Source organism: Streptomyces sp. NPDC050504 (assembly GCF_044458065.1).
Lineage (GTDB): Bacteria > Actinomycetota > Actinomycetes > Streptomycetales > Streptomycetaceae > Streptomyces.
The window spans coordinates 516,281-630,711 of sequence record NZ_JBITHO010000003.1 but is presented as its reverse complement, the minus strand read 5'-3'; the positions used below and the strand labels follow the sequence as shown (position 1 = coordinate 630,711).

At 72.9% G+C, this 114,431-nt stretch carries 92 protein-coding genes and 1 tRNA gene (1 of these 93 cut by a window edge); 35 read left to right on the top strand and 58 right to left on the bottom strand.

The window, feature by feature from the left end; all coding sequences use genetic code 11:
- Positions 1–11: 11 nt before the first annotated feature.
- The 5 genes from ACIBNE_RS13890 to ACIBNE_RS13870 form a co-directional block, all read right to left on the bottom strand.
- Positions 12–1,475 carry a peptidoglycan D,D-transpeptidase FtsI family protein gene (locus tag ACIBNE_RS13890; protein ID WP_399271551.1) on the bottom strand — a complete coding sequence of 488 codons (1,464 nt, stop codon included), beginning with the start codon at positions 1,473–1,475 and terminating at the stop codon, positions 12–14.
- A complete protein-coding gene (locus ACIBNE_RS13885) occupies positions 1,472–2,872 on the bottom strand; it encodes an FtsW/RodA/SpoVE family cell cycle protein (RefSeq protein ID WP_399271552.1) in 1,401 nt (466 codons plus the stop codon). Before ACIBNE_RS13885 ends, ACIBNE_RS13890 begins: the two co-directional genes overlap by 4 nt.
- Before the next feature lie 15 nt (positions 2,873–2,887).
- The gene (locus tag ACIBNE_RS13880; RefSeq protein WP_399271553.1) at positions 2,888–4,387 is read right to left on the bottom strand and encodes a PP2C family protein-serine/threonine phosphatase; all 1,500 of its coding nucleotides are present in this window, start codon (positions 4,385–4,387) and stop codon (positions 2,888–2,890) included.
- Positions 4,388–4,522: 135 nt separating this feature from the next.
- Entirely contained in the window at positions 4,523–5,041 is a 519-nt protein-coding gene (locus ACIBNE_RS13875) for an FHA domain-containing protein (RefSeq protein ID WP_399271554.1), read from the bottom strand.
- A gap of 10 nt (positions 5,042–5,051) precedes the next feature.
- A complete protein-coding gene (locus ACIBNE_RS13870) occupies positions 5,052–5,906 on the bottom strand; it encodes an FhaA domain-containing protein (protein WP_399271555.1) in 855 nt (284 codons plus the stop codon).
- A gap of 352 nt (positions 5,907–6,258) precedes the next feature.
- Between ACIBNE_RS13870 and ACIBNE_RS13865 the strand changes: the two genes are divergently transcribed.
- Positions 6,259–6,341 (top strand) — tRNA-Leu (locus ACIBNE_RS13865).
- Between the two features lie 122 nt (positions 6,342–6,463).
- Here the strand turns inward: ACIBNE_RS13865 and ACIBNE_RS13860 are convergent.
- Genes ACIBNE_RS13860 through ACIBNE_RS13850 form a run of 3 tightly spaced genes read right to left on the bottom strand, consistent with a single transcriptional unit; the run spans position 6,464 to position 10,557 of the window.
- Positions 6,464–7,789, bottom strand: a complete 1,326-nt coding sequence (locus ACIBNE_RS13860) for a PLP-dependent aminotransferase family protein (RefSeq protein ID WP_399271556.1) — start codon at positions 7,787–7,789, stop codon at positions 6,464–6,466.
- Between the two features lie 22 nt (positions 7,790–7,811).
- Entirely contained in the window at positions 7,812–9,143 is a 1,332-nt protein-coding gene (gene lat, locus ACIBNE_RS13855) for an L-lysine 6-transaminase (protein ID WP_399271557.1), read from the bottom strand.
- A 40-nt stretch (positions 9,144–9,183) separates the two neighbouring features.
- Positions 9,184–10,557 (bottom strand): PLP-dependent aminotransferase family protein, encoded by a 1,374-nt coding sequence (locus ACIBNE_RS13850; protein ID WP_399271558.1) that lies wholly within the window; start codon positions 10,555–10,557, stop codon positions 9,184–9,186.
- 234 nt (positions 10,558–10,791) lie between these two features.
- Between ACIBNE_RS13850 and hppD the strand changes: the two genes are divergently transcribed.
- From hppD to ACIBNE_RS13820, 6 genes are all read left to right on the top strand, one after another.
- Positions 10,792–11,859 (top strand): 4-hydroxyphenylpyruvate dioxygenase, encoded by a 1,068-nt coding sequence (gene hppD, locus ACIBNE_RS13845; protein ID WP_399271559.1) that lies wholly within the window; start codon positions 10,792–10,794, stop codon positions 11,857–11,859.
- Between the two features lie 13 nt (positions 11,860–11,872).
- Entirely contained in the window at positions 11,873–13,009 is a 1,137-nt protein-coding gene (locus ACIBNE_RS13840; RefSeq protein ID WP_399271560.1) for an alpha-hydroxy acid oxidase, read from the top strand.
- Positions 13,002–14,213: an acetyl-CoA carboxylase biotin carboxylase subunit family protein gene (locus ACIBNE_RS13835; protein WP_399271561.1), complete on the top strand. Its 1,212-nt coding sequence runs from the start codon at positions 13,002–13,004 to the stop codon at positions 14,211–14,213. Before ACIBNE_RS13840 ends, ACIBNE_RS13835 begins: the two co-directional genes overlap by 8 nt.
- Positions 14,206–14,919 (top strand): 4'-phosphopantetheinyl transferase, encoded by a 714-nt coding sequence (locus ACIBNE_RS13830; protein WP_399271562.1) that lies wholly within the window; start codon positions 14,206–14,208, stop codon positions 14,917–14,919. Before ACIBNE_RS13835 ends, ACIBNE_RS13830 begins: the two co-directional genes overlap by 8 nt.
- Complete coding sequence (locus ACIBNE_RS13825; RefSeq protein WP_399271563.1) at positions 14,916–18,656, top strand: amino acid adenylation domain-containing protein; 3,741 nt, start codon at positions 14,916–14,918, stop codon at positions 18,654–18,656. Before ACIBNE_RS13830 ends, ACIBNE_RS13825 begins: the two co-directional genes overlap by 4 nt.
- 125 nt (positions 18,657–18,781) lie before the next feature.
- A complete protein-coding gene (locus ACIBNE_RS13820; RefSeq protein WP_399271564.1) occupies positions 18,782–20,758 on the top strand; it encodes a GTP-binding protein in 1,977 nt (658 codons plus the stop codon).
- 43 nt (positions 20,759–20,801) lie between these two features.
- On the opposite strand, the gene ACIBNE_RS13815 is transcribed toward ACIBNE_RS13820, so the two are convergent.
- From ACIBNE_RS13815 to ACIBNE_RS13750, 14 genes are all read right to left on the bottom strand, one after another.
- A complete protein-coding gene (locus ACIBNE_RS13815; protein ID WP_399271565.1) occupies positions 20,802–21,674 on the bottom strand; it encodes an alpha/beta fold hydrolase in 873 nt (290 codons plus the stop codon).
- A 34-nt stretch (positions 21,675–21,708) separates the two neighbouring features.
- A complete protein-coding gene (locus ACIBNE_RS13810) occupies positions 21,709–22,965 on the bottom strand; it encodes an MFS transporter (RefSeq protein ID WP_399271566.1) in 1,257 nt (418 codons plus the stop codon).
- Between the two features lie 28 nt (positions 22,966–22,993).
- Positions 22,994–24,073 (bottom strand): HAD-IIIC family phosphatase, encoded by a 1,080-nt coding sequence (locus ACIBNE_RS13805; RefSeq protein WP_399271567.1) that lies wholly within the window; start codon positions 24,071–24,073, stop codon positions 22,994–22,996.
- Entirely contained in the window at positions 24,070–25,056 is a 987-nt protein-coding gene (locus ACIBNE_RS13800; protein ID WP_399271568.1) for a 3-oxoacyl-[acyl-carrier-protein] synthase III C-terminal domain-containing protein, read from the bottom strand. Before ACIBNE_RS13800 ends, ACIBNE_RS13805 begins: the two co-directional genes overlap by 4 nt.
- Positions 25,053–26,201 (bottom strand): acyl-CoA dehydrogenase family protein, encoded by a 1,149-nt coding sequence (locus tag ACIBNE_RS13795; RefSeq protein WP_399271569.1) that lies wholly within the window; start codon positions 26,199–26,201, stop codon positions 25,053–25,055. The genes ACIBNE_RS13800 and ACIBNE_RS13795 overlap by 4 nt, the downstream gene beginning before the upstream one ends.
- The gene (locus tag ACIBNE_RS13790) at positions 26,198–26,464 is read right to left on the bottom strand and encodes an acyl carrier protein (protein WP_399271570.1); all 267 of its coding nucleotides are present in this window, start codon (positions 26,462–26,464) and stop codon (positions 26,198–26,200) included. Before ACIBNE_RS13790 ends, ACIBNE_RS13795 begins: the two co-directional genes overlap by 4 nt.
- Entirely contained in the window at positions 26,461–27,348 is an 888-nt protein-coding gene (locus ACIBNE_RS13785; RefSeq protein WP_399271571.1) for a 3-hydroxyacyl-CoA dehydrogenase family protein, read from the bottom strand. The genes ACIBNE_RS13790 and ACIBNE_RS13785 overlap by 4 nt, the downstream gene beginning before the upstream one ends.
- The gene (locus ACIBNE_RS13780; protein WP_399271572.1) at positions 27,345–27,551 is read right to left on the bottom strand and encodes an MbtH family protein; all 207 of its coding nucleotides are present in this window, start codon (positions 27,549–27,551) and stop codon (positions 27,345–27,347) included. The genes ACIBNE_RS13785 and ACIBNE_RS13780 overlap by 4 nt, the downstream gene beginning before the upstream one ends.
- Positions 27,548–30,103, bottom strand: coding sequence for a beta-ketoacyl synthase N-terminal-like domain-containing protein (locus tag ACIBNE_RS13775; protein ID WP_399271573.1), 2,556 nt, complete (start codon positions 30,101–30,103; stop codon positions 27,548–27,550). The genes ACIBNE_RS13780 and ACIBNE_RS13775 overlap by 4 nt, the downstream gene beginning before the upstream one ends.
- 2 nt (positions 30,104–30,105) lie before the next feature.
- On the bottom strand, positions 30,106–33,327 hold the full coding sequence (locus ACIBNE_RS13770; RefSeq protein WP_399271574.1) for an amino acid adenylation domain-containing protein: 3,222 nt from the start codon (positions 33,325–33,327) through the stop codon (positions 30,106–30,108).
- The gene (locus ACIBNE_RS13765) at positions 33,320–36,532 is read right to left on the bottom strand and encodes an amino acid adenylation domain-containing protein (RefSeq protein ID WP_399271575.1); all 3,213 of its coding nucleotides are present in this window, start codon (positions 36,530–36,532) and stop codon (positions 33,320–33,322) included. The genes ACIBNE_RS13770 and ACIBNE_RS13765 overlap by 8 nt, the downstream gene beginning before the upstream one ends.
- Entirely contained in the window at positions 36,529–37,233 is a 705-nt protein-coding gene (locus ACIBNE_RS13760) for an HAD family hydrolase (protein ID WP_399271576.1), read from the bottom strand. Before ACIBNE_RS13760 ends, ACIBNE_RS13765 begins: the two co-directional genes overlap by 4 nt.
- A gap of 4 nt (positions 37,234–37,237) precedes the next feature.
- Positions 37,238–38,131 carry a dihydrodipicolinate synthase family protein gene (locus ACIBNE_RS13755; protein ID WP_399271577.1) on the bottom strand — a complete coding sequence of 298 codons (894 nt, stop codon included), beginning with the start codon at positions 38,129–38,131 and terminating at the stop codon, positions 37,238–37,240.
- A gap of 102 nt (positions 38,132–38,233) precedes the next feature.
- The gene (locus ACIBNE_RS13750) at positions 38,234–39,214 is read right to left on the bottom strand and encodes a TauD/TfdA family dioxygenase (protein WP_399271578.1); all 981 of its coding nucleotides are present in this window, start codon (positions 39,212–39,214) and stop codon (positions 38,234–38,236) included.
- Between the two features lie 465 nt (positions 39,215–39,679).
- Between ACIBNE_RS13750 and ACIBNE_RS13745 the strand changes: the two genes are divergently transcribed.
- The 5 genes from ACIBNE_RS13745 to ACIBNE_RS13725 all read left to right on the top strand — a co-directional run bounded on the left by ACIBNE_RS13745 (position 39,680) and on the right by ACIBNE_RS13725 (position 45,339).
- Positions 39,680–41,392, top strand: coding sequence for a sensor histidine kinase (locus tag ACIBNE_RS13745; RefSeq protein ID WP_399271579.1), 1,713 nt, complete (start codon positions 39,680–39,682; stop codon positions 41,390–41,392).
- A gap of 75 nt (positions 41,393–41,467) precedes the next feature.
- The gene (locus tag ACIBNE_RS13740; protein WP_399271580.1) at positions 41,468–42,163 is read left to right on the top strand and encodes a response regulator; all 696 of its coding nucleotides are present in this window, start codon (positions 41,468–41,470) and stop codon (positions 42,161–42,163) included.
- Between the two features lie 264 nt (positions 42,164–42,427).
- Entirely contained in the window at positions 42,428–43,861 is a 1,434-nt protein-coding gene (locus ACIBNE_RS13735) for a DUF2252 domain-containing protein (protein ID WP_399271581.1), read from the top strand.
- A 232-nt stretch (positions 43,862–44,093) separates the two neighbouring features.
- Positions 44,094–44,948 (top strand): J domain-containing protein, encoded by an 855-nt coding sequence (locus ACIBNE_RS13730; protein ID WP_399271582.1) that lies wholly within the window; start codon positions 44,094–44,096, stop codon positions 44,946–44,948.
- A 46-nt stretch (positions 44,949–44,994) separates the two neighbouring features.
- Positions 44,995–45,339, top strand: a complete 345-nt coding sequence (locus ACIBNE_RS13725) for a rhodanese-like domain-containing protein (RefSeq protein WP_399271583.1) — start codon at positions 44,995–44,997, stop codon at positions 45,337–45,339.
- 62 nt (positions 45,340–45,401) lie between these two features.
- Here ACIBNE_RS13725 and ACIBNE_RS13720 read toward each other — a convergent pair whose 3' ends face one another.
- The 6 genes from ACIBNE_RS13720 to paaA form a co-directional block, all read right to left on the bottom strand.
- Positions 45,402–46,592: an acyl-CoA dehydrogenase family protein gene (locus tag ACIBNE_RS13720; protein ID WP_399271584.1), complete on the bottom strand. Its 1,191-nt coding sequence runs from the start codon at positions 46,590–46,592 to the stop codon at positions 45,402–45,404.
- A 142-nt stretch (positions 46,593–46,734) separates the two neighbouring features.
- A complete protein-coding gene (locus ACIBNE_RS13715) occupies positions 46,735–47,796 on the bottom strand; it encodes a 2Fe-2S iron-sulfur cluster-binding protein (RefSeq protein WP_399271585.1) in 1,062 nt (353 codons plus the stop codon).
- On the bottom strand, positions 47,797–48,297 hold the full coding sequence (gene paaD, locus ACIBNE_RS13710; RefSeq protein WP_399271666.1) for a 1,2-phenylacetyl-CoA epoxidase subunit PaaD: 501 nt from the start codon (positions 48,295–48,297) through the stop codon (positions 47,797–47,799).
- 71 nt (positions 48,298–48,368) lie between these two features.
- Complete coding sequence (paaC, locus tag ACIBNE_RS13705; RefSeq protein WP_399271586.1) at positions 48,369–49,133, bottom strand: 1,2-phenylacetyl-CoA epoxidase subunit PaaC; 765 nt, start codon at positions 49,131–49,133, stop codon at positions 48,369–48,371.
- On the bottom strand, positions 49,130–49,420 hold the full coding sequence (gene paaB, locus ACIBNE_RS13700) for a 1,2-phenylacetyl-CoA epoxidase subunit PaaB (protein WP_267241764.1): 291 nt from the start codon (positions 49,418–49,420) through the stop codon (positions 49,130–49,132). Before paaB ends, paaC begins: the two co-directional genes overlap by 4 nt.
- Positions 49,417–50,487 carry a 1,2-phenylacetyl-CoA epoxidase subunit PaaA gene (paaA, locus tag ACIBNE_RS13695; protein ID WP_399271587.1) on the bottom strand — a complete coding sequence of 357 codons (1,071 nt, stop codon included), beginning with the start codon at positions 50,485–50,487 and terminating at the stop codon, positions 49,417–49,419. The genes paaB and paaA overlap by 4 nt, the downstream gene beginning before the upstream one ends.
- Before the next feature lie 115 nt (positions 50,488–50,602).
- Here paaA and ACIBNE_RS13690 point away from each other — a divergent pair, with 115 nt between their 5' ends.
- The 3 genes from ACIBNE_RS13690 (at position 50,603) to ACIBNE_RS13680 (ending at position 53,564) form a co-directional block, all read left to right on the top strand.
- Complete coding sequence (locus ACIBNE_RS13690) at positions 50,603–51,322, top strand: DUF5819 family protein (protein WP_399271588.1); 720 nt, start codon at positions 50,603–50,605, stop codon at positions 51,320–51,322.
- 71 nt (positions 51,323–51,393) lie between these two features.
- The gene (locus tag ACIBNE_RS13685; RefSeq protein WP_399271667.1) at positions 51,394–52,857 is read left to right on the top strand and encodes an HTTM domain-containing protein; all 1,464 of its coding nucleotides are present in this window, start codon (positions 51,394–51,396) and stop codon (positions 52,855–52,857) included.
- Positions 52,858–52,970: 113 nt separating this feature from the next.
- Positions 52,971–53,564 (top strand): TrmH family RNA methyltransferase, encoded by a 594-nt coding sequence (locus ACIBNE_RS13680; RefSeq protein WP_399271668.1) that lies wholly within the window; start codon positions 52,971–52,973, stop codon positions 53,562–53,564.
- A gap of 96 nt (positions 53,565–53,660) precedes the next feature.
- Here ACIBNE_RS13680 and paaN read toward each other — a convergent pair whose 3' ends face one another.
- A complete protein-coding gene (gene paaN / locus ACIBNE_RS13675) occupies positions 53,661–55,334 on the bottom strand; it encodes a phenylacetic acid degradation protein PaaN (RefSeq protein ID WP_399271589.1) in 1,674 nt (557 codons plus the stop codon).
- Positions 55,335–55,457: 123 nt separating this feature from the next.
- Between paaN and ACIBNE_RS13670 the strand changes: the two genes are divergently transcribed.
- Positions 55,458–56,969: a 3-hydroxyacyl-CoA dehydrogenase gene (locus tag ACIBNE_RS13670; RefSeq protein ID WP_399271590.1), complete on the top strand. Its 1,512-nt coding sequence runs from the start codon at positions 55,458–55,460 to the stop codon at positions 56,967–56,969.
- Complete coding sequence (locus ACIBNE_RS13665) at positions 56,966–57,556, top strand: TetR/AcrR family transcriptional regulator (RefSeq protein ID WP_399271591.1); 591 nt, start codon at positions 56,966–56,968, stop codon at positions 57,554–57,556. Before ACIBNE_RS13670 ends, ACIBNE_RS13665 begins: the two co-directional genes overlap by 4 nt.
- 71 nt (positions 57,557–57,627) lie before the next feature.
- Here the strand turns inward: ACIBNE_RS13665 and ACIBNE_RS13660 are convergent, their stop codons facing one another.
- Positions 57,628–58,128 (bottom strand): Lrp/AsnC family transcriptional regulator, encoded by a 501-nt coding sequence (locus ACIBNE_RS13660; protein ID WP_399271669.1) that lies wholly within the window; start codon positions 58,126–58,128, stop codon positions 57,628–57,630.
- Between the two features lie 184 nt (positions 58,129–58,312).
- Between ACIBNE_RS13660 and pdhA (ACIBNE_RS13655) the strand changes: the two genes are divergently transcribed.
- From pdhA (ACIBNE_RS13655) to ACIBNE_RS13625, 7 genes are all read left to right on the top strand, one after another.
- Entirely contained in the window at positions 58,313–59,455 is a 1,143-nt protein-coding gene (pdhA, locus tag ACIBNE_RS13655; RefSeq protein WP_399271592.1) for a pyruvate dehydrogenase (acetyl-transferring) E1 component subunit alpha, read from the top strand.
- Positions 59,452–60,462, top strand: coding sequence for an alpha-ketoacid dehydrogenase subunit beta (locus tag ACIBNE_RS13650; RefSeq protein ID WP_399271593.1), 1,011 nt, complete (start codon positions 59,452–59,454; stop codon positions 60,460–60,462). Before pdhA (ACIBNE_RS13655) ends, ACIBNE_RS13650 begins: the two co-directional genes overlap by 4 nt.
- Positions 60,462–61,880, top strand: a complete 1,419-nt coding sequence (locus tag ACIBNE_RS13645) for a dihydrolipoamide acetyltransferase family protein (RefSeq protein WP_399271594.1) — start codon at positions 60,462–60,464, stop codon at positions 61,878–61,880. The genes ACIBNE_RS13650 and ACIBNE_RS13645 overlap by 1 nt, the downstream gene beginning before the upstream one ends.
- Before the next feature lie 51 nt (positions 61,881–61,931).
- Positions 61,932–62,918, top strand: coding sequence for a DUF6457 domain-containing protein (locus ACIBNE_RS13640; RefSeq protein WP_399271670.1), 987 nt, complete (start codon positions 61,932–61,934; stop codon positions 62,916–62,918).
- Positions 62,915–64,375, top strand: coding sequence for a molybdopterin molybdotransferase MoeA (locus tag ACIBNE_RS13635; RefSeq protein ID WP_399271595.1), 1,461 nt, complete (start codon positions 62,915–62,917; stop codon positions 64,373–64,375). Before ACIBNE_RS13640 ends, ACIBNE_RS13635 begins: the two co-directional genes overlap by 4 nt.
- A gap of 20 nt (positions 64,376–64,395) precedes the next feature.
- A complete protein-coding gene (locus ACIBNE_RS13630) occupies positions 64,396–65,451 on the top strand; it encodes a potassium channel family protein (protein WP_399271671.1) in 1,056 nt (351 codons plus the stop codon).
- A gap of 101 nt (positions 65,452–65,552) precedes the next feature.
- Entirely contained in the window at positions 65,553–66,569 is a 1,017-nt protein-coding gene (locus ACIBNE_RS13625; protein WP_399271596.1) for an NAD(P)H-quinone oxidoreductase, read from the top strand.
- A 211-nt stretch (positions 66,570–66,780) separates the two neighbouring features.
- On the opposite strand, the gene ACIBNE_RS13620 is transcribed toward ACIBNE_RS13625, so the two are convergent.
- From ACIBNE_RS13620 to ACIBNE_RS13595, 6 genes are all read right to left on the bottom strand, one after another.
- Entirely contained in the window at positions 66,781–67,341 is a 561-nt protein-coding gene (locus ACIBNE_RS13620; protein ID WP_399271597.1) for a bacterial proteasome activator family protein, read from the bottom strand.
- Positions 67,342–67,432: 91 nt separating this feature from the next.
- A complete protein-coding gene (locus tag ACIBNE_RS13615; RefSeq protein ID WP_399271598.1) occupies positions 67,433–70,309 on the bottom strand; it encodes an FtsX-like permease family protein in 2,877 nt (958 codons plus the stop codon).
- Entirely contained in the window at positions 70,306–71,034 is a 729-nt protein-coding gene (locus tag ACIBNE_RS13610; RefSeq protein WP_399271599.1) for an ABC transporter ATP-binding protein, read from the bottom strand. The genes ACIBNE_RS13615 and ACIBNE_RS13610 overlap by 4 nt, the downstream gene beginning before the upstream one ends.
- 95 nt (positions 71,035–71,129) lie before the next feature.
- Positions 71,130–71,744: a PadR family transcriptional regulator gene (locus ACIBNE_RS13605; protein WP_399271601.1), complete on the bottom strand. Its 615-nt coding sequence runs from the start codon at positions 71,742–71,744 to the stop codon at positions 71,130–71,132.
- 121 nt (positions 71,745–71,865) lie between these two features.
- Positions 71,866–72,273, bottom strand: a complete 408-nt coding sequence (locus tag ACIBNE_RS13600; protein ID WP_399271602.1) for a hypothetical protein — start codon at positions 72,271–72,273, stop codon at positions 71,866–71,868.
- Between the two features lie 186 nt (positions 72,274–72,459).
- The gene (locus ACIBNE_RS13595; RefSeq protein WP_399271603.1) at positions 72,460–74,106 is read right to left on the bottom strand and encodes a protein kinase; all 1,647 of its coding nucleotides are present in this window, start codon (positions 74,104–74,106) and stop codon (positions 72,460–72,462) included.
- Between the two features lie 295 nt (positions 74,107–74,401).
- On the opposite strand from ACIBNE_RS13595, the gene ACIBNE_RS13590 reads away from it, so the two are divergent.
- Entirely contained in the window at positions 74,402–76,057 is a 1,656-nt protein-coding gene (locus ACIBNE_RS13590) for a protein kinase (RefSeq protein ID WP_399271604.1), read from the top strand.
- A gap of 43 nt (positions 76,058–76,100) precedes the next feature.
- Here ACIBNE_RS13590 and ACIBNE_RS13585 read toward each other — a convergent pair whose 3' ends face one another.
- From ACIBNE_RS13585 to ACIBNE_RS13575, 3 genes are all read right to left on the bottom strand, one after another.
- Positions 76,101–77,153 carry a phosphotransferase gene (locus ACIBNE_RS13585; RefSeq protein WP_399271605.1) on the bottom strand — a complete coding sequence of 351 codons (1,053 nt, stop codon included), beginning with the start codon at positions 77,151–77,153 and terminating at the stop codon, positions 76,101–76,103.
- A 15-nt stretch (positions 77,154–77,168) separates the two neighbouring features.
- On the bottom strand, positions 77,169–77,591 hold the full coding sequence (locus ACIBNE_RS13580) for a pyridoxamine 5'-phosphate oxidase family protein (protein ID WP_399271606.1): 423 nt from the start codon (positions 77,589–77,591) through the stop codon (positions 77,169–77,171).
- Positions 77,592–77,803: 212 nt separating this feature from the next.
- Entirely contained in the window at positions 77,804–78,463 is a 660-nt protein-coding gene (locus ACIBNE_RS13575; RefSeq protein ID WP_399271607.1) for a response regulator, read from the bottom strand.
- A gap of 349 nt (positions 78,464–78,812) precedes the next feature.
- Between ACIBNE_RS13575 and pdhA (ACIBNE_RS13570) the strand changes: the two genes are divergently transcribed.
- The 3 genes from pdhA (ACIBNE_RS13570) to ACIBNE_RS13560 are packed head-to-tail and all read left to right on the top strand — an operon-like array spanning position 78,813 to position 82,467.
- Positions 78,813–79,985 (top strand): pyruvate dehydrogenase (acetyl-transferring) E1 component subunit alpha, encoded by a 1,173-nt coding sequence (pdhA, locus tag ACIBNE_RS13570; RefSeq protein ID WP_399271608.1) that lies wholly within the window; start codon positions 78,813–78,815, stop codon positions 79,983–79,985.
- A gap of 2 nt (positions 79,986–79,987) precedes the next feature.
- Positions 79,988–80,968, top strand: coding sequence for an alpha-ketoacid dehydrogenase subunit beta (locus ACIBNE_RS13565; protein WP_399271609.1), 981 nt, complete (start codon positions 79,988–79,990; stop codon positions 80,966–80,968).
- Positions 80,969–80,985: 17 nt separating this feature from the next.
- On the top strand, positions 80,986–82,467 hold the full coding sequence (locus ACIBNE_RS13560) for a dihydrolipoamide acetyltransferase family protein (RefSeq protein WP_399271610.1): 1,482 nt from the start codon (positions 80,986–80,988) through the stop codon (positions 82,465–82,467).
- A gap of 104 nt (positions 82,468–82,571) precedes the next feature.
- Here the strand turns inward: ACIBNE_RS13560 and ACIBNE_RS13555 are convergent, their stop codons facing one another.
- The gene (locus tag ACIBNE_RS13555) at positions 82,572–83,510 is read right to left on the bottom strand and encodes a D-alanyl-D-alanine carboxypeptidase family protein (protein WP_399271611.1); all 939 of its coding nucleotides are present in this window, start codon (positions 83,508–83,510) and stop codon (positions 82,572–82,574) included.
- Positions 83,511–83,691: 181 nt separating this feature from the next.
- On the opposite strand from ACIBNE_RS13555, the gene ACIBNE_RS13550 reads away from it, so the two are divergent.
- Together ACIBNE_RS13550 and ACIBNE_RS13545 are read left to right on the top strand one after the other, a co-directional pair.
- A complete protein-coding gene (locus ACIBNE_RS13550; protein WP_399271612.1) occupies positions 83,692–84,336 on the top strand; it encodes a GntR family transcriptional regulator in 645 nt (214 codons plus the stop codon).
- A complete protein-coding gene (locus tag ACIBNE_RS13545; protein WP_399271613.1) occupies positions 84,333–85,634 on the top strand; it encodes a nitrate/nitrite transporter in 1,302 nt (433 codons plus the stop codon). The genes ACIBNE_RS13550 and ACIBNE_RS13545 overlap by 4 nt, the downstream gene beginning before the upstream one ends.
- A gap of 7 nt (positions 85,635–85,641) precedes the next feature.
- On the opposite strand, the gene ACIBNE_RS13540 is transcribed toward ACIBNE_RS13545, so the two are convergent.
- On the bottom strand, positions 85,642–86,466 hold the full coding sequence (locus tag ACIBNE_RS13540) for a maleylpyruvate isomerase family mycothiol-dependent enzyme (RefSeq protein ID WP_399271614.1): 825 nt from the start codon (positions 86,464–86,466) through the stop codon (positions 85,642–85,644).
- A gap of 187 nt (positions 86,467–86,653) precedes the next feature.
- Between ACIBNE_RS13540 and ACIBNE_RS13535 the strand changes: the two genes are divergently transcribed.
- Positions 86,654–87,475, top strand: a complete 822-nt coding sequence (locus ACIBNE_RS13535; protein WP_399271615.1) for a carbon-nitrogen family hydrolase — start codon at positions 86,654–86,656, stop codon at positions 87,473–87,475.
- Positions 87,476–87,550: 75 nt separating this feature from the next.
- Here the strand turns inward: ACIBNE_RS13535 and ACIBNE_RS13530 are convergent, their stop codons facing one another.
- Complete coding sequence (locus ACIBNE_RS13530) at positions 87,551–88,075, bottom strand: LURP-one-related/scramblase family protein (protein WP_399271616.1); 525 nt, start codon at positions 88,073–88,075, stop codon at positions 87,551–87,553.
- 77 nt (positions 88,076–88,152) lie between these two features.
- Between ACIBNE_RS13530 and ACIBNE_RS13525 the strand changes: the two genes are divergently transcribed.
- Positions 88,153–89,973, top strand: coding sequence for an NHL domain-containing thioredoxin family protein (locus ACIBNE_RS13525; protein WP_399271617.1), 1,821 nt, complete (start codon positions 88,153–88,155; stop codon positions 89,971–89,973).
- Positions 89,974–90,123: 150 nt separating this feature from the next.
- Here ACIBNE_RS13525 and ACIBNE_RS13520 read toward each other — a convergent pair whose 3' ends face one another.
- The 4 genes from ACIBNE_RS13520 to ACIBNE_RS13505 form a co-directional block, all read right to left on the bottom strand.
- Positions 90,124–93,090, bottom strand: a complete 2,967-nt coding sequence (locus ACIBNE_RS13520) for a BTAD domain-containing putative transcriptional regulator (protein WP_399271618.1) — start codon at positions 93,088–93,090, stop codon at positions 90,124–90,126.
- Positions 93,091–93,162: 72 nt separating this feature from the next.
- Positions 93,163–93,390 (bottom strand): DUF6458 family protein, encoded by a 228-nt coding sequence (locus ACIBNE_RS13515; RefSeq protein ID WP_399271619.1) that lies wholly within the window; start codon positions 93,388–93,390, stop codon positions 93,163–93,165.
- 77 nt (positions 93,391–93,467) lie between these two features.
- Positions 93,468–94,766 carry a M18 family aminopeptidase gene (locus tag ACIBNE_RS13510; protein WP_399271620.1) on the bottom strand — a complete coding sequence of 433 codons (1,299 nt, stop codon included), beginning with the start codon at positions 94,764–94,766 and terminating at the stop codon, positions 93,468–93,470.
- A 53-nt stretch (positions 94,767–94,819) separates the two neighbouring features.
- Positions 94,820–95,560 carry a hypothetical protein gene (locus ACIBNE_RS13505; protein WP_399271621.1) on the bottom strand — a complete coding sequence of 247 codons (741 nt, stop codon included), beginning with the start codon at positions 95,558–95,560 and terminating at the stop codon, positions 94,820–94,822.
- Between the two features lie 117 nt (positions 95,561–95,677).
- On the opposite strand from ACIBNE_RS13505, the gene ACIBNE_RS13500 reads away from it, so the two are divergent.
- Positions 95,678–95,860, top strand: coding sequence for a hypothetical protein (locus ACIBNE_RS13500; protein WP_399271622.1), 183 nt, complete (start codon positions 95,678–95,680; stop codon positions 95,858–95,860).
- Between the two features lie 84 nt (positions 95,861–95,944).
- On the opposite strand, the gene ACIBNE_RS13495 is transcribed toward ACIBNE_RS13500, so the two are convergent.
- The 3 genes from ACIBNE_RS13495 to ACIBNE_RS13485 form a co-directional block, all read right to left on the bottom strand.
- Positions 95,945–97,777 carry an acyl-CoA dehydrogenase gene (locus ACIBNE_RS13495; RefSeq protein ID WP_399271672.1) on the bottom strand — a complete coding sequence of 611 codons (1,833 nt, stop codon included), beginning with the start codon at positions 97,775–97,777 and terminating at the stop codon, positions 95,945–95,947.
- A 183-nt stretch (positions 97,778–97,960) separates the two neighbouring features.
- The gene (locus ACIBNE_RS13490) at positions 97,961–98,917 is read right to left on the bottom strand and encodes a pirin family protein (RefSeq protein ID WP_399271623.1); all 957 of its coding nucleotides are present in this window, start codon (positions 98,915–98,917) and stop codon (positions 97,961–97,963) included.
- Positions 98,918–99,136: 219 nt separating this feature from the next.
- Entirely contained in the window at positions 99,137–99,556 is a 420-nt protein-coding gene (locus tag ACIBNE_RS13485) for an SseB family protein (RefSeq protein ID WP_399271624.1), read from the bottom strand.
- A 151-nt stretch (positions 99,557–99,707) separates the two neighbouring features.
- Between ACIBNE_RS13485 and ACIBNE_RS13480 the strand changes: the two genes are divergently transcribed.
- The gene (locus ACIBNE_RS13480) at positions 99,708–100,805 is read left to right on the top strand and encodes an AI-2E family transporter (RefSeq protein ID WP_399271625.1); all 1,098 of its coding nucleotides are present in this window, start codon (positions 99,708–99,710) and stop codon (positions 100,803–100,805) included.
- Between the two features lie 117 nt (positions 100,806–100,922).
- Here the strand turns inward: ACIBNE_RS13480 and ACIBNE_RS13475 are convergent, their stop codons facing one another.
- Positions 100,923–102,989 carry a SpoIIE family protein phosphatase gene (locus tag ACIBNE_RS13475; protein ID WP_399271626.1) on the bottom strand — a complete coding sequence of 689 codons (2,067 nt, stop codon included), beginning with the start codon at positions 102,987–102,989 and terminating at the stop codon, positions 100,923–100,925.
- A 135-nt stretch (positions 102,990–103,124) separates the two neighbouring features.
- Here ACIBNE_RS13475 and aspS point away from each other — a divergent pair, with 135 nt between their 5' ends.
- Positions 103,125–104,921: an aspartate--tRNA ligase gene (gene aspS / locus ACIBNE_RS13470; RefSeq protein ID WP_399271627.1), complete on the top strand. Its 1,797-nt coding sequence runs from the start codon at positions 103,125–103,127 to the stop codon at positions 104,919–104,921.
- A 137-nt stretch (positions 104,922–105,058) separates the two neighbouring features.
- On the opposite strand, the gene ACIBNE_RS13465 is transcribed toward aspS, so the two are convergent.
- The 8 genes from ACIBNE_RS13465 to ACIBNE_RS13430 all read right to left on the bottom strand — a co-directional run.
- Positions 105,059–106,420 carry an NADase-type glycan-binding domain-containing protein gene (locus ACIBNE_RS13465; protein WP_399271628.1) on the bottom strand — a complete coding sequence of 454 codons (1,362 nt, stop codon included), beginning with the start codon at positions 106,418–106,420 and terminating at the stop codon, positions 105,059–105,061.
- 5 nt (positions 106,421–106,425) lie between these two features.
- On the bottom strand, positions 106,426–107,031 hold the full coding sequence (locus tag ACIBNE_RS13460) for a phage tail protein (protein WP_399271629.1): 606 nt from the start codon (positions 107,029–107,031) through the stop codon (positions 106,426–106,428).
- Positions 107,028–109,052, bottom strand: a complete 2,025-nt coding sequence (locus tag ACIBNE_RS13455; protein ID WP_399271630.1) for a putative baseplate assembly protein — start codon at positions 109,050–109,052, stop codon at positions 107,028–107,030. Before ACIBNE_RS13455 ends, ACIBNE_RS13460 begins: the two co-directional genes overlap by 4 nt.
- An 8-nt stretch (positions 109,053–109,060) precedes the next feature.
- Positions 109,061–109,459: a GPW/gp25 family protein gene (locus ACIBNE_RS13450; protein WP_399271631.1), complete on the bottom strand. Its 399-nt coding sequence runs from the start codon at positions 109,457–109,459 to the stop codon at positions 109,061–109,063.
- 14 nt (positions 109,460–109,473) lie between these two features.
- Positions 109,474–111,315, bottom strand: coding sequence for a VgrG-related protein (locus ACIBNE_RS13445; RefSeq protein WP_399271632.1), 1,842 nt, complete (start codon positions 111,313–111,315; stop codon positions 109,474–109,476).
- A complete protein-coding gene (locus ACIBNE_RS13440; protein WP_399271633.1) occupies positions 111,312–112,049 on the bottom strand; it encodes a LysM peptidoglycan-binding domain-containing protein in 738 nt (245 codons plus the stop codon). The genes ACIBNE_RS13445 and ACIBNE_RS13440 overlap by 4 nt, the downstream gene beginning before the upstream one ends.
- 1 nt (position 112,050) lies before the next feature.
- Positions 112,051–112,488 (bottom strand): phage tail protein, encoded by a 438-nt coding sequence (locus ACIBNE_RS13435; RefSeq protein WP_399271634.1) that lies wholly within the window; start codon positions 112,486–112,488, stop codon positions 112,051–112,053.
- Between the two features lie 65 nt (positions 112,489–112,553).
- A protein-coding gene (locus ACIBNE_RS13430) for a hypothetical protein (RefSeq protein WP_399271635.1) crosses the window boundary here: on the bottom strand, positions 112,554–114,431 show its 3' portion. It continues 1,596 nt past the right edge of the window; the window shows 1,878 of its 3,474 coding nt (coding positions 1,597–3,474); the start codon falls outside the window, past its right edge; it ends in the stop codon at positions 112,554–112,556.

Sequence of the window (114,431 nt, the reverse complement as noted above, 5' to 3'; positions counted from 1 at the left end):
CGAGACCACCCTTACTTCTTGCTGTCCAGGACCGCCTCCATCACGTCCTTGGCGATGGGCGCGGCGAGCCGGCCGCCCGCGATGTCGTCGCGCGTCGTGTCGGAACCCTCGATGACCACGGCGACCGCGACGGGCGAACCCTTGTCGGTCTTCGCGTACGAGATGAACCAGGCGTACGGGTTCTCGCTGTTGTTCACGCCGTGCTGGGCGGTGCCGGTCTTGCCGCCGACCGTCACGCCGTCCCGGTCGATCTGCGCCCTCTTGCCGGTGCCGTCCTCGACGACGGCCTCCATCATTTCCTGGAGCTTCTGCGCGTTGTCCCCGGAGACCGCCTCGCCGAACTCCTCCGGCTTGTGGTTGGAGATCACGTCGAGGTTGGGCGCGGTGCGCTTCTCGACCATGTACGGCTTCATCAGCTTGCCGTCGTTGGCGATCGCCGCGGCGACCATGGCCATCTGGAGCGGGGTGGTGCGGTTGGAGGCCTGACCGATGCCCCCCATCGCGTTCTGCGGCCTGTCGGCCTCGGGGTACACGCTGGCGTCGGCGCGGACGGGGGTGAAGTGCTCCTTGTTGAAGCCGAACCGATCCGCCTGCTTGATCATCTTCTCGTTGCCGAGGTCGTCGCTGATCTTGCCGAACACGGTGTTGCAGGAGACCTGGAGCGCCAGCTTCAGCGAGGCGTCCTTGCAGGGGATGTCGCCCTCGTTGTTGAGGTCCTTGGTCGACAGCGGCAGCCGCCAGGGCAGCGGCGAATCGGTCTTCTCGTTGATGTCCTTGTAGAGGCCGTCCTCCAGCGCGGCGGCGGCCGTGACGACCTTGAAGGTCGAGCCGGGCGGGTACGTCTCGCGCAGCGCCCGGTTCAGCATCGGCTTGTTCTTGTCGTTCAGCAGGACCTGGCGGTTCTTCTCGTCGGTCTTGGAGTTGCCCGCGAAGACCGAGGGGTCGTACGAGGGGGTGCTCGCCAGGGCCAGGATCGCGCCGGTCTTCGGGTCGAGGGCGACGACCGCGCCGCGCTTCTTGCCGAGCCCGTCGAAGGCCTTCTGCTGGGCCTTGGCGTTCAGCGTGAGGACGACGTTGCCGCCCTTCTTCTCCTCGCCCGTGAACATCGCCATGGTGCGGTCGAAGAACAGCTGGTCGCTGTTGCCGGTGAGGATGCCGTCCTCGATGTTCTCGATCTGCGAGCTGTCGAACGCCTGCGAGGAGTAGCCGGTGACCGGCGCCCACATGGGGCCGTTCTTCCAGACGCGCTTGTACTTGAAGTCGCTGCCCGAGGTCTCGACCGAACCGGTGATCGCCTTGTTGTCGACGATGATGTCGCCGCGCTTGTGGGCGTACCGCTCGATCTGGACGCGGCGGTTCTCCTTGCGGGAGTTCAGCTCGTCCGCGCGCACGTACTGGAGGTAGTTGGTGCGGACGAGCAGCGCGAGCATGAGCAGCCCGCAGAAGATGGCGATCCGGCGCAGCGGCTTGTTCACGGTCGGACCACCTGGGTCATCTCGGCGTCGGGGGAAGGGGCGGGCGCGGGCGCGGGCCTTCTCGCGGTGTCGCTGATGCGGATCAGGATGCCGATCAGCGCCCAGTTGGCGATCACGGACGAACCGCCCTGCGCGATGAACGGCATGGTCATGCCGGTCAGCGGGATGAGGCCCATGACGCCGCCGGCGACGACGAACACCTGGATGGCGAAGGCGCCGGACAGGCCGATCGCCAGCAGCTTGCCGAACGGGTCGCGGGCGGCGAGCGCGGTGCGCACGCCCCGCTCCACGATCAGCGCGTAGAGCAGCAGCATCGCCATCATCCCGGCGAGGCCGAGCTCCTCGCCGACCGTGGCGAGGATGAAGTCGGAGTTGGCGGCGAAGCCGATCAGGTCGGAGTGGCCCTGGCCGAGGCCGGTGCCGAGGGTGCCGCCCGAGCCGAACGCCATCAGGGACTTGGCGACCTGCTCGCTGGCCGCGATCTTGCCGTAGCCGGCGAACGGGTCGAGCCAGGCGTCGACGCGCTGCTGGACGTGCGGCTCGAAGGTGGCGACGCCGATCGCGCCCGCCGCGGACATCAGGAGGCCGAAGACGATCCAGCTGGTGCGCTCGGTCGCGACGTACAGCATCACGACGAACATGCCGAAGAACAGCAGCGAGGTGCCGAGGTCGGTCTCGAAGACCAGGATGAGGATCGACATCGCCCAGACGACGAGGATCGGGCCCAGGTCGCGGCCGCGCGGCAGGTACAGGCCCATGAAGCGGCGGCTGGCCAGCGCGAGCGCGTCGCGCTTGACCATCAGGTAGCCGGAGAAGAAGACCGCGATGACGATCTTCGCGAACTCACCGGGCTGGATGGTGCCGACGCCGGGGATCTTGATCCAGATCTTGGCGCCGTTGACGGCGGGGAAGAACATCGGCAGGACCAGCAGGAACAGCGCCACCACCATGGAGATGTAGGTGTAGCGCTGGAGGATGCGGTGGTCCTTGAGCAGGATCAGCGTGCCGACGAAGAGCGCGACGCCCACCGCCGAGAACATCAGCTGCTTGGAGGCCGCGGGCGCGAACGTCTTCAGCGCCTGGAACTTCTCCGACTGGTCGAGCCGCCAGATCAGCGCCAGGCCGATGCCGTTGAGGAGCGTGGCCAGCGGCAGCAGCAGCGGGTCGGCGTACTTGGCGAACTTGCGCACCACGAGGTGGCTCACGCCCGCGAGCATCGCGAGGCCCAGTCCGTAGCCGAGCATGCCCGCGGGCAGTTCGCCGTTGAGGGCGAGGCCCACATTGGCGTACGCGAAGACCGCGATGGCCACCGCGAACACGAGCAGCATCAGCTCGGTGTTGCGTCGGCTCGGCGCGTCGATCGCGCCGATCGTGGTCGTGTTGGTGACAACGCTCATGGTGCTGGAGGCCCCCTACGGCTGCTTGCTGCCCACCGCACCGCCGGCCATCTGCTGTTCCGCGTCGTCGGCGGAGGTGGTGGAGCTCGGTGTGGGCGTCGGGTTCTTGGACGTGCCGGGGGCGGGAGTGCCGCCGGAGCCGCCCGCTTCGCCCTCTCCGGTCTTCGGGGTCTTGGCGTTCTTGTCGGCCGCCTCGCGCTGCTTGTTCTGCTTGCAGTCGGCGGCGAGCAGCTCGATCTTCTGCTGGGCCTTCTTCAGGCTGCCCTCGTGGATGGTGCCGCGGACTTCGCCCGCCTGGAGGTCCGAGAGGCACGTGAGTTCGATCTCGGGGTGGTCCTGCTCGACCTCGGAGAGCGAGAACCACGCCAGGTCCTGGTCGAGGCCGCGGTACAGCGCCACGTGCTCGCCCTTGGCGCCGATGTAGTACTGGGTCTGCGTCCAGCGGTAGCCGCCGTACAGACCGCCGCCCACGACCGCGAGGGCGAGCACGGTCCACAGCGATCTCCTGAGCCACTTGCGGCCCCCGCCGGGCTTCACGAAGTCGTCGTCGGCGTACGCGCCGTAGGAGCCGTCGGGCGCCCCGCCGCCGTACCCGGCGTCGTCACCGCTGCCGGGAGGGCCGAACGAACCGCCCGCCGACGGGCCCTGCGGCGGCACGGGGCGGCCGAGGCCCGCCGCGCGTCCCGCCGGGGTCTGCATGGCGCCGCCGTCGTTCAGCTGGATCTGGTTCTCGGCGACCGCGCCGACGACGACCGGGGTGTCGGTCAGCTGACCGGCCAGGGTGTCGTTGGAGTCGGTGTCGAGGACGTCCGCGACGATGCAGGTGATGTTGTCGGGGCCGCCGCCGCGCAGCGCGAGCTGGATCAGGTCCTGGATGGTCTCCTGCGGGCCCTGGTAGCTGGCGAGCGTCTCCTCCATCGTCTGGTGGGAGACGACGCCGGACAGGCCGTCGGAGCAGATGAGGTAGCGGTCGCCCGCGCGGACCTCGCGGATCGACAGGTCGGGCTCCACGTGGTCGCCGCTGCCGAGCGCGCGCATCAGCAGCGAGCGCTGCGGGTGCGTGGTGGCCTCTTCCTCGGTGATGCGGCCCTCGTCGACGAGCCGCTGCACCCAGGTGTGGTCCTGGGTGATCTGGGTGAGGACGCCGTCGCGCAGCAGGTAGGCGCGGGAGTCGCCGACGTGGACGAGGCCGAGGCGCTGACCGGTCCAGAGCAGGGCGGTGAGCGTGGTGCCCATGCCCTCCAGCTGGGGGTCCTCCTCGACCATCATGCGGAGCTGGTCGTTGGCGCGCTGGACGGCCGTACCGAGCGAGGTGAGGATGTCCGAGCCGGGGATGTCGTCGTCGAGCGTGACGAGGGTGGAGATCACCTCGGAGCTCGCGACCTCGCCCGCGGCCTGGCCGCCCATGCCGTCGGCGATGGCGAGGAGGCGTGGCCCGGCGTAGCCGGAGTCCTCGTTGCCCTCCCGGATCATGCCCTTGTGCGAACCGGCGGCGAAGCGCAGCGAAAGACTCATGCGCACCTCACCCGCCGCGCCCGGGTACAACCGGTCTTGAGCCACACTGCCCACCCTCCGGTCGGGAGTCCGCCGCGGCCCGCTTCGAAGGCCGCCGCGGCTCGCTCGCTCCGCTCGCGCGCTGTCATTGTCCTACTACTTCCGCAGCTCGATGACGGTCTTGCCGATGCGGATCGGCGCGCCCAGCGGGATCGGCTGAGGAGAAGTGAGCCGGGTCCGGTCGAGGTACGTGCCGTTGGTGGATCCGAGGTCCTCGACGATCCACTGGCCGTCGCGGTCCGGGTAGATCCTGGCATGCCTGCTGGACGCGTAGTCGTCGTCCAGCACGATCGTGGAGTCGTGTGCCCGGCCGAGCGTGATGGTCTGCCCCTGGAGCGCGACCGTGGTGCCCGTGAGGGTGCCCTCGGAGACCACCAGCTTGGTGGGGGCGCCCCGGCGCTGGCGGCCCGACGGCTGCTGGCGCTGCGGCGGTGGGGCCGCGGCGGGCTGGCGGCCCGTCGGCTGGCGCGCGTCGGGAGCGTTGCGGCGTGAGCCGCGCTGCGTGACGCGCGTACCGAACAGGTCGCTGCGGATGACCTGGACGGCCACGATGACGAACAGCCACAGAACAGCCAGGAAACCCAGCCTCATGACCGTCAGGGTCAGCTCTGACATTGCCCCCGCTTCACCCTTCGGCTTGCCGGTAAACGATGGTGGTGCTGCCCACGACGATCCGCGAGCCGTCGCGGAGCGTAGCGCGGGTGGTGTGCTGCCCGTCCACCACGATGCCGTTGGTGGACCCGAGATCCTGGATCGTCGAGGGCGTTCCGGTCCGGATCTCACAGTGCCGGCGCGATACGCCGGGGTCGTCGATCCGCACGTCGGCGTCGGTGCTGCGACCCAGCACCAGCGTCGGGCGGGAGATCTGGTGGCGGGTGCCGTTGATCTCGATCCAGCGCCGTACCTGCGCGCCCGGCAGCGGGCCGGGCGCCGCGGGGCGCCGGTCTCCGGGGGCCTGCCCCGGACGTGCTCCCGCGCCGGGCGGCGCCGGGGGCATGGGGGGAGCGGCCGGGTGGCTCTGCCCACCCGCACCGGGACCGCCCCCGGGGGCGCCCGACGGCCGGGCGGGCACGGGCCCGGGGCCAGCGCCCTGCTGCTGTGACGAACTCGACGCGAGGGTGCGGCTGCGGACGCGGTAGAGGCCCGTGTCCAGGTCCTCCGCCTTCTCCAGGTGGACCTTGATGGGGCCCATGAAGGTGTAGCGCTGCTGCTTGGCGTAGTCGCGGACGAGTCCGGACAGCTCGTCGCCGAGCTGCCCCGAGTACGGGCTCAGCCGTTCGTAGTCGGGCGTGCTCAGTTCGACGATGAAGTCGTTGGGTACGACGGTCCGCTCGCGGTTCCAGATCGTCGCGTTGTTGTCGCACTCGCGCTGGAGGGCGCCGGCGATCTCGACGGGCTGGACCTCGGACTTGAAGACCTTGGCGAAGGTGCCGTTGACCAGGCCTTCGAGACGCTGCTCGAAACGCTTCAGGACTCCCATGGGGCACCTCCTCCGTCGTAGCTCTGCTGGTACTGCTTACTGATCGTATCCACGCGTCGGGAAATCGGCTGGTTCCCCTTCTCTGCCCGGTGGACGAGTGTCACCTCTCACACGGATCGTAGAGGCGGCCCCGTGACAGTGTCCCGCACCCGGGGTCCACTCAGGAGGAGTGGGTGCGCGCCCCCGGGGTTCCCGTCGGCCCCCCTCCGCCGAGCCGCTGGTCGACAGTCCGGTGCCCGGCGGAGCGGCCCCGAAACAACGGATGTGAATCCACCCTGTCCAGCGTGCTAATCTTCCAGACGTCGCCAGGGGAACGGGCCGCAAGGCAAGGAACCCGAGCAACACCACTCATGCGCGAGTGGCGGAACGGCAGACGCGCTGGCTTCAGGTGCCAGTGTCCTTCGGGACGTGGGGGTTCAAATCCCCCCTCGCGCACTTCGACGGAACGGTCGACATCGGATTCACGATGTCGGCCGTTCCGCTTTTCCCGTAAAACTTTCCCCGTAGAACACCGGCACGGGCGGACCGGCAGCGGTCCGCCCGTGTTCCTTCCGGGCTCAGCCCGCCCGTCGCGCGACGAGATCGGCGAACCGCTCCACGCCCCGGTCGATCCGCTCCCCGGTGACCAGACTGAACGAGAGCCTGATCTGGCACAGGGCCGCGGGGTCGGTGCTGAAGTGCCGCATCGGGGTCCACAGCACGCCGTGGTCGCGCGCCGAGGTCTCCAGCAGCTTCTCGTCGGCCTCGAAGGGCACCGTGACGACCAGGAAGAACCCCCCGCGCGGCACGTTCCAGCTCACGCCGGAGCCGCCCTCCGGGGGGAAGTGGCGGGCCAGGCGGTCGAGCAGCCGTTCGAGGTTCTCCCGGTAGAGCGCGATCTCCCGCTCGTTCGCCCGGCGCAGGTCGCAGCCGTACGTCAGCAGTTTGCCCGCGATCACGGCCTGGGCGATGGGCGAGGTGTTCACGGTCAGCATGCTCTTGATCTTCGACAGCTGATCGGCGAGCAGGCCCGTGCCGCCGTCGGCGCCGGTCACGGGCTGGTCGGCGACCGCGTACCCGATGCGGGCACCGGGCAGACCGGTCTTCGCGAACGAGCCGAGGTGGACGACCCGGTGCTTCGTGTCGAGTGACTTCAGGGTCGGCAGGCGTTCCCCGTCGGCACTGAAGTATCCGTAGGGGTTGTCCTCCAGGAGCAGCAGGTCCAGCCGGTCGGCGAGGTCGAGCAGCGCGTGGCGGGTGTCCACGTCCAGGCTCACCCCCGACGGATTGGAGAAGTCCGGCACGAGGTACAGCGCCCGCGGGCGCAGCCCCCGTGCGCGGGCCCCGGCGACGACGTCCGCCACGCTTTCGAGGTCCACCCCGCGGTCCCCGCCCGCGACCTCCAGGACCGGCAGGTCCAGGAGCCGGGCGGCGCCCGTGAACCCGACGTACTGGGGGGACACCGCGAGCACGACGTCCCGCTCGTCCCGGCGCAGCGCCCGCAGCACCAGGAACATCGCCTCCTGGCAGCCGGAGGTGACCACCACGGAATCCGGGTCGACGGTGATGCCCTCGGTCAGTTCCAGGTGCCGGGCGATCAGCTCGTGGATGATCCCCTTGGTGCGCCCGTACTGGAAGAGGACGCGGCGGACCTGCTCCTCGTCGTACCCCTTCTCCTCCCTCAGGTACTGCTCGAACCGGCGCAGGTAGTCGTGGACGAGGTCGGTCTCGAAGAACCCCTCGTAGGGGCGGCCAGGGGCGAACGAGACGGCGTCCGGATAGCGCTGCGCGATCTCGTTGAGGAAGTTCATCGAGCTCAGCGACGCGTCTTCGAGCGAGCCGTGGAGGGCCGATGTGTGCAGCAGGACGTCCTGCTGCGGTGCGGCCCCGTTGTCGGACGTCACGGCGGTGTCCCCCATTCCCCGGTCAGGCCAGTGCGGTGAGCACGCGGTCCAGGGCGGCGATGCCGTGGTCCAGCTCTTCGCGCGTCACGGTCAGCCCCGGGCGGAACTGGACGCTGGTGGGCCCGGAGCCCGGGACGAGCACCCGCTCGTCCTCGCGCAGCCGCGCGAGGACGGTGTCGCGCATGTCCGTGGTCGGCAGCGAGAGCGCGCAGAACAGGCCGCGGCCGCGCACGTCGCTGATGACGGCGTGGCGCTGGGCGAGGGCGGCCAGCCCCTGCTGCAGGTGCTCGCCGAGCTCGGCGGAGCGCTCGATGAGCCCCTCGGACTCGATGACCTCCAGGATGCGGCGGGAGCGCACCATGTCGGTCAGGTTCCCGCCCCAGGTCGAGCACAGCCGCGACGAGACGTTGAAGACGTTCTCGCCGACCTCGTCGATGCGGCCGCCGGCCATGATGCCGCAGACCTGCACCTTCTTGCCGAAGGCGACGATGTCGGGCTGGACGCCCAGTTGCTGGTAGGCCCAGGCGGTGCCGGTCATGGCGACGCCGGTCTGCACCTCGTCCATGACGAACAGCGCGTCGAACTCGCGGCACAGCGCCTGGATCGCCTGGAGGAACTCCGGGCGGAAGTGGTTGTCCCCGCCGGCGCCCTGGATCGGCTCGGCGACGAAGCACGCGATGTCGTGCGGGTTCGACTCGAACGCGTGGCGCGCGGCCGCCAGGGCCCGCTCCTCGGCGGCGACGACGTCGTCGTTCCCGTTGATGGACGGGGACGGGATGCGCGGCCAGTCGAACTTCGGGAACCGGGCGACGTTGTTCTTGTCGCAGGTGTTGGTGAGGCTCAGCGTGTAACCGGAACGGCCGTGGAACGCGTTCTCCAGGTGCAGGACCTTCGTGCCCAGGGCGGGGTCGATGCCGTGCGCCTCGTTCCAGCGGCTCTTCCAGTCGAAGGACACCTTGAGGGCGTTCTCCACGGCGAGCGTTCCGCCGTCGACGAAGAACAGGTGCGGCAGTGCGGGGTCGCCGAGCACGCGGACGAACGTGTCGACGAAACGCGCCATGGGAACGGAGTAGATGTCCGTGTTACTGGGCTTGTTGACGGCGACGCGGCCCAGTTCCCCGACGAACGCCTCGTCGCCCGCCAGTGCCGGATGGTTCATGCCCAGCGCCTGGGAGGCGAAGAAGCTGAAGAAATCCAAGTAGGAAGCTCCGGTACGGCCGTCCACCAGCCAGGAGCCGTGCGAGGCATCCAGGTCAAGCACCAGCTCGTAGCCATCGGCAAGCATGTGCCTGGCTATGGTTTCACGGACCTGGCCGGCGGAGATGTCGCTCGAAGTCACAACAGGTGTCGTCATGGCCGAACTGTACAAGAATCCTTACGAGTTACCACTGTTGTCAGTGGTCTCCCGAAGTGGCTGCGCGGATGAATCCGGCGAGCCGATCCAGGCCCTCCTCAATGGTCTCCGGATGCATCTGGCTGAATGCCAACCGAATCTCATTGGTACCGCCACCGTCCGTGTAGAAGGCGGACATCGGGGTCCATAGGACACCGTGCGTACGGGCCGACTCCTCAACTGACGCGGCATCCACGTGAAATGGCACGCTCAAGGTGACGAAGAAGCCGCCGGAGGGCGAATTCCACGAAACGCCTGGCACATTGGACAACCGTATCCGGAGTCCGTCAAGCACCAGCCCCAGATTGCGCTGATAGATAGCGTTCTGTCGTTCGTTCGCGGTGAACAGACTGCTGCCGTTGGCCAGTAGGGCGCCGCCCACCAGGGCTTGTGTCACGGGTGAGGTATTGACGGTCAACATGCTTTTGATGACGCCGAGTTGATCGGCCAGGAGCGTGGTGCGGGCGGCGTCGTCCGCCGCGCCCACGAGCTGGTCGGCGAGCACGTAGCCGACCCTGGCGCCCGGCCACACCGTCTTGGCGAACGAGCCGATGCGGATCACCCGGCGCCGCTCGTCCAGCGCCTTCAGCGAGGGCAGCCGGTCCCCGGGGCCCGCGAAGACGCTGTACGCGTTGTCTTCGAGCAGGAGCAGGTCCTCGGCCTCGGCGATCTCCAGCAGCCGGTGCCTGGTGGCCGTGTCGAGGCTGATGCCGGTGGGGTTCGCGGCGTCCGGAATGACGTACAGGGCGCGCGGGCGCAGGCCGTCGCGGCGCGTCTGTTCGATCCTGAACCGCAGGTCGGCGAGGTCGATGCCGGTGGATCCGCTGCGCACGGGCACGACGGGGCAGCCGACCAGCCGGGCGGCGCCCGCCAGGCCCGCGTACGTCGGCGACACGCTGAGCACCGCGTCCCGCGGCCCGGCGCACAGCGCGCGCAGCACCAGGAACATGCCCTCCTGGGCGCCGACGGTGACCACGACGGACTCGGCCGGGACCCGGACCCCCTCGTCGACCTCCAGCTGCCGGGCGACGAGTTCGTGGATGATTCCGTTGGTGCGGCCGTACTGGAGCAGCGTGCTGCGCACCTCCGCATCGGACATCCCGTGGTGCGCGCGCAGGTAGTTGGTGAAGATCTCGACATAGCGGGTGATGTCCGCCGTGTCGAAATGATCCTCGGTGGGCCGTCCCGCGGCAAAGGAAATACTTTCCGGGAAACGACTCGAAACCTCGTTGAGAAACTTCAGGGACGACATCATCGGATCCGTCAACGAGCCGTGCAGAGAAGCCAATTCAAGATCGAGCACTCGGTTCTTCGCGTCCGGTACGGGACCACTCGACGCGGCACTGCGCCCTTCGGCGCTGATTTCACCCAACATCGGGGCAGGATAGCCCCACCCTTCGGATCGCCCGTTTGCCGGGCTCACGGCGAGCGGTAGCAAAGAGTCCGCCAACTGGCCTTTGTGGCTTCGAAGACAGCTGACTTCCAAGATCCGATGGGCTATGTTCTGAACCTGATCTTGGCGGGCGCCCCTTGCGAGGCCAGGGTGCACCCGCGGCAGCTCGCGCGCTTGCTCTGCCCGGGGCGTCCAGAGGCGTAGGTGAGGAGCCTGATGACCAACAGCTTCGATCTCGACTGCATAGAAATGTACGTCGAAACCCTGGACGTGACGCAGGGCGTCTGGTGCGAGCAGTACGGCTTCCAGCAGGTGGCCGAGGGCGGGTCGGCGGAGGCGGGATTCCGGTCCGCCGTCCTGCGCCGCGGCGGAATGACCCTGGTGCTCACCGAGGCCGCTTCCCCCGACCACCCGGCCGCCGGCTACGTGAAGGCCCACGGCGGCGACGGGGTCGTCGACATCGCCCTGCGCACCCCCGACGTCCGGCAGGCCTACGAGAGCGTCGTCGCCGCGGGCGGAACCGGCCTCGTCGAGCCCTGGGAGCCGGAGCAGGAGGGCATCGCCTGCGTCGCGAAGGTCTCCGGCTTCGGCGACGTCGTGCACACCCTGGTGCAGCGCGAGGGGACGGCCGCCCCGATACCCGCCGGCCACCGGCCGACCGCGCCCGCCGCGGCACCGGCCGCCGGGGACTTCGAGGTCTTCGCGGCCGACCACTTCGCCGTCATCGTCGCCGAGGGCGGGCTCGACGAGACGGTCGAGTACTACGGGCGGGCCTTCGGGTTCGCCGAGATATTCGCCGAGCGCATCGTCGTCGGCGCCCAGGCCATGCTCTCCAAGGTCGTGCAGAGCCCCTCGGGCACCGTGACGTTCACGATCATCGCGCCCGATCCGGACGCCGCGAACGGCCAGATCAACGACTTCCTCGCCGGCCACGGCGGGCCCGGCGTGCAGCACGTGGCCCTGGCGGTCGACGACATCGTCCGCGCGGTCACCACGCTCGCCGGGAACGACGTCGAGTTCCTGTCCACGCCCGACGCGTACTACACGCGGCTGCCCGAGCGGGTCGCCCCGCCCCGGCACACCGTCCCGCGCCTGCGCGAACTGAACGTCCTCGTCGACGAGGACCACGGCGGGCAGCTCTTCCAGATCTTCACCCGCTCTATCCACCCCAGGCGCACGCTGTTCTTCGAGGTCATCGAACGGCAGGGCGCCAGGACCTTCGGCAGCTCCAACATCAAGGCCCTGTACGAGGCGGTCGAGGGGGAACGCGTTGCCTCGCCCTGAGACGACACCGCCCGTGCCGGACGGCGCACCCGGCCTGGCGGACGCCCTGACCGTGGCGGACGTCGCCGAACTCGCCCGCCGCCGGATCCCGGAGCACGTACGGGACTTCATCGACGGCGGAGCCGGAGCGGAGCTGACCCTCGCGGGCAACCGCGCGGCACTGGACTCCCACCGGATCGTGCCGCGGGCGCTGCGCGACGTGTCCGCCGTCACCACCGGGACGACGCTCTTCGGGCGCGAGGCGTCGGCGCCGCTCGCCGTCGCGCCGATCGCCTACCACCAACTGGTCGACGAAGAGGCCGAACTGGCGACGGCGCGGGCCGCCCGCGACGCGGGCGTGCCGCTCTGCGTCAGTACGCTCAGCAGCCGCTCGATCGAGGCGATCGCCGCGGAGGGCGCCGCCCTCTGGTTCCAGCTCTACTGGCTGCGCGAGGAGCGGACCCGCGACGGACTGGTGCACCGCGCCGAGGAGGCCGGGTGCGACGCGCTCGTCGTCACGGTCGACGTCCCGTGGATGGGCCGACGGCTGCGGGACGTCCGCAACGACTTCGCGGTGGGCCCCGGCGTCGTCGCGGCGAACCTGCCCGCCGCCGACCAGTACGACGCCGTACGGCCGTCGGGATCGGCCGTGGCCCAACACACCGCCGACCTCTTCAGCCCGTCGCTGAACTGGAGGGACATCGAGGCCCTGCGCGCCCGCACCCGCCTGCCGCTGGTGCTCAAGGGGATCCTCGACGCCGATGACGCCCGGCGCGCCGCCGACTGCGGGGCCGACGGCATCGTGGTGTCGAACCACGGCGGACGGCAACTGGACGGCGTCGCCGCCTCCGTCGACTGCCTGGCGGACGTCCGCGCGGCCGTGGGGGAGCGCTGCGCCGTCCTGTTCGACAGCGGGGTGCGCTCCGGCGTCGACGTGCTCAAGGCACTGGCCCTGGGCGCCGACGCGGTGCTCGTCGGCCGCCCGGTGCTGTGGGGACTGGGCGCGGCCGGCGAGGCCGGGGCCCGCCACACGCTGGAACTGTTGAAGAAGGAGTTCCGCGACGCCCTCGGGCTGGCCGGGTGCGCGGAGGTCGCCCAGGCGCGCGACCTGCGGACCCTGTCCCCGACGGTCCGGACGACGTCTGCCGAAGGAGGCGACCGCAATGGGTAAGCAGGTCCTACTGGTGGTCTACGACGCCGGCAGCGCGGGCCCCGAGCGCATCGCGGAAGCGGCCGCGGAACACGACTGCACGCTGCTGTTCGCGCTCGCCGACACCCCGCACGCACAGGACATGGCGGCCACCCTGGAGGCGTTCGGCGCCGTGGTCGACCTGGACGACGTCGACGAACTGCGCGAGTACGAGCCCGACGGCATCGTCACCTTCAGCGAGTACCAGCTCGGCCGCACCGCCGAACTCGCCGCCGCGCTCGGCCTGACCCACCACGACCTCGCGGCCGTGCCCGCGATCACCCGCAAGGACCTCCAGCGCGAGGCGCTGCGGGCCGCCGGGGTCGACGGCATCCGCGCACGGACCGTGCGCTCGGCCGACGAGATCGACGCCGCGCTCGCCGAAGTGGGGCTCCCCGCGATCGTCAAGCCCGTCGTCAGCGCCTCCAGCCGCAACACGGTGGCACTGACGACCCACGACGAGGCCCGCGGGGTCGTCACCGAACTGCTGGCGCTCGAATCCGAGTTGCTCCTGGAGGAACGGCTCGTCGGACGGCCCACCCCGCACCCCTGGGGCGACTACGTGGCCGTCGACTGCGTCGTGGACGGCGACGAGGTCGTCCCCGTCTTCGTCACCAGCAAGTTCACCCTCGCCACGCCGTTCCGCGAGCGCGGCGGGTACGGCGCGCGGTCGGTGCTGCCCGCGGACGAGATCCGGACGCTCACCGAGCTGTCGGGCCGCGCGGTGCGCGCCGTCGGCATCCGGGGCGGCATGGCACAGGTCGAGATCAAACTGACCGCCGAAGGGCCCCGGGTGATCGAGGTGAACGGGCGGCTCGGCGGCTGGACCGACGACCTCGCGCTGCGCTCGGCGACCTGCGACCCCGTCGCGACCGCCGTCGCCGCCGCGCTGGGCCGCCCCCTGCCCCGCCCCGACGTGCTGGGCACGGGCCCCGTCGTCTTCTACTACCTGATCGTGCCGCCGATGCACGTCGGCCGGGTCACCGCGATCGGGGACATCACGGTGCTGCGCACGCTGCCGGGCGTGGAGCGGGTGCAGGTCCTGACCGAGGCGGGCGCGGACGTCAGCTGGCGGACCGGCTCGCAGTCCGCGGTCGCCGCGCTGTCCGGCCAGGTGGACACCCACGAGCAACTCGCCGAGCTGACCGACCTGATCGAGTCGGCCCACTGGATCGAGTATGCCTGAGCCGCTCTCCGGGGCGGGCCGGCTCGCGGCCGTCGTACCGGCCGCGGTGTCGACCGCCGAGGCGTTCGGCGACCTGGAACCGCTCCACGCGTTCGAGGCCGAGGCCGAGCTCGTCGCCGGGGTGGTGGAGAGCAGGCGCCGGGAGTTCCTCACGGCCAGGCGCTGCGCCCACCAGGCCCTGGCCGGGCTCGGCCGGACACCCGTCCCGGTCGGCCGGGGCCGCGACCGCGCCCCCGTGTGGCCGCCCGGCGTCGTCGGCAGCATCACCCACTGCGACGGCTACCGGGCGGCCGCCGTGGCCGAGTACGGCGACGTGCTCGCCCTGGGCATCGACGCCGAGCCCCACCGCGACCTGGCGCCCGGCGTCGCCGAACTGGTGCTGCGCCCCGCCGAGGCGCACCGGCTCGCCGACCTCCGGCGGCACGAACCCGGCGCGGCCTGGCCCACGCTGGTGTTCTGCGCCAAGGAGGCGCTCTACAAGGCGTGGTACCCGATGACCCGTCGCTGGCTGGACTTCCACGACGTGGAGGTGACCATCGACCCCGCGCGGCACGCCTTCGTCGGCCACGTCCTGGCCGCGGACGCACCTCGTTCGGAATTCTCCGGGCGCTACCACTTCGATGACGATCTCGTGGTTGCCGCGGTCGTCGTGGGGCCCGCACGGCCCACGGACCCGTCGGCCGACACAGGCAAGGTGAACCAATGAATCCATTCGACGACCTTGACGCGGCGCGCCTGGTGCTGGTCAACGACGAGGACCAGCACAGCCTGTGGCCTGCGGACACCCCGGTGCCGCCCGGCTGGCGCCCCGTCTTCGAGGGGCGGGCGGCCGACTGCCTCGACTTCGTCGAGCGCTCGTGGACCGACGACCGCCCCGTGAGCCTGCGTACGGGAACGGACGCGGCGGACGCGGCGGACGCGGCGGACGAGGCCGACGGGACACAGCCGAGCCTGGCCGACCTGCTCACGACGCAGGTGGCGCTGACCCCCGACGCCGTCGCGGTGGAACAGGAGGGCGAGCACGGCCCGACCGTGCTGACCTACGCCGAACTCGGCAGCCGCTCCGACCTGCTGGCCTGGGAGCTGCGCGGGCGCGGGATCGGGCCCGAGTCGATCGTGGCGGTCGCGATGCCCCGGGGCATCGCCTTCGTCGTCGCCGCGCTCGCCATCGCCAAGGCGGGCGCCGCCTACCTGCCGCTCGACCTGGACTACCCCGCGCGGCGCCTGGAGTTCATGCTCCAGGACGCGGACCCGGCCCTGACCCTCGTACCGGCCGCTGAGGCCGCAGCGACGATCACCGGGCCCACCCTGACGCTGGACGGCACGGGCGCCGTGGCCGGCCCGGCGGAGCCGCTCCCGCCGCGGCCCTTCGCCCCGGCCGACCGCACCACCGCGCTCCGCCCGGGCCACCCCTGCTACCTCATCTACACCTCCGGCTCGACGGGCAGGCCCAAGGCCGTCACGGTCACCCACCGCGGACTCGCCGACCTGCTCGGCCGGTTCACCGCGAGCGCCGGGACGAAGCCCACCAGCCGCGTGCTGCAGCAGACCTCCCCCAGCTTCGACGCGGCCGTCCTCGAACTCCTGCTGGCGTTCGCGCACGGCGCGACCCTGGTGATCCCGCGCGGCCGCCACGAGGACCTCGCCGAGGTGCTGGTGCGCACGGCCGTGACGCACACCTTCGCCACGCCCGCCTCCCTGGTCGCGATCACGCCGCCGGAGGGCGAGCCCGTCCTGCCGGGCGGCGCGCTCGAAGTGCTGATATCGGGCGGCGAGGCATGCCCCGCCGCGCTGGTCAGGCGGTGGGCGCCGGGCCGTACCTTCATCAACATCTACGGGCCGACCGAGACGACCGTCTGCGTCACCACGTGCGAGCTGGAGCCGGACGGCGACCGGACGCCCCCGATCGGGTCGGCGGTCCGGGGAACGGGCCTCCACGTCCTGGACGAGCGGCTGGAGCCGGTGCCCGACGGCACGGTCGGCGAGCTGTACGTCGCGGGCGGCAGCGTGGCGCGCGGCTACCACGGCAGGCCCGGCCTGACGGCGTCGCGGTTCGTCGCCTGCCCGTTCCCCGATCCGGCCGGTCCCGCGGGCGCGGTGCGGGCGGGGTCCCGCATGTACCGCACAGGCGACCTCGTGCGCCGCCGGCCCGACGGCAGCCTGGACTACATCGGCCGCGGCGACCAGCAGATCAAGATCCGCGGCATCCGGGCCGAACTCGGCGAGATCGAGGCCGCCGTGGCGGCGCACCCGGCCGTCGCGCAGTGCGCGGTGGTGGCCCAGCCGCTGGACGGGTCGGCCGGGGACGCCAACAGCGCGGAACTGCGGCTGGTGGCCTTCTTCGTGGCCAGGCCGGGACGGTCGGCCGACCTGACGGACCTGACGGAACTGCGCGCGTACGCGCGGCGCGAGCTGCCGACCTACATGGTGCCGAGCGCCTGGGTGCCCCTGGACCGGCTGCCGATGACGGGGAGCGGCAAGATCGACCGGGCGGCCCTGGTCACCCAGCGGGTCCCCGAGCACCGGCCGGCCCCGAACGCGCGCCCGCTCACCGCGACCGAGCGGGTGCTGACCGGGCTGATCTCCCAGCTGCTCCACCACGAACAGGTCGGCGTCGACGACAACTTCTTCGAGCTGGGCGGCAACTCCCTGCTGGCCACCCGCATGACCAACGGCATCCGCGAGGCGCTCGGCGTCGAGGTCGGCTTCCGGGCGGTCTTCGACGCGCCCACCGCCGCCGGACTCGCCGAGCTCATCGAGAGCGGCCGGGGCGCACAGCTGACGCCGCTCGTCGCGCTCCCCAGGCCCCGGCGCGTGCCGCTCTCCTCGGCCCAGGCCCGGCTGTGGTTCCTGCACCGGCTGGACGGCCCGAGCCCCGCGTACAACATCCCCCTGGTCTGGCGGCTGACCGGACGGGTGGACACGGACGCGCTCGCCGGGGCGCTGACGGACGTGCTGACCCGGCACGAGAGCCTGCGCACCGTCTTCGGCGAGAAGGACGGCGTCCCCTTCCAGCGGGTGCTCGACCCCGACGGACTCGCGCCCTGCCTGACCGTCGAGGAGGTCGGCGCCGACGGGACGGCCGCGGCCGTCCACGAAGCCTGCCGGTACAGCTTCGACCTGACCGCCGAAGTGCCCCTGCGCGCCCGGCTGCTGCGGACGGGTCCGGACGCCCACGAGTCCACGCTGGTGCTGGTCGTCCACCACATCGCGGCCGACGGCTGGTCGCTGCGCCCGCTCCTGCGCGACCTGGGCGAGGCGTACACCGCCCGCACCTCGGGCACCGAACCGTCCTGGCCCGCGCTCGCCGTGCAGTACGGCGACTACAGCCTGTGGCAGCGCAGGCTGCTCGCCGGACGGGACGGCTCCAGGCACCCGCGGCTCCAGGCCGACCTCGACCACTGGACCGCGTCACTGGCCGACGCGCCCGCCGACGCGGCCGTACCGGTCGACCGTCCGCGGGCGGTCGACGATGACCGGCGGGTGGGGGCGCGGGCCCACTTCACGGTCGGCGCGGACGTCCACCGGGGGCTGCTGGACCTCGCGCGGTCGTGCGGCACCACCGGGTACGCCCCCCTGCACGCGGCGGTCTCCGTCCTGCTGCGCGACTTCGGGGCGGGGGACGACGTGCCGATCGGCGTGCCCGTCGCGGGCCGCGACGCGGCCGTGCTCGACGACCTCGTCGGGTTCTTCGTCAACACGGTGATCCTGCGGGCCGACGTGTCGGGCGAACCGACCTTCCGCGAGCTGGTCGCGCAGCTGGCCCGCCGGGACACCGAGGCGTTCTCGCACGCGCTGATCCCGTTCGACGCGGTCGTCGACGCGCTGGACCTGCCGCGCAACCTCGGGCAGGGCGCCGGGTTCCAGACCATGATGTCCTTCCAGCAGGGCCCGGCCGAGCGGCTGCGCCTGGCCGGGGTGGAGTGCGTCGCCGAGCAGGTCGACAACGGCACGGCCAAGTTCGACCTGGACATCACGTTCCTCGACGCGGCGCAGGAGGAGACGGCCGGGGCGCAGGGCCTGACCGGCGTCGTCGAGTACGACAGCACGCTGTTCGAGGCCGCGACCGTCGAGGCGCTCGTGGCCCGGCTCGTCGAGCTGCTGGGCCAGTGCGCCGCGGAGCCGGACGCCCCGATCGCGCCCGCGCCCCACGCGGGCCCGCGCCCGCTTGAGGGGGAGACCGAGGAGCTGCTCGCCGAGCTGTTCGCCGACAGTCTGCGCAGTCCCGACCTCGCGGTCGGCCCCGACGACGACTTCTTCGGCCTCGGCGGCGACCGGCTGGCCGCCGCCCGGCTGGTCAACCGCGTCCGCACGGCGCTGGACGTCGAGTTCGACGCCGCCGCCCTCGAACGGATGCCCACCGTCGCGGCGATCGCCGCGTGGGTGGACCAGCTGGACGACGCGGGGAGCCCGGCCCCCGGGGCACCGGCCGAAACCGGCTGAGGGCCTTCGGGCACGGGCTTTCCAAGGCCCGTCCCGCCGACCGTCCGAGCCCGACCCCGCCGTCCGGGGCGCCCCGCGGGGCGCCCCGGACGGCGCATCCGTGAGAACCCTGGGGGAAGCACGCCATGACGACCGTGAACATCGGCATCCTGGCCCACATCGACGCGGGCAAGACCAGCCTGACCGAGCGGCTGCTGTACACGGCCGGTGTCATCGACCGCGTCGGCAGCGTCGACGGGGGCGACACCCAGACGGACTCGCACGCCCTGGAACGCGAGCGCGGCATCACCATCCAGTCCGCGGTGGTGTCCTTCACCGTCGGCGACGTCAAGGTCAACCTCATCGACACGCCGGGCCACCCGGACTTCATCTCCGAGGTGGAGCGGGCCCTCGGCGTGCTCGACGGGGTCGTCCTGGTGGTCTCCGCGGTGGAGGGCGTCCAGGCCCAGACCCGGCTGCTGATGCGCACCCTGGTGAAGATGCGCATGCCGACCCTCCTGTTCGTGAACAAGATCGACCGGCTGGGGGCCCGTACGGAAGACCTGCTGGAGTCCATCCGCACCGAACTCGCCCCCGTCGTCGTCCCGATGACGCGGGTGGAGGAGCCCGGCACGCGGCAGGCGCGCGCCGTGCCGCGGAGCGTGGCGGACGAGGGCTTCGCCGCGGACCTGGCCGAGGCGTTCGCCGAGCACGACGACGCCTTCCTGACCCGCTACCTGGCCGACGAACAGGCCCTGGACGAGCGGGACTACCGCACCGAGCTGGCCCGGCAGGTCCGCGAGGCGCGGCTGTACCCGGTGTTCTTCGGATCGGCCGTGGCCGGCGCAGGCATCGACGAACTCGTCGCGGGGATCACCGGCCTGCTGCCGGCCGCGCCCGCCGACCCCGGCGCGGCGCTGTGCGGCACGGTGTTCAAGATCAAGCGGGGCTGGGCCGGGGAGAAGGCGGCCTACGTGCGCCTGCACTCGGGGGAGCTCAAGGCCCGTACCCAGGTCCGCTTCCACCGGCGGGACCGGCACGGCGCCGTCACCGAACTGTCCGGCAGGCCCACGGCGGTCGAGGTGTTCCACCGGGGCCCCGAGGCGCTGCGGACGGACGCGTCGGCGGGCGACATCGCCGTGGTGTGGGGCCTGAAGGACATCCGCATCGGGGACCGGCTCGGCACGGACGACGGGCCGCGCAACGAGCACCTGTTCGCGGCGCCGAGCCTGGAGGCGGTCGTCAGGCCCGTCGGGCACGGCCTCGTGCCGCAGCTCTTCGACGCGCTGACCCAGCTCGCCGACCAGGACCCCTTCATCAACATCCGCAAGGACGACGAGGAGCAGCAGATCTCCGTCTCCCTGTACGGGGAGGTGCAGAAGGAGGTCATCAAGTCCATCCTCGCCGACGACTACAAGCTCGACGTGGAGTTCGAGGGCACCAGGACCGTCTGCGTGGAGCGGCCCGTGGGGGTCGGCGAGTGCGTGGAGCAGATCGAGGGCAAGGGCAGGACGGTCTTCTGGGCCACGGTCGGGCTGCGGGTGGAGCCGGGCGAGCCCGGCTCGGGCGTGGTCTTCCGGCGGTCGGTCGAACTGGGCTCCCTGCCGCACGCCTTCCACAAGGCGATCGACGAGGCGGTGCGCTCCACCCTGAAGCAGGGGCTGTACGGCTGGGAGGTGCTCGACGTGCTGGTGACGCTGACCGAGACCGGTTTCGCCAGCCCCGTCAGCGCGGCCGGTGACTTCCGCAAGGTGACCCCGCTGGTGCTGATGAACGCGCTCCAGCAGGCGGGCACGCGGGTCTTCGAGCCGGTGAGCAGGTTCGAACTGGAGGTGCCGGGCGACAACTCCAACGCCGTGCTGCTGAACCTGACCGAGTGCGGCGCGGTACCGGACGCGACGAAGGTCCAGGGCAGCACGTGCCTGGTCGAGGGCACCATCCCGGCCCGTACGGTGCAGGAGTTCGAGCGGCGGCTGCCCGGACTGAGCCAGGGCGAGGGCGTCCTGACCACCTGGTTCGACAGTCACCAGCCCGTCTCGGGGCCGGTGCCCGAGCGCCGCCGCACCGACGCCAACCCGCTGAACCGCAAGGAGTACCTGCTGCGGGCGTTCGGCCGGATCTGAAGACCGCGGCCGGTCCCCGCCGCGGCGGGGACCGGCCGGTGGCCTACCGCGCGCCGACGGAGGTCTTCAGGAACCGGGCCATCTCGTTGCAGAACCAGACCGGGTCGTCCACCCACGGCATGTGGGCGGCGCCCGGCTGCACGACCAACTGCCCGTCGGTGAACAGCTTCACGGCCCGGCCCGCCAGCTCCACGGTCGGCGCCAGGTCGATCTCGCCGACCAGGACCAGCACCGGCGCCTCCATCGCGTACAGGGCCCGGCGCGTCTCCTCGGGCGTGAACATCCCGTCGACGATGAACCCGGCCTCCACCCTGGTGGCGCGCTCGCTGTTGAGCTCGGAGTGCGCGTGCGCCTCCGGGTCCCACCGCGCGTAGAAGAACGGCACGTAGCTGGCCCGCAGTTCCATGCTGGCGTCCCCGTCCAGGGCCTGCAGGATCGCGTCCGCCGCCGCTTCGTACCACGGCTCGTTCCTGCGCAGCTTCATGGACTCGCGCATCTCGTCCGCCGACGGCTCCACGCCGATGGCGTTCATCACCGGCGTCACCAGGGCGAGGCTGGCCAGGTGGTCGGGGTGCCTGGCCGCGTACATCAGACCCAGGTCGCCCGCCTGGGAGTGGGCGATCAGGTCCATGCGGTCGAGCATGAGGTGGCGGCGGAGCGCCTCGACGTCCTCCACCATCCGGTCGCACCGGTAGGTGGCCGGGTCGTCCGGTATCTCGGACACGCCCGAACCGCGCAGCTGGAGGAAGACCAGCGACCGGTTGGTCAGCCGCGGCAGCCCGCCCAGGTCGCCCAGGTAGTCGGGCAGCAGCCCGGGTCCCGTGGGCAGCACGACGATCGGCCGCCCGGTCCCGATGACGTGGTAGGCCAGCCGCAGCCCGTCGTAGGTGTGGAAGAACTCGGTGCGGTACGTCACGGGCTCATGTCCTCTCCGGATACGGGGCGCTGGATCACGAGGTCTTGACCTCCGATGGACTCGACGGGGTCTCGGCCCGGCGCAGCGGCGAGAACCACGCCAGCAGGGGCGCGCACACCAGCCCGGCGCAGCCGCAGGCGATGGCGGTGTACAGGCCGAACAGCGAGCTCGCCACACCGCCCAGCAGGGCGCCCAGCGGCAGCAGGGCCACGCTGACCCAGCGGTGCGCCGCGGTGATGCGGGTGCGCATGTTGTCGGGCGACTCGATCTGCCGCAGGGTGCGCGAGGTGACCGAGTAGCAGACCGTGAAGAAGATGGCCACCGACTGGGCCGCGCAGGCGACCACCTTGCCCGCCGTGCCCGGCTCCAGGAGCAGCACCACGGCCTCGGTGGGCGCGCCCGCGCTCACCGCGAGCAGCAGCAGCCGGGAGGTGCCCAGCAGGTCGTGCAGCCGCTTGGCGCACAGCGAGCCGATGACGCCGCCCAGCGCGGCGACGCCCAGCACGAGGCCCACCGCCTCGCTGTTCCAGTGCAGTTCCCGCAGGAAGTACACGGTCAGGATCGCCTGGATCCAGGCGAGGAAGAAGTTGTCGACGGCGTTGATGGCCATCAGCGTGCGCAGGACGGCGTTCTTCTTGATGAAGTGCAGCCCGGCCACGATCAGCTGGTAGAGGCCGTGCTCCTTGGCCGCGGGGTCGGGCGCCGGCTCCGGCGGCCGGATGACCGCCAGGGTCGCCGCGCTGAAGAAGCTGCCGACGGCCGCGATGCCCAGGGTGGCGGGGCCGCCGAGGCGCGCGACGAGGAAGCCGGCCGCCGCGGGGCCCGCGCTGGTGGCCGTGGACTCCGCCAGGGTGAGCTTCGCGTTCGCCTCGATCAGCTGGTCCTCGCGCACCAGGTAGGGCGTCAGCGCCTGGTTCGCCACCTGCGAGACGATGCCGAAGGTGCTGGCGAAGAACCCGACGACGCACAGTGCGGCGATGGACAGCATGTCCGCCCACCACAGCACCGGTACGACGACGAGCGCCGCCGACTCCGCGAGGTCGGCCCACATCATCACCAGCCGCTTCGGCAGGTTCTCGATGAGCGCGCCGATCGGCAGCATGAACAGCATGCCGGGCAGCAGCGAGGCCGCCGAGACCACGGAGGCCTCAAGACCGCTCGCGTGCAGCGTGAGCGCGGCGATCAGCGGCATCACGACGGGGATCATGGCCGAGCCCGTGAGGGAAACGGCCTGCCCCGACCAGTACTTCGCGAAGGTGGGGTCCCGCAAAAGTGAGTTCTTCGCCATCATGTCCGTTCCTCTGAGGGCCCCGACCGGGTCACGCGGGACCGCCGGCGTCGACGGGGACCCTACCCACTGCCCCGGCCAGGCCCCGCAGGTCGATGCTGTGCGCGGCCGTGATCGGCTTGCGCTGTTCGAGCAGCAGGGTGCCGTCCTCGTCGGTGACCTGCTCGAACCCGGCGAACCGCAGGGCGACGTGCATCGCCCGGTTGCGCTCGTTGGGCCGGAACCTGGCCCGCAGCGGCAGGCCCCGCTCGCGCGCCTCCTCGGCGAGCGCGGCGAGCAGCGCCGAACTCACCCCGCGCGTCAGGACGCGGCAGGAGAGCAGGAACAGTTCGAGCGTCCAGCCGTCGGCGTCGGCGACGTCCAGCACGGCGAGGCCGATGGTCCCGTAGGACCCGTAGCGGTCTTCGAGGCCGGCGACCAGCACCCGGTGCGATGCGGACGTCGCCAGCTCGCGCAGCTCCTCGCGGCTGTAGGCGATGCCGGTCGTGTTGAGCTGGTGCGTGCGGATGGTCAGTTCCTCGGCGCGGGCGAGGTCGTCGGGGGCCGCCGCCGCGACGGTGCACACCATCCCCAGGCCGTCGAGGAACCGCTGCGGGGGCCCGTCGAAGTCGCGCTCGGCCGCGTCGCGGGTGTGCATGCTGCGGTACATCGCCCGCCGCGAGCCGCTCTCCGCGCTGAGCGGCGGGTTGAACTCGGGCAGTTCGGCCAGGTGCGGCACCAGGTCCGCGGGCAGGCAGCGGACCGAGGGGATCGAGTGCGCGACCTCCTCCAGGTTGAACGGCTGGTCGTCGACGAAGGCGAGCGAGTCGACGCCGATGTTCAGCGCGTCCGCCACGGCCTGCACCGAGGCGGACTTCGCGCCCCAGCCGATCTGCGGGACGAGGAAGTACTCGGCCAGGCCGAGCCGTTCGAGCGCGGCCAGCGCCAGGTCGGCGTCGTTGGCCGACGCGATCGAGTGCAGGATGCCGCGCTCGTCGAGCGTGCGGATGACCTGGACGGTCGCCTCGTCGAGTACGGGCTCGTCGCCCTCGCTGAGGGTCCCGCGCCACAGAGTGTCGTCGAGATCCCACACGAGGCACTTCACGAACTGTGCCGGTTCCTGGGACGTCATATCTCCACCAACATCGAGCTCCATGCCGCAGCAGGGCTGTTGTTCATTACGAGTACGAGATCGCCCTCGGCGAACTCTCCTGACCGCACGCCCGAAGCGAGGTTCGCGACGATGTCGATCGAGCCGAGGTGGCCGAAGGCGCGCAGGTTGTCGTAGCACGCGCGGGCGATCTCGACGTCGAACGTCTCTTCGTAGAACCGGAAGGCGCCCACGGACAGGTTCTGCATCACCACGTGGTCGACGTCGGCGAAGGTGCGGCCCTGCCGGGCGAGCACCAGCTCGTTGAGCTTGCGCAGCCGCGTCCTGCTCTGCAGCGCCAGCTCGAAGGAGTAGCGCTGGAGGTCCGTGCACTCCTCGTGCCACTGCTGCGAGGGGACGTCGCGGTAGTCGACCCGGAACAGGTCCCAGAAGGACCCGTCGGTCTCGACGGCGACGTCCAGGACCCGCATGCGCTCCTCGCGCCGCACCAGCAGCGCCAGGCCGGCGTCGCCGTTGACGGTGACGGGGTAGCGCAGCCGCGAGGGACCCGGCGGGACGCAGCCGTGCGCGATGAGCACGCTCGACCAGTCGGGGGTGGCGGACAGCAGCGCGGACGCGGTGAGCAGGGCGGCCGAGATCGACACGCAGCCCAGGTCGGACACCGAGAACGACAGGCCGACGTCCAGTCCGGCCTCCCGGGTGATCCGGGTCGATTCCGAGCTCATCAGGTACTCGGGCGCGCGGGAGCCCACGACGAGGAGCGCCCCGATGCCGGAGGCGTCCACGTCGTCCCGCGCGACCAGGCGCTTCACCGACTCGACCGCGAGGTCGGTCGCGGAGCGCCCGGCGGCGTCCCGGACCGTCTCGATGCCGAACGCGGCGACGGCCTGGCGGTGCGTCGCGGGATGGGTCTCCAGTTCCGGAAGCCGCGGCACGGCCAGCGTCTCGGGCGGCAGCCACACGTCCATGGCGCTGATCCCGGTCACGGCGCCGATCCCGGTCATGACGCGACCACCCGCTCGTGCCTGCGCTCGTCGCGCACCGCGAGTTCCCACAACTGGAGTTGCGCCATCTGCTCCGTGCCCTCGATGAGCTGCTGGATCTTCGCGTCCCGGTACATGCGCTCGACCAGGGACCCGCTCTCGCAGCCGTGCGAGCCGAGCACCTGCACGGCGGCGGCCGCGTTGTCGAACGCGGCCCTGGCCGCCGTGTACTTGGCCAGTACGGTGTCCAGCGTCGCGTCCGCGTCGCGCCGCTCGCGCGACTCGGCGGCGGCGCGGCAGGCGAGCCGCGCGGACCGCGCGCTGACGAGCATGTCGCTCAACAGGGCGCGGACCAGCTGGTGTTCGGTGAGCGCGGCATCGAACTGGCGGCGGTTCGACGCGTGGCGGGTGGCCTCGCGCAGGACGCCCTCGGCGAGCCCGACGCTGCCCCAGGCCACGCTGTGCCGCCCGCGGTCCAGCGCGGGGCCTGCCACGAACGTGAAGCCCGCGCCGATGCCGCCCACGACGTCCTGCGGCGCCACGGGGCAGGAGTCGAAGGTGAGGTGGGCCGTCATCGCGGCCCGCATCCCCAGCGCCCCCTCCCCGTTGGGCTCGACCTTCAGCCCCGGCGCGCCGCGCTCGACCAGCACCGCGGTCGGCCCCTCGGGGGCGCGCGCCACGACGAGGTAGACGTCGGCGACCGCCCCGAGGCTCACCCAGCGCTTGGCGCCGTCCAGCAGCCAGCCGTCGTCCGTCCGGGTCAGCGGCGCGGACACGGCGGCGGCGTCGCTCCCGACGTCCGGCTCCGTGAGGGCGAACGCCGCGATCGCCTCGCCACTGGCGAGCCGGGGCAGCCACTTCTCCCGCTGCGCGGCGCTGCCGCTGCGCAGCAGCGCCCCGGCGACCATGTCCTGGACGGTGAGCAGTGCCCGGGTGGAGGTGCACCAGGCGCCGACGGCCGCGCACAGTTCGCCGAAGCGGGTCTCGGTGAAGCCGAGCCCCCCGTACCGCACGGGTATCGCCGCGCCGAGCAGTCCGGCACCGGCGAGCGCGGCGATCGTCTCCGGGGCGAGCGTGGCGCTCAGGTCCGACGCGGCGGCTCGGGGTGCGACGGCCTCGGCGGCGAACCGCACGAGGTCGGCCTCCTCCTGAAAGCCGTTCGTCACTGGCTGCCCACCGCCGCCGCGCGCTTCACCACGAGCTCCGCCATCGCCTGCGCGGAGCGGAAGTTGTCGCGGGTGAGGTCCTCGCCCTCCAGCGTCAGCCCGTAGCGGCTCTCGATGTACACGATCAGTTCGAGGGCGAACATCGAGTTGGCCATGCCGAGGGCGAAGATGTCGTCCCCGACCTCGACCGGCTGCCGCAGGGTGTCCTTCAGGAAGTCGCACAGCTCTCCGCCGACGACCTCGGTGCTCAGGTTGTTGCTCACGATCGCGCTCCCGCTCGTCCACTCGCGTATTGATAGAAGCCCTCGCCGACCCGGCGGCCGACGCGGCCCTCGTCGACGAGGCGGGTGAGGCCGACGCTCGGCTCGTAGCGGCCGACGTCGACGAACTTCTGCAGCATGTGCAGGGACCGCACGACGGTGTCGACGCCGATCAGGTCCGCGGACTCCAGCGGGCCCATCGGGTGGCCGAAGCACTCGCGGAACACCCGGTCGACGCCCTCGACGTCCGCGACGCCCGTCTCCACCAGCTCGGCGGCGGAGTTGATCACCGTCATGAAGATGGCGTTCGAGACGAAGCCGGGCGAGTCGGCGACCGGGACCCAGTCCTTGCCGATCGAGCGGAGGAAGTCCAGCACCGCGTCGGCGTGCTCGTCGGAGGTCAGCTCGCCGCGGATCACCTCGACCAGCGGCTTGGCCGGTACGGGGTTCATGAAGTGCACGCCGACGAACCGCGAGGGGTCCTCGGTGTGTCCGGCCAGCCAGGTGATGGGGATGACCGAGGTGTTCACGACGACCGGCACGCCGGGGCACAGCTCGTCGAGGCGGCGGTGCACCGCCGTCTTCGTGCCGGGGTCCTCGGTGACGTTCTCCAGGACCAGCGAAACGCCCGTCAGCCGGGTGTCGTCGGTGCCGAAGTCGATCCGGGCCGGCCAGTTGTCGTGCTCGCCCTTCGGATCGCGCAGCCGGTCGACGAGCGCCGCGCGGCGCAGGGCGTCCCCGGCCGCCGCCAGCCGCTCCCGATCCACGTCGACCAGGGTCACCGCGTACCCCGCCCGCGCGCACTCCTCGGCGACGCCGATGCCCATCACCCCGGCACCGACGACCCCCACCCGGGAGCCCTCCCCGGGCCTGCTCGTCGTACTCATCCTCGTACCCCCTGTTCGGTCAGCCGGTCACGCACGCTGCGAGGAGTGATGTCGGGCCACACCGACTCGATGTGGGCCAGGCACTCCGACTCGGTGTCGGGTCCCGACACCGCCGACCAGCCGGCCGGCAGGTCGCGGCCGACCGGCCACAGGGAGTGCTGCTCCTCGGCGTTGACCACTACGTGGAACATCCGTTCCGTCATGACGTGCTCCCTGCCTTCGAGGCCGCCTCGTCGCGCAGTTCGGCGACCCGGGCGGCGAACTCGCGTGCCGTGCGGTTGTCGTACAGGTCGACGAGCTTCATGCGGACGCCGAAGCGGCGGCGCATGGTGGTCAGCATCTGGAGGGCCATCGCCGACGTGCCGCCCAGGTTGAAGTAGTCCGACCCGACGGCGACGTCGTCGATGCCCAGGACGTCGCCCCACACCGTACGGATCACGCGCTCGTAGTCGGCGGTCTCCAGCGGGCCCGTCTCGGCCTCGGCCGGGTCGATCTCGGCGGAGTCGAGGCTGCACACCTCGGCCTCCAGCGCGCAGGCCGCCGCGGCGACCTCGCAGGTCTCCCCCGTCCCGTCCGTTCCGCCCGTCCCGTCCGTTCCGCCCGTGTCCGGTTCCCCGGTGACGGCGACCGGTTCGCGGATCCACACGTGCGTCGGCTCGAACGGGTAGGTGGGCAGCGCGACGCGGCGCCGACGGCCCGCGTCGGCCCCGTCCCACGCCAGGTCCACACCGGCCTCGTAGAGCGCGGCGACCGTCTCGGGTACGGACCGGGCGCTCCACCCGACCCGCACGGTGCCCGCGGGGCCCTCGAAGACCGGCACCTCCTGGTCGGGGCCGGACACCACGAGCGACTCGAAGAGCAGCCACGCGGGAACGGCCGGTTCGGCCGCGGCGGGAACGTCCCCGTCCGCGAGCCTGCGCAGTGCCTCGGCCAGCTCCAGGTCACCGTTGAGGGCGAGCGCGACGAGCGCGCCGCGGCCGGTGCCCACGACGTGCGCGAAGGGCACCCCGAGCCGGGCGGTCAGCCGCGCGGCGGCGTACTGGTGCGCGAACCACTCCAGGTCGGCGGCGTCGAGGCCGTCCGGCGCCCGCTCGCCGCACTCGGCGACGGCTTCGGCGTACGCGGGCCACCGGGCGGCCAGCGCCCGTGCGGCGTCGGCGTCGTCGGCGTTGATGCCGTCGGGGCAGGTCCACACCACGCGGCGGACCGGCGCGGCGGGCTCGTTCGCCCGGTCGGCCAGCCGGGCCGCCGCCGCGCGCAGCCCCTCGACCAGGTCGGCCCGGTCGGCGACGGCCAGCGCCACCCGGTGGGGCAGGTGGTCGCGGCCGCGGTTGAGCACGTGCAGCACGTCGGCCAGGTCCTCCGCGTGTCCGGGCCGCGGCGCGTCCAGGTGCTTCGCGAGGGCCTCGCAGTACCGGCCCAGCGCCGACCAGGAACGGGCGGACAGCGTCGCCACGCCCTGCCCGGCCCACGGCGCGGGCGCGGCGGCGGGCGCGGGCGCACCGGCGAGCACCAGGTGGGCGTTGGTCCCCGACATGCTGAACGAGCTGACGCCCGCGTGGCGCGGGGACGTCGCGGGCCAGGGCGCGGACTCGGTGGCCACCCGCACCGGAGAGGTCGCGAAGTCGATCAGCGGGCTCGGGGCGTCGAAGTGCAGCGAGCGGTAGATCGTCTCGTACCGCAGCTGCGCGACCACCTTCGCCAGCCCGGCCAGGCCGGCCGCGCGGTCCAGGTGCCCGATGTTCGTCTTGATCGAGCCCACGGGCACCGGCTCCCCGTCGAGCTGCCCCATCGCCCGGCGCAGCCCGTCGATCTCGATCATGTCGCCGAGGCGGGTGCCCGAGCCGTGCGCCTCCATGTAACCGGCCTGCGAGGGGTGCAGTCCGGCCCGCTCCCAGGCGGAGACGATCAGCTCGGCCTGGGCGGCGGCGCTGGGCGCGCTCAGCCCGTTGGACCGGTCGCCGTTGTGGTTGACGGCGCTGCCGACGATCACCGCCCGGACGTCGTCGCCGTCGCGCTGCGCCGCGGAGAGGAGCTTGAGCACGAACACGGCCCCGCCCTCGCCGTCACCGGCGCCGTCGGCGTCCGCGTCGAAGGCACGGCTGCGCCCGCCCGTGGCCAGGACCTCGGCGAAGCGCTCGCGGTCCCCCTCGGTGGCGAAGGTGCTGTGCACGCTCACGGCGCCGACCAGCGCCTGCTCGCAGTCCCCGTCGCGCAGCAGCTTGGCCGCCTGGTCGACGGCGACCAGCCCGGCCGAGCAGCCGGTGTCCAGCGCGGTCGAGGGCCCGTTCAGCCCGAGCAGGTAGGAGATCCGGCCGCACAGCGAAGGCGTCCCGGTGCCCAGCAGCGTCAGCAGCTCGTCGCCGCCGTCCGGAACCAGCTCCGGGTAGTCGGAGGGGCCTCCGGCGAACACGACCGCGGTCCTGCTGCCCCTGAGGTCGCCGAGCGCGTATCCGGCGTCCTCGATCGCGGCGCAGCTGAGCTGGAGCGCGATGCGCTGTTCGGGCGCCATGAACTGCGCCTCGCGCAGCGAGATCCGGAAGAACTCGTGGTCGAAGCGGTCGACCCCGGACAGCGGCGCGAGCAGCTGTCGCTCGACGCCCAAGGCGGCGCCGCTGAGCGCGAGCCGCTCGTCCGGCACCGGGCGCACGCTGTCGTGGCCCGCGTCGAGATTGGCCGCCAGTTCCTCAAGCGAATCGGCGTCGGGCAACCGCAGTGCTGCCCCTACGATCGCTATGGGTTCCCTCGTGGTCATGGCTACTGCCTCCCTGCTTGTCGTTCGTCGAGCACCGCGCCGAGACGGGCGATCGTCGTGTAGTCGAACAAGTCGCTGATCTTGAGCCCGCACTCCGGGTACTTCGTGGAGAGCGCTTCGGCCAGCTGGATCAGCAGCAGCGAATTGCCGCCGGAGTCGAAGAACGTCCGGGTCCTGTCCAGTTCCGTCACTCCCAGCAGCCCGCGCCACACCGCGGCCACCTCGCGTTCGGTCTCGGTGCGCGGCGGCTCGGCGACGGCGGCCGCGGGCACGACCGCGGGCAGCGCGGCGAGGTCGAGCTTGGCGTTCCGGGTGAGCGGCAGCGCGGGCAGCGCGACGAAGGCGGCCGGAACCATGTACTGCGGCAGGATCCGCCGCAGGTGCGTCCGCAGTTCCTCGTCCGCGGGGGCGCCGGCCGGTCCCGCGACCACGTAGGCGACGAGGTCGGGCCCGCCGCGCAGGTCCTCGCGCACGACCACGACGGCGTCGGCGACCAGCCGGTGCGAGCGCAGGGCCGCGGCCACCTCGCCGGTCTCGATCCGGTGGCCGCGCACCTTCACCTGGTGGTCGATGCGGCCGAGGAACTCGATGCGCCCGTCCGGGAGCCGTCGCACGAGGTCGCCCGTGCGGTACAGCCGGGCGCCGGGCGTGCCGGAGAACGGGTCGGGCACGAAGCGCTTCGCGGTGAGCGCGGGCCGCCCGGTGTAGCCGCGGGCCAGGCCCGCGCCGCCCAGGAGCAGCTCGCCCGGCGCGCACGGCGGCACCGGGTTGCCGCCCTCGTCGACGACGTAGGCGGTGGTGTTGCCGATCGGGCGGCCGATGGGCAGCCGCCCGTGCGGTGCGGACACCTCGCCGAGGTCCTCGTAGGTGGCGAACAGCGTGCTCTCGGTCGGCCCGTACATGTGGCGCAGGGCGGCGTCTTCGCCCTGGAGTCCACGGGCGCGGACCGCCGTCGCCGGGGGCAGGACGTCGCCGCCGACGAAGACGGTGCGGAGCCTGCCGAGCAGTTCGGGCGCGCTCTCGACGACGAGCCCCAGCTGCGGCGATATCAACTGGACCATGTTGACCGGGTGGGAGCGCAGTCCGGCGCGGAGCTGGTCCAGCAGGCCGAGGCGGCCGGACTCCTCCGGTACGACGGCGATCGCACCGCCGTTGAGGAGCGGACCCCACAGCTCGACGAGGGAGGCGTCGAAGGTCAGCGGCGACAGCTGAAGACACACGTCGGCGGGGCCGAACTCGTGGTAGCGGGCGCTGCGGACCAGCCGCGCCAGGGAGTGCTGGGCGACCGCGACGGCGTTCGGCCGTCCCGTCGAGCCGGACGTGTAGATGATGTGCGCGAGGCTGCCGCCATCGGCCACCGGTGCCGGGCCGTCGTCCGTCTCCTTTCCGGCCCGCTCGGCCAACTCCTCCCAGGCAAGGGTCTGTTCGCACCAGGAGAACGCCTCGGCGCTCGTCTCGTCCGTGAGCACCAGCGCGGCGCCGCTGTCGGCGACCAGCATGCGCAGCCGCTCGGCCGGGTCGGCCGCCAGCATCGGCACGTAGCAGCCGCCGGCCTTGAGGACCGCCAGCATCGCCACGACGCGCTCGGGGGAGCGCCGCATGCTCAGGCCGACCGGGGTCTCCAGCGACACCCCGTGGGCGCGCAGCGCCCGGCTCGCCCGGTTGACCCGCCGGTTGAGCTCGGCGTAGGTCAGGACGCCGTCCGGGTGGTACACCGCGGGGGCCTCGGGCGCCCGCGCGACCTGCTCCTCGAACAGCGCCTGCACGGACGCGTACGGGTAGTCCCCGCCCACCTCGTTGTCGACGAGCACGGCCGGGGCCGTGACGTCGGTGACCGCGACGTCGCCCACCGGGAGGTCGGGCCGTTCCACCAGCCCGGCCAGCGCGGTGGCCAGCGACGCGGTCAGCTCGGCGACCGTCCGGGGGTCGAACAGCTCGGCGTCGGCCGACACCGCCACCCGCAGGACGTCGTCGCCGTCCTCCTCGAACACGATGTCCAGGTCCACCGACGTGCCCATGCGGATGCCGACCGGGGTGGCCCGCAGCCCGGCGAACTCGGTCGCCCGGTCCGCCTGTTCCAGGCTCACCGCGACCTGCGCCAGCGGGTTGCGGTTCATCGCCCGGTCCGGGTTCAGCGCCTGGACGACCTCGTCGAAGGGCAGGTCGGCGTGCTCGAACACGTCGAGGAACTCGTCGCAGACCCGGTCGAGCAGCTCCCGGAAGGTGGGCTGCCCGTCCAGAGCGGTGCGGACCACGACGCCGTTGACGAAGAAGCCGACGACCGACTGGGCCACCGGCAGCGGACGCTGCGCGATCTGCGCCAGCAGCGGTACGTCGTCCTGCCGCGCCCAGCGCCCCAGCACGACCGAGGTCGCGGCGAGCACCGCCATGTACGTGGTGACGTGGTGCTCCTGGCACAGGGCGCGCAGGGCGCGCACCGTTGGCGCGGGCACGGTCACGGTGTGGTCCGTGAACGTGAACGCCGGAGCGGCGGGCCGCTGCCGGTCGGTCACCAGGCCGAGCCCCGGAAGGTCCGCGAGGTGCTCCCGCCAGAACGCGACGAGCCTGGCGCGGCGCGCCGCGTCGAGCCTGCCGTGCTCCCACACCGCGATGTCGGCGGGCTGTACGGGGAGCGGGTCGAAGCCCGTCTGCTCGCCGGTCAGCGCCGCGCGGTAGGACGCCGCGAGTTCGCGGATCACGACGGGTCCCGACCAGCCGTCGATGACGCTGTGGTGCGCGACGACGACGAGGAGGCCCAGGCCGTCCGCGCGCAGCAGCGCCACGCGCACGAGCGGCCCGTTCTCCAGGTCGAACTGCCTGCGGCACACCGCTTCCGCGGCCTCCAGCACCGCGGGGGGCACGTCACCCGCCGCGCCCGGGTCCGCGCCCGGGTCCGCGGCGGTGGGCGCGGCCACGTCCACGACCTCGACCTCGCACCGCGTGCCCGCAGCCCCGGCGCGGCGGACCCGCTGGGTCAGCCCGTCGGCGGAGACGAACACGGTGCGCAGCGACTCGTGCCGTTCGACCAGCGCGTCCACGGCGTGCTGGAGCGCGGGCACGTCGAGCGCCTCGTCGAACCGCAGCACGAGGGAGAAGTTGTAGAGCGCCATGTCGGGGAAGAACCGCTGAAGCGCCCACAGCCGGGCCTGCGCGGGCGACGCGGCGAAGTCGTCGTGCTCCGCCCCGACGCGCGGCAGGGCGGTCGGCGCGAATGACTCAGTCATTGCCACCTCGCTCCTTCTCCAGTACCCGTGCCAGGGACGACACCGTGGTGTTGCGGAAGAACAGCCGCAACGGGATCTCGTGCCCGGCGAGTTGCTTGACCCGGGCCGAGACCTGGAGCATCGCCAGCGAGTTGCCGCCGAGCGCGAAGAAGTCGTCGTCGGCACCGACCTCGGGCACGCCGAGCACGGCCGACCACACCTCGCGCAGGACGCGCTCCAGCTCCGACCGGGCGGGAGCGGCGGCCGTCGCGGGCCGGGCCTGCGTGGGCTGCGGCAGCGCGGCCCGGTCCAGCTTCCCGTTGGCCGTCAGCGGCAGCGCCGCCAGCACGACGATGTTCGAGGGGACGGCGGCCGCGGGCATCTCGGCCGCGAGCGCGGTCCGCAGCTCGTCCGGCTCGGGCGGCGCCGCCGGATCGGCGGGCGTGACGTAGCCGATCAGCCGCGCCGACTCGCGCGCGTCCTTGCCCGGTACGACCACCACGGCGGCCGCTGCGACGTCGGCGCGCCTGCGCAGCGCGGCGGCGGTCTCGCCCGGTTCGACGCGGGTGCCGCGGATCTTGACCTGCTCGTCGGAGCGGCCCATGAAGACGAGGTTGTCCTCGGGGCCCCACGCGCCGATGTCGCCGCTGCGGTACAGGCGGGCGCCCGCCGATTCAACGAACGGGTCGGGTACGAAGCTCGCGGCGGTCGTGGCCGGTTGACCGGCGTAGCCGCGGGCGACGCCGACGCCGCCGAGGCAGATCTCGCCGGGCACGCGGTGCGGAACGGGATGCAGGTCCTGGTCCACCACGTACGCGCGCAGGTGGGCGAGCAGGCGGCCGAGCGGCGCCACGTCCCCCGACCACTGCGCGGGGTCGTAGGTCCAGCCGCTGGTCGTGATCGTCACTTCGGTGGGGCCGTAGCCGACCACCAGGCGCACGCCGGGCGCGAGTTGCCGCCAGCGCGCGAGTTCGGCGGTGGCGACGGCCTCGCCGCCGAGGATCAGCAGCCGCAGCGCGCTCGGCGCGAGCGCGGGCTCGCGGGAGAGCGCCAGGGCGAGTTCGTAGCCGTACTGCGGGGTGAGTTCCAGGACGGTGGCGCCCTCGGCCCGCAGGATGCCGAGCAGTTCCACCGGGTCCCACAGGTCGGGGCCGCGCAGCAGCAGGGTCGCGCCGGTCGTCAGCGGCAGCAGCATCTGCTCCAGCGCCGCGTCGAAGTTGACCGAGGAGAACTGGACGGCGACGTCGGCGGGTCCGAACTCGTAGGACCGCGCGACGCTGCGGGTGTTGGTCGCCAGCGAACGGTGGTCGATCGCGACGCCCTTGGGCACCCCGGTGGAGCCCGAGGTGTACGTCACGTACGCCAGGTCTGCCGTGCCGGGCAGCGGGAATCCGGCCTCCGGTTCCCGGCCGACCGTACCGCCGCTGCCGCTCGTGTTGCTCGTGCCGCCGTCCTCGGCGGCGTCGACCACCTGGGTGGCGCGCCTCGGGGGCAGCAGTGCGGTGCCGCGGGCGGCGAGCCGGTCCTCGGTGAGCAGGACCCGGGCGCCGGAGTCGCGCAGGGCGAAGGCGATGCGGCGGTCGGGGAGCACCGGGTCCAGGGGCAGGAACGCCCCGCCCGCGCGCAGGACGGCCAGCAGGCCGACGATGAGCCGGGGGCCGCGTTCGAGGAAGACGCCGACGACGGTCTCGGGGCCGACCCCGGCCGCGCGCAGCCTCCGTGCGAGGGCTTCGACCCGCCCGGCGAGGTCGGCGTAGCCGATCCGCTGGTCGCCGCACACGATCGCCGTGTGCTCGGGCCGGAGCGCCGCCTGTTCCAGGAACGTCGCCACCACGGTCGATCCGCTCGGCGCGACGGGCGGCGGGTTGGTGCTCTCGACGAGCCGTGCGGCCGCGGCCGGTTCCAGCAGGCCGATGGAGTGCAGCGGCGCCGTCAGGTCACGGGCGAACGCGCGCAGCACCGTGCGGAAGGCGGTGAGGAGGTCGGCGGCCGCCTCGTCGTCGAGCCTGCCGCGGTCGTACTCCAGGTGGAGGGCCGCGGCGGAGTCGTCGTCGACGCTGAGCACGACGGGGAAGCCGACGCGCCGCGAGGTGCGGTGCAGCGAGACCTCGACGCCGCCGGTGCGCGCGTGGGCGACGGGTCCGCTCTCGCACACCACGACGGTGTCGAAGAGCGGGACGCCGGGGCGTCCGGCGAGCGTCTGGAGCGTGGAGAGGGAGGCCGTGCCGTGCGGGCCGGCGGCCCGCAGGTGCTCGGCGGCCCTGGTCACCAGGTCGAGGACGGTCTCGTCCGGTTCGACCCGGAGCAGCGCGGGGAGGGTGGCCAGCGCGGTGCCCGCTCCGACGGCTTCGACCGCGCCGTTCGCGCGGGTGGAGCCGAACAGGACGGTACGGCTGCGGGTGTAGCGGCTCAGCACGAAGGCCCACACCGCGTGAACGGCGCTGTGCCTGCCGTGCGTTCGGCCGAGCTCCTCCCACGCGGACGTCTCGGCCTCGTCCAGCGGGACACTGTACTCGGCGATGCCGCTGGAGCCGCTGGCGTCGGAAGAGCCGGAGGTGACCGCCGGGAACGGATTCGTCTCGTCCGTGTCGGCCAGCCGTCCGCGCCAGAACTCGTCGTCGGACAGCTCCGCGTCCGCGTGCGGCTCGGACGGTACGGGCTCCGCCACGAGCGGCGCCCCGGCCTCGGGGGCGCCGGACACCAGGCCCGCGTAGAGCGCGAGCAGCCGCTGGGTCAGCGTGCGGCGGCCGCGGCCGTCGAGGTGCGCCTGCGACGAGGACCAGATCAGCAGGTGGGCGGTGTCGTCGAGCCGGGCGACGGAGAGGTGCGCCGCCGCGGCGGTGTCCAGGGCCGAGCCGGCCTCCCGGTGGTGCTGGAGGGTGCGCTCCAACTCCGCCTCGACGTCCGCCTCTTCGGCCCTTGACCAGTCGTACCGCACCGGGCTGACGTCCGGCGCGGTGGACGCGACGGTCCGGTGGGGCCGCCCCGACCCGTCCCAGACGAACGCGCCGCGCAGGACGGCGTGTTCGTCGAACAGGGTCCGCCAGGCGGTTTCGAGCGCGTCGAGGTCGAGCTTGCCCTCGACCCGGAACACGTGCTGGACGACGCCCAGACCGGCCTCGCGGTCGTAGGCGGTGTCGAACAGGACGCCGTGCTGGAGCGGCGTCAGGGGGAGCGCGTCAACGGTGTCCGCCGGCTGCTCGCCGGAGGGGGGCGGGGGCGTCACGACGCGTACTCGTTCGTGATGGACACGTCGCGCCGCGCCAGCAGGTCGTACAGGCACCCGAAGAGTTCCGAGGGGTGCTCGATGTACGCGTCGGGTTCGGCCTCGTGCAGTTCCACCTTGGTCCCCATCCCCCAGCCGACGGCCACGGTGCGGGCTCCGGCGGCCGCGCCCGACGCGATGTCGACCCACGAGTCGCCCACGACGACGGAGTCGGCCGGGTCCAGTCCGTGGAGCTCGCACAGGGCGACGACGCCGTCGGGCGCGGGCTTGCCCGGCAGGTCGTCGTCGCCCGCGACGAGTCCCGAGAACAGTTCGCCGATCGAAAGGTGAGCCAGGATCTCCTCGGTACGGCGCCGGTCCTTGCCGGTGATCAGCGCCGAGTCGACGCCCATCGCCCGCAGTTGGCGGCACACCTCGATCGCCTTGGGGATCGTCACCACGTCGGCCACCCGGGCGGAGGAGAGGGCGCGGAAGACCTCGTACATCTCGCCGGGCAGCCCGAGTTCTTCGAGGATGGTGGGGAACGGCTGGCCCAGCCGCTTGAGGAACTCCTCCACCGGCGCCTCGCCCGGTCCCACGGTCTGTGCGTACGCGAGACGGAACGAACTCGTCATGACCTGCCGCGAATCGATCAGGGTGCCGTCCAGATCGAAGATCACCAGCTTGCGCGGCGGTACCGGCTCCGTTGTCACCTTCAGCATGCGGCTACAGGATCCCTGCTGCGCGGACCGAGGCGAGCAGGTCCTCGGTCTCGTACGGCTTCAGCTGGGCGAGCGGCGGGCGGACCGTCGCGTGGGCGATGACGCCCTGCGCCGCGAGCACGGCCTTGATGCGGGCGATGAACTGGTTCTTGGGGTTCGCGGTGGCGGCGACGCCGTGCAGCAGGCTGTCCGCGAACACCTCGGACGCCTTGTCCCAGTCGCCGGAGTTGGCCGCCGCGTGCAGCGCGATGACCTCCTTGGGCAGGAAGTTGCCGGTGGCGATGGCGCTGCCCGCGGCACCGAGGCGGAGCGCGGAGACGAGCGTCGCGTCGTCGCCGGCGAAGACGGTGACCTGCGGCGCCAGGCGGCGCAGCTCGGCGACCCGCTGCGGTGCGGGCAGCGCCATCTTCACGTACTTGACGTTGTCGAACTCCTGCGCGAGCGCGGCGACGGTGGTGGCGTCCACCTCGATGCCGTCGGCCCCGTCGTAGATCATGACGGGGATGTCGACGGCCTCGGCGACCGCGGAGAAGTGCGCGAGCTGGGCGTCGGCGGACTTGGCGAAGTAGAACGGCGGCAGGACCATGACGCAGTCGGCGCCCGCGGTCTGCGCGTGCCGGGCGAGCTTCACGGCCTCGGCCGTGCTGTCGGACCCGACGCCGACGGTGACCGCCACCCGGCCGCGCACCAGCTCGACGACCTCGTCGACGGTGTCCGCGCGCTCGGCCGCCGTCATCGTGAAGAATTCGCCGGTCGTCCCCAGTGCGATGACGCCGTCGGCGCCCGCGTCCAGGACGTGCTCGATCAGGGAGGAAAGCGATTCGCGGTCGCGCTCGTGATCGGGCAGGAAAGGCGTCACGAGAAGTACGTGAGTTCCGCCGGTACGAAGTTCAGTCATGATTTCTCCTGTTCGAGACGTACGTGCTGCATTGCGCTGGGTTTTGCCCAGCGCAATGCGCGCCGCTGGTTCATTTGCGGCGTAATTGAGAGAGCGGTGACGCTATACGTACTTCGTCATGTCGATTACGTATCCGGAAGCCGATTCGCGGAGTGTGCGGGACTTCCGCAGGTCACGGGTCACCAGTGCCTTGCGGTACCAGCGGTCGTATCCGTCGTACTTCGGACGGAAGGGCTGGCGGCCGTGCACGGAGCGGTAATTGTCGATCAGGCAGACGTCGCCCTGGTTCAGGTCGATCGACTGCTGTACGCGGCGGAACTCTTCGAGCAGGTTCGTCAGCGCCCGGTCCGCCTCGGCGTCGCCGTCGACGGCCTTCATGTACTCGCGGCAGTCGATGCGCACGTAGGGCTCTTCGGCGTCGCCGTTCAGCAGGGGCACGAGCTTGGGGCCCGTCTGGCCGAGGCTGGCGGCGTTCCTGACGGTCTCGGAGTCGGGCGAGAGGACGAACCGCGCCTCGCGCAGGACCTTCTCGTCCTCCTCGCTCAGCCGGATGTCGTCCATGAGCGAGACCGTCGTGGCGATGTGTTCGCGGTTGCGGAAGCACATGAGGCCGACGAAGTCGCACCGGAAGTCGTTGAAGCCGTCCTCGCAGTGCACGTCGAACTCGACCTTGCTGCCGTGGCCGGTCTGGCTGCTCTCGTCGCCCGCGATCGGCACGACGTCGTTGAGCAGGCGTCCGTCCTGGAGCGACTTCCAGCAGAACAGGTCGCCGAGCCGCGAGGTCAGCAGGGTGAGGTACGCGTCTTCCCGCGGCGTGGCCAGGGAGCGCTCGCGCCAGTGTCCCGGCGTCGTGCCGATCGCGTCGTCGCTCACCGGGAATCCGGACACGACGACCGCGGCGGTCAGGCTCTCGCGCCGGTACCGCTCCAGGAAGCCGACCAGCCGCTCCGGAAGGTGCACGGAGAGTTCCGCGGCGCGTCGGACGAATTCGACGCCGCTGGCCTCACTGAATTCGCCGCACAGGCGTCCTACTAGCTCCTCGACCTGATTGAGCTCAGCAGTGGTCAGATCGAAACGGCTCAAGGTGGACAAGGTCACGTCTACACCATCTTCCCCTAGTTGGAACACGTTGTCCCAACCCCTGAGATGATCATGCTATCCCAGCATCCCTCGTTTGAGAGGTTTTTTATTGATAAAAAAACGGGCCCCGGAATCAATGATTCCGGGGTATTCATAGGTGATAAATCCGTTTTTGGTGAGGGATGGTGCCCCGCATTCCGGACACCTGCCGGTCCCTTGCGCTACGCACGGCGGCGGGGGTTGACCGCGGTGAAGTCGGCCTGCTTCTGATTGGCCGGGCCGGGGCTTCCTACTGGCTGGTTCAACTCGGTTTAATTGTACGGCAGTTGGTTATGAGATCCGAATTGGCGGTTGGTGGACCCGGAAATGGGGGGCCGCCCGTCCGGTACGGCGGGGCGACCTTCGTCGTGGCGGCGCGCTACGAAAGAGGACGGCCGGGGTCCGGGCCGGCCGCCTAGGGTGCCGGGCGTGGAAGCGGTAGCGGGACTGAAGGGCCGGATGCGGGACGGCCGGCGGTGGCTGGCCCCGCCGGAGATGTGGTCGAGGCGCCGCATCGCGGGCGAGGCGGTGCTGGCGGCGCTGCTGCTGCTGTTCGCCCTGGGCGCCGAGGACCTGGTGGGCCGGTCGGCGCCGCCCGCGCTGATCGGCGCGGCCGTCGTGGTGCTGTCGCTGCTGCGGCGCAGGTTCCCCGTCTCCGTACTGCTGCTCGTGGGGGCGCCCGGCGGGGTCGTCGTCGGGTTCAGCCCGCTGCTGGTGCTGGTGGGCTGGTCGGCCGGGCGCAGGATCGAGGGGGCGGGCAGGGCGCTGGGCGCCTTCAGCGCCTCGTTCGCGCTCTACTTCGCCTTCACGGTCTGGGACAGCTGGCCGTGGGTGCAGTCGATCTCCCTGGCGCTGCTGCCCACCCTCACCTTCCTCGTCACCGTGGCGCTGCCCGGACTCGTCGGCCGCTACCTCGCGCAGCGGCGGTCGCTGGTGCACGCGCTCCAGGAGTACAACGCGCAGCTGCTGCGCGAGCGCGCGATGGTGGTCGGCCAGGCCAGGCTGCGGGAGCGGCAGCGCATCGCCCAGGACATGCACGACAGCCTGGGACACCGGCTGGCGCTGATCTCCGTGCACACCGGGGCGCTGGAGGTCGACCCCGACCTGACCGAGCGCCAGCGGGAGGTGACCGGGGTGCTGCGGGAGGCGTCGGTGACCGCCATGCACGAGCTGCGCGAAGTCGTCGGCATCCTCAGGGACGGGGTGGAGGCCCCCGAGCAGGCCGTGGACGAGACGGGGCGCGCGGCGCGCGGCATCGCCGGGATCCAGGGACTGGTGGACTCGGCGGCGGCCGCGGGCACGGCGGTGGAGCTGCGCTGCCCGGCCGAGGCGCGCCCGCTCGCCCCCGCGGCCGACCACGCGGCGTACCGGATCGTCCAGGAGGCGCTGACCAACGCCTACAAGCACGCGCCCGACGCGGCGATCGCGGTGGAGCTGCGCTTCGAACCGGACTCGTTCGTCGTGGAGATCGTCAACGGCCCCGGCGCGCGGCCCGCGGACGACGTGGTGAGCGGCGGCCAGGGGCTGGCCGGGCTGCACGAGCGCGCCCGGCTGGTGGGCGGCATGGTGCACGCGGGGCCGACCGCGGAGGGCGGCTTCCGGGTGGCGGGCGTGCTCCCGTACGGCGGCGACTACGGCGGCGACGCCGTGGAGGGCGCGCCGTTCGTCGACGCGGCCGACGACTTCCGGCAGCAGTCGGGGGCGGCGGGGCCCGGGAAGGGTGGCCGGTTCAAGGGCTGGGCCATTTCGGAACGGGAGCTGGCAGTGAGCAGGGGCAAGCGCAGTGGGTTCGCGGTGGGGTGCGGGATCGCGGTCGGGGTGGTCGTGGCCCTGCTGCTCGCGGTGGGCGTGGGCATCTACTTCCTGGTGGGGTCGCTGGACAAGGGGATGATCGAACCGGAGCAGTACCACCGGGTGAAGGTCGGCACGAGCGAGCAGAAGGTGCGGGACATGCTGCCCAGCGGCGACACCGTGATGACGTCGGGGCTCGACGGGAAGGGACCGAAGACGCCGGAGGGGGCCGAGTGCCTGGTGCTGATGTCGTCGGAGCTGGGGGAGGACATCAACAGCGAGCCCGTGTTCAGATTCTGCTTCAAGGACGGCAAGCTGATCGAGAAGAAGTCCTACGAGGTCCGGCGGTAGGCCCGGCAGTGGGCCCGGTGGTGGAGTCGGCCGTGGAGCCGGTAGTGGAGAAGGGCGTACGGGAGTGAGGCGGCAGTGGGCGTGACGGGCGCGGGGCCCGGGGCCGGGGGTCCCGCGGGGCCGCTCATCAGGGTGGTCATCGCCGACGACGAGCCGCTGATCAGGGCGGGGATCCGGATGATCCTCACGTCCGACCCGGGCATCGAGGTGGTGGGCGAGGCGTCCCACGGGCGCGAGGCCGTCGAGCTGGCGCGGGCCCACGCGGCGGACGTGATGCTGCTCGACATCCAGATGCCGGTGATGGACGGGCTCACGGCGCTGGCCGAGCTGCGCAGGTCGGCCCCCGCGACCCGGGTGATCGTCCTCACCACCTTCGGCGAGCGGGAGAACGTCCTGCGGGCGCTGGAGCACGGGAGCGCGGGGTTCCTGCTCAAGGACACCGCGCCCGCCGAGCTGATCCGGGCCGTGCGGGCGGCGGCGGCCGGGGACGCGTACCTCTCGCCGGGGGCGACCCGGCACGTGGTGGACCAGCTCTCGTCGGGGCGGTCGGCCGTGCGCAACGACGAGGCGCGGTCCCGGGTGGCGGCGCTCAGCGGACGGGAGCGCGAGGTGCTGGCGCTGCTCGGGGAGGGGCTGTCCAACGCCGAAGCGGGCAGGCGGCTGCACATGAGCGAGGCCACCGTGAAGACGTACGTCAGCAGGATCCTGGCGAAGCTGGGGTGCGACAACCGGGTGCAGGCGGCGCTGCTGGCGCGGGACGCGGGGCTCTAGGCGGGGACTCCGGGCGGGGGGCTCCGGGCGTGGGGCTCTAGCGGGGGCTCTGGGCGCGGGGCTCTGGAGCGGGGGCTCTGGGGCGAGGGTGCCGGGCGGGGGCGTGAGGCGGCTCCGGAGGCCCCGTGGTGCTCCTGTGGGTGACGGGCTTTTCCACAGGTCGGAGCTTGTCCACAGGGGGAAGACGTCCGCCGGAGCCCGGCGGTAACGTCATTGCCGGTTGATGTTGTTCGAGCCCTACGAACACTGGGGGAGGCGGCTGTCATGGCCGAGACCGACGTGATGGTGCCGGCGCAGCGGGCGACGGCGGGGGACCGGCGCGTCCCCGTGGTGCCGGGCTTCATGCGGAGCGGCGGCGACGGCTCGCCGAAGGCCGTCGGCAAGGCGCTGCGCGACCGGGTGCCGCGGTTGTCGCACGACTCGCTGGTGCTCGCGGTCGACCGGCCGGACGCGGTGCGCGCGGTGGAGGAGTCGAGCAGGGGCCGGGTGCCCGAGCTGGCGCCGATACGGGTGGGCCGGATGGCCGCGACGCCCTTCGCCTTCCTGCGCGGCGCGGCCGGCCTGATGGCCCACGACCTGGTGGGGACGCCGGTCACGGACATACGCGCGCAGATCTGCGGCGACGCCCACGCGGCCAACTTCGGGCTGTACGGCGACGCGCGCGGCGGCCTCGTCATCGACCTGAACGACTTCGACGAGACCGTGATCGGGCCCTGGGAGTGGGACGTGAAGCGGCTCGCCGCCTCGCTGGTCCTCGCCGGACGGCAGGCGGGCGCGGACGAGGACGTCTGCAGGGCCGCGGCCTTCGACGCGGTGGGGGCGTACCGGCGGACCATGCGGCTGCTGGCCAAGATGCCCGTGCTGGACGCCTGGAACGCCATCGCGGACGAGGAGCTGGTCTCGCACACGGACGCGCGCGACCTGCTCGGCACTCTGGAGCGGGTCGCGGAGAAGGCGCGCGGCAACACCAGCGCGCGGTTCGCAGCCAAGGCCACGGAGCGGTCGGGGGACGGCAGGCGGCGCTTCGTGGACGCGCCGCCCGTGCTGCGCCGGGTGCCCGACGGCGAGGCGGCGGCGGTCGCCGCGTCGCTGGGCGCGTACCTGGAGACGCTGCCCGAGGACCGGCACCCGCTGCTCGCGCGGTACGAGATACACGACGTGGCGTTCCGGGTGGTCGGCACGGGGAGCGTGGGCACGCGGTCGTACGTGGTGCTGCTGCTCGACCACCGGGGCGAGCCGCTGGTGCTCCAGGTGAAGGAGGCGCGTCCCTCGGCGCTGCTCCCCTACCTGGCGGCCGTGGACTTCGAGACGCCCGAGGTGGAGCACGAGGGGCGCCGGGTGGTGTTCGGACAGAAGCGGATGCAGGTGGTGAGCGACAACCTGCTCGGCTGGACGACCGTCGACGGCAGGCCCTACCAGGTCAGGCAGTTCAGGAACCGCAAGGGCAGCGTGGACCCGGCGGCGCTCGCCGCGGACCAGCTGGACGACTACGGGCGGATGACGGGCGCGCTGCTGGCGCGGGCCCATGCGCACAGCGCCGACCCCCGGCTGATCGGCGGGTACTGCGGCAAGAGCGAGGAGCTGGACGAAGCGGTGGCGGCCTTCGCGGTGGCGTACGCGGACCAGACCGAGGCGGACCACGCGGAACTGGTGAAGGCGGTCAAGGACGGCCGGATAGCGGCGGAACCGGGGGTGTAACGGCGGAACCGGGGGTGTAGCCACGCACTCGCGCGCCCGCGGGCTGTGGCGCGTGTTGGGGCGCGTGTGGGGGGCGCGGGCTGGGGCGGCGTGTTGGGGCCGTGAGCTTGAGGCCGTGCGTTGAAGGTTGCGCGTGCGTGCGAACGGAGGCGGGGAGGGAGGGCGGGGGGGGGAGGGGGAGGGAGGCCCCCCGAGGCGTGGGAGCGGGCGCGGGCGCCCGTAGGCTGGGCGGGTGAGCCAGGATGCCGCCCCTCAAGGGCCGACCACCCCGCACGACGAGCCTTCGGGGCCGCCCGGGGCCGCACAGGACGAGCAGCGGCCCGAGGCGCGGCTGGAGAAGGCCGTGCGGGTCGCCGAGCAGGCGTTGATCGAGTTCGAGATCGCGGTGGAGACGTTCCGGGTGGAGGTGGAGAACTTCTCCCGGCTGCACCACCAGAAGCTCGGCCCGATGTACACCCGCCTCGACGAGCTGGACGCCGAGATCGCCGAGGCGCGGGCCGCGCTCTCCGGCGACCCCGACGACCTGCGCAAGGCGCGGGAGGCGCGGGCCGCCGTACTGCCGATGCCGGAGGTCGAGGAGCTGTTCCACGGCTGGATGGACTCCGACGGGCTCTCGCCCGAGGCGTCGGCGATGCTGACCGAGCAGCCCGTGCGTCCGCCGAAGCGGGTGCGGCCCAGCGAGGAGGCCCGCAAGCTCTACCGCGACCTGGCGCGCAAGGCCCACCCGGACCTGGCCCAGGACGAGCGGGAGCGGGCGCGGCGCGACGAGTTCATCTCCCGGGTGAACGCCGCCTACGGGCGCGGGGACGTCGCGCTGCTCCAGGAACTGTCCGACGAGTGGGCGGCCGGGCCCGTGCCCGAGCCGCAGCGGCTGAGCGAGAGCGAGGAGCTCTACGCCCGGCTGGAGTGGCTCGCGGCCCGCAAGGAACTGCTGACCCTGCTCGCCAAGGAGCTGGAGGAGGGCGCGATCGGCGCGATGCTGCGGATGGCGCCCGACGACCCCGACCGGCTGCTCGACGAGATCGCCGAGCAGCTGCTCGCCCAGGTCGCACAACGCGAGGCGGAGCTCGCGGGGCTCGTGCAGTAGCGTTTCCGGGGACTTTTGCCGCGTGCGTACGAGAGAAGGCTGACCCATGAACTTCGCCCCGCTGCCCTCGGTGGACATCGCGGCGGTGCCGGCCGACGGGCTGGTGCTGGACGTGCGGGAGAACGACGAGTGGGCGGCGGGGCACGTCGAGGGCGCGCTGCACGTCCCGATGAGCGACTTCGTGGCCCGCTTCGGCGAGGTGACCGACGCGGTGGCCGACGGCCGCACGGCGTACGTGATGTGCCGGGTCGGCGGGCGGTCCGCGCAGGTCACGCAGTACCTGGTGCAGCAGGGCATCGACGCGGTGAACATCGACGGCGGGATGCTGGCCTGGGACGGCGCTGGGCGCCCGATGGTGAGCGAGAGCGGCAACCCGGCGTTCGTCCTCTAGTCCCCGCCCCCGCCCCGCCCCTCGTCCCCCCCCCGGCCCCCCGGGGCCTGCGGCCCTTCGGGTCAGCCGCCCAGGGGGTGGGTGGCCAGGAGGTCGCCCAGGGCCTCCTCGTGGGCGGCGGCCGGGCCGAGGGACAGCTCCAGCTGCTTGGCCCAGGCGTGGAAGCGGTGCAGCGGGTAGTCGGTGTCCGCGCCGAAGCCGCCGTGCAGGTGCTGTGCCGTCTGGACGACCCGGCGCACCCCGTCCGACGCCCAGACCTTCGCCACCGCGACGTCCCCGGCGACGGGCAGCGCGCCGCCCGCGTCCGTGGCGATGCGCCAGGCGGCCTGCCAGAGGGTGACCTCCATGGCGCGCAGGTCGATGTAGCGGTCGGCGGCCTGCACGGCGACCGCCTGGAAGGTGGCGAGCGGGAAGCCGAACTGTTCGCGCTTTCCGGTGTACTGGGCGGTCATCGCGAGGACCGCCTCGCCCAGGCCGAGCGCGAGCGCGCAGGTGCCGGTGGTGAGCAGCAGGCGCAGCCGCTCCCAGGCGCCGTCGGCGTCGATGACGGCGCCGCCGTCGACGCGTACGGAGTCCAGGGTCACCTCTGCCTGGAGCTCGCCGCTCGTGGAGAACTGGTCGGCGAGCGTGACGCCGCCCGCCGTCCGGGGGACCAGCGCGAGGACGGTCCGGCCTTCGGAGGTGTGGGCGGGTACGGCGACGAGGTCCGCGCTCCGTGCCCAGGGCACGCCCGTCACGACGCCGTCGAGCACCCAGCCGCCGCGCCGGTCGCCACTGCTGCCGGTGCCGCCGGTGCCGTCCCCGTGCACGTCGCCGTCGGTGCGGTGTGCGGTGACGGCCAGTTCGGCGGGGTCGTGGCCCGTGCGGCCGTTGGCGGCGGCGGTGAGGACCAGCTCGCCGCGGCCCACGGCGGGCAGGATCCGGGCCGCCAGCTCCGGGGAGCCGTGGCGCTGGACGGTCAGGGCCACGGCCGAGGTCTCCAGCAGCGGCACCCGCGCCAGTACCTTCGCGGACTCGCGCAGCACCAGGCAGAGCGCGATCGCGTCGAGCCCCGATCCGCCGTGCTCGGGCGCGAGGACCAGGCCCAGCAGGTCGCTGCCCGCGAGCGCGGCCCACAGCGTCCTGTCGAAGTCGTCGGCCACCGCGCCCGACGTCAGCGCGGGGCTCGGCACGCCGTCCGGGGCGACGCCCGAGAAGACGGCCCTGGCCGCTTCCACGGCCGCCTGCTGCTCCTCGGTGAAGGTGAAGTCCACGGGCCTGTCCTCCCACGCGCGCATTCGACCTGACGGGGCGTCAAGATAGAACACGTTCTACGGGATGGGAAGGCCGGCGCACCCCGCGCGGCCCCCCCAGCACGGACTCCAGCACGGACCCCCGTACGGTCGACCCGCGCGGTCAGCGGTCGAAGTCGAGTTCCACCTCCGGGGTCGCCGGACGGGACTGGCAGGCCAGGACGTATCCGGCGTCGGTCTCCTCGGGCTCCAGCGCGAAGTTGCGGTCCATCCGCACCTCGCCCGAGACCACGAACGCCCGGCACGTGCCGCACACGCCGCCCTTGCAGGCGTACGGGGCGTCGGAGCGTGCCCTGAGCACCGTCTCCAGCAGCGACTCGCCCTCCTGGACCGGCCAGTTGCCCGAGCGGCCGTCGAGCGTCGCGGTCAGTACGGCGCCCGCGGGGACGGCCGCGGCCTGACGGTCGGACACCGCCGCCGTGCCGTCCTCCACGTGGAAGATCTCCTGGTGGACCCGGCCGCGCCCGACGCCCAGCTCCTTCAGCGCCGCCTCCGCGCCCTGTACGAGCCCGAGCGGTCCGCACAGGAACCAGCCGTCCACGTCCGCCACCGGCAGCAGCGCGGGCAGCAGCCCCGCGAGCCGCTCCCGGTCCAGCCGTCCGGAGTCGAGACCGGACTGCTGCTCCTCCCGGGAGAGCGCCGTGACCAGCTGGAACCGGTCCGGGTAGCGGTCCTTCAGGTCGGCGACCTCGTCGAGGAACATCGTCGAGGCCACCGTGCGGTCGCCCCTGATCAGGCAGAACCGGGCCTCGGGCGCCCGCGCCAGCAGCGTCGCCGCCATCGACAGCACCGGAGTGATCCCGCTGCCGCCGACGACCGCCGCGAAGTGCCCCGCGCGCGGCTCCAGCACGAACCGGCCCGTCGGCGGCATCACGTCCACCGCGTCCCCGACCGCCAGCTCCTTGAGCGCGTACGTGGAGAACGCGCCGTCCTCCACCAGCCGGATGCCCACCCGCAGCACGGGCGCGGCGGGCGCGGCGACGGCGGGCGCGCAGATCGAGTACGTGCGCCTGATCTCCTCGCCGGCCACGAAGCGGCGCAGCGCCACGTGCTGCCCCGGCGTGTGGCGGAAGGTCTCGTGCAGCTCGGGCGGCACGGCGAAGGTGACGGCGACCGAGTCGTCGGTGAGCCGCTCGACCTCGCTCACCCGGAGCGGATGGAACATCTACAACTCCTTGAAGTGGTCGAAGGGCTCGCGGCACGACACGCAGCGGCGCAGTGCCTTGCAGGCCGTCGAGGAGAAGCGGCTCAGCAGCTCGGTGTCGGTCGACCCGCAGTGCGGGCAGCGCACCGAGAGCGTGAGCGGCACGGGCCCGTCCGCGGCGTGCGCGCGCGGCGGCGCTATGCCGAACTCGGCGAGCTTGCGCCGCCCGTCGGCGCTGATGTCGTCCGTCGACCAGGCGGGGGAGAGCACCTTGACGACGGAGACCTCCGCCACGCCGTGCTCGTGCAGCAGCCGCTCGATGTCCGAGGACATCGCCTCGACGGCGGGGCAGCCGGTGTACGTGGGGGTGAGCCGGACGGTGACCCGGCCGGGGCCGTGCACCTCCACGCCGCGCAGCACGCCCAGCTCCGCCAGGGTCAGCACCGGCAGTTCGGGGTCGGGCACGGACCCGGCGAGCGCCCGCAGCTCGGCCTCCAGAGCCGTGTCCCGCGATGCCTCCAGGGCCGTGTCCCGCGACGCGTACGACGCCGTGTCCCGCGACGCGTCCGGGGCGGTCTCCCGGGACGTGCCGGTCACCACGTCGCCCCCGGGTGGCTGCGGTGCAGGTGCTGCATCTCGGCGAGCATCCGGCCGAACGGCTCGGTGTGCAGCCCCTGCCGTCCCGCGCCCGCCGCCCAGGCGCCCGTCCGCGGCCCCTCGGGCAGGCTCAGCGTCGCCCGCTCGACCACGGAGGCGACCGAGGCGAGCCAGTCGGCCTCCAGCGCCCGCCAGTCGACGTCGAGCCCCTCGACCGGCTGGAACATCTCGCCGGTGAACCGCCACAGCGCGGCCAGGCCGTCGTGCATCCGCCGGTGGCTCTCGGCCGTGCCGTCGCCGAGCCGCAGCGTCCACTGCTCGGCGTGGTCCTGGTGGTACGCCACTTCCTTGACGGCCTTCGCGGCGATCGGGGCGAAGGGGCCGCCGCCCGCCGCCAGCGCCGCGTACAGCAGCCGCTGGTAGGTGGAGAAGTAGAGCTGGCGGGCGATGGTGCGGGCGAAGTCGCCGTTCGGCTGCTCGACCAGCTGGAGGTTGCGGAAGGCGCGCTCCTCGCGCAGGTACGCCAGCTCGTCCTCGTCGCCGACGAGGGAGAGCAGCAGCCGTGCCTGGCCCAGCAGGTCGAGCGCGACGTTGGCCAGCGCGACCTCCTCCTCCAGGACCGGTGCGTGGCCCGCCCACTCCCCCAGCCGGTGCGAGAGCACCAGGGCGTCGTCGCCGAGGGCCAGTGCGGCGCCCCGGGCGGCTTCGGTGAGGGCCGTGCCATCGGCGGTCCCGGTGGTTGCCGGGGTCTCGGTGCTCACAGGTGCTTCACCCCCTCCGGGATCTCGTAGAACGTCGGGTGGCGGTAGGGCTTGTCGGCGGCCGGTTCGAAGAACGGGTCCTTCTCGTCCGGGGACGAGGCGGTGATCGCCGCGGACGGCACCACCCAGATCGAGACCCCTTCCGACCTGCGCGTGTACAGGTCGCGGGCGTTGCGCAGGGCCATCTCGGCGTCCGGTGCGTGCAGGCTCCCCGCGTGGGTGTGGGAGAGCCCCCGGCGGGAGCGCACGAACACCTCCCACAGCGGCCAGTCGGTCGAGCTGCTCATGCCGTCGCCCCCTTGCGGTCGTGCGGTGCGTCTTCGGTCTGCGGTTCGGTTCGTGCCTCGGGTCGTGCGTCAGGTCGTGCTTCGGCCCGCGCGCCGCTGTGCTTCGCGGCGTACGCGGCGGCCGCCTCCCGCACCCAGGCGCCCTCCTCGTGTGCCCGGCGCCGCTGCGTCAGCCGCTGTTCGTTGCAGGGGCCGTTGCCCTTCAGCACGTCCCAGAACTCGTCCCAGTCGATCGCGCCGAAGTCGTGCTGCCCCCGCTCCTCGTTCCACTTCAGGTCCGGGTCGGGGAGGGTCAGGCCGAGCGCCTCGGCCTGCGGGACGGCTATGTCCACGAAGCGCTGGCGCAGCTCGTCGTTGGAGTGCCGCTTGATCTTCCAGGCCATGGACTGCGCGGAGTGCGAGGACTCGTCGTCCGGCGGGCCGAACATCATGAGCGAGGGCCACCACCAGCGGTCCACCGCGTCCTGCGCCATCGCGTGCTGCTCGGGCGTCCCCTGCGAGAGGGCGAGCAGCAGTTCGTACCCCTGCCGCTGGTGGAAGGACTCCTCCTTGCAGATCCGGACCATCGCGCGGGCGTAGGGGCCGTAGGAGCAGCGGCAGAGCGGGACCTGGTTGGTGATCGCGGCGCCGTCCACCAGCCAGCCGATCGCGCCGACGTCGGCCCAGGTCAGCGTGGGGTAGTTGAAGATCGATGAGTACTTCTGGCGGCCGGAGTGGAGCTTGTCGAGCAGCTCGTCGCGGCCGGTGCCCAGCGTCTCCGCCGCGCTGTAGAGGTACAGCCCGTGGCCCGCCTCGTCCTGGACCTTCGCCATCAGGATCGCCTTGCGGCGCAGCGAGGGCGCGCGGGTGATCCAGTTGGCTTCCGGCTGCATGCCGATGATCTCGGAGTGGGCGTGCTGCGCCATCTGGCGGACGAGCGAGGAGCGGTACGCCTCCGGCATCCAGTCGCGGGGCTCGATGCGCTCGTCGGCGGCCACGGCGGCGTCGAACGCCGCTTCGCGGGCGGCCTCCCGCTCCGCCTCGTGCGCCCCGGGCGTCGTGCGCCCCTCTGTCGCCACTGACGTCATCTCCAACTCCCCTACCGACCGATCGTTCGGTTCATTGACTTCAATGGTGAGTCTGCGGCCCGTAGGGTGTCAACCCTGTGGATAACTGCTGTGGACCGACGGGGATCGGGGCGGGATGGATTCGTACGACGACAAGGGCGCGGCAGATGTGCCGGCCGCGGCTCCCCGGCGTGCGGGCATAGCCGGACTCTCGCTGCCCTACCAGGTCGTGGCCGCCCTCGCGCTGGCCGTGATCGGCGTCTTCGGCCTCGTGCACCTGGGCATGATCTTTCTGCACGTCGCGCCCGCCAACACCGTGAGCAAGAAGCACGGAAAGACGATCGGCGAGTGGGTCTACCCGGAGTTCGAGCAGAACTGGAAGCTCTTCGCGCCCAACCCGCTCCAGCAGAACATCGCCGTGCACGTCCGCGCGCAGGTCAAGGGCCCCGGCGGGCGCTCGACGACCGACTGGATCAGCCTCTCGGCCGATGACGCCGCGGCCATCAGGGGCAACGTCATCCCCAGCCACGTGAACCAGAACGAACTGCGCCGCGGCTGGGACTTCTTCGTCAACTCCCACGACAACGCCAACCAGCCGATCGGCCTGCGCGGCTCGCTCTCGGAGCAGTACGTCCGCCGCATCGTGATGCTCCGCCTCGAAGGGCGGGACCTGGGCGGCGAGGTCAGGCGCATCCAGGTCCGCTCGTCCAGCACCTCGGTCGCGCCCCCGCCGTGGAGCGACGAGAAGTACTCGACCCGGCCCACCTACCGGGTCCTGCCCTGGTGGAACGTCCACGAGGCCGACCGGCCCGGCGGAAAGGCACCCGAGAGCCGTAGCGCGGAGGACGCGAAGTGAGCAGCACCAGCCCCCGGGGCACCGGAGCGCACGAGCCGGTGGAGCCGGACGCCGCCGCGCGGGACGCCGCTGTGCGGGATACCGCCGCGCCGGACGCGACCCCCGCCGCCCAGGCCGCACCCGCTTCCGCAACTGCGCCCACAACCGCTTCCGCACCCGCAACCGCTCCCGCCCCCGGGCGCAAGGGCTTCGGCCGCCGCACGGGGAAGGCCGACGGCAAGCTGGGGAAGGCCGAGCGCAAGCTCGGCGCCGCCGTCCAGCGCGTGACGTCCGCCGCCCTCGGCCCGTACCAGACCGCCGTCGTACGGATCGGCTTCTCGCTGTCCTGGCTGGTCTTCCTGGTGTGCGAGATCCCGAACCGCCGCGAGCTGTACGGACCCGACAGCCCCTGGCGCTGGGACCTCGCCGAGCAGCTGATCGGGGACAACGGCTCCTTCACCGTCCTGATGTGGTCGGACGGCACCGTCTGGTTCGAGATCGTCTACGCCGTCGCGGTGCTCTCCAGCCTCCTGCTGCTGCTCGGCTGGCGGACCCGCGCGATGTCCGTCCTGTTCATGGTCGGCGTGCTCTCGCTGCAGAACCGCTCCATCTTCATGGGGGACGGCGGCGACAACGTCATCCACCTGATGGCGATCTACCTCGTCCTGACGCGCTGCGGACAGGTCTGGTCGCTGGACGCGCGGCGCGCGGCGCGGGCCGCCGCCCGCGCGGAGGAGGACGGCCCGGCCCAGGGGCGCGCCGAGTGGGCCGGGCCCGTGCTCTGGGGCGTGCTGGGCGCCGTGCTCGCCTGGGCCACCGCCACCGGTGAGATCAGGGCCGGCGTGCTGGGCGGCTGGCTCACGGTGTTCTGGGGGCTGTGGCTGGTCCACGGCCTCTGGTGGACCGTCGAGCGGCGTGCGCCGGGCAGCGAGCTGCGGACCCTGCTGGACGTGCTGGCCAACCTCGCGCACAACGTCACGCTCGTCGTGATCATGGCGGAGGTCTGTCTGATCTACGCGACCGCCGGCTGGTACAAGATCCAGGGTTCGCGCTGGCAGGACGGCACCGCGCTCTACTACCCGCTCAACCTGGACTACTTCTCGCCCTGGCCCGCGCTCTCCGACCTCCTCGCATCCAGCGGCGTGATGGTGATGCTGCTGACGTACGGGACCGTGATCGTGCAGGTCGCCTTCCCGTTCACGCTCTTCAACCGGCGCGTCAAGAACGTGCTGCTGGTCGCGATGATGCTGGAGCACGCGGGCATCGCGCTGCTGCTCGGGCTGCCGTTCTTCTCGCTGGCGATGATCGCGGCCGACGCGGTGTTCCTGCCCACGGCGTTCCTGGTGTGGCTGGGGAACAGGTCGGGGCGGGGGTGGCGCCTGCTGTGGGAGCGCGGCCCCGTGACCGCAGGGGCCGCGCCGCGCGCGGAGGCCGGGGCCGGGGGCGGCACGGGGACCGGCGGTGCGGGGCCCGGCGGTGCGGTGGCCGACGGCGGAGCCGGGGACGGGCAGGCCGGTCGGCCGGGCGCGGGCGGTAGCCATACGCTCGTGGGGTGAGCAGCAGCGAGGAACCGAACCGACTCCCCGGCCCCGACGGGGCCGGTGAGCCCCCTTCCACCACCGGGGCGCCCGACCAGCCCCTCCAGTACGACGAGGGGTTCGCCGGCGAAGTGGGCGTGGGGCCGCACCCCCTGCCCTGGCCCGAGGGCGAGCGGTACGACCCCGAGCTGCTCGCGGGCGGCGACCGGCGCAACGTCGTCGACCACTACCGCTACTGGACGCGCGAGGCGATCGTCGCCGACCTGGACACGCGGCGGCACGACTTCCACGTGGCGGTGGAGAACTGGGGCCACGACTTCAACATCGGGTCCGTGGTGCGCACCGCCAACGCGTTCCTCGCCAAGGAGGTCCACATCGTGGGGCGGCGCCGCTGGAACCGGCGCGGCGCGATGGTGACCGACCGCTACCAGCACGTGCGCCACCACCCCGACACCGAGTCGCTGACGGCCTGGGCGGCCGCGGAGGGCCTCGCGATCATCGGGATCGACAACCTGCCGGGCGCGGTGCCGCTGGAGCGCACCGAACTGCCCCGCAGGTGCGTCCTGCTCTTCGGCCAGGAGGGCCCGGGGCTCACCGAGGAGGCCCGCAAGCACGCGTCGATGGTCTGCTCGATCGCCCAGTTCGGCTCCACCCGGTCCATCAACGCGGGCGCGGCGGCGGCGATCGCCATGCACGCGTGGGTGCAGCGGTACGCGCAGGTGTGAGCGCCGGGGCGCCGGTGGGAAACCCCGGCGCCCCGTCCACGTGCCTCAGCCCTGTCTCAGCCCTGCCTCAGACCTTCCTCAGACCTCAGACCTGTCTCAGCCCTGCCTGCGGACCTCGACCACCCGGAACCGGTTCGACACGAACGCCGCGTCGCACAGTGCCGCGTTCGCCGCCGGGTTCCCGCCCGAGCCGTGGAAGTCGGAGAACGCCGCCGTCTGGTTCACGTACACCCCGCCCGTCAGGTTCAGCGACAGCTGGGCTGACTCGTCCAGACAGGCGTCCTCCAGCGCGCTCTCGACCTCCGCCGACGTGGTGTACGCGCCGACCGTCATCGCGCCCTTCTCCCGGACCGTACGGCGCAGCAGGTCCAGCGCGGCCGAGGTGGAGTCCACCGCGACGGCGAACGCGACCGGGCCGAAGCACTCGTCCATGTACGCCGCCTCGGCGTCCGGCTTGGTGCCGTCCAGCTTCACGATCACCGGTGTGCGGACCACCGCGTCGGGGAACTCCGGGTTGACGACCGCGCGGGATTCGAGCGCGACCTCGCCGAGCCCGGCCGCCGCCTCCACGCGCGCCTTCACGTCCGGGTTGACGACCGCGCCCAGCAGGGCGTTGGCCCGAGCGTCGTCGCCCAGCAGGCCGCCGACCGCCGCCGCGACGTCCGCGACCACCTCGTCGTACGACTTGGCTCCGGCGTCCGTCGCGATGCCGTCGCGGGGGATCAGCAGGTTCTGCGGGGTGGTGCACATCTGGCCGCTGTAGAGCGAGAGGGAGAAGGCGAGGTTCGCCAGCATGCCCTTGTAGTCGTCCGTCGAGTCGATGACGACCGTGTTGACGCCGGCCTTCTCGGTGTAGACCTGCGCCTGGCGGGCGTTGTCCTCCAGCCACTCGCCGAAGGCGGTCGACCCCGTGTAGTCGATGATCTTGATCTCGGGGCGGGTCGCCAGGGTCTTGGCGATGCCCTCGCCGGGCCGCTCGACGGCCAGCGCCACCAGGTTCGGGTCGAAGCCCTGCTCGGCCAGGACCTCGCGGGCGACGCGCACGGTCAGCGCGAGCGGCAGCACCGCGCGCGGGTGCGGCTTGACCAGCACGGGGTTGCCGGTGGCCAGCGAGGCGAACAGGCCCGGGTAGCCGTTCCAGGTCGGGAAGGTGTTGCAGCCGATGAGCAGCGCGATGCCGCGCCCGCTCGCCGTGTAGGTCTTCGTCAGCTTCAGCGGGTCCCGCTTGCCCTGCGGCTTGGACCACTCCACCGCCGACCGGGGGGTGCGGGTCTGCTCCGCGTAGGCGTACGCGACCGCTTCGAGGCCGCGGTCCTGGGCGTGCGGGCCGCCCGCCTGGAAGGCCATCATGAACGCCTGGCCGCTGGTGTGCATGACCGCGTGGGCGAACTCGTGCGTCCGCGCGCTGATCCGCGACAGGATCTCCAGACAGACCAGGGCGCGCCCCTCGGGCCCCGCGGCGCGCCACGCGGGCACGCCCGCGCGCATCGCGGGCAGCAGGACGTCGACGTCCGGGTGCGGGTACTCGACGCCCAGCTCGATGCCGTACGGCGAGGTCTCCTTGCCCGTCCAGCCGTCGGTGCCGGGCTGGTCGAGCTCGAAGCGGCTGCCGCGCAGGGCCTCGAAGGCCGCGAGGCCGTCTGCGGGGGCGCTCTCGCCGTACGCCTTGGGGTGCTCGGGGTGCGGGGACCAGTAGGCGCGGGTGCGGATCGCCTCCAGGGCCTGGTCGAGCGTGGGCCGGTGGGCCTCGGTCAGCTGTGGGGCGGCCATCAAGGACCAACTCCTCGTCGAGCTGGGCAGGGACGTGCGGACAGAGTTAGATTAACCGAACGATCGGTCGGGACAAGGGGGCCTGGCAAACCTGTGGACAACCCGGTAGGGGAGGATCAGCGCATGACCGCCATTGACGCGAGCAGGACCGTAGCCGTTGTCGGAACGGGCACCATGGGCCAGGGCATCGCCCAGGTCGCCCTGGTCGCGGGACACCCCGTACGGCTCCACGACGCCGCTCCCGGCCGCGCCGAAGAGGCCGCCGAAGCCATCGCGGCCCGCCTGGCCCGACTGGTGGAGAAGGGCAGGATGGGCGCCGACGACCGCGCCTCGGCCCTTGCCCGGCTGCACCCGGCCGCCGCCCTGTCCGAGCTGGCCGACGCCGCGCTCGTCGTCGAGGCGGTCCTCGAACAGCTCCCGGTCAAGCAGGAACTGTTCCGTGCGCTCGAAGAGGTCGTCGCCGACGACTGCCTCCTCGCCACCAACACCTCCTCGCTCTCCGTCACCGCCGTCGCGGGCGCCCTGCGGCTGCCCGGACGGTTCGTCGGACTGCACTTCTTCAACCCGGCCCCGCTGCTCCCCCTGGTCGAGGTCGTCAGCGGCTTCGCCACCGAGGAGTCCGCCGCCGCGCGCGCGTACGAGACGGCGAAGGCGTGGGGCAAGACGCCGGTCCGCTGCGCCGACACCCCCGGCTTCGTCGTCAACCGCATCGCCCGCCCCTTCTACGCCGAGGCCTTCGCGGTGTACGAGGAGCGCGGCGCCGACCCCGCCACCATCGACGCCGTCCTGCGCGAGAGCGGCGGCTTCAGGATGGGCCCCTTCGAACTCACCGACCTGATCGGACAGGACGTCAACGAGGCGGTGACGCGGTCCGTCTGGGAGTCCTTCTTCCAGAGCCCCAAGTTCACCCCCTCCCTCGCCCAGCGCCGCCTGGTGGAGTCCCGGCGCCTGGGCCGCAAGTCCGGGCACGGCTGGTACCCGTACGCGGAAGGGGCGGCCCGTCCCGAGCCGCACACCGCCGAACCCCGCGAGGCGCCCGGATCGGTCACCGTTGCGGGCGACCTCGGCCCCGCCGAAGAGCTCGTCGCCCTCATGGAGGAGGCCGGGATCACGGTCGAGCGGATCGAGCACGGCGGCCCGTACATCACCCTGCCCGGCAGCGACGGACAGCTCGCGCTCGCCGACGGGCACACCTCCGTCGAGTACACCGACGCGGTCTTCTTCGACCTCGCCCTCGACTACCGCGCCGCCACCCGCATCGCCCTGTCCGCCGCCCCCGACACCTCGCCCAAGGCCGTCGCGGAGGCCACCGGCCTCTTCCAGAAGCTCGGCAAGGAGGTCAGCGTCATCGGCGACGTCCCCGGCATGATCGTCGCCAGGACCGTCGCGATGCTGATCGACCTGGCCGCCGACGCCGTCGCCAAGGGCGTGGCGAGCGCCGAGGACGTCGACACCGCGATGCGCCTGGGCGTCAACTACCCGCTCGGGCCCCTCCAGTGGCACGAGCGGCTCGGCAAGGACTGGGCGTACGACCTGCTGCACACCCTGGACGAGCGCTGCCCAGGCGGGCGCTACGCCCCCTCCCTCGCGCTCTTCCAGCTGGGCTACGCGGCCGAAGGGGACGACGCCCGATGACCACGGCCAAGCGCGACACGTACACCCCCGAGACGCTGCTGTCCGTCGCCGTCCGGGTCTTCAACGAACGCGGCTACGACGGCACCTCCATGGAGCACCTGTCCAAGGCGGCGGGCATCTCCAAGTCCTCGATCTACCACCACGTCGCGGGCAAGGAGGAACTGCTGCGCCGCGCCGTGAGCCGGGCGATCGACGGTCTGTTCGGGATCCTCGAAGAGCCGGGCGCCGAGCGCGGCAGGGCCATCGAGAGGGTCGAGTACGTCACCCGCCGCACCGTCGAGGTGCTGATGGCCGAACTGCCCTACGTCACGCTGCTGCTGCGGGTGCGCGGCAACACCAGGACCGAGCGCTGGGCGCTGGAGCGGCGCCGAGAGTTCGACCAGCGGGTCTCCGACCTGCTCAAGGCCGCGGCGGCCGACGGCGACCTGCGCGCGGACGTGGACATCAGGCTCGCCACCCGGCTGCTGTTCGGGATGGTCAACTCCCTGGTGGAGTGGTACCGCCCGCAGCCGGGCGCGGCGGAGGGCGACGAGCTCGCCGAGACGGTGGTGCGGCTCGCCTTCGACGGGCTGCGCACCGCGCACTGAGGCCCGGCGCCGCCCGGTCACCACCGAAGCGCGGAGGCGCCGGTCACCACCGAAGCGCGGCGCCGTCCTGTTCACTCCAGTTCCGTCGGCAGCGCCGGGCCCAGGTCCGTCTCCTCGAACACCAGCAGCGTGCGCGTCGACAGCACCTCGTCGATCGACTGGATCCGGGTCAGCACCAGCTCCCGCAGCGTCCTGTTGTCCGGCGTGTGCACCAGCAGCAGCACGTCGAAGTCGCCGCTGACCAGCGCGACGTGCGCGGCCCCCGGCAGCGCCAGCAGCTGCTCGCGCACCGTGCGCCAGGAGTTCTGCACGATCTTCAGCGTGATGTACGCGGACGCGCCCTGCCCCGCCCGCTCGTGGTTCACCCGCGCGCTGAAGCCCCGGATCACCCCGTCGTCGATGAGCCGGTTGATCCGGGCGTAGGCGTTGGCCCGCGAGACGTGGACCCGGTCGGCCACGGACCGTATCGACGCGCGGCCGTCCGTCTGCAGGATCCGCAGGATGTCCCGGTCGATGGCGTCGAGCGCGCGCGGCGGCGGAGGGCTCCCCGCCGACGCCCCGCCGTCGGCCATTTGTTCATCCGCCATGTCCCCCCGCCTCCTCGTGATGGACGACCTGTCTCTATCCCAGGCTGTGGAGAACCGTTTGTCCACAGGCTGAGGGTGCCTGTAGCCAAAATGCCCCGACGACCGAACAATCGGTAGGTGAGGCGCCTCACACCGCGCGCCGCCCAGTCCACCCCCATCAGGAGGTGTCATGACGGTCCAAGAGCTGCCGGGTGCGGCCGCCTACCGGCCCACGCCGCCCCCGGCCTGGAAGCCGCGCACGGACCCCGCGCCGCTGCTCCCGGACCCCGAGCCGTACCGCGTGCTCGGCACGGAAGCCGCCGCGTCGGCCGACCCCGCGCTGCTGCGCAGGCTCCACGCCGAGCTGGTCCGCGGCCGCAGGTACAACGTCCAGGCCACCGCCCTCACCAAGCAGGGCAGGCTCGCCGTGTACCCGTCCACGGTCGGGCAGGAGGCCTGCGAGGTCGCGGCCGCCCTGGTCCTCCAGGAGCAGGACTGGCTCTTCCCGTCGTACCGCGACACGCTCGCCGCCGTCGCCCGCGGCCTGGACCCCGTCCAGGCGCTGACCCTGCTGCGCGGCGACTGGCACACCGGGTACGACCCCCGCGAGCTGCGCATAGCGCCGCTGAGCACCCCGCTCGCCACCCAGCTGCCGCACGCCGTGGGCCTCGCGCACGCCGCCCGCATCAAGGGCGACGACGTCGTGGCGCTCGCCATGGTCGGCGACGGCGGCACCAGCGAGGGCGACTTCCACGAGGCGCTGAACTTCGCCGCCGTCTGGCGGGCCCCGGTCGTCTTCCTCGTGCAGAACAACGGCTTCGCCATCTCCGTGCCCCTCGCCAAGCAGACCGCCGCCCCCTCCCTGGCCCACAAGGCCGTCGGGTACGGCATGCCGGGCCGGCTCGTGGACGGCAACGACGCGGCGGCCGTGCACGAGGTGCTGACCGACGCGGTGGCCCGCGCCAGGCGCGGCGGCGGCCCCACGCTCGTCGAGGCCGTCACGTACCGCATGGACGCCCACACCAACGCCGACGACGCGACCCGCTACCGCACGGACAGCGAGGTCGAGACCTGGCGCGCGCACGACCCGATCCTCCTGCTGGAGCGGGAGCTGACCGAGCGCGGACTGATCGACGAGGACGGCCTGCGCGCCGCGCGCGACGCCGCAGAGACGATGGCCGCCGCGCTGCGCGAGCGGATGAACGCGGACCCCGTGCTCGACCCCATGGACCTCTTCGCCCACGTGTACGGCGAGCAGACCGCCCAACTCCGCGAGCAGGCCGAACAGCTGCGCGCCGAGCTGGCGGCCGAGGCGGAAGGACAGGACCGATGAGCACGGCCACGGCGCCCGAGGCGGCGGTCAAGCCCGTCTCCATGGCGCAGGCGCTCCAGCGCGCGATGCGCGACGCCATGGCCGACGACCCGACCGTGCACGTCATGGGCGAGGACGTCGGACAGCTGGGCGGCGTCTTCCGCGTCACCGACGGGCTGCAGAAGGAGTTCGGCGAGGAGCGCGTCACCGACACCCCGCTCGCCGAGGCGGGCATCCTCGGCGCGGCCGTGGGGATGGCGATGTACGGGCTGCGGCCCGTCGTGGAGATGCAGTTCGACGCCTTCGCCTACCCGGCGTTCGAGCAGCTGATCTCGCACGTCTCGCGGATGCGCAACCGCACGCGCGGCGCGATGCCCCTGCCGATCGTGGTCCGCGTGCCGTACGGCGGCGGGATCGGCGGCGTCGAGCACCACTGCGACTCCTCCGAGGCGTACTACATGGCGACGCCGGGACTGCACGTCGTCACCCCCGCCACCGTCGAGGACGCGTACGGGCTGCTGCGCGCCGCCATCGCCTCCGACGACCCCGTGGTCTTCCTGGAGCCCAAGCGGCTCTACTGGGCCAAGGAGCAGTGGGAGCCGCGCGAGGTGGCGCCCATCGGCAGGGCCGTGGTGCGCCGCCCCGGCCGCAGCGCCACGCTGATCACGTACGGGCCCTCCGTGCCGGTCTGCATGGAGGCGGCCGAGGCCGCGACCGCCGAGGGCTGGGACCTGGAGGTCGTCGACCTGCGCTCCCTGGTGCCGTTCGACGACGAGACCGTCACGGCGTCCGTGCGGCGCACCGGACGGGCGGTCGTCGTGCACGAGTCGCAGGGCTTCGGCGGCCCCGGCGGCGAGATCGCGGCCCGGGTCACCGAGCGCTGCTTCCACCACCTGGAGGCGCCGGTGCTGCGCGTCGCCGGGTTCGACATCCCGTACCCGCCGCCGATGCTGGAGCGGCACCACCTGCCCGGCGTGGACCGGGTGCTGGACGCCGTGGCACGGCTCCAGTGGGAGGCGGAGAGCTGATGGCCCAGGTCCTGGAGTTCAAACTGCCCGACCTCGGCGAGGGACTGACCGAGGCGGAGATCGTGCGCTGGCTGGTGGCGGTCGGCGACGTGGTCGCGATCGACCAGCCGGTCGTCGAGGTCGAGACGGCCAAGGCGATGGTGGAGGTGCCCTGCCCGTACGGCGGGGTGGTCACCGCGCGCTTCGGTGAGGAGGGCACCGAACTGCCGGTCGGCGCGCCCCTGCTGACGGTCGCCGTGGGGGCCGGGGAAGCGGGGGCCGCGGAAGGGGACGGGGCTCCCTCCGGGGGCGCGGGCTCTACCGGGGCTCCTTCCGGGGGCGCGTCCGCCGCGCGGCCCGCCGAGTCCTCGGGCAACGTCCTCGTCGGGTACGGGACGGGCGCGCCGGCCGCGCGGCGGCGCCGGGTGCGCAAGGACACGCTCCAGGCGGCCGTGCCCGCGGCGCCCGTTCGTACGGCGCCGGTCAGCGCGGAGCCCGTGTCCGCCGCCGCGCTCTCGGGCCCCGCGCTTTCGGGTCCCGCACATTCGGGCCCTGCGATCTCGGGCCCCGTGCCCGTGGTCTCTCCGCTCGTGCGGAAGCTGGCCCGTCAGCACGGGCTCGACCTGCGGGAGTTGCGCGGCTCCGGGCGCGACGGGCTGATCCTCAGGTCCGACGTGGAGGCCGCGATCCGGGTCCCCGGGCCCGAGCCGGTGGCCGCCCCGGCGCCCGCGCCCGCCCGCACCGGCCCGGTCGGCGAGCGGGTGCCGCTGCGCGGCGTGCGCGGCGCCGTCGCCGACAAGCTGTCCCGCAGCCGCACCGAGATTCCGGACGCGACCTGCTGGGTCGACGCCGACGCGACGGAGCTGATGGCGGCGCGCGCCGCCATGAACGCGGCGGGGGGCCCGAAGATCTCCGTCATCGCGCTGCTGGCCAGGATCTGCACCGCCGCGCTCGCCCGCTTCCCCGAGCTGAACTCCACGGTCGACACGGCGGCCCGGGAGATCGTGCGGCTGCCCGGGGTCAACCTCGGCTTCGCGGCGCAGACCGCGCGCGGCCTGGTCGTGCCGGTCGTCCGCGACGCGCACGAGCGCGACGCCGAGTCGCTGAGCGCGGAGTTCGCCCGGCTCACCGAGGTCGCACGGGAGGGCGCGCTCACCCCGGCCGACCTGACGGGCGGGACGTTCACGCTCAACAACTACGGGGTGTTCGGCGTGGACGGCTCGACGCCGATCATCAACCACCCCGAGGCGGCCATGCTCGGAGTCGGCCGGATCGTCCCCAAGCCCTGGGTCCACCAGGGCGAGCTGGCGGTGCGTCAGGTCGTGCAGCTCTCGCTCACCTTCGACCACCGGGTGTGCGACGGCGGCACGGCGGGCGGCTTCCTTCGGTACGTGGCGGATTGCGTGGAGAACCCCGTGGTGCTGTTGCGCACGGTGTGACCCCGCGCGTCCCGTCTGGCCCCGAGTATGCGCATACTCGGGGCCATGGCCATGACCGCACCCGGCGCATCCGACGCCGCATCCGACGCCGCGACCGACGCCGGATCCGGCTCCGCGTCCGGCCACCTTGCGTCCGGCCCCCTCTTCGACGCCGTCGTGCTCGCCGGAGGGGCCGCCAAGCGGCTCGGCGGGGCCGACAAGCCGGGCCTGAGCGTGGGCGGCAGGGCCCTGCTCGACCGGGTGCTCGACGCGTGCGCGGGCGCGGGGACGACCGTCGTCGTGGGCGACCGCAGGGCCACCGCGCGCCCCGTCGTCTGGGCGCGCGAGACTCCGCCGGGCGGCGGCCCGGTCGCCGCGCTGGACGCCGGAGTGCGGCGGACCACCGCCGCGTACGTCCTGGTGCTCTCCGCCGACCTGCCCTTCCTCGGTACGGAGACGGTCACCGCGCTGCTCGACGCGGCGCGCGCCGAGGACCGCGAAGGCGCGCCCGGCGCCGGAGGTCCGCTCGGCGTCGAAGGCGCGCTCGGGGTCGACGCCGACGGCCGCGACCAGCCGCTCGTCGCCGTCTACCGCGCCGAACCGCTGCGCCACGCCCTCGCCTCGCTCTTCGCCGAGTACGGCTACCTCGCGGGACTGCCGCTGCGGCTGCTCACCGAGAGCCTCGACCTCGCCCGCGTCCCCACCGGCCCCCTCGCCTCCTTCGACTGCGACACCTGGGAGGACATCGCGGCCGCCCGCGCGCGGATCAGGGAGCATGGAAACGTGCTGGACGAATGGATCACCGCAGTCAAGAACGAGCTCGGCATCGAGTTGGACGTCGACACCGCCGCTCTGCTGGACCTCGCGAGGGACGCCGCACACGGCGTGGCCAGGCCCGCGGCGCCGCTCACGACCTTCCTGGTCGGCTACGCGGCGGGCCGCGTAGCCGGTGCGGGCGGCGGCGCGGAAGCGGTCGCCGAGGCCACCCGCAAGGCCGTCGCCCTCGCGGCGCGCTGGGCCGCCGAGGGCCGTGCGTCCGACGCGGCGGACGCCGGATGACGCCGGAGCGGGAAGAGGGCCGGGACCGTGAGCGGGAGCTGGACGGGGTCGAGGAGGCCCTGGCGCTGGTGAGCCGCGCCGCCGCCGACTCCGCGCGCCCCCGCCGCACTTCGCCCTCAGCGCCCGCCCCGTCCACCCCGTACACCGGATCCACCCCGTCCGCCCCGCCCTCCGGGACCGCCGCGCCCACCGGACCCCCCGCCCCCCGCCCCGGCACCGGGCGGCACCGCGCCACCCCCTGGGCCGAGGCCCGGGAGACCGCTGCACGCGCGGGCCGGGGCGCCCCCGCCCGTACCCACCGGACTCCCCTCGCCGACGCGCTCGGCCGGACCCTCGCCGAACCGCTGGACGCCCTCACCGACCTGCCGCCCTTCGACACGTCGGCGATGGACGGCTGGGCCGCGTCGGGCCCGGGGCCCTGGACCGTACGGGAGGGCGCGGGCGTCCTCGCCGGGAGCGCCGCCCCCGGCAGGCTGGCCGACGGCGATGCCGTACGGATCGCGACCGGCGCCCGGATCCCGCCCGACGCGACCGCCGTCATCCGCAGCGAACACGCCCGTGTGACGCCCGCGCACAGCACCCGGGACGCCGCCGAAGAACCCCGGAGCGCCCCGCAGCTGTACGCCGAGCGCGAGGTGGTGCACGGGCAGGACATCAGGCCCCGGGCCCAGGAGTGCCGTACCGGGGACCGGCTGCTGGCCGCGGGCTCCCTGGTGACCCCGGCCGTGCTCGGCCTCGCCGCCGCCGCGGGCTACGACGAACTGCCCACCGTCCCCCGCCCCCGCGCCGAAGTCCTCGTCCTAGGCGACGAACTCCTCGCCGCCGGGCTGCCGCACGACGGGCTGATCCGGGACGCCCTGGGGCCGCTCCTCGGCCCCTGGCTGCGCGCGCTCGGCGCCGACGTCGCCCGGGTGCGCCGCGTCGGGGACGACGCGGACGAACTCCTGCGCGCCGTCACTCAATCCGAGGCCGAGCTCGTGGTCACCACCGGAGGCACCGCGGCCGGACCCGTCGACCACGTCCACCCCGTGCTCACGGCCGTGGGCGCCGAACTCCTGGTGGACGGCGTCAAGGTGCGCCCCGGCCACCCGATGCTGCTCGCCCGCCTCTCCCCCGGCCGCCATCTGGTCGGGCTGCCCGGCAACCCGCTCGCCGCGGTCTCCGGACTGCTCACCCTCGCCGGACCGCTGGTCAGGGCGCTGGCGCGGCACGCGGCGCCGCGGGAGCCGTACACCCTGGCCGTACGCGACGAGGTGCACGGCCATCCTCATGACACCCGTCTGGTGCCGGTCGAGGTCAGGGCGGGGCGGCTGCTGCCGCTGCACTACAACGGGCCCGCGATGCTGCGCGGCATCGCCGCCGCGGACGGGCTCGCCGTGGTGCCGCCCGGCGGCGCGCGGCCGGGCGACGAGCTGGAGGTCCTGCGCCTCCCCTGGACGGAGGCGTGTTTCACGTGAAACTTCCCGGCCACGACGCGATGGCCAGACATGCCGACGAACACCTCGTCACCAGCCGGGTGAAGCTTCCGCGCAGAGCCGTGGAGCGCCCGCTGCGCCAGGTCACCAAGCGGCTGCTGATGGCGCTCGGCGTGCTGTGGCTGACCGTCCTCATCGTGTGGCTCGACCGCAAGGGCTACCACGACAACGCCAACGGCAGCCTGGACCTGCTCGACTGCCTCTACTACGCGACCGTCACCCTCTCCACCACGGGGTACGGCGACATCGTGCCGCACAGCGACAGCGCACGGCTGGTCAACGTGCTGCTGGTGACCCCGCTGCGCGTGCTGTTCCTGATCATCCTCGTCGGCACCACGCTCGAAGTCCTCACGGAGCGCACCCGTGAGGAGTGGCGACTGAACCGCTGGAGAAGCAACTTGCGTGAGCACACCGTCGTCGTCGGATTCGGTACGAAGGGCCGGTCCGCGATCCAGACGCTCTGCGCCACCGGTCTGAAGAAGGACCAGATCGTCATCGTCGACCCCAGCGCGAAGGTCATCGAGGCGGCCAACGCCGAGGGCTTCGTGGGGGTCATGGGCGATGCGACGCGCAGCGACGTACTGCTGAGGGCCGAACTCCAGAAGGCCCGTCAGGTCGTGATCGCGACCCAGCGCGACGACACCGCCGTGCTGGTCGCGCTCACCGCGCGGCAGCTCAACAAGGGCGCGAAGATCGTCGCCGCGGTGCGGGAGGAGGAGAACGCGCCGCTGCTGCGGCAGTCCGGCGCGGACGCGGTCATCACCAGCGCGAGCGCGGCGGGGCGGCTGCTCGGCCTCTCGGTGCTCAGCCCGAGCGCGGGCGCGGTCATGGAGGACCTGATCCAGCAGGGCAGCGGGCTCGATCTGGTCGAACGGCCGGTGATAAAGAGCGAGGTCGGCAAGAGCGTCCGGGAGACCGGGGACCTGGTGGTGAGCGTGGTGCGCGGGCACCGGCTGCTCGGGTACGACGACCCGGAGGCGAGCCCGCTCCAGCTGACGGACCGGGTGATCAGCATCGTGCGGGCGTCGAGCCCGCCGCCGCCGGGGCCGCTGGAGTAACCGGGGCCGCTGGAGTAACGGGAGGACCCGAAGTGTCGCCGGGGCCCGGAGCAGCGGGAGGACCCGAAGTGGCCCCGGGGGACCTGGAGTAGCGTCGGGGCATGTATGCGATCACGATCCCCGAACCCGGTGGCCCCGAAGCGCTCGTCTGGGCCGAGGTCCCCGATCCCGTGCCCGGCGAGGGCGAAGTACTCGTCGAGGTCGTCGCCAGCGCCGTGAACCGGGCGGACCTGCTCCAGCGGCAGGGGTTCTACAACCCGCCGCCCGGGGCGTCCGCCCTCCCCGGCCTCGAATGCTCCGGGCGCATCGCCGCGCTCGGGCCCGGGGTGGTCGGCTGGAGCGTCGGCGACGAGGTGTGCGCGCTGCTCGCGGGCGGGGGGTACGCGGAGAAGGCCGTGGTGCCCGTCGGGCAGCTGCTGCCGGTGCCGGACGGGATCGACCTGGTGACGGCGGCGGGTCTGCCCGAGGTGGCGTCGACCGTGTGGGCGAACGTCTTCATGAGCGCGGGTGCCGCATCGGGCGCGGCCTCCGGTGTTCTCGGCGCCGGTCTGCGGCCCGGCGAGACGCTGCTCGTGCACGGCGGTGCGAGCGGGATCGGCACGATGGCGATCCAGCTCGCCAAGGCGGTGGGCGCCCGGGTCGTGGTGACCGCGGGGTCCCCCGAGAAGCTGGCGCGCTGCGCCGAGCTGGGCGCGGACGTGCTCGTGAACTACCGCGAGCAGGACTTCGTGGAGGAGGTGCGGGCGGCGACGGGCGGGGCGGGCGCGGACGTCGTCCTCGACGTCGTCGGCGCGAAGTACCTGGAGCGGAACGTGCAGGCGCTCGCGGTGAACGGGCGGCTCGTCGTGATCGGGCTCCAGGGCGGGGTGAAGGGCGAGCTGAACCTCGGGGCGCTGCTGGCGAAGCGGGCTTCGGTGACGGCGACTTCGCTGCGGGGGCGGCCGTCGGCGGAGAAGGCGGCGATCGTGGCGGCGGTGCGGGAGCACGTGTGGCCGCTGCTCGCCTCCGGGCGGGTGCGGGCGGTCGTGGACCGGGTGGTGCCGCTCCGGGACGCGGGGGAGGGGCACCGGGCGCTGGAGGCCGGGGAGAACGTGGGGAAGGTGCTGTTGGCGGTGTAGGGGCGCGCGCTCCCGGAACCGGGCCCGGCCCGGACAGGTCGGCGGGCTCCGCCCCCGAACTCCCGGGCCCCGAACTCCCGGGCCCCGAACTCCCGGGCCCCGAACTCCCGGGCCCCGAACCCCCGGGTCTCGAACGCCGACTGGCCCCGAACGCCGACGGGGTTGGAACGCCGGCGGGGCTGGAACCGGCCCGCCGGCGTCGCGCGTTTTCCTACAGGTACGGGCCCGACCGCACCGGGCCGTGGGGGTTCTCGTCGTCGTCCTCGTGGCTCGCGCCCGGGGGCAGCGCCCTGCGCATCTGCTCCAGCTGGGCGCGCGCCGCCATCTGCTGGGCGAACAGCGCGGTCTGGATGCCGTGGAACAGGCCCTCAAGCCAGCCCACCAACTGGGCCTGCGCGATCCGCAGTTCCGCCTCGGAGGGGATCGCCTCGTCGGTGAACGGGAGGGAGAGCCGCTCCAGCTCCTCCACCAGCTCGGGGGCCAGGCCGTCCTCCAGCTCCTTGACCGACGACGCGTGGATGTTCTTGAGGCGCACCCGGCTCGCCTCGTCCAGGGGGGCCGCGCGGACCTCCTCCAGGAGTTGCTTGATCATGCTGCCGATGCGCATGACCTTCGCGGGCTGTTCGACCATTTCCGTCACCGGGACCTCGCGCGACTCGTCGTCGCCCTCAACGCCGCCGAGAGCCATGCCGTCCTGCCCCACCACAAGGATGTGGGGACGCTCCTGGGGCTGTTCCGACTGATCCGACCGTTCACTCCTCGGCATCTCCATGCCGCCATTCTCTCGCACACGTGCCTCATAGGGCTGTGTGCCCCCGGGAGTGGATGATCCACCCCCGGGGGGCGCGAACGGACCGGAAAGTTCAGCCGGCCCTGCGCGCCAGCGCGAGCCGGGAGCGGGTCAGGCCCGCCGCCAGCAGTCCGGCCAGCACCGGCACGGCCACCGTGAGGATCCCGATCGTCGTCCAGGGCAGCACGATGGGCGTGTACGCGGAGTCCATCGGGTTGGCCCGCATCGCCGCCGTCGCCTGGCGCAGGTCCACCAGGCGCAGCGCCACCGCGGGCACCAGGCCCGCCGCCGTGCCCAGCAGCACTCCCGTCACGGCGACCACCGCGCACTGGAACCCGGAGAGCGAGCGCCGCACCCGGGGCGGCGCGCCGACCGCGCTGAGCGTCGTCAGATCGGCCTCCGCGTCCGCCTTGGCGAGCCCCGTGGTGATCGCGGCCGCGCCGAGCGTCACCACGCCCGCGAACAGGGCGAGGATCAGCAGCATCGGGTCGTCGGCCCCCGAGATCTTCATCGGCGTGTGGAGGAAGACCGTGTTGCCCGCCTGGAGCAGCGCGTCGTCGACCTTCTGGCGCTCGGCGTCGGTCGGCTGGTGCCGCACCCGGTAGACCGAGCCGACCGGTTCGGTGTGCAGGCCGAGCTTCTCGGCGGAGCCCGGCGGCATGATCATGCGGATGCCGGGCGTCGTCACGTAGGTGTCGGGGGCGATGTACACCGGGACCTTCGACACGACCGTCCTGGCCTTGCCCGGGTGCGCCTTGCGGCCCGCCCCGTCCTTCGGGCCGTACGTGTGCACGGCCTTCAGCGTGACCTTGCCGTCCTTGGCGAACGCGCTGTTGAGCAGCACGGGCGTGCCCGCGGCGAGCGCTTTGAGCGCCGCCGGGTCCTCCAGGCCGACGTAGGTGCGCAGCAGCTGCTCGTCACCGGTGACGATGTTGTTCAGGCCGGTGCCGAAGACGTCCATGGCGACGTTCTCGTCCGCGCAGGCGGGGGACTCCTTCAGCTTCTTGTGCTCGCCGGCGGAGAGCCGGGCCGCCAGCGCCGCCGCGCCCTTGCCGCGCAGGGGGCACTGGCTTCCTGCGGGCTTCACGAACTCCAGGGAGCCGCAGCCGGTTTCGTTGCCCTCGGCGTCGTGGGTCCGGTAGCGGTTGCAGTCGCTGCCCGCCCAGACCCGGCCGAAGTCCGCGCGCCCGCCGGGGGCCAGCGGCAGGCTCCGCTCGGCCGAGGGCCGGGCGAGGGCCAGGGCCTGGCGGGTGTCGGTCCTGCTCTCCAGGGTGTCGGCGACCAGGGCGACGGTGCCGGGCGTGAGGGACTGCTGGACGTCGTACGCCATCTGGGTGCGTTCGCTGACGGTGTACGTGGCGATGGCCACGCTCCCCGCGACCGCGGCCATCACGGCGGCGACGGCGGGCGCGGTGCGGCCCCGGTTGCGGGCGGCGTCGCGCAGGGCGAGGCGCGGGACGAGCGGCAGCCGCCTGCCGAGCCGCCCGAGGAAGCCGACGATCACCGGGATGCAGCAGAGCAGCCCCAGCTCGGCGATGATCGAGCCGCCCGCGACCAGGGTGCCGGCGCCTGTGGTGCCGCCGAACAGCGCGATCGTGACGCCCAGGGCGAGCGCGGCGGCGCCGAGCGTCGGCAGCGTCCGCGAGGCGTGCCGTACGCCCTTGCGTCCGGTCAGCGCCTCCAGGACGGACTGCCGGGCGGCGACGACCGCCGGGACGAGCGCCGCCAGGACGCCCGTGACCAGGCCGATCGCGGCGATGGCGGCGATCTCCAGCGGAGGCGTCTCCAGGGTGCCGAAGCGCTTGCCCGTCCAGCCCTCGATAATCGGCCGGAGCAGCGCGGTGAGCCCGATGCCCAGGACGGCGCCGGTCACCGCGCCGATCGTGCCCAGCACCAGCCCGCCCGCGAGGACGACCGACCTGATGTGGCGCCGGTCGCCGCCGCACGTGCCGAGCAGTCCGAGCTGGCGGCGGGAGCGGCGCGCGCCGACGGCGAACGCCGGGCCCGCGAGCAGGACGACTTCGAGCACCGCCATGGCGACGATGGTGACGGCCGCGATGCCCAGCTCGGTCGAGTCGTCGCCGAAGCCGCCGCCGATGCGGGCCGCCAGCGGGACCTCGGAGTCCGGGGGCGGCGCGAGCACCACGGAGCGGGACTCCACGACCACGCCGGTCTTGTTGGCGGCGAGCACGTCCGCCCAGGTCACGCCGGTGTTCCCGGCGGCCTTCACGAGCCATTCGCGTTTGTCGGCACTGGGCGGCAGGACGTTCTTGTCGCGTGTCGAGGCCTGCTGCCAGGGCGCGATGACGGCGCCCGGCTCCGCGTAGAGCGCGCGCTTGGCGAGTGCGTCGGGCAGTTCGACGGACGCGGTGATGGTGAACGTACGGTCCAGTCCGCGCACTTCGGTCTTCGAGCCGACCTTCAGGCCCGCCGACTCCAGGAACGCCCCGGTGGCGGCCAGTTCGCCGGGCGCGTCGGGGAACTCCCCCTCGACCAGGTCGATCATGCCGCGCGCCATCGGGTCGCCGGTGCTCAGCTCGGTGATCTCGGTGCCCGCGACGCCGTGCGCGGTGGAGACGGTCGCGGGGACGGACTGCCGGGTGATGTGCCGGGCGCCCGCGGGTATCGCGGCCTCGACGTCGACGTCACCCTCGGGCTCCCGCGCCGGTGCCTTGCCGCCCGGCGTGCCGACGGCGGAGACGTCGGGCAGCTGCTCGACGGGCGTGGCGCCCATTCCGGCGTCGGAGAACTTCGCGTCGGCCGAGCCCAGTTCGGCGGTGAGCCGCTCGGCCGCCGTCGGCTCGGCGCTGCGGTACGTGACGTCGGCGGCCGTCACCCCGAGGACCGGCAGCGCGATCATCGCGACGACCAGGGCGGACCTGCCCTTGGCGCGCAGCGCGTCGCGCCTGGCGATGCGCAGGGCGGCCCGCCACCCTCCCAGAGCGCTCATCGGGTGCCCTCGGCGGTGGCGAGGAGGGAGTCGGCGTCGGAGGTCAGGGTCTGGTCGATCAGCGTGCCGTCGCGCAGGAACACGACCCGGTCGGCCCAGGCGGCGTACCGCGGCTCGTGGGTGACCATCACGCCGGCCGCGCCCGCGTCGCAGCGCCCCCGCAGCATGGCGAGGACCGTCTCGCCGGTCTCCGAGTCGAGCGCGCCGGTCGGCTCGTCGGCGAGGACCAGGCGCCGGTCCCCCACCAGGGCGCGGGCGATGGCGACGCGCTGCTGCTGGCCGCCGGACATCTCGTCGGGGAAGCGGTCGGCGACCTCGGCGAGCCCCATCTCCTCCAGGGCCGCCACGGCCTCCTCGCGGGCCTTGCGGACGGGGACGCCGTCCAGCTCGCGGGGCAGGGCGATGTTCTCGGCGGCCGTGAGGGCGGGGATGAGGTTGTAGTCCTGGAAGACGTAGCCGACGCTGCGGCGGCGCAGCGCGGCGAGGCCCTTGCGGTCGAGGCCGGAGAGCGGCTGTCCCTCGATCAGGATCTCGCCGCCGGTGGCGGTGTCGAGGCCGCCCGCGAGGGTGAGGAGCGTGGACTTGCCGGATCCCGAAGGCCCCATGACGGCGACGAGTTCGCCCGCGCGCACGGTCAGGTCGACCCCGCGCAGGGCGTGCACTTCGGCGACGCCGGAGCCGTGGGTACGGGTCAGCGCCCGGAGTTCGAGCACGGGTGTGGACATGGTGGATTCCCCCCTGGGGAAAGACTGGTGGTCAGGCGTACGGGGACACGGGGACACGGGTATACGGAGACCCGGAGTGCGGGCAGGGCGCGCGTTCAGCGCCGCGCGCGGGGGCGTGACGTGGCGTTCGTCGGCGCCTTGGCGCCCGTCGGCGCGGGCGCGGGCTCCCGCGCCGCCGCTTCCGCGAGCCGTACGAGCCGCGACTCGCAGTGGTCGAGCCAGCGGGCCTCGGCCTCGGCCTGGAAGATCAGCTGCTCCAGGACGAGCAGCCAGGCCACCTCGTCGCGGTCGGCGGGCCCGTCCGTCAGCGCCTTCGCCTTCAGCCGGGTGTAGTCCTGCATCGCCTTCACGGTGTGGTGCCGCTGGGCCTGGATGACGGCCCTGATGTCGACGCCGGGGGCGCCGACGGCCATGGCGAGCTTGATGGCCAGCTCGTCGCGGGCGGGGCTGGTGCGGTCGACGGGCTGTGCGAACCACCCCTTCAGCTCGCCGCGCCCCTCGTCGGTGATCGAGTACAGCGGGTGCCCGCCGTCGTCCTGGCCGTCCTGGAGGATCAGGCCGTCGCGCTCCAGACGGCTCAGCGTGGTGTACACCTGCCCGACGTTCAGGGGCCAGGTGGAGCCCGTGCGTGACTCGAATTCGGTGCGGAGCTGGGAGCCGTAGCGCGGGCCCGCTTCCAGAAGGGCGAGAAGCCCGTGACGGATCGACATACTGAGTATGTATACCGAGTATGTTCAGGCGCGACAAGGCGACTCAAGGACGATCCCCGGGGTCCGTCTCAAGGATGACACCGCAGGTCACAGGTGCTTTCCGAGGGAGGGCGCGGGTGGGTCAGCGGCTGCGCAGCCGGGCCCCGAAGAAGCCGAGCCCGAGCCCGATGAGCGTCAGCCCCGCGCCCAGCGTCACCAGCGGGGCGGCCTGCCGGGAAGGGCGCGCGACGGCCCGTGCGACGGGCTCGCGGGCGGCGGCGGGCGGCTGTGCGGGCGGGCGCGCCGTAGGCCGTACGGGCGGAGCGGACGGCTCCGCCCCGCGTACCGCCGCGTCGGCCTCAGGACGGACGTCGGCCGGTACGGCGAACGTCGGCTGCGCGCGCCCCGGCCGCGCCCGCCCCTCGCCCGCGGGGTGCCCGGCCAGGCTCGGCGGCGGGCTCTCGGCGGCGCCCGCGAGGGGCGCGCCCAGCAGCACGGCCCCGAGCGCGAGCGCGCAGGCGGTGCGCGGGGGGCGGAGCCTTGGAGCCACGGGGGTGACCCCCTCCCGTACCGGGCCGAAGGGGAAAGCGGTGACCGACTCAGCGTCACACGCCGGAACGTTTCCGGCATCCCGGGCGCGGCAGGACACGGCACGGCACGGCCGGGCGACAACAGGGCCCGGTACGCGCCGCGCGTACCGGGCCCTGCCGCAACGGTCGGCGTCAGCCGATCGGGCTCACTCGGGAGGGTTGCCCGTCGAGACGGTCAGGACGATGTCGACGGCCTTGGGGTCGACCTCGGTGTCGGGCTGCGGGAACTGGTTCAGGATCGCGCCCTCGCCCCAGGTGTTCTCGTTCTGGGTCAGCTCCTGCTTGATCTTCCAGCCCGCCGCCTGGATGCAGGCCTTGGCGTACTTGATGTTGATGTACTGGAAGTCGGGCATCCGGATCTTCGCGGGGTCGCTGATGCCCTCGCCGGGATCGGTGCACTTATCGTTCTTGATCTTCTTGCTGAGGTCGGGCCCCTTGTGGCCCTCGACCGCCGCCCCCGCCGACGCGCTGTTCGACGCCTCGTCCTTCTTCTTGTCGTCCGGGTCGCCCTGCATCTTCACCACGGCGATCACACCGCCGATCGCCACCAGCGCCACCACGACGGCGCCCACGATCACCGGCATGTTCCGCCTGCCGCCGCCGCCGTTCGAGCCCGCACCGGTCGTCGCGGGAGCGGGCGAGATCGTGTACGGGGGCGGGGTCGGCGCCGCCTGGTAGGGGCCGGGCGCCGGGGTCTGCGCCGCCTGCGGGTAGCCGTAGCCCGGCGCGGGCGTCGGCACGGGCGCCGGGGCCGGTGCCGGGGTCGGCGGACCGAAGGGGTTCGGCTGGTAGGGCTGCTGCACGGACTGCGGGGGCTGCCCGGACTGGTCCAGCGGCGGGAACACCGCGGAGCCCACGCCCGCGCCGCTGCTCCCGGTGTGCGCGCCGGGCACGATCGCCGGGGCGCCGGTCTGGCCCGCGCCCAGCACCCGGGCGATCTCGTCGCGCATCGCGGCGGCGCTCGGGAAACGCTCGTTCGGGTTCTTCTTCAGCGCCCGCGCGACCAGCGCGTCCACCGCGGGCGGCAGCGAACGGTTGATCGTGGAGGGCGCGACCGGCTCCTCCTGGACGTGCGCGTAGGCGATCGCCAGCGGGGAGTCCGCGTCGAACGGGATCCGGCCCGTCAGCAGCTGGAAGAGCATGATGCCGACGGAGTACAGGTCGGAGCGGGCGTCGACGCCGCGCCCCAGGGCCTGCTCGGGCGAGAGGTACTGCGGGGTGCCGACGACCATGCCGGTCTGGGTCATCGAGGTGACCCCGGACTGCATGGCCCGCGCGATGCCGAAGTCCATCACCTTGACCACGCCGCGCTTGGTCATCATGACGTTGCCCGGCTTGATGTCGCGGTGGACCAGGCCCATCTCGTGGCTGGTCTCCAGCGCGGCGAGCACGTCCGAGGTGACCTTGAGGGCCTTGTCGGTGGGCATCGCGCCGTACTGCCGCACGTCGGCCGCGAGCACCGAGCCGAGCGGGTGCCCCTCCACGTACTCCATGACGATGTACGGCATCAGCGCGCCGTCCAGCTCGTCCTCGCCCGTGTCGAAGACCGACACGATGTTGGTGTGGGACAGCTTGGCGACGGCCTGCGCCTCGCGCCGGAAGCGCTCCCGGAAGGACTGCTCGCGGCCCAGCTCGGTGTGGAGGGTCTTGATGGCGACCTGGCGGTCGAGCGCGGAGTCGTACGCGAGGTAGACGGACGCCATGCCGCCCTCGCCGAGGAGGTCGCGCAGCTGGTACCGGCCACCAGCCACCGATCCGCCCGCGTAGCGGCCGTGTGCGCCGTCCTGGCTCATGACTTGCTTCCCCCTATGCCCGACCAGGGCTCGCTATCACGGGTGATCTAACCGGAGCCAGTCTGCCCGAGGGGGATTTCACGTCAAGCCGGGTGCCCGTTCCGTGACCGTACGCACAACAAGAGTCGCGCAAGCGTTACAGGAGCGGGACGGAATTTGCGCGCGTGCGCCGTCCCCGGGTTGGATGGCCGGTCACTCTCATATCCGGGGTGTCACACGGAGGCTGTAGCGTGGCCCGGCAGAGCACCCCCACATCCGCGGACGCGCGGACGGAAACAAACGACGGCGAGGACTGATGGCACCCGCACCCGAACCCGAAGCGACCGGCGGCGGCGTGTCGGACTCGGCCGAATCCTGGGGCGCCGGCGGCCTGGTCGGTGACGGACGGTACCGGCTGACGCACCGCCTGGGCCGGGGCGGCATGGCCGAGGTGTTCGCCGCAGAGGACGTACGGCTCGGCCGCACCGTCGCCGTCAAGCTGCTCCGCTCCGACCTCGCCGAGGACCCGGTCTCCAAGGCCCGCTTCACGCGCGAGGCGCAGTCCGTCGCGGGGCTCAACCACCACGCGGTGGTGGCGGTCTACGACTCGGGCGAGGACCACTTCGCGGGCAACACGATCTCGTACATCGTGATGGAGCTGGTCGAGGGCCGCACCATCCGCGACCTGCTGATCAACGCCGACGCCCCGCCGCCGGAGCAGGCGCTGATCATCGTGTCCGGCGTGCTGGAGGCCCTGGCCTACAGCCACCAGCACGGCATCGTGCACCGCGACATCAAGCCGGCCAACGTGATCATCACCCACTCCGGCGCCGTCAAGGTGATGGACTTCGGCATCGCCCGCGCGCTGCACGGCGCGCAGTCGACGATGACCCAGACCGGCATGGTCATGGGCACCCCGCAGTACCTCTCGCCCGAGCAGGCGCTCGGCAAGGCCGTCGACCACCGCTCCGACCTGTACGCGACGGGCTGCCTGCTGTACGAACTGCTGGCGCTGCGGCCCCCGTTCACCGGCGAGACCCCGCTCGCCGTCGTCTACCAGCACGTCCAGGACATCCCGACCCCGCCGTCCGAGGTCTCCGACGCCACGCCGCCCGAGCTCGACGGGCTCGTGATGCGCTCGCTGGCCAAGGACCCGGACGACCGCTTCCAGAGCGCCGAGGAGATGCGCGGTCTGGTGCAGTACGCGCTCCAGATGCTCCAGGCGCAGGGCGGCCACACGGGCACCTGGAACACCGGCCCCGTGGAGATGCACGAGAGCCCCGTCACGCCCGCCGCGGGCACCATGGCGCTCGGCCACCCGGGGCACGCCCACACCACGCAGGGCCCGATCCTGCCGCCGATGAACCCGGACGACGGGGCCTACGACGGCGGCGTCGGCGGGCGGCCCGGCGGCGGCCGCGGCAAGCTGGTGCTGTTCATCGTGCTCGCGCTGATCGCGATCACCGCGGGCGTGGTGTACGCGATCGACGCGGCGAACGGCGGCAAGAAGAGCGGCGGGGACACGAAGACCACGCCCCCGGCCAGCTCCCCGGCGACCAAGCCCTCCACGACCCCGTCCGACCAGGAGTCGGAGGAGGAGCAGGAGCCGACCGACAACGGCAGCGGCGGCAGCGGGCAGGAGCAGCCGAACAACCCGCCGACCGACAAGTACAGCCCGTCCGACCAGCCGAGCGACAACAGCAGCGGCACCCCGTCCGACTCCCCGAGCCCGACCGACAACGCGACGGACGGCCAGGGCCAGCAGGGCCAGACCGAGGGTCAGACGGACGGTCAGGCCCAGCAGGGTCAGACGGAAGGCCAGACGGACGGTCAGGCCCAGCAGGGCCAGACGCAGGGCCAGACGGACGGTCAGGCCCAGCAGGGCCAGACCCAGGGCCAGACGGACGGTCAGACGCAGGGGCAGACCCAGGGTCAGGCCGAGGGTCAGGCCGAGGGCCAGACCGGGCAGTGACGCCGGGACCGGTCCGGGGCGCCGTGGCCGCCCCGGATCCGGGTCAGCCCGCGAACGCGTCGCTGACCGCCTCGTACTCCTTCGTCCACCACACCACCAGGGCCGACGCCGCGGGGAACTGCGGGTCGGCCCTTCGGTCGTTCAGCAGATAGCGCCAGCGCAGTATCCAGAAGTCGTTGAGCCGCTCCCACCACACCCGGTGCACCGCGTGCGCCAGTTCGGCCGGGTCCGCGCCCGCCGCGCGGCGGTAGGCGCGCGCGTACGCCCGCACCTTCGCCAGCTCCAGCCGCCCCGCGGGCTCCACGAAGAAGATCGCGGCGGCCCTGACCGCCTCCTCCGCCCTCGGCTGCACCCCCAGCCGGTCCCAGTCGACGATCGCGGCGGGCTCCGCGCCCCGGTAGAGCAGGTTCAGCGGATGGAAGTCGCCGTGCACCCAGGCACCTTCGGCGGCGGGCGCGGGGCGCCGCGCCGCGTGCCGCTCCACCAACTCGCGGCGCTCCAGCAGGCGGTACTCGGCGAGCGCGTCGAAGGAGTCGCGCGGGGAGCGGCCGCGGACGGCCGCCAGCAGCTCGTTGATGAGCGCGTAGGTGTCGGCCGGGTCGGCGCCCGCGCACTCGCGGGGCGCGCCGGGGCCCATCACGCGCTCCAGACAGGTGTGTACGGCCCCCAGGAGCGCGCCGAGCCGCCGGGACTGCGGGGTCGTGAGCTGGGCGCCGTCGCGGTGCCTGCCATCGACCCAGGGGTGCAGGGCGTAGCAGCGGCCGTCGATCACCGTGACGGTGCCGCCGTCGGAGTCCTCGACGGGCGGGGCGACCGGCAGGCCGAGGGCCTGGAGCCGCTGGGTGGCGCGGTGCTGGCGCGCGATGGCCTCGCGGTCGCCGTCGAGGTGGTGCTTGAGGAAGTACGCGCCGCGGGTGGTGGCCAGGCGGTAGCCCCGGTTGAGCAGGCCGAGGGCGACCGGTTCGCAGGACAGCGCGTCGCCCACGCGGGCGCGGGGGTAGCCGCTCAGCAGCGATTCGACGGGGGGCAGCGGGTGCGGGTGCGGGGGCGCCGGGAGGGTTGCGGGCGCCGGGAGGGTTGCAGATGAGCGCGGCACGCTTCAGATGTTAGATCACGCTGCGTCGTCGAGCTGTCGCGCTGTGCTGAAATCGAGGTGCGTGACGGTCACGAAGTGCGGTTCCACCCGCAGGAAGACCGGCTCGAACGGCTCGCCGTTCACCTCGCTCGGGCCCCGGCCGAAGAGGGCGCGCTGCTCGGGGGTGGGGTCGACGATCTCGGCGGGGCCGGTGAACTGGACGGACCAGCCGTTCTCGTCGCCGTCGGCGGCGTTGAAGTTGTCCGTGCCGTAGGCGACGACGCTGCCGTTGCACGCCTCGTGGTAGCCGAGGCCCGCGTGCATCCGGAGGAGGACCTTGCCGTCGACGAGGACGTGGCGGGCCACGGCGAGGAAGGGCAGGGCCCGCATGCTGGTGGCCAGGCGGCCGTACGGGACCCGGCTGAGCAGCTGGATGGCGCGGAGTTCCTCGGTGGACATGCCTTCTACTGTCCCGTCGCACCGGTGGCGGGTACAGAGCCCCCAGCCCCGTGCGGGCGGGACGTTGGTCCCGAATCGGGGGTACGGGGAGAAAACGGCCCCGTCGCCCCGGGGGCGCCCCGCCGGGGGCGCGGGGAACCGCGCGACCGGCCACCTGCCGGACCGCAGGTGGTCACGGCCTCCCCGGCACCCCCGCCCCGCGAGCGCGGCGCCTAGTGCTTCTCCGCCTGGAGGCGGGCCACGTAGGCCGCTGCCTGGCTGCGCCGCTCCATGCCCAGCTTGGACAGCAGGCTGGAGACGTAATTCTTGATCGTCTTCTCCGCGAGGTGCAGCCGCTCCCCGATCACCCGGTTCGTCAGCCCCTCGCCGATCAGGTCGAGGATCTTCCGCTCCTGCTCGGTGAGGTTCGCGAGCTTGTCGTCGCCCTTGCCGTTCTTGCCGTCGCGCAGCCGCTCCAGGACGCGGGCCGTGGCGACCGGGTCGAGCAGGGACTTGCCCGCGGCCACGTCCCTGACCGCGTTCAGCAGCTCGTTGCCGCGGATCGCCTTGAGGACATATCCGGAGGCACCGGCCATGATCGCGTCGAACAGCGCTTCGTCGTCGGCGAACGAGGTGAGCATCAGACATTTGATGTCCTCGTCCTGTGACCGGATCTCGCGGCAGACCTCCACCCCGCTGCCGTCCGGCAGCCGCACGTCGAGAACGGCCACGTCCGGACGGGTCGCAGGGATCCTGACCAGGGCGTCTGCCGCCGTGCCCGCCTCGCCGACGACTTCGATGTCGCTTTCGACCGAGAGCAATTCGTGGACACCCCGGCGGACCACCTCGTGGTCGTCCAGGAGGAAAACAGTAATTTTGCCTGATTCGCGCACGGATTCAGTCTCACACACAGACCCTTCCCGTGCCGCAGGTGACCGGGATAACGTGCCGTTGTTCCGGCGGCCTGCAAGGCTTGTTCCCGACGCTCTGACCAGGGACTGTTCCCCCGCTTTCTCGATTTACTTGGAAATCCAAGCAAAATCGCAGGTCAAATGGGGTTTCACAGTTATGTGGAGCACTGGGTAACGTTCCTAGGACAGGGCGTTCGCCGGGGCACCTGTCACGCCTGTTTTTCGATGGTTCATCCAAGGTGCACCCACCCCGTGCACGGGTACGGACAACAGGCGAGCCGCACTGGCCCACCGGCAACCCCGGGGACCGGACCGACGGAGGAGCACGCACGTGACCGTGGAGAGCACTGCCGCAGCGCGCAAGCCGCGACGCAGTACCAAGCGCGCAGCCGCAGCCGGCGCCGCGAAGAAGCCGCAGAGTTCCGAGCCCCAGCTCGTACAGCTGCTGACGCCCGAGGGCGAGCGCGTCGAGCACCCCGACTACCGGATCGACCTGTCCGCCGACGAACTGCGCGGGCTCTACCGGGACATGGTGCTCACCCGGCGGTTCGACGCCGAGGCCACCTCGCTCCAGCGCCAGGGCGAGCTGGGCCTGTGGGCCTCGCTGCTGGGCCAGGAAGCCGCGCAGATCGGTTCCGGGCGCGCGCTGCACGACGACGACTACGTCTTCCCGACCTACCGCGAGCACGGCGTCGCCTGGTGCCGCGGGGTCGACCCGACGAACCTCCTCGGGATGTTCCGCGGCGTGAACCACGGCGGCTGGGACCCCAACAGCAACAACTTCCACCTCTACACGATCGTCATCGGCTCGCAGACGCTGCACGCGGCCGGGTACGCGATGGGCGTGGCCAAGGACGGCGCGGACAGCGCGGTGATCGCGTACTTCGGCGACGGCGCCTCCAGCCAGGGCGACGTGGCCGAGTCGTTCACCTTCTCCGCGGTCTACAACGCCCCGGTCGTGTTCTTCTGCCAGAACAACCAGTGGGCGATCTCCGAGCCGACCGAGAAGCAGATGCGCGTGCCGCTCTACCAGCGCGCGCAGGGCTTCGGCTTCCCCGGCGTGCGGGTCGACGGCAACGACGTGCTGGCCTGTCTCGCCGTGACGCGCGCCGCGCTGGAGCGGGCGCGCCGGGGCGAGGGCCCCATGCTGATCGAAGCGTTCACCTACCGCATGGGCGCCCACACCACCTCCGACGACCCCACGAAGTACCGCAGGGACGAGGAGCGCGAGGCGTGGGAGGCCAAGGACCCGATCCTGCGCCTGCGCACGTACATGGAGAAGGAGGGCTTCGCCGACGCCGCCTTCTTCGAGGAGCTGGAGGCCGAGAGCGAGGCGCTGGGCAAGCGCGTGCGCGAGGCCGTCCGGGCCATGCCGGACCCCGACCCCATGGCGATCTTCGAGAACGTGTACGCCGACGGGAACGCCCTGGTCGACGAGGAGCGCGCGCAGTTCGCCGCGTACCAGTCCTCGTTCGCCGACGTTCCCGGTGGGGAGGGCAAGTAGCCATGACCGTGAAGAAGCTCCCGATCGCCAAGGCGATCAACGAATCGCTGCGCACGGCGATGGAGAACGACCCGAAGGTCCTCGTCATGGGCGAGGACGTCGGCAAGCTCGGCGGTGTGTTCCGGGTGACCGACGGGCTGTTCAAGGACTTCGGCGAGGACCGGGTCATCGACACCCCGCTCGCCGAGTCCGGCATCGTCGGCACGGCCATCGGCCTCGCGCTGCGCGGCTACCGCCCCGTCGTGGAGATCCAGTTCGACGGCTTCGTCTTCCCCGCGTACGACCAGATCGTCACGCAGCTCGCCAAGATGCACGCCCGTGCGCTCGGCAAGATCAAGCTGCCGGTCGTCGTGCGCATCCCGTACGGCGGCGGCATCGGCGCGGTCGAGCACCACAGCGAGTCCCCCGAGGCGCTCTTCGCGCACGTCGCGGGCCTGAAGATCGTCTCGCCGAGCAACTCGTCCGACGCCTACTGGATGATGCAGCAGGCGATCCTGAGCGACGACCCGGTGATCTTCTTCGAGCCGAAGCGGCGCTACTGGGACAAGAGCGACGTGGACACCGAGGCCATCCCCGGGCAGCTGCACAAGGCCCGTACGGTGCGCGAGGGTTCGGACCTGACGCTGGCCGCCTACGGCCCCATGGTGAAGGTCTGTCAGGAGGCCGCCGCGGCCGCCGCCGAGGAGGGCAAGTCGGTGGAGGTCGTCGACCTGCGCTCGGTCTCCCCGATCGACTTCGACTCGGTGCAGGCCTCGGTGGAGAAGACCGGCCGTCTGGTCGTCGTCCACGAGGCGCCCGTCTTCTTCGGCTCGGGCGCCGAGATCGCCGCCCGCATCACGGAGCGGTGCTTCTACCACCTGGAGGCCCCGGTGCTGCGGGTCGGCGGCTACCACTCGCCGTATCCGCCGGCGCGGCTGGAAGAGGAGTACCTGCCGGGTCTGGACCGGGTGCTCGACGCCGTCGACCGCTCGCTCGCGTACTGAGAAGGGATCGGGGAAACATGTCTCGATACCGCGAATTCAAGCTTCCCGACGTCGGCGAGGGCCTGACCGAGGCCGAGATCCTCAAGTGGTACGTCCGGCCCGGTGACACGGTCACCGACGGCCAGGTCGTGTGCGAGGTGGAGACCGCCAAGGCGGCCGTCGAACTGCCCATTCCGTACGACGGAGTGGTGCACGAGCTGGCCTTCGAGGAGGGCGCCACCGTCGACGTCGGCACGCCGATCATCACGGTCGACGTCCAGCCCGGGTCGGGCCCCGCCGAGGAGCCCCCGGCCCAGGCGCCCGCCGCCGTGCCCGCGCCCGCCGCGCCCGCCGCACCGGTGGAGTCGGCCGACGACGAGGCGCCGAAGGGCCGCCAGCCCGTCCTCGTCGGCTACGGCGTCGCCGAGTCGTCCACCAAGCGCCGCCCGCGCAAGGCCGCGGCGTCCGCCGCCACCGCCGCGCCCGCCGCCGCGGCGCTCCAGGCCGAGCTGAACGGCCACGCGGGCGCCCCGGCCCCCGCCGCCCCGGCTCCCGCCCCGGCCGCCGCCCTCGGCACCGTCCCCGGGCCCAGGCCGCTCGCCAAGCCGCCCGTCCGCAAGCTCGCCAAGGACCTGGGCATCGACCTGGCGGCGGTCACCCCGACCGGACCCGACGGCATCATCACGCGCGACGACGTGCACGCCGCCGCCGCTCCGGCCCCCGCGGCGCCCGCCGTGCCCACGCCCGCCGCACCCGCCGAAGCGGGGGACGTTTCACGTGAAACGTCCCCCGCCCCGGCCGCTCAGCCGGTGGCCGGTGCCCGGGAGACCCGGGTCCCGATCAAGGGCGTGCGGAAGGCCACGGCCGCGGCCATGGTGGGCTCCGCCTTCACCGCCCCGCACGTCACGGAGTTCGTGACCGTCGACGTGACCCGGACGATGAAGCTGGTCGACGAGCTGAAGTCCGACCCGGACATGGCGGGGCTGCGGGTCAACCCGCTGCTGCTCATTGCCAAGGCGCTGCTCGTCGCGGTCAGGCGCAACCCGGCCATCAACGCCGCCTGGGACGAGGCCGCCCAGGAGATCGTGCTCAAGCACTACGTGAACCTGGGCATCGCGGCCGCCACCCCGCGCGGTCTGATCGTCCCGAACATCAAGGACGCGGACGCCAAGACCCTGCCGGAGCTGGCCGGGGCGCTGGGCGAGCTGGTCGCCACCGCGCGCGAGGGCCGGACCACGCCCGCCGCGATGCAGGGCGGCACGCTCACCATCACCAACGTCGGCGTCTTCGGCGTCGACACCGGTACGCCCATCCTGAACCCGGGCGAGTCCGCGATCCTCGCGATCGGCTCGATCAAGCTCCAGCCCTGGGTCCACAAGGGCAAGGTGAAGCCCCGTCAGGTCACCACGCTGGCGCTCTCGTTCGACCACCGGCTGGTCGACGGCGAGCTGGGCTCCAAGTTCCTCGCGGACGTGGCCGCGGTCCTGGAGCAGCCGAAGCGGCTCATCACCTGGGCCTAGACGGCACTTGGGCCCAGGCGACACCTGGGCCCGGACGACAGAAACCCCGGAGGGCGCCGCCGCGCCCTCCGGGGAGTCGGGTGTCCTGCCGCGTCAGTCGTGCGTCAGTCGCGCTGCGCGTCCGCGGGAAGCGGACGGATCGACATGGTGCGGGCGGCGCTGGAGCCGAAGCCGAAGTCCAGGACCTTGGCCGCGTCCGTCCAGCGGGACGTGGAGTTCATCAGCACGCCCGTGAGGGTCTTGCCGTTCTTGGTGGCGGCGAAGACCAGGCAGGGACCGGCCGAGGTGCCGGTGCCGGTCTTGATGCCGACGGCGCCCGGGTAGGAGCCGAGCAGCAGGTTGGTGTTCTTCCAGGTGTACGTGCGGATGCCGCCGCTGCTGGTCTTCGCCTTCGTGACGAACGTCTTGTCCTTGACGACGCTCTGGAGCACGGCGCTGCTGAACGCGTGGCGCGCCATCTTAGCCAGCTCGGGCGGGGTCGTGTAGTTGTTGCCCGCGCGGGAGATGCCGTCGAACGAGTCGTACTTGGTGTTCGTCAGGCCGAGCTTCTTGGCCTTGGCGTTCATCTGGGCGATGAAGTTGTTCGTGCGGGCCGCCGTGGTGCTGCCCTTGCCGAAGGTGTCGGCGAGCGCGTAGGCCGCGTCGCAGCCCGAGGGCAGCATCAGCGCGGAGAGCAGCTGGCGGACGGTGAGCTTGTCACCGGTCTTCAGGTCCGCGGTGCTCGCGCCGTTGCGCACGACGTAGTCGCGGTACTCCTGCTTGATGGTGATCACGCGGTTGAGGTCGACGCCGGGCGTCGTGAGGACCGTGATCGCGGTGGTGACCTTGGTGGTGCTGGCCATCTGACGGCGCACGCCGTTCGACTTGCCGTAGATCGGCTTGGCCGAGGCCTGGTCGAGCAGGTAGCCGCCCTTGGCCGTGATGGACGGGATGGCGGGCGCGGCGGACGCGGTGGGCGCGGCCAGCGGCGAGGCCGTCAGCAGCAGACCGCCTGCGACGGCGACGGTGGCGGCTCTGCGCACGCTCTTGAAGCTGGATATCAAGGAAAGGCTCCGGTTCGCGTAGTTCGCGTATGCGGTGAAACACGTGTGAAGGGGACGCGGTCGTCACTCCGGTGACACACCTGTCCCGAGAAGTGACGCACGGGAAGCCCAAATGGATGCACCCGGGAAACAGATCGTTGTGGGTCTTCTGATGCACACGTGTTGTATCTAAGCTGTGCGCATGCCCGTCAAACAGCCCCCCGCGGCCGATCGCGTCTACTTCCACATCAAGCAGGCGGTGCTCGACCGCCGTTACGCGGGGGGCACCCTCCTCACCGAGGGCGAGCTGGCCGAGGCCGTCGGCGTCTCCCGCACCCCGGTGCGCGAGGCCCTGCTCAAGCTGGAGGTGGAGGGCCTGATCAGGCTCTACCCCAAGAAGGGCGCCCTGGTCCTGGCCGTCTCCGCACAGGAGATCGCCGACGTCGTCGAGACCAGGCTGCTGGTCGAGGAGTTCGCGGTCCGCAGGGCAGTGCCCGCGCCGCACGCGCTCCTCGACCGCCTCGAAGAGCTGGTCGAACAGCAGCGCGCGCAGGCCGAGGGCGGCGACCTCGCGGCCGTCGCCGCCACCGACCGCTGCTTCCACGCCGAGATCGTCCGCAACGCGGGCAACGAGATCCTGGCCCGGCTCTACGACCAGATGCGCGACCGCCAGCTGCGCATGGGCGTCGCCGTGATGCACTCCCAGCCCGACCGCATCGCCAAGAACATCGTCGAGCACACCGAGATCCTGGACGCGATCCGCAGCGGCGACGTGGAGCTCGCGGCCGAGCGGGTCCGCGCCCACCTCAGCTGGGTCAAGGTCGTCGTCAGGGGTGAGGCCCGATGAACGCGCCCGTTCCCGAACAGGCCCCGGCCGCCCCGCTCGGCGGCCCCCGCGCGCTCCTGGTCTGGGGCGTCGGCGTCGCCGTCTACTTCGTCGCCGTCATCTTCCGCACGTCCCTGGGCGTCGCCGGGCTCGACGCCGCCGAGCGCTTCGACGTGGGCGCCTCCGCGCTCTCCACCTTCTCGGTGCTCCAACTGCTGGTCTACGCGGGCATGCAGATACCCGTCGGCCTGCTCGTCGATCGGCTCGGCACCAAGAAGGTGCTGGTCATGGGCGCCGCGCTGTTCACCGTCGGCCAGCTCGGCTTCGCCCTCGCCCCGTCCTACGGCACCGCGCTCGCCGCCCGCGCCCTGCTCGGCTGCGGCGACGCCATGACCTTCATCAGCGTGCTGCGGCTCGGCACCCGCTGGTTCCCCGCCAGGCGCGGCCCGCTCATCGGCCAGATCGCCGCGCTCTTCGGTATGGCGGGCAACCTCGTCTCCACCCTGGTCCTCTCCCGCGCGCTGCACGGCTTCGGCTGGACCACCGCCTTCGCGGGCAGCGCGGCGGCCGGTGCGCTGGTCCTCGTACTGACCCTGCTCTTCCTCAAGGACCACCCCGAAGGGCACGGGCCCGCCCCCGTGGAGCGCGCGGGCCTGGCGTTCGTCGGGCGGCAGATCGGCCGGTCCTGGCGGGAGCCCGGCACCCGGCTCGGCATGTGGGTGCACTTCACCACGCAGTTCCCCGCGATGGTCTTCCTGCTCCTGTGGGGCATGCCCTACCTCGTGGAGGCGCAGGGGCTCAGCCGCGAGTCGGCGGGCACCGTCCTCACCGTCGTCCTGCTCTCCAACATGGTCGTCGGCCTGGTCTACGGGCAGCTCATCGCCCGCTGCCACACGGCCCGCGCCCCGCTCGCCATCGGTACGGTGCTGGCCACCGCGCTCGCCTGGGCCTCGGTCCTGCTCTGGCCCGGCCACGCGCCGATGGCGCTGCTGATTGCGCTCGCGCTCGTGCTCGGCGCCTGCGGACCCGCCTCGATGATCGGCTTCGACTTCGCGCGCCCCGCCAATCCGCCCGAACGCCAGGGCACCGCGTCGGGTATCACCAACATGGGCGGCTTCGTCGCCTCCATGACGACGCTGCTCGCGGTGGGCGTGCTGCTGGACGCGACCGGCGATAACTACCGGATCGCGTTCTCCTCGGTGTTCGTGCTGGAGGCGGTCGGCCTCGCGCAGATCCTGCGGCTGCGGGCCCGCGCGGCGCGCCGCGAGGAGGAGCACCTGGTGGCCAGCAGGGTGGAGGCCGTGCACGTCCCGGCGTGAGCCGGTGCTACGGCGTGACCGCGAAGTTGTGCAGGATCGCCGCCGCCAGGTCCTGGTCGCCCTCGGCCTTGATCCGGTCGGCGACGGCCGCCGCCCGCACCCGTCCGCACGAGAGGCGCAGGAACGTCTCCCAGTCCATCGCGATGCTCACCAGCGGGCCCAGCGAGGGGGCCCCGTCGATCGTGCCGTGCCCCTGCGCGTCGACCCGCACCGTGCGCAGGAACTCCACGGGGCCGTGGATGTCGAAGACGACCGCCGAATTCGGCGGCGCGCCCGCGTCCTTGGCGACGATCCCGGGCAGCGACTGCAACAGGATGTCGCGCGCGACGTGCGCGCCGGGCGAGTCGAGGTTGCCCGGCCTGCCGAGGGTGGCGCGCAGGTCCTGCTCGTGCACCCAGACGTCGAACGCCCGCATCCGCAGGGCCAGTTCGAGGGTCTGCTCGGCGCCCAGCGGGGCCCGTACGAGGGTGTCGGGCGAGCGCGTCTCGTTCCGCAGCTGCCGCGCGCGGCGGATGATCGTGTACTCCAGCTCGGAGGTCATCTCGGGCGCCGTGTGGTGTCGGCGCACGTCCACCTGCATCTCCATGTACCGGGCGAACTCGCTCTGCACGTGGTAGAGGTCGCGCGGCAGCGTGTGGATGGGGCGGGGGTCGCCCAGCTGCTCGCACTCCATCCCGATGATGTGCGACACGATGTCGCGGACCGACCAGGCGGGGCACGGCGTCGCGCGGTTCCACTCGCCCTCGACGAGCGGCTGGACCAGCTCGGATATCGCTTCGACGGAGTGGGTCCAGGCGTCGGCGTAGGTCTGGAGGCTGGGATGGACGGTCACGGGACCCCTCGGCGGTTCTGCGGTACTCGGGCTGATGCGTGCTCACTGGCTGGTACGAAGGCGGCTGCGTGGGAGGTTCGGACGCCTAAGTTACGCTCCCGGGGGGCACCCCGGCAGTGCTTTCGTGTGACGATCGTAGGCTGTCTGTTGACGGAGCCGACAGCTCGAATGCCAGGACGGTGGTAGTGTGCGCGCCTCTTTGATCCAGTTCGCCGTTGACCCGGATGAATCCGCCGATTCCCGTAGGCTGCGCGCCGCTTCGCTGGTGCGCGAGCAGCGCGGCGCCGATCTGGTGGTCCTCCCGGAGCTGTGGCCCGTGGGCGCCTTCGCCTTCGAGGAGTTCGACGCGGCGGCCGAGCCGCTGGCCGGGCCCACGTACGAGGCCATGGCGAAGGCCGCGAGCGACGCGGGCGTCTGGCTGCACGCGGGCTCGATCGTGCAGCGCGGCGAGGGCTCCGAGGGCGGTGGGGGCGGTGGGGGCGGCGAGCTGTACAACACCTCGCTCGTCTTCTCCCCCTCGGGCGAGCTGGCCGCCACGTACCGGAAGATCCACCGCTTCGGCTTCGACGCGGGCGAGGCCGTGCTGATGACGGCGGGTCAGGAGCTGACGACGATTCCGCTCCCCGGCCTGACCGCGGGCCTGGCCACCTGCTACGACCTGCGCTTCCCCGAGCTGTTCCGGGGTCTGGTCGACGCGGGCGCGGGGCTGTTCGTCGTCCCGGCGGGCTGGCCCGCGCGGCGCCGCGCGCACTGGCGGCTGTTCGCGCAGGCGCGCGCGGTGGAGAACCAGGCGTACCTCCTGGCCTGCGGCACCGCGGGCACGCACGCCGGGGTCGAACAGGCCGGGCACAGCATGGTCGTCGACCCCTGGGGCGAGGTGTTGGCGGAGGCCGGGCCCGGCGAGGAGGTGCTGACCGTGGAGCTCGATCCGGCGAAGGTCGCCGAGACCAGGGAGCAGTTCCCGGCCCTGAAGGACCGCCGGCTGGGCGTCGCGCCCCCGCGCGCCTGAGCCCGTACGCCCGAGTCCGTACGCCTGAGCCCGTACGCCCGAGTCCGTACGCCCCCGGGGGGCCCGGCCCGCACGTCAGTCCGGGTCCCCCGCCCCCGCCTTCTGCCCGCCGCCCTCCCGCTCCTTCTCGGCCAGCCGGATCACCGCCACCGCGACCGCGATCATCAGGGCCGGGTCGGCGTCCTCCCGCACGACGTCGACCGCGTACGTCTCCCGCACCCGCAGCCACCTGCGCGAGATGTGCGCCAGCAGCTCGCCGTCGTACTCCACCGCGAACTCCCGGTCCAGGATCCGCCCGCTGACGTCGAGCTCGGTGCCCTCGACCAGCGTGACGCGGAAGTGGTTGCGCAGCAGCGAGAGCCGCTTGCGCCGGATCGTCGCCAGCGTCTCGCCGTCCCGCTCCAGGGTCATCGCGTCCCGGAACGACAGCAGCTTCTCCCTGAGCGTGATCAGCACCCGCCCGGAGCGGTCCTTGATCTCCAGGGTGTCGCGCACCCGCAGCGCCTTGCCGTCGACGAGGAACGCGTGGACGCCGTCCTCGGTCTCCACCCAGTAGTCGTCACCGATCGCGAACATTTTGTCGCGTACGAGATACTTCATGCCCCCAGGACTACCCCGCGGGGCGCTTTCGTACGGCCGTGATCGGGTGTTCACGCCGGGATGGCACCCTGGAGCGCATGAACGCAACGCCTGCTGCCCGTCGTGCCCGTGTCCGCGCCCCCGAACTGGTCGGGAAGGGCGGCTGGCTCAATACCGGAGGGCGGGAGCTGGGGCTCGCCGAGCTGCGGGGCAAGATCGTCGTGCTCGACTTCTGGACCTTCTGCTGCATCAACTGCCTGCACGTCCTGGACGAGCTGCGCGAGCTGGAGCGGGAGCACGCGGACACGCTCGTGGTCATCGGCGTGCACTCCCCGAAGTTCGTGCACGAGGCCGAGCACCAGGCCGTCGTGGACGCCGTCGAGCGGTACGACGTGCACCACCCGGTCCTCGACGACCCGGAGCTGGCGACCTGGAAGCAGTACGCCGTGCGGGCCTGGCCCACGCTCGTGGTCATCGACCCCGAGGGGTACGTCGTCGCGCAGCACGCGGGCGAGGGGCACGCGCACGCCATCGCCGCGCTCGTCGCCGAGCTGGAGGCCGAGCACGGCGCCAAGGGCACGCTGCGGCGCGGCGACGGGCCCTACGTGCCGCCGGAGCCGGTCGCCACGCACCTGCGCTTCCCCGGCAAGGCGCTCGCCCTGCCCTCGGGGAACCTCCTGGTCTCCGACACCACCCGGCACCGGCTCGTCGAGCTGGCGGCCGACGGCGAGAGCGTCGTGGGGTACGTCGAGGGCGACTTCAACGAGCCGCAGGGGCTCACCGCGCTGCCCGACGGGCGGATCGTCGTCGCCGACACCGTCAACCACCGGCTGAAGGTGTACGACCCCGAGAGCGGCGGGGTCACCGTCGTCGCCGGGACCGGCAGGCAGTGGTGGCAGGGCGAGCCGACCGGGGGCGACGCGCTGGAGGTCTCGCTCTCCTCGCCGTGGGACGTCGCCTGGTGGCGCGGCGAGGTGTGGATCGCCATGGCGGGCGTGCACCAGCTCTGGGCGTGGGACCCGGCGGCCGGCACCGTGCGCGTCGCCGCGGGCACCACCAACGAGGGCCTGGTCGACGGGCCCGGCGACCAGGCCTGGTTCGCCCAGCCCTCCGGCCTCGCCGCCGCGGGCGACCGGCTCTGGGTCGCCGACTCCGAGACCTCGGCGGTGCGCTGGGTCGACACCGAAGGGGCCGTGCACACGGCCGTCGGCGCCGGGCTCTTCGACTTCGGGCACCGCGACGGCGACGCCGCGCAGGCCCTCCTCCAGCACCCGCTGGGCGTCACCGCGCTGCCCGACGGGTCCGTGGCGATCTGCGACACGTACAACCACGCCCTGCGCCGCTACGACCCCGCGACCGGGCAGGTCAGCACCCTCGCCACCGACCTGCGCGAGCCCAGCGGCGCGGTGCTGGTCGGCGACGGCGTCCCCGACCTCGTCGTCGTCGAGTCCGCCCGCCACCGCCTCACCCGGCTGCGGCTGCCCGACGAGGCCGTCGAGGTCGCGGACGTCGCGCACCGCACGCGGCGCGCCGCCACCGAGGTCGCGCCCGGCAAGCTCCGCCTCGACGTGGTCTTTCAGGCGCCCAAGGGGCAGAAGCTCGACACCCGCTACGGCCCCTCCACGCGGCTGCTCGTCTCCTCGACCCCGCCCGAGCTGCTCGCGGAGGGCGCGGGCACGGACACGGACCTCGCGCGCGACCTGCTGTTCGCGGACGGGGTGACCGAGGGCGTGCTGCACGTCTCGGCGATGGCCGCGTCCTGCGACGACGACCCGGCCAACGAGTACCCGGCGTGCCACGTCCACCAGCAGGACTGGGGCGTTCCGGTACGGGTCACGGAGGGCGGGACGGCCCGGCTGGGGCTGGTGCTGGCGGGGCTGGACGCGGAAGGCGCGGAAGGCACCGAGGGCGCCGAGTAGCACCGCGCATCGGACGAAAAAGGTGGCGGACGGCACACGGGGGGTGTGATGCCGTCCGCCACATCCATGGGGGGCGGACCCGTTTGGGGGTGGGTCGCGCCGCGCCGCCATCAGGATCCACGACGGCGCTGGCGTCCCGCTGTCGCCCCGCTAACGCTCCGCTGTCGTCCCCCGCTCCACCGCCGTCGCGATCCGGTCGAGCTGGGCGTCCGCCCGCTGCACGCCCTCCTTGTGGCCGTGCACCACCGCCGCGTCCCGCGCCCGCAGCAGCTCGGCGCGGGCCGCCTCGTGGTCGCCGAGATCCAGCAGCGCCGCGCCCGCGGTGGCCGTCAGCATGCCGTTCCTGATCGCGACCAGGCCGTCCGACGCGTCCCCCGCCAGCGCGATGCCCACGCGCGCGCAGGCCAGCGCGGCCGGGGCGTCGCCCGCCGCGAGCAGCTGCCTGGCCCGGTGCTCCAGCACCAGCAGTTCCGTCATCAGGTCGCCCGTGCCGCGGATCAGCTCGGCGGCGCGCGCCGTGTGGGCCAGCGACTCGGGGCTCACCCCGCCCCGGTCCAGCGCCACCGACAGGTTCACCAGGGCCGTCGCCTCGCTCGACACGTCACCGGCGCGGGCGGCCAGCGCGGGCGCCAGGCGCAGGTGGACCAGCGCGTCGGCCAGCCGGCCCTCCTCGGTCAGCACCCAGCCGAGCAGCGCGCGGATCCGGGACTCGGCGTCGGGGTCGTACAGCCCGACGGCCGCGGCCAGCGCCGCCTCCAGGAGCGGCACCCAGCCGTCGCGCACGTGCCACACCAGGTACGGCCACTGGAGCACGACCAGCCGCCACGCGCGCTCGTCGTCCCCCGAGGCGCGGGCGGCGACGACGGCGGCGGCGAGGTTGTCGCGCTCGGCGGCGTACCAGAGGAACGCGGCGTCCCGGTCGGCGAACCGCGGCACGTCGCCCGGCACGCGCGCCCCGGGCGGGAGGGTGCAGCACGGCTTGTCGTCCGGTTCGGCGGCGGTCGTCGCGGCCAGCGCCGTGCAGATGTAGTGGTCGAGCAGGCGCGGCAGCGCGCCGCCGTCGTCGTCCGCCGCGAGGCCCCGCGCGTACAGCCTGACCAGGTCGTGCAGGGTGTAGCGGCCCGGCGCGTACTCGGTCAGCAGGTGTGCGTCGGCCAGCCGGTCCAGGGCCTGCGCCGCGGCCGGCGGCGCGAGGTCGGCGAGCGCGGCCGCCGCGTGCCGGTCCAGGTCGGGGCCCGGCAGCGCGCCCAGCCTGCGGAACAGGTGCGCGGCGTCGGCCGGCAGGTCCTGCACGGTCAGCCGGAGCGCGGCGGCCACGCCCGAGCCGTCCGCGCCGTCGGACTCGCCCACGGACAGCAGCGTCAGCCGCCGCTGTTCGTCGGCCAGCTCGGCCGCCAGGTCGGCGAGGCGCCAGCCGGGGCGGGTGGCGAGCTGGGCGGCGGTGATGCGCAGGGCCAGCGGCAGCCCGTCGCACAGCTCGGCCAGCCTGAGGGCCGCGCCGGGCTCGGCGCCGACCCGGTCGCCGCCGACCGCGGCGGCCAGCAGCGCGGCGGCCTCGCCCGGCACCAGCGCCTCCAGCGGCACGGGCCGGGCGAGGTCGCTGACGATCAGCCCGCCGAGTCGCCGCCTGGACGTGATCAGGGCCGCGCAGCGCGCCCCCGACGGCAGCAGCGGGCGGGCCCGGTCGGGGGTGCGGACGTTGTCGAGCACGACGAGCAGCGCGCGCTCCTCGGTGAGCGAGCGGTACAGCGCGGCGGCGGCGTTCGGCGACTCGGGGATGTGGCGCGGGGCCACGCCCAGGGCCAGCAGGAACTCCCGGATGACGTCCTGCGGGTCGACGTCGCCGTCCGGCGCGAAGCCCCTGAGGTCGGCGAAGAGCGCCCCGTCGGGGAAGCGTCCGGCGGCGCGGTGCGCCCAGTGCAGGGCGAGCGCGGTCTTGCCGACGCCGGCGGGCCCGGTGAGCAGGGCGACGGGGGCGTCGCCGCCGGTGTCGAGCGCGGTGCCCAGCGCGTCGAGCTCCCGGTCGCGCCCGAGGAAGCCGCGCGGGGCGCGGGGCAGGAGGTCGGGCCTGGGCCCGGCGCGGGTCCCCGCGGGGGCGGGCGCGACGGGGGCGGCCGGGGTGGTGTCCGCGGGGGCGCCCGGTGCGGCGTTCCCGTCCGCCGCGCCCTCCGCCGCACCGGCCGGTGTCTTGTCCGGTGTCTTGTCCGGCGCCCCGGCGGCCGCCCCGGCCGGTGTCCCGAGTGCGGTGGTGCCGGTCACCACCCCGGTCACCACCCCGGTCACCACCCCGGCCGTCGCCGCGGCTTCCGCGTCCCCGGCCGTCTCCCGGGTGCGCTGCCACGGCGCCGCCGGTCCCTGCTCGGCGGCCGGGCCCGGGGCCGTGCCCCGCAGGATCGCCTCGTAGGCGCCGCGCAGCGCGGGGCCCGGGTCGACGCCCAGTTCCTCGGCGAGGAGCGTCCTGGTGCGGTGGTACCAGTCCAGCGCGTCGGACTGGCGGCCCGCCCGGTACAGCGCGAGCAGCAGCGCGGCGGCCAGCGACTCCCGCAGCGGGTGCGCCACGGCCTCGGTGTGCAGGGTGGCCGCGGCCTTCGCGTGCTCGCCGAGCTGCCCGTACGCCTCCGCGAGGTTCTCGACCGTCGCCAGGCGGGTCTCCTCCAGGGCGTGCGCCGCGGCCTGGAGGGGTTCGCTGGCGACCGTGCCGGTCAGTGCGGGGCCGCGCCACAGGGCCAGCGCCTCGCGGTACATCAGCACCGCGTCCGAGGGGTGCTTCTGGTGCTTGGCGAGCTGCAGCAGTTCCTCGAAGCGGTGCGCGTCCAGCAGCTCGTCGGGCATCTGGAGGACGTACGCCTGCCCGCGCGTGGTCAGCTCGACGCCGTACGCCTGCGCCTCGCCCTCCTCGAAGAGCGCGCGCAGCCGCGACACGTGGCCCTGCACGACGGTGCGGGCGTGCTCCGGGGGCTCCTCGTGCCAGATCGCGTCGATCAGCCGGGCGACGGGGACGGCGGAGTTGGCGCGCAGCAGCAGGGCGGCGAGGACGCTGCGGCGTTTGGCGGGGCCCAGGGGCAGCTCACCCGATCCGGTCGCCACCGACACCGCGCCGAGCAGACGGAACTCCACGTGCCACTCCTGTCTGCCCTGGCGTCCTGCTGTTGTCCTGCTGTTGTACTGGTCAGTCAGTACGTGTGCGCATCAGTATCCGCGCCCCCTGTCGTCCCTGTCGACCACGGTCGGTGTGACCGTGGGTACGACCGCGCGCCTGCGCCGGGCGATGCTGGTGAACGTCGCGACACCGATGATCCCCACGGCCATCAGGATGAGTCCGATGACGTCGAGGTTGGCTCCTTGGAGCTCCCAGTCGGTGGCGAAGGTGAGGATCGCGCCGACCGCGATCAGGGCGATGCAGCCTCCGAGGCCCATGGGTAACGCCTCCTGCCTGTGGGCGGAGACGTCCGGGTACCCGCCCCGGAGGCTGTCACTCCCGCTCTTCCGCGCCCTCAGTCCTCCAGGAACGCGACGAGCGCGTTGGCCAGGAGGTACGGGTCGTCCGCGCCGCACAGCTCGCGGGCGCTGTGCATGGACAGGATCGCGACGCCGATGTCGACGGTCTTGATGCCGTGGCGCGCGGCGGTGATGGGGCCGATGGTGGTGCCGCAGGGCATCGCGTTGTTGGACACGAAGTTCTGCATGGGCACCCCGGCGCGCTCGCACGCGGCGGCGAAGACGGCGCGGCCGCTGCCGTCCGTGGCGTACCGCATGTTCACGTTGACCTTGAGGATGGGGCCGCCGTTGGCGCGCGGGTGGTGCGTCGGGTCGTGGCGCTCGGCGTAGTTCGGGTGGATCGCGTGGCCGGTGTCGGAGGAGAGGCAGACGGTGCCGGCGAAGGCGCGGGCGCGGTCCTCCTGGCTGCCGCCGCGGGCGAACACGGAGCGCTCCAGGACCGTGCCGAGGAGCGGGCCGTCGGCGCCGGTGTCGGACTGCGAGCCGTTCTCCTCGTGGTCGAACGCGGCGAGCACGGGGACGTGGTCGAGCTTCGCGCCGCCCGTCGCGGCGGCGGCGAGCGCGGCGGTCCCGGCGTGCACGGAGATGAGGTTGTCCATCCGGGGCCCGGCCAGCAGCTCGCGGTCGCGGCCGAGGTAGGCGGGCGGCTCGATGGCGTGCGGCATCAGGTCCCAGCCGGTGACGTCGGCGGCGTCGACGCCGGCCTCCTCGGCGACGAACCGGATGAGGTCGCCCTCGCGGACGTCGTCCCCGAGGCCCCAGATGGGCTGCATGTGCTTCTGCCGGTCGAGCTTGAGCCCGTCGGTGTTGACCGCGCGGTCGAGGTGCACGGCGAGCTGCGGGACGCGCAGCAGGGGGCGGTCGACGTTGACGAGGCGGTGCGTGCCGTCGCGCAGCGTCAGGCGCCCCGCGAGGCCGAGGTCGCGGTCGAGCCAGGTGTTGAGCAGGGTCCCGCCGTAGATCTCCACGGCGACCTGCCGCCAGCCGTGCGCGCCCGCGTCGGGCAGCGGCTTCACGCGGAGGTTGGGGGAGTCGGTGTGGGCGCCGACGATCCGGAACGGGGTGTGCGGCGATGCGCCCTCGGGGACGTACCAGGCGATGATCGCGCCGCCGCGCAGCACGTACTTCCCGCCGCTCGACGCGTCCCACGCGTCGGTCTCCTCGACCTGCCGGAATCCGGCCTTCTCCAGCCGCTCGGCGGCGGTCGCCACGGCGTGGTACGGCGACGGGCTCGCCGCGAGGAAGGACATCAGGTCGTCGGTGTGGCCGCGGTCGAAGCGGGGTGCTGGACTCATGAGCCCACCCTAACGAGCGCCGCCGCGACTCCGACGGCCTGTCGGCGATCCGGTCAGGCGGTGGGGCCGGAGGCGGTGGGGGCGGAGCTTCCCGGCGCCTGGTCCTCGGGGCCGGCGAGCTGATCGGCGCTGGTGACGTCGAAGGCCCGGTCGAGCCAGACGTCGAGCCGGGCGAGGTCGTGGCAGTGGAGGATGCGGGCCCGCTGGTCGGCGGGGACGTCGATGCCGCGGTGCGCGAGGATCCGGAGCAGGGTCTCGGCCTTGCCTTCGGCTTTCCCTTCGGCCTTCCCGCGCTCTTCTGCCTGGCGCTCGAATTCCTGCGCGGAGATCGACGTGAAGCGGTAGCTCTTGGTGTCCATGAGGTGCCTCCAGTGCTCTCCGGCGGGGCCGGCGCCCAGCCCGTCTTCGGTGAATTCGGCGAGCCGGTCGGCCAGCTCGGTGTCGAGGGTGTCGAGGGCGAGGGCCAGTGCGTCCAGTATGGCAGCGAGGTCCGGATCGCCACTATGCGTGAGGGCGCAGAGGATCGCCTTGTGGACGTCGGCGGCGGCGAGCCGCGGGTCGGTGATCCTCGGGGTGTTGTCGGGGCCGAGCACGAGCGGTGAGACCACCAGCGACTGACGGCCGCCGATGCCGGGAACGCCCATCGGGCGGCGCGCCCAGTCGGCCGTGGCCTGGTCGTGGCAGATCACGATGAGCTCGACCGGACAGCGGTACTTCGCGTGGATCCGTGAGAGGTACCAGGCCCAGGCGCCGGGCTTGTCGGCCTTCACCCTGCCCTGGGGCTCGATGACCACGATGAGGGGCGACTCGGTGGTCTTCAGCTCGATGACGGTGTCGGACTGTGGGGGAGGGCGGGTCGCGGCGGCTTTGGGCCCGGGGTGTTGTCAGTGGGGTGTGCCAGGCTCGGGAGCATGGTGATGACCTTGGACGACCGTCGTGACGACGCGCGGGATCCGGTCCTGATCGGGGACGTCCTGAGCGCGGAGAGGTTCCTGTCGGGGGCCGGGAGCGGGGGCGGTGGTGGGCTTGCCGCGGGCCGGGTGGGTCCGTGCGGCCCGGTGGAGCCGCACCCGGGCGCCGGTCCGCGCCCCTGACGGGGCGCATGACGGGGCGCAACAACGCGGTCCCGCTGTCCGCTCACGGCAGGGCGGACAGCGGGACCGCGGCTCGCGGACGGGCTAGAACGCGGCCTCGTCCAGGTCCATCAGCGCGTTGTCGACGGCCTCGGCCTTCGCGCGCTCCACGGAGACGCCCGGCAGCACGTCCGCCGCGAAGAACTTCGCCGCGGCGATCTTGCCCTGGTAGAAGGGGACGTCCTTCGCGGAGGCCGTCGGCAGGGCCTCCAGCGCCACGGCCGCGCCGCGCAGCAGGAGGTAGGAGACGACGACGTCGCCCGAGGCCATCAGCAGGCGGGTGGTGTTGAGGCCCACCTTGTAGATGTTCCTGACGTCCTCGCCGGTGGCCGTCAGGTCGGTGATCATCGCGCCGACGATCGCCTCCAGGTCGACCGCCGCCTTGGCGAGCTGCTCGCGGGCGGTGGCCAGCTCGTCGCCGCCGGTGCCGACCGCGAGGAACTTCTTGATCTCCTCGGAGAGCTGGTTGAGCGCGGCGCCCTGGTCGCGGACGATCTTCCGGAAGAAGAAGTCCTGGCCCTGGATCGCGGTCGTGCCCTCGTAGAGGGTGTCGATCTTCGCGTCGCGGATGTACTGCTCGATCGGGTACTCCTGGAGGTACCCGGAGCCGCCGAACGTCTGGAGCGACTGCGCCAGCTGCTCGTAGGACTTCTCGGAGCCGTAGCCCTTCACGATCGGCAGGAGCAGGTCGTTCAGGCCGTGCAGGGACTTGGCGTCCTCGCCCGCGGCCTCCTTGACCTGGATCTCGTCCTGCACGGTGGCCGTGTAGAGCACCAGGGAGCGCATGCCCTCGGCGTACGCCTTCTGCGTCATCAGGGCGCGGCGCACGTCGGGGTGGTGCGTGATGGTGACCTTGGGCGCGGTCTTGTCCATGAACTGCGAGAGGTCCGAGCCCTGGACGCGCTCCTTGGCGTACTCCAGCGCGTTGAGGTAGCCCGTGGAGAGCGTGGCGATGGCCTTCGTGCCGACCATCATCCGGGCGAACTCGATGATCATGAACATTTGGCGGATGCCGTCGTGCTTGTCGCCGATCAGCCAGCCCTTGGCGGGCTTGTCGGCCTGGTCGCCGAAGGTCATCTCGCAGGTGTTGGACGCCTTGAGGCCCATCTTGTGCTCGACGTTCGTGGCGTAGACGCCGTTGCGCTCGCCCAGCTCGCCGGTCTCCCAGTCGAAGTGGAACTTCGGGACCAGGAAGAGGGAGAGGCCCTTGGTGCCGGGTCCCGCGCCCTCGGGGCGGGCCAGCACGTAGTGGAGGATGTTCTCCGACATGTCGTGCTCACCGGACGTGATGAAGCGCTTCACGCCCTCGATGTGCCAGGAGCCGTCCTCCTGCTGGACGGCCTTGGTGCGGCCCGCGCCCACGTCCGAGCCCGCGTCGGGCTCGGTGAGGACCATGGTCGAGCCCCACTGCTTCTCGACGGCGATCGCGGCGACCTTCTGCTGCGCCTCGTTGCCCTCGGCGTGCAGGATGCCGGCGAACGCCGGGCCGGAGGAGTACATCCAGACGGCCGGGTTCGCGCCGAGCAGCAGCTCCGCGTACGCCCAGATCAGGGAGCGCGGCGAGGTCGTGCCGCCGATCTCCTCGGGCAGGCCGAGCCGCCAGTACTCGCTGTCCATGAAGGCCTGGTAGCTCTTCTTGAAGGAGGCCGGCACCGGGGCGGTGTTCGTGGCCGGGTCGAAGACCGGCGGGTTGCGGTCGGCGTCCTCGAAGGACTCGGCCAGCTCGTTCTCCGCGAGTCGGCGGATCTCGTCGAGGATGCTCTTCGCGGTCTCGACGTCCATCTCGCCGAACGGGCCGCTGCCGTACTGCTTGTCGCGGCCGAGGACCTCGAACAGGTTGAACTCGATGTCGCGGAGATTCGACTTGTAGTGCCCCATGGCGACGGCCCTCTCGTAACGCATACCAGCAAGTAACCACGATGATGCTACCCATCGGTAATAACCTGCAACCCCTGATCGTCCATATGTGACGAGGGTCTTACGAACGGGGCGCAAAGGGCCAGGGCGGTGACCGGAAAAGGTCACCGCCCTGGGGGGACGGGGGACGGGGGCGTGCGGGGCTCACATGCCGTGGACCGCCGGGACCGTGCCCAGGCGGCCCGCCTGGAAGTCCTCGAACGCCTGGCGCAGCTCGTCCTGGGTGTTCATGACGAACGGGCCGTAGTGCGCCATCGGCTCGCGGATCGGGCGGCCGCCGAGCAGGACGACCTCCAGGTCCGGGGTGTGCGAGTCCTGCTTGTCGTCCGCGCGCACGGTCAGCGAGCCGCCGTCGCCGAATACCGCCGTCTGGCCGAGCTGGATCGGGCGGCGCTCGGCGCCGACCGTGCCGCGCCCGGCCAGGACGTACGCCAGGCCGTTGAAGTCCGACCGCCAGGGCAGCGTGACCTCGGCGCCGGGGCGGACCGTCGCGTGGATCATCGTGATCGGGGTGTGCGTGATGCCGGGGCCCTCGTGCCCGGCCAGCTCGCCCGCGATGACCCGCAGCAGCGCGCCGCCGTCGGGGGAGGCGAGGAGCTGGACCTGGCCGCCGCGGATGTCCTGGTAGCGCGGGTCCATCATCTTGTCGGCCGCCGGGAGGTTCACCCACAGCTGGAGGCCGTGGAAGAGGCCGCCCGACTGGACCAGCGCCTCCGGCGGCGCCTCGATGTGCAGCAGGCCGGAGCCCGCCGTCATCCACTGGGTGTCGCCGTTCTGGATGGTGCCGCCGCCACCGTTGGAGTCCTGGTGGATGAACGTTCCGTCGATCAGGTACGTCACCGTCTCGAAGCCGCGGTGGGGGTGCCACGGGGTGCCCTTGGGCTCGCCCGCCGCGTAGTCCACCTCGCCCATCTGGTCCATCATGATGAACGGGTCGAGGTACCGGTAGTTGATCCCCGCGAACGCGCGGCGCACCGGGAAGCCCTCGCCCTCGAAGCCGCTGGGAGCGGTCGTCACCGCGAGGACGGGACGGGCGACGGCGTCGGCCGGAGCCTCGACGCGGGGCAGGGTCAGCGGGTTTTCAACGGTCACTGCGGGCATGGGGGCCACCTCCGGACGATTCGGCCTTCAATTTAGTTGAATGGTGAACATCCCGCAAGGCGGGGTTCATTCCCGGGCGGCTGCGGGGCGGCCGCCGGGCCCGGAGAACGGCCGGAAGACACCGGAGGCCCGCACCCCTTCGCCAGGGGTGCGGGCCTCGGTCGACGGCGATGTCGATGTCGTCGGCGGCGTCGTCGACGGGGCGGGCGGGCGGTGCGGTCAGCCGTACATGCGGCGCATCGCGAAGTCGACCATCTGCTCCACGGCCTTCGCGTCGAAGACCATCCGGTGGTCGCCCTCCATGTCGAGCACGAAGCCGTACCCGGTGGGCAGCAGGTCGATCACCTCGGCGCCGGTGATCACGAAGTACTTGGACTCCTTCCCCGCGTACCTGCGCAGCTCCTTCAGCGAGGTGAACATCGGGATGACCGGCTGCTGGGTGTTGTGCAGCGCCAGGAAGCCGGGGTTGTCCCCGCGCGGGCAGTAGACCTTCGAGCCCGCGAAGACCTGCTGGAAGTCCTCGGCGGCGAGCGTCCCCGTGGTGAAGGCGCGCACCGCGTCGGCGAGCGAGGGCGGGGACGGCTCGGGATAGGCGTACTGCTGCTGCTGGGCGCCCTGGTTCTGGTCGTAGCCGTACATGGCCGCAAGCGTACTGAGTGCGGGCCGTCCGGGTGAGCCGGTCCGGTCCGTTCGCCACGGGACGGCCGGGTTTCCCCGCGCGGGTGACGGGGCGTCACCCGGGTGGCGCGGCCGATGGGACATCGGCGGGCTTCCGTGGTCGGGTGGGAGCGTGGAGAACCCGAAGCCCGCCCCGGGGGCGAAGCAGCCCGCCCCGGAGGCGAAGCCGCTGCTGCCCGAGGCGGCGCGGCGCACCGCCGCGTGGTGCGTCGTCCTGCTGCTGGTCGCCGGGGTCGTCGCGGTCGCCGTCTGGCTGGTCATCGTCCTCAAGTCGGCCGTCACGCCGGTGCTGCTCGCCCTCCTCGGCACGGCCCTGCTGGGCCCCGTCCACGCCTGGTTGATCCGGATGCGGGTGAACCGCGCGCTCGCCGCCGGGCTGACCTGCGTCGCGCTCGTCGCGGTCGTCGGCGGAGCCGCGTACATCGTGGTCAGCGCGCTCATCGACACCGGCGACCAGATCCTCGCCTCGGTGAAGCAGGGTGTGCAGTGGGTCGCCGACCACTTCGGCTTCGAGGGCAAGGGCATCGAGGACCTCGCCGCCAACAGCAAGCAACTGCTGGAGAAGTTCGGGGCGGGGGCGGCGAGCGGGGTCCTCGCGGGGCTGAGCGTCATCGGCTCGCTCGTCGCGACGTCCGTGCTCGCGCTGCTGCTGACCTTCTTCTTCCTGAAGGACTCCGACCGGGCGGCGCGGCTCGCGCACACGGTCGCGCCGCGCGGCACGGGCGAGATGGTCGAGGCGATGGCCCGGCGGGCCTTCGAGGCCGTCGAGGGGTTCATGCGGGGGACGACGATCATCGCGCTGATCGACGCGGTGTGCATCACCGTGGGGCTGCTGGTCCTGCGGGTGCCGGGGGCGGTGGGGCTCGGCGCGCTCGTCTTCATCGGCGCGTACATCCCGTTCCTCGGGGCGGTGCTCTCCGGCGCGGTCGCCTGCCTGGTCGCGCTCGCGGACCGGGGGGTGGGGACGGCGCTGTGGACGCTGGGGGTGGTGCTGGCGGTGCAGCAGCTGGAGGGGCACATCCTCCAGCCGATGGTGCAGAGCAGGACCGTGCAGATGCATCCGGCGATGATCATGGTGGCGCTGACGGCGGGGGCGAGCGTGGCGGGGCTGCTCGGGATGCTGCTGGCGGTGCCGGTGTGCGCGGCGTTCTTCGGGGTGGTGGGGGAGCTGCGGAAGCGGTACGCCCCCGAGGAGCCCGCGGCGCCCTGACGGGGTGGCCGTCGCCCGGGGCGGGCGTTTCCCTCGCGGGGGTCCCGCTGCCCGGGGCGCCGTCCTTATCGCCCGGGGCGGGCAGGCCCCTCCCCGCGCCCCTTGCGGACCGGCCCGTCACCGGGGCGCCTCGCGTTCCTCCAGTTCGAACCAGATCGACTTGCCCTCGCCCCTGGGGTCCACGCCCCACGCGTCCGCCAGCATTTCCATCAGGACCAGGCCCCGGCCGCTGGAGGCCATCTCCCCCGGGCGCCGCTTGTGCGGCAGCTCGTCGCTCGCGTCGGCGACCTCCACCCGCAGCCTCCTGGGTCCCGGCCCCGGGCTGATCTCCGCCAGGAGCAGCGCGTCGCCGTCCGTGTGGACCAGCACGTTCGTCGCCATCTCGGAGACCATGAGCACCGCCGCGTCCACCTGCTCCGCGTCCGCCCAGTCGTGCAGCATCTGCCGCAGCTCCCGGCGCGCCGCGCCGATCCGCTGGGGCTCGGCCTGGGCGATGGTCAGCGCGGTGCTCCGGGGCGCCGTGCCCGTGCGCGGCGAGGGCCCCGCGTCCCGGGAGAGCAGCAGCAGCGCGATGTCGTCCTCGCGCCGGTCGGCCAGCGGGCCCGTCGTGTAGTGCGAGCCGGGACCGTGCACCGCCCCGATGAGCGCGTCGGCCAGCCGCTCCAGCGCGTCGCGGCCCTCCGTGCCGTGGGACTCCACGAGCGGCCGCAGCCGGGCCCAGCCGGACTCCATGTCGTGGCCGCCGGTCTCGATCAGGCCGTCCGTGCAGAGCAGCAGCGTCTCGCCGGGGGCCAGGACGAGCGGGGTCGTCGGGTAGTCGGAGTCCGCCTCGACGCCGAGCGGCAGGCCCCCGTCGGTGGGCCGGATCCGGGCCGTGCCGTCGGCGGCGCGCACCACCGGGTCGGGGTGGCCGGCGCGGGCGGCGTGCAGGGTCCCGGAGGCCGGGTCCACCTCCACGTACAGACAGGTCGCGAAGCGCTCGGAGAGGCCCGCGAGGAAGCGGGAGGCGCGCGAGAGGACCGCGCCGGGGCGGTGCCCCTCGGCGGCGTACGCGCGCAGGGCGATCCGCAGCTGGCCCATCACCCCGGCCGCCGCCACGTCGTGGCCCTGGACGTCCCCGATGACCAGCGCGACGTTCCCGCCGGGCAGCGGGATCATGTCGTACCAGTCGCCGCCGACCTGGAGGCCGCCGCCGGTGGGCACGTACCGCGCGGCGTAGCTCATGCCGGGGATCTCCGGGACGAGCGTGGGCAGCATGGTCCGCTGGAGGCCCTGGGACAGCTCGCGCTCGGTCTCCGCGAGGCCCGCCCGCGCCAGGGCCTGGGCGAGCATCCGGGCGACGGTGGTGAGCACCGAGCGCTCGTCGGGCGTGAAGGCGACGGGGTGCTTGAACGCCGCCATCCAGGCGCCCATGGTCCGCCCGGCCACCACGAGCGGCACGAACGCCCAGGACTGGCGGCCGAAGCGCTGCACGAGCGACCAGCTGGCGGGGTAGCGGGCGCGGTAGTCCTCCGGGGTGGGGAGGTAGATGGCCCGGCCGGTGCGGACGACCTCGGCGGCGGGGTACTCGGTGTCGAGCGGCATGTTGGCGAACGGGCTCTCGTCGTCCGCGCTGTGCCCGTGGTGGCCGGTGATGGTGAGCCGGTCGCCCGCGACGCCGAAGACCGCGAGGCCGTCGGGCGAGAAGCCCGGCATGGACAGGGAAGCGGCGACCCGCAGCACCTCGGCGGTGGACCTGGCCTCGGCGAGCGCGCGCCCCGCGTCGAGCAGGAACGCCTCGCGGGAGCGGCGCCAGTCGCCGGTGACCGGGCCGCGCGCGGCGGTGGTGCCCGGGTGGGGCTCGGCGACCTCCTGGACGGTGCCGATGAGCTGGTAGCCGTGCGGGCCCCCGATGGGGCGGGTGCGGCTGCGGACCGTACGGACGACCTGGCCCGAGCCGTCCATGATGCGCAGCCTGGCCTCGGCGAGGGTGCCCTCGGCGACGGCGAGCTGCACGATGCCGTTGATCTCGTTCCAGTCCACCGGGTGGAAGCAGGAACGGGCGGCGGCCTCGCTGAGGACGGCGGGCTCGGCGGGCAGCCCGAGGAGCCGGGCGGCTTCCGCGTCGAGGGTGACCGTCCCGGCGGCGTCGTCCCAGCGCCACAGGCCGGTCGCGACGGCGACCAGGACTTCCTCGGTGCGCATTGCCCCACTTTAAGAAGATCTGCCGATAAGTCGCCACCGAGAGTATCGGAAGGTGATCTTGAGGTGGGCGGTAACCTTGTCGGGATCCACTCAATCGATGAAGCACCTCCGATCCCGAAGGCTGGATGAACGACGATGCATCGGTACAGGTCCCACACCTGCGGCGAGCTCCGCGCCTCTGACGTCGGCACCGACGTCCGGCTGAGCGGCTGGCTGCACAATCGGCGCGACCTGGGCGGCATCCTCTTCATCGACCTCCGCGACCACTACGGCATCACGCAGCTCGTCGCCCGTCCGGGCACGGCCGCCGCCGAGGTGCTGGACAAGCTCTCCAAGGAGACGGTCGTCCGGGTCGACGGCAAGGTCGTCTCGCGCGGCGCCGACAACGTGAACCCGGAGCTGCCCACCGGCGAGATCGAGATCGAGGCGGGCGAGGTCGAGGTGCTGGGCGCCGCGGCTCCGCTGCCCTTCACGATCAACGCCGAGGACGGGGTCAACGAGGAGCGGCGCCTGGAGTACCGCTTCCTGGACCTGCGCCGCGAGCGCATGCACAGGAACATCATGCTGCGCTCGGCCGTCATCGCCGCGATCCGCTCCAAGATGGTCGCGCTGGGCTTCAACGAGATGGCGACGCCGATCCTGACCGCGACCTCCCCCGAGGGCGCCCGCGACTTCGTCGTCCCCTCCCGCCTGAACCCGGGCAAGTTCTACGCGCTCCCGCAGGCGCCGCAGCAGTTCAAGCAGCTGCTGATGATCTCCGGCTTCGACCGGTACTTCCAGATCGCGCCCTGCTTCCGCGACGAGGACGCCCGCGCCGACCGCTCGCCGGGCGAGTTCTACCAGCTCGACGTCGAGATGTCGTTCGTCGAGCAGGAGGACGTCTTCCAGCCGATCGAGCGGCTGATGACCGAGCTGTTCACGGAGTTCGGCGGCGGGCGCGAGGTCACCTCGCCCTTCCCGCGCATCCCGTTCCGCGAGTCGATGCTGAAGTACGGCAACGACAAGCCCGACCTGCGCGCCAAGCTGGAGCTCGTCGACATCACGGACGTCTTCGCGGACTCCGGGTTCAAGGCGTTCGCGGGCAAGCACGTGCGCGCGCTGCCGGTGCCCGACACCGCCGGGCAGTCCCGCAAGTTCTTCGACGGCCTCGGCGAGTACGCGGTCGAGCACGGCGCGAAGGGCCTGGCCTGGATCCGCGTGGGCGAGGACGGCGCGTTCGCGGGCCCGATCGCCAAGTTCCTCACCGACGAGGACGTCAAGGTCCTCACCGAGCGCCTGGGGCTGGCCGCGGGCCACGCGGTCTTCTTCGGCGCCGGAGAGTTCGACGAGGTCTCGAAGATCATGGGCGCGGTCCGCGTCGAGGCCGCCAAGCGCGCCGGGCACTTCGAGGAGGGCGTGTTCCGGTTCTGCTGGATCGTCGACTTCCCGATGTACGAGAAGGACGAGGAGACCGGCAAGATCGACTTCTCGCACAACCCCTTCTCGATGCCCCAGGGCGGCATGAAGGACCTGGAGGAGAAGGACCCGCTCGACATCCTCGCCTGGCAGTACGACATCGTCTGCAACGGCATCGAGCTGTCCTCCGGCGCGATCCGCAACCACGAGCCCGAGGTCATGCTGAAGGCGTTCGAGATCGCCGGGTACGAGGCGGAGACCGTCGAGAAGGAGTTCGCGGGCATGCTCCGCGCGTTCCGCCTCGGCGCGCCGCCGCACGGCGGCATCGCCCCGGGCGTCGACCGCATCGTGATGCTGCTCGCGGACGAGCCGAACATCCGCGAGACGATCGCCTTCCCGCTGAACGGCAACGCGCAGGACCTGATGATGGGCGCGCCCACGGTCCTCGAAGAGGCCCGCCTGCGCGAGCTGAACATCGCGCTGCGCAAGCCCGCGGTCGCGGAGAAGGCCGCCGAGAAGGCCGACGCGGACAAGTAACCCGTACGTGCGAAGGGCCCGCGATCCACGGATCGCGGGCCCTTTCGCATGCCGGGGTGCGGTTCGGCCACGAGGGCCGGGCGCGGAAGAGGCGGCGCCCCGGGGCAACGGGCCCCGGAGGCGCGACGCCCCGCCCGTCAGGACGTCGCGGCCGACCTGCCGAAGAACTCCAGTTCCGCGATCGCGATCTGCTTGTTCGGGTCCACCCGCCACGCCGTCTGGAGCACCAGCCGCACCGACAGCGCGTCCCGCACCCGCAGCTTCACGCTCTGCGTGCCGCCGTCGTTGATGCGGTGGTGCGAGGTGTGGACCTTGCCCGCCGAGTCCTTGACCACCAGGTCGAACGTCCGCGGGGTCGACTGCCCGTCCGCCTGCGTCGTGTTCTTCGAGCTGCCCGGCGTGATCAGCAGCTGGAGCAGGTCCGTCGGCTCGCTGAAGATCGCCTCCAGGTACTGGCCGGGCGCGTCGCCCCGGTAGCCCGTGCCCCACCACGTGTTGGAGTAGCCGTCGCCCGCCAGCTTCGCGGTCTGCCTCGGGTCGGAGTGCGACGCCTTCCAGTCCGTCGGGTGGACCGGGACCCGCTTGGCGAAGTGGTCCTGCACCGCCCGCGCCGCGGGCGGCCCGCCGAAGATGCCGCCGACCACGAGGCCGACCACGGCCGTCGCGATCAGCGCCCGCGCGATCCAGCGGCGCCGGTCGCGGCCCAGGCGCGGCCGCTGGCCCGCGTACGGGCCGTCGGCGGTGTTCAGGTGGCGCGGCTGGAGCGGCGTCGCGCAGGCGCGGCAGAAGTGCCGGCCCGGCGTGTTGGGCGTCGCGCAGGCCGGGCACGGGGTGCCGCCGTACACCGGGGCCTGCTGCTCGGGGCCGCGCACCGCGGGGCGCGCCGCGTCCGGGCGGGCCGGGAGCACCGGGGCCGCCGCGGGCGTGCTGGGCGTGGCCTCGGGCACGGGGACCAGCAGCGAGCGGGCGACGGTGTCCGAGGGACCCTGCGGCGGTCCCGCCGGGCGCGCGGGCGGTGCGGGCGGTGCGGGCGGTGCGGCCGGGGTCACGGACGGCATGCCGGGCGGCACGGCGGGGGACGGGGCGGGCGACGCGGCGGGGGGCGCGGCCTGCTGCGGTGCGGCGGCCTGCGGGGCCTGCGGGGCCTGCGCGGCCTGCGGTGCCTGCTGGTGCGGTGCCTGCGGCTGGGGCGCGTGCTGCTGCGGGGCTGCCTGGGGTGTCCGGGGTGCCTGCTGCGCGGCGGCCTGCGCCGGGGGCTGCACCGTCGGCAGCGGCGTCGTGGTCGCCTCCGGAGCCCCGCCCCGCGGAGCCTGACCGTGCGGAGCCTGACCGTGCGGGGCCCCGGTGCCCTGCGGTGCCGCCCCGCCCTGCGGGGACGCGGACGGCGTCGCGGGCGTGTCCCAGCGCAGGAACGCGCCGCACGTGTCGCAGAACGACTGACCCGACGCGCGCACCGGGGTCGCGCACTCCGGGCAGGGGCGGGTCTGGGGGTCGGACATGGCTGTCATGCTCCTTCGGAGGTACGGGAGGTGGACACCTGCACCGTGAACGGCAAGTGCGCGGGGCGGGCCGCCGCGACGACCGCGTGCAGCCGGTGCACGTCCACCGCCGCGGGGTCGGGCACCCGGAGGGTGACGTTCAGCGCGGCCTCGGTCGCGCCGGGGAACGGGCCGAGCGGGCGCGCCGACCACGTCGCGCCGCCGCTCTCGACGATCTCCGGCGCCGTGCCGAAGGCGAGCTGCACCGCGGCCGACAGGCCGTGTCGGGTGCCCCGCACCCGGTGCAGGGCGACGGCCGCCGAGACCGCGTAGCGGCGTACCGGCAGCGACTCGGTGCCGTCCAGCTCGGCGCCCACCCAGGACGCCAGGTAGTCCACGAAGTCGGTCGGGGCCAGCGCGGGCGTGAAGTACGCCTCCAGGGAGTCCAGGACGTTGAAGACCGGGGCCAGGACCACGTCGAGGCCCGAGACGAACCGCTGCCCGAAGTCGTCGTCGGCGTAGACGGCGGGCAGCGAGTCGCCCAGCGGGTGCGGCGTCGCCAGGCCGGGGACCGTGCCCCTGCTCGACGTACCGGAACCGCTCGGCGTACCGGACGCGTTCGACGTGCTCACCGCGCCTCGATCACGCGCACGCGGTGGTCGAACGGGAAGAGCAGCGCGGACGGGTTCAGCTCGATGCGGTCCGTCGAGTCGCCCCTGCGCCCGGTCAGCGGGTCGGCCGGGTGCAGCAGCACCTCGTCGACCAGCTCGACGCCCGGCACCCGCTGGAGCGCCGCGAAGATCTCGCCCGCCCGCAGCGGCCGCCCGAACGGCCAGCCCTCGCCGAGCGCGCCGCCCGTCAGCGGGTCGAGGTACGAGTACAGGACGTCCAGCGCCTTGGCCCGCACCTCCTCCGCCTTCGCCGCCCGGAACGCGTGCAGCGTCGCCACGACCGTGACGCCCTGGTAGAACGGCGGCCCCACCGCGAGCCTGGTGCCCAGCGGGCGCCGCTCGTCCAGGAAGCCGGTCACCCTGCTCAGCAGCTCCTCGCCGGGCACGAGCTGTTCGAACCGCAGCCTGCCGCCCAGGTCGGGCACGGCCTGCGGCACCACGAGCACCCGCACCGCGTTCTCGCCCGCCTCGGCCGAGTCCGCCGCCAGGCACGCGATGCGCGCGGTCTCCGGCGCGGCGCGGCGCGCCAGCTCCTCGTAGTCCCGCGCGGTCACGGCCCGCTCCTGGGCGCGCAGCGTGACCGGGGCGCGCACCTTGGCCTCCTCGACGGTCTCGCCGTCCACGCCGCCGCGCGCGGCCTCGCGGTTCTCCACCCGCGCGATGTACGGGATGGAGCTGCGCAGCACGGAGATGGTCGAGCGCGCCACGTTGCCCGAGCGGCCGCCGCCGGTGCCGTACTGGACGGCCCTCATCGCCGCCCCCTTGGGCGGTACGGCCCCGAAGTACCGTACGGATCCGTCGGGTTGGCGCACGGCGGGGCCGAACGCGATCTCGCCGGTCGTCGCGTCGAGCGTGTAGTGCCGGTCGTGCGGGCGCGAGGCGGCGAAGTCGGAGACCAGCGTCCACTCGCGCCAGCCGGACCCGGCCCGCTCGTCGCCGTCGGCCCCGCCGACCCCGTCGGTCCCCTCTGCCGTGTCGTTGGGCCCGCCGCCCTCCGCGACCTGGAGCAGCAGCGGCGGCCGGTCCACGACGGGCGCGTGCGCCAGGCGCAGCCGCTGCGCGGGGACGCCCTCGGACTCGCCCAGCGACTCGTCCCTGACCGTGTCGGCGTGCGCGGCCCGCACCGTGCCGCCGATGGTGTAGGCGGCGCTGGAGCGCACGGTGGGCGACTCGCTGTAGAACGGCTGGCCCTGCACGGCCTCCACGACCCGGCAGCGCACCCAGCCCGCCTCGTGCTTGCCCAGGCGCGACACGGCGTGCGCGGCCGGCATGTGCAGCACGACCTCGCCCGGCCTGTTGAGACCGCCGGTCGAGTCCTCCTCGACCTCGCACTCCACCCAGCCGTCGGTGGCCGTCCACGCCTCCCACACCAGCGGGGGCTGGCGCGGGTCGACGCCGACGCCGTCCACCCGGCTGTCCAGCTCCAGCACCAGCACGTTGTTCGGCACGGCCGCGGTCAGCCCGAACAGCAGCAGGTCGCCGACGCGCGGCGCGGCCGAGAACGCGGCCACGTCCGTGCCGCTCTCGATGTCCGTGGTGCGCTCCTCCGGCGCGCCCCCCGACTCCTGCCGCAGGAAGTGGCCCAGCTCGCAGGGGACCACGGTCAGGTCGGCGGAGGTCGCGAAGACGACCGCCTCCTCGGTCTCGGTGCGGCCCGTGGCGACCTCGGTGCCCGACGGCAGCAGCACCGGCTCGGGCTGCGGCGCCGACAGCCAGAACGTGACGTCGGCGCGGGCGGCGGCGGGCGGGAACAGCGTGATGCCCAGCAGGTCGAGGAAGGCCAGGTGGTTCTTCTCCGGGACCCGGTTGAGCCGGTAGACGAGCTGGTCCGCCATGTGCGCGACGGCCTCGATGAGGGTGACGCCGGGGTCCGAGACGTTGTGGTCGGTCCACTCGGGGCACGCCTGCTGGATGTATCGCTTGGCGTCGTCGACGAACTGCTGGAAGCGGCGGTCGTCGAGATGGGGTGCGGGCAGGGCCATGGGTGGGATCAGTCCTCGGAGGGGATGACGTAGAAGGGGAAGACGAGGCTGCGCGGGTTGCTGGTGCCGCGCACCTGGTAGCGGACGTCGATGAACAGGGTCGTGGGCTCGTCGGGCGCGGGCGTCACCGTGACCTCGTCCACCTCGATGCGCGGCTCCCAGCGTTCGAGCGAGGTCAGCACCTCGTACCGGATCCGGCCCATCGTCGCGTCGTTGACCGGCGCGAACACCAGCTCGTGCACCGCGCAGCCGAACTCGGGGCGCATCGGCCGCTCGCCCGGTGCCGTCGCCAGCACCAGGCGCATCGCCTCCTCGATCTCGCGGTCGCGCCGCACCAGCGCGATGGAGCCGCCGGGGCTCGTGCGCAGCGGGAAGGCCCAGCCCGCTCCGACGAAGTGCTCACTCATGCAACGGCCTCCTTCTAGATGGGCAGGTTGGCGATGGCCGGGTTGGGGATCGGGATCATCGAGGTGATGAAGGAGGGCGAGTTGATGACCGACTGGGCCGCCGTCACCTTGAACTTCGCGCCCTTCACGTCGATTCCCAGGCCCGCCACGACGTTGATCCGGCCCGTCGGGGTCGTCACGTTGACCCCCATCCCGGCCCGCATGGTGATCAGGCCCTTGGCGATGAGGGAGAGGTCCATGCCGGACTCGACGACCACGCCCCGGCCGCCCTTGATGGTGACCGTGCCGCTGCTGTCGATGGTGAGGGTCGTGCGGGCCTCGTTCATCTCGATGCTCAGCTTGCCCTTGCCGGTGCGCAGCCGGATGCCGGTCGTGGCGCCCGTCTTCGCCCCCTTCTCGCGCAGCTCGATGGTGTGCCCGGCGCGCGAGGTCAGCGCCCGCCACTGCACCTTGCCGCTCATCGGGTCGACGGGCGTCACGCCGTCGGTGGCCGGGGTGTGCTTGTCCACGCCGTTGTAGAGCCCGGCCAGCACGTACGGGTGCTCCAGGGAGCCCCGGTCGAAGGCGCACAGCACCTCGTCGTTGACGTCGGGCATCATCAGCCCGCCGCCGCCCTTGCCGCCGAGCTGCGCGACGCGGCACCAGTCGCTCTCGTACGTCGCCGAGAGCCACGGGAAGCGCAGCTTCACCCGGTTCTGCTTGAGCGGGTCCTTGATGTTGGTGACCAGCGCCACCGCGACGCCCGGCATGGCGGGGGCGGGCTCGCCGCCGCCGGACGCCGTGCCGTACAGCGACCTGAACTGCCGCCCCGACACGACGAGGTGGGTCTGGTACTGCCGTCCCGACACGAAGACGTGCCGGACGCTGGTCGCCGTGTAGCTGCCGTCGAACGGCTTGCCCGCGCTGGTCACCTTCACGGCCTCGCCCGGCATCAGCTTCGGGTTGCCGTTGACCGCGACCTCCACCTCGGCGAACGAGCCGGTGACGTCGTCGGCGAGCGCCTTCGCGGCCTGCGTGACCTGCGACTGGGTGGTGAACGGGGTCCGCGTGGCGGTGAGTTCGGCCTTGCCGAACGTCTTCGTCAGCTCGGCGGGCGTGGTGCCCGCGACGATCTCCTTGCTGGTGATCGACGGCGTGGGCGCGCTCAGCGGCCGCTTCGTCTTGGGGTCCCAGCCGCGCACGTCGACCTTCTGCACCTGCCCGGCGGCGGTCATCGCGACCCGGCAGTGCAGCGTGTTGTCGCCGAACTTCAGCTCGGTCGACCCGCCGGACGCGGCGGGCAGCTCGGCGAAGGTGAGCTTGCCCTTGCCGTCGAGCGCGAGGCGCTTGTCGTTCTCGCGGGCCAGGCGCGAGAGGAAGTCCCAGTCCGTGGTGTTGGGCTGGGTGGCCAGCTCGTACACCGGCTGCGTCGCCTCGACCTTCCCGATCGGCACCCGGTTGAGGGCCGCGAGCTTGCGGACGATGTCGGACGCCGTCATGTTCGGGTAGCCCTCGACGCGGCGGTTGCGCAGCATCCGGTGGCCCAGGTCGTAGCCGCGCAGGACCAGCGAGCGGCCCTGGCCGGGGGTGCCCTCGACCTCGATCGCCGTCACCTCGCCGGTGAGCAGGGGCTCGCCGCGCTTGCCGTCCGCGAAGGGCGCGAGCACGGCGGGCGCGCCGACCTTGAGGGAGGCGTACTTCTCGGTGAGCTTGCCGTTGGGGTCGCTGAACGTCAGCTCGAAGGCGGACGGCACGTTCAGCGAGGCGTCCACCCAGCCGCCGGTCAGGTACTTGGCGAGCGCGTCGGGCAGCGGCGCACCGCCCAGCGTGACGTGCAGGACGGTGGTGAAGGTCTTGTTGTTGCTGACGGGGCTCACGCGGCGCCCTCCCGCGGTTCGATGTCGGTGGTCGACGGCAGCAGCAGTTCGGTGCCGGGACGCAGCCGCAGGGGGTCGTCGATGTCGTTCGCCTCGGCGATGACGCGCCAGCGCGTCGCGTCGCCGTACTCCCGCCAGGCCAGCGAGGCGAGCGAGTCGCCCGACACGGTCCGGTGCACCCGGCGCGCGTCGAGCGTGCCCGACGTCGGGTTCTGCTTCTTCGTCTCGCTGGCCACCTCGGTCAGCGAGAGCGAGCAGGTCGCCCTGATCGGGATGCCGCTGGGGCTGAAGAGGGTGTACGTCGCCGAGACCGACGTGACGTACATGACCATCTGCACCGTGGAGAACGAGCCCCAGGAGAACTTCACCCACGGCGGCGACGGCGCCTTCGCCGCGATGGACTGCTGGGTCACCTCGCAGCACGACAGCAGCAGTTCCACCATCTGCTGCACGTCGTTGGACGACGGGTCGTCCGAGCGGTCGAGGAACACGTCCAGCTGGAGCTGGGCGGGGTCGCTGCCGGTGAACTTCGGCGGCGCGCCCCGGTCGTGCGCGACGGCGTGCTCGGTCACCCAGCTCGCGGACCTGCTCAGCTGTAGCTGGTCGGGGTTGAACTGGAACTTCACCTCGCCGATGCGGCCGCCGATCGAGCCGCCGAGGTCGGTCGGCGGCTGGTGGATGGCGAGCGAGGCGCGGGAGAGGCCGCTGGCGGCGAGTCCGCCGAGGAACGCCATCTCAGGCACCTCCCGCGTCGGTGAAGCCGTGGTGCGCGATCTCCAGCGTCTCGGTGGCGACGGCCGGGCTCGCCGGGTCCAGGCTCGGGCCCGTCCAGCGCACCGGCAGCACCTCGACCAGGCCCCACTGCGCGACGATCGAGCCGTCGGCGTGCAGGGCCGCGATCTGCGCGGTGGGGCGGGTGATCCCGGTGGCCAGCGAGGAGATCCAGGCGGCGACCTTGGCGGTGTCGGGCGTCAGCGGGCGCGTGAGGCGGATGTTGGAGTAGGTGACGCGGGTCGGCAGCTGCCAGACGAAGCCGTTGTTGCCGCCCTCCTGCCGCTGCTCGATCTCCACCTCGGAGGAGAGCCCGTCACAGCCGTTGAACAGGCCGAGGTCCTCGCCGTCGATGGTGAGTTTGAAGAAGACGGTGGATGCGGGGTCCGGTGCCTGGGGCATGGTGGCGATCTCTCGGGTGGAAGGCGGTGGGCGGGGTCGGTGGGGGGCGGCCGGGGCCGGCCGGGTCAGTTGCCGTGGTCGCGCAGCCGGCCCACGCGTTCGCGGTCCGCGCGCAGTTCGGCGCGCAGGAGCCGGGACAGCGGGGCGATCAGCTTGTGGGCCAGGTCGTCGAGTTGCGCGGGCGTCTGCGTCGCCGCGCTCGGCGACTGGGGGGCGGTGGCGCGCTGCACGGGGGCCGCGCTCTTGCTCGTGGTGGTGCGCGGCGGCGGGGGCGCGGGCTGCTTGTTCTGCCCGACCGGCACGGACGTCCGCTGGAGCGGGGCCGGGGTCACCACGGGCACCGGCGCGGGGGCGGCCGGGGCCGCCCTGGGCGCGGGGGCCGGGGGCTGCGGGGCCTCCTGGCGCTGCACGATCACGGGTCGGTGCAGCGGCCGAGCCGCCGCGGGCGGGGTGACGGGGACCACGGGGCGGGCGGGCTGGGCGGCGGGCGCGTGGGCGCTGCGCTGCACGGGGGCGGGGCCCGCGGGCACGGGCCTGACCACGGGCACGGCGGCCTGCGGGGAGCCGGGGCGGCCGGGACCCGTGGCGCCCGGCGCGGTCAGGGGCGCGGCCTGCGGGGCGGCGGCGCGTTGTACCGGGGCCTGGGCGGTGCGGGGGCCGCGGGGTGCCGTGTCCGGGATGCTCGACGTGAGCGGCCTGGTGGTGGCCAGGGGCAGCGCGGCGGCAGCGCGCCGCACGGGGGCGGCGGTGGCGCGCGGGAGGTCGGCGATGCGGACGACGGGCGCGGGACGCACGGCCCCGGAGACGGCACGCTGCACCGGGGGCGCGGACGCGGGGGCGGGCGGGGCCGCCTCGGGTACGGGGGCGGGTACGGGTACGGGGGCCGTGGCGGCGACGGGCATCGCGGGCTTGTCCGGCAGCGCGGGGGCGGCGGGGGCCACCGGCGCGGGGCCGGACGTCCCGCGCGCGGGCTGCGGTGCGGACGCCTGCGGTGCGGTCGGCTGCGGCGCGCTCGCCCGGGGTGCGGTCGCCTGCGGTACGGATGCCTGTGCGCGCTGCACCTGGGGCGCGGCGGGCGTCGGGGCGGAGGCCGGGGTCGCCAGGGGTGCGGCGGGCGTCGTGGTGGTGGGCGCGACGGGCATCGCGGGCCTGTCCGGCTGGGCGGGCGCGGCGGGGGCCACCGGCGCGGCGGCCGGGGCGTTCGCCGGTGCCGTCGCCGGTGTCGTCGCCGGTGTCGTCGCCGGGGACTGCGCCTGCGGTGCGGTCCGCGCGGGGCCCGCCTTCGGGGCGGCCGCACTGCGCTGCACCGGGGGCGCGGCAGGGGACGGGGGCGTGATGGGCGCCCCGATCGCGGAGCGCCGCTGCGGACGCCGCGGGGACTGCGGGTTCTGTGCCGGGGCCTGCGCGGCGGCCCGCTGCACGGGCGCGCCGAGGCCGGAGCGCGCCGGGGGCGTCGAGGGCTGCCCGGCGGGTGCGGCTGGCGCGGTGGGTGCGGCGGGGTTGGCCGGGCGCACCGGATTGGCCGCCGCCGTCGGGGCCTTCTGCACGGGAAGCGGGGTCGGCCCGGGGGCTGCCGTTGCCGGGAGCGAACTTTCCCTGCGTACGGGCGCGTTGGCGGCTTCGGGGCCGGTCGGCGCCGCGTGGGCGCGCTGGACCACGGGGGTGGCCGGGGCCTTGGGTGCGGGTATGGAGGTGGGCGCCGGGCCGTTGGTGGGTCCGGAGCCGGTGGGGCGTACGGGCTTGGTGGCCGGGGCCTTCTGGATGGGCGCGGCGGCGGTGGTGGTCGGCTCGGCGGGCGCGGAACCCGTCTTGCGTACGGGTGCGTTGGCGGCTTCGGGGCCGCTCGGCGCCGCCTGGGCCCGCTGGACCACAGGGGTGGCCGGGGCCTTGGGCACGGGTATGGAGGTGGGCGCCGGGCCGTTGGTGGGTCCGGAGCCGGTGGG

Bases quoted from the DNA above. Each gene is read 5' to 3' on its own strand.
- pdhA (WP_399271592.1), top strand. From the start codon at position 58,313: ATGACGGTCCAAGAGCTGCCGGGTGCGGCCGCCTACCGGCCCACGCCG.
- ACIBNE_RS13850 (WP_399271558.1), bottom strand. From the start codon at position 10,557: ATGTTGGGTGAAATCAGCGCCGAAGGGCGCAGTGCCGCGTCGAGTGGT.
- ACIBNE_RS13780 (WP_399271572.1), bottom strand. From the start codon at position 27,551: ATGACGGAACGGATGTTCCACGTAGTGGTCAACGCCGAGGAGCAGCAC.
- ACIBNE_RS13580 (WP_399271606.1), bottom strand. From the start codon at position 77,591: ATGTCCACCGAGGAACTCCGCGCCATCCAGCTGCTCAGCCGGGTCCCG.
- ACIBNE_RS13660 (WP_399271669.1), bottom strand. From the start codon at position 58,128: ATGGCCGACGGCGGGGCGTCGGCGGGGAGCCCTCCGCCGCCGCGCGCG.
- ACIBNE_RS13800 (WP_399271568.1), bottom strand. From the start codon at position 25,056: ATGACCGGGATCGGCGCCGTGACCGGGATCAGCGCCATGGACGTGTGG.
- ACIBNE_RS13500 (WP_399271622.1), top strand. From the start codon at position 95,678: ATGGTGATGACCTTGGACGACCGTCGTGACGACGCGCGGGATCCGGTC.
- paaB (WP_267241764.1), bottom strand. From the start codon at position 49,420: ATGAGCAGCTCGACCGACTGGCCGCTGTGGGAGGTGTTCGTGCGCTCC.
- ACIBNE_RS13810 (WP_399271566.1), bottom strand. From the start codon at position 22,965: ATGATGGCGAAGAACTCACTTTTGCGGGACCCCACCTTCGCGAAGTAC.
- ACIBNE_RS13735 (WP_399271581.1), top strand. From the start codon at position 42,428: ATGGCCGAGACCGACGTGATGGTGCCGGCGCAGCGGGCGACGGCGGGG.
- ACIBNE_RS13440 (WP_399271633.1), bottom strand. From the start codon at position 112,049: ATGGCGTTCCTCGGCGGACTCGCCGCCAGCGGCCTCTCCCGCGCCTCG.
- paaN (WP_399271589.1), bottom strand. From the start codon at position 55,334: ATGGCCGCCCCACAGCTGACCGAGGCCCACCGGCCCACGCTCGACCAG.
- aspS (WP_399271627.1), top strand. From the start codon at position 103,125: ATGCATCGGTACAGGTCCCACACCTGCGGCGAGCTCCGCGCCTCTGAC.
- ACIBNE_RS13880 (WP_399271553.1), bottom strand. From the start codon at position 4,387: ATGAGTCTTTCGCTGCGCTTCGCCGCCGGTTCGCACAAGGGCATGATC.
- ACIBNE_RS13760 (WP_399271576.1), bottom strand. From the start codon at position 37,233: ATGCTGAAGGTGACAACGGAGCCGGTACCGCCGCGCAAGCTGGTGATC.
- paaA (WP_399271587.1), bottom strand. From the start codon at position 50,487: ATGACGTCAGTGGCGACAGAGGGGCGCACGACGCCCGGGGCGCACGAG.
- ACIBNE_RS13465 (WP_399271628.1), bottom strand. From the start codon at position 106,420: ATGTCCGACCCCCAGACCCGCCCCTGCCCGGAGTGCGCGACCCCGGTG.
- ACIBNE_RS13715 (WP_399271585.1), bottom strand. From the start codon at position 47,796: ATGTTCCATCCGCTCCGGGTGAGCGAGGTCGAGCGGCTCACCGACGAC.
- lat (WP_399271557.1), bottom strand. From the start codon at position 9,143: ATGACGACACCTGTTGTGACTTCGAGCGACATCTCCGCCGGCCAGGTC.
- ACIBNE_RS13450 (WP_399271631.1), bottom strand. From the start codon at position 109,459: ATGAGTGAGCACTTCGTCGGAGCGGGCTGGGCCTTCCCGCTGCGCACG.
- ACIBNE_RS13485 (WP_399271624.1), bottom strand. From the start codon at position 99,556: ATGTACGGCTACGACCAGAACCAGGGCGCCCAGCAGCAGCAGTACGCC.
- ACIBNE_RS13560 (WP_399271610.1), top strand. From the start codon at position 80,986: ATGTCTCGATACCGCGAATTCAAGCTTCCCGACGTCGGCGAGGGCCTG.
- ACIBNE_RS13435 (WP_399271634.1), bottom strand. From the start codon at position 112,488: ATGCCCCAGGCACCGGACCCCGCATCCACCGTCTTCTTCAAACTCACC.
- ACIBNE_RS13625 (WP_399271596.1), top strand. From the start codon at position 65,553: ATGTATGCGATCACGATCCCCGAACCCGGTGGCCCCGAAGCGCTCGTC.
- ACIBNE_RS13665 (WP_399271591.1), top strand. From the start codon at position 56,966: ATGACCACGGCCAAGCGCGACACGTACACCCCCGAGACGCTGCTGTCC.
- ACIBNE_RS13590 (WP_399271604.1), top strand. From the start codon at position 74,402: ATGGCACCCGCACCCGAACCCGAAGCGACCGGCGGCGGCGTGTCGGAC.
- ACIBNE_RS13455 (WP_399271630.1), bottom strand. From the start codon at position 109,052: ATGGCCCTGCCCGCACCCCATCTCGACGACCGCCGCTTCCAGCAGTTC.
- ACIBNE_RS13775 (WP_399271573.1), bottom strand. From the start codon at position 30,103: ATGACCACGAGGGAACCCATAGCGATCGTAGGGGCAGCACTGCGGTTG.
- ACIBNE_RS13725 (WP_399271583.1), top strand. From the start codon at position 44,995: ATGAACTTCGCCCCGCTGCCCTCGGTGGACATCGCGGCGGTGCCGGCC.
- ACIBNE_RS13770 (WP_399271574.1), bottom strand. From the start codon at position 33,327: ATGACTGAGTCATTCGCGCCGACCGCCCTGCCGCGCGTCGGGGCGGAG.
- ACIBNE_RS13530 (WP_399271616.1), bottom strand. From the start codon at position 88,075: ATGAAGTATCTCGTACGCGACAAAATGTTCGCGATCGGTGACGACTAC.
- ACIBNE_RS13510 (WP_399271620.1), bottom strand. From the start codon at position 94,766: ATGAGTCCAGCACCCCGCTTCGACCGCGGCCACACCGACGACCTGATG.
- ACIBNE_RS13605 (WP_399271601.1), bottom strand. From the start codon at position 71,744: ATGTCGATCCGTCACGGGCTTCTCGCCCTTCTGGAAGCGGGCCCGCGC.
- ACIBNE_RS13615 (WP_399271598.1), bottom strand. From the start codon at position 70,309: ATGAGCGCTCTGGGAGGGTGGCGGGCCGCCCTGCGCATCGCCAGGCGC.
- ACIBNE_RS13620 (WP_399271597.1), bottom strand. From the start codon at position 67,341: ATGGAGATGCCGAGGAGTGAACGGTCGGATCAGTCGGAACAGCCCCAG.
- ACIBNE_RS13870 (WP_399271555.1), bottom strand. From the start codon at position 5,906: ATGGGAGTCCTGAAGCGTTTCGAGCAGCGTCTCGAAGGCCTGGTCAAC.
- ACIBNE_RS13875 (WP_399271554.1), bottom strand. From the start codon at position 5,041: ATGTCAGAGCTGACCCTGACGGTCATGAGGCTGGGTTTCCTGGCTGTT.
- ACIBNE_RS13610 (WP_399271599.1), bottom strand. From the start codon at position 71,034: ATGTCCACACCCGTGCTCGAACTCCGGGCGCTGACCCGTACCCACGGC.
- ACIBNE_RS13755 (WP_399271577.1), bottom strand. From the start codon at position 38,131: ATGACTGAACTTCGTACCGGCGGAACTCACGTACTTCTCGTGACGCCT.
- ACIBNE_RS13690 (WP_399271588.1), top strand. From the start codon at position 50,603: ATGGATTCGTACGACGACAAGGGCGCGGCAGATGTGCCGGCCGCGGCT.
- ACIBNE_RS13650 (WP_399271593.1), top strand. From the start codon at position 59,452: ATGAGCACGGCCACGGCGCCCGAGGCGGCGGTCAAGCCCGTCTCCATG.
- ACIBNE_RS13785 (WP_399271571.1), bottom strand. From the start codon at position 27,348: ATGAGTACGACGAGCAGGCCCGGGGAGGGCTCCCGGGTGGGGGTCGTC.
- ACIBNE_RS13635 (WP_399271595.1), top strand. From the start codon at position 62,915: ATGACGCCGGAGCGGGAAGAGGGCCGGGACCGTGAGCGGGAGCTGGAC.
- ACIBNE_RS13595 (WP_399271603.1), bottom strand. From the start codon at position 74,106: ATGAGCCAGGACGGCGCACACGGCCGCTACGCGGGCGGATCGGTGGCT.
- ACIBNE_RS13475 (WP_399271626.1), bottom strand. From the start codon at position 102,989: ATGCGCACCGAGGAAGTCCTGGTCGCCGTCGCGACCGGCCTGTGGCGC.
- hppD (WP_399271559.1), top strand. From the start codon at position 10,792: ATGACCAACAGCTTCGATCTCGACTGCATAGAAATGTACGTCGAAACC.
- ACIBNE_RS13545 (WP_399271613.1), top strand. From the start codon at position 84,333: ATGAACGCGCCCGTTCCCGAACAGGCCCCGGCCGCCCCGCTCGGCGGC.
- ACIBNE_RS13495 (WP_399271672.1), bottom strand. From the start codon at position 97,777: ATGGGGCACTACAAGTCGAATCTCCGCGACATCGAGTTCAACCTGTTC.
- ACIBNE_RS13835 (WP_399271561.1), top strand. From the start codon at position 13,002: ATGGGTAAGCAGGTCCTACTGGTGGTCTACGACGCCGGCAGCGCGGGC.
- ACIBNE_RS13805 (WP_399271567.1), bottom strand. From the start codon at position 24,073: ATGACGTCCCAGGAACCGGCACAGTTCGTGAAGTGCCTCGTGTGGGAT.
- ACIBNE_RS13825 (WP_399271563.1), top strand. From the start codon at position 14,916: ATGAATCCATTCGACGACCTTGACGCGGCGCGCCTGGTGCTGGTCAAC.
- ACIBNE_RS13525 (WP_399271617.1), top strand. From the start codon at position 88,153: ATGAACGCAACGCCTGCTGCCCGTCGTGCCCGTGTCCGCGCCCCCGAA.
- ACIBNE_RS13885 (WP_399271552.1), bottom strand. From the start codon at position 2,872: ATGAGCGTTGTCACCAACACGACCACGATCGGCGCGATCGACGCGCCG.
- ACIBNE_RS13565 (WP_399271609.1), top strand. From the start codon at position 79,988: ATGACCGTGAAGAAGCTCCCGATCGCCAAGGCGATCAACGAATCGCTG.
- ACIBNE_RS13820 (WP_399271564.1), top strand. From the start codon at position 18,782: ATGACGACCGTGAACATCGGCATCCTGGCCCACATCGACGCGGGCAAG.
- ACIBNE_RS13670 (WP_399271590.1), top strand. From the start codon at position 55,458: ATGACCGCCATTGACGCGAGCAGGACCGTAGCCGTTGTCGGAACGGGC.
- ACIBNE_RS13490 (WP_399271623.1), bottom strand. From the start codon at position 98,917: ATGCCCGCAGTGACCGTTGAAAACCCGCTGACCCTGCCCCGCGTCGAG.
- ACIBNE_RS13645 (WP_399271594.1), top strand. From the start codon at position 60,462: ATGGCCCAGGTCCTGGAGTTCAAACTGCCCGACCTCGGCGAGGGACTG.
- ACIBNE_RS13830 (WP_399271562.1), top strand. From the start codon at position 14,206: ATGCCTGAGCCGCTCTCCGGGGCGGGCCGGCTCGCGGCCGTCGTACCG.
- ACIBNE_RS13515 (WP_399271619.1), bottom strand. From the start codon at position 93,390: ATGGGCCTCGGAGGCTGCATCGCCCTGATCGCGGTCGGCGCGATCCTC.
- ACIBNE_RS13550 (WP_399271612.1), top strand. From the start codon at position 83,692: ATGCCCGTCAAACAGCCCCCCGCGGCCGATCGCGTCTACTTCCACATC.
- ACIBNE_RS13640 (WP_399271670.1), top strand. From the start codon at position 61,932: ATGACCGCACCCGGCGCATCCGACGCCGCATCCGACGCCGCGACCGAC.
- ACIBNE_RS13630 (WP_399271671.1), top strand. From the start codon at position 64,396: ATGGCCAGACATGCCGACGAACACCTCGTCACCAGCCGGGTGAAGCTT.